This is a genomic window from Gordonia zhenghanii (assembly GCF_021738965.1).
Taxonomy (GTDB): Bacteria; Actinomycetota; Actinomycetes; order Mycobacteriales; family Mycobacteriaceae; genus Gordonia; species Gordonia zhenghanii.
Map to the genome: position 1 here is coordinate 1 of NZ_JAKKOQ010000012.1, position 114262 is coordinate 114262.

General features: G+C 67.6%; 106 protein-coding genes, 3 tRNA genes and 1 other RNA gene (1 of these 110 cut by a window edge). 67 read left to right on the forward strand and 43 right to left on the reverse strand.

Going from position 1 to position 114262, the window contains the following annotated elements; genetic code table 11:
- Positions 1 to 487: 487 nt before the first annotated feature.
- Genes rsgA through L5G32_RS12840 form a run of 4 tightly spaced genes read right to left on the reverse strand, consistent with a single transcriptional unit; the run spans position 488 to position 3623 of the window.
- The gene (gene rsgA, locus L5G32_RS12825; RefSeq protein WP_237011456.1) at positions 488 to 1510 is read right to left on the reverse strand and encodes a ribosome small subunit-dependent GTPase A; all 1023 of its coding nucleotides are present in this window, start codon (positions 1508 to 1510) and stop codon (positions 488 to 490) included.
- Positions 1507 to 2775: a 3-phosphoshikimate 1-carboxyvinyltransferase gene (gene aroA, locus L5G32_RS12830; RefSeq protein ID WP_237011457.1), complete on the reverse strand. Its 1269-nt coding sequence runs from the start codon at positions 2773 to 2775 to the stop codon at positions 1507 to 1509. Before aroA ends, rsgA begins: the two co-directional genes overlap by 4 nt.
- A 22-nt stretch (positions 2776 to 2797) precedes the next feature.
- Positions 2798 to 3172, reverse strand: a complete 375-nt coding sequence (locus tag L5G32_RS12835; RefSeq protein ID WP_237011458.1) for a VOC family protein — start codon at positions 3170 to 3172, stop codon at positions 2798 to 2800.
- Positions 3173 to 3212: 40 nt separating this feature from the next.
- Positions 3213 to 3623, reverse strand: a complete 411-nt coding sequence (locus tag L5G32_RS12840; RefSeq protein ID WP_237011459.1) for a nuclear transport factor 2 family protein — start codon at positions 3621 to 3623, stop codon at positions 3213 to 3215.
- Between the two features lie 101 nt (positions 3624 to 3724).
- On the opposite strand from L5G32_RS12840, the gene L5G32_RS12845 reads away from it, so the two are divergent.
- Both L5G32_RS12845 and L5G32_RS12850 read left to right on the forward strand, forming a co-directional pair.
- Positions 3725 to 4303 (forward strand): PadR family transcriptional regulator, encoded by a 579-nt coding sequence (locus L5G32_RS12845; RefSeq protein ID WP_237011460.1) that lies wholly within the window; start codon positions 3725 to 3727, stop codon positions 4301 to 4303.
- A complete protein-coding gene (locus tag L5G32_RS12850; RefSeq protein ID WP_237011461.1) occupies positions 4296 to 4751 on the forward strand; it encodes an NUDIX hydrolase in 456 nt (151 codons plus the stop codon). Before L5G32_RS12845 ends, L5G32_RS12850 begins: the two co-directional genes overlap by 8 nt.
- 8 nt (positions 4752 to 4759) lie before the next feature.
- Here the strand turns inward: L5G32_RS12850 and L5G32_RS12855 are convergent, their stop codons facing one another.
- A complete protein-coding gene (locus tag L5G32_RS12855; protein WP_237011462.1) occupies positions 4760 to 5917 on the reverse strand; it encodes an aminotransferase class I/II-fold pyridoxal phosphate-dependent enzyme in 1158 nt (385 codons plus the stop codon).
- 147 nt (positions 5918 to 6064) lie between these two features.
- Positions 6065 to 6901 carry an aldo/keto reductase gene (locus L5G32_RS12860; protein WP_237011463.1) on the reverse strand — a complete coding sequence of 279 codons (837 nt, stop codon included), beginning with the start codon at positions 6899 to 6901 and terminating at the stop codon, positions 6065 to 6067.
- 160 nt (positions 6902 to 7061) lie between these two features.
- On the opposite strand from L5G32_RS12860, the gene L5G32_RS12865 reads away from it, so the two are divergent.
- The 4 genes from L5G32_RS12865 to L5G32_RS12880 all read left to right on the forward strand — a co-directional run bounded on the left by L5G32_RS12865 (position 7062) and on the right by L5G32_RS12880 (position 11149).
- Positions 7062 to 7262, forward strand: a complete 201-nt coding sequence (locus L5G32_RS12865; protein WP_237011464.1) for a hypothetical protein — start codon at positions 7062 to 7064, stop codon at positions 7260 to 7262.
- A 19-nt stretch (positions 7263 to 7281) separates the two neighbouring features.
- A complete protein-coding gene (locus L5G32_RS12870) occupies positions 7282 to 8205 on the forward strand; it encodes a quinone oxidoreductase family protein (RefSeq protein ID WP_237011465.1) in 924 nt (307 codons plus the stop codon).
- Positions 8205 to 9575: an FAD-binding oxidoreductase gene (locus L5G32_RS12875; protein WP_237011466.1), complete on the forward strand. Its 1371-nt coding sequence runs from the start codon at positions 8205 to 8207 to the stop codon at positions 9573 to 9575. The genes L5G32_RS12870 and L5G32_RS12875 overlap by 1 nt, the downstream gene beginning before the upstream one ends.
- A gap of 83 nt (positions 9576 to 9658) precedes the next feature.
- Entirely contained in the window at positions 9659 to 11149 is a 1491-nt protein-coding gene (locus L5G32_RS12880) for a flavin-containing monooxygenase (protein ID WP_237011467.1), read from the forward strand.
- Between the two features lie 120 nt (positions 11150 to 11269).
- On the opposite strand, the gene L5G32_RS12885 is transcribed toward L5G32_RS12880, so the two are convergent.
- Positions 11270 to 12031, reverse strand: coding sequence for an SOS response-associated peptidase (locus tag L5G32_RS12885; protein ID WP_237011639.1), 762 nt, complete (start codon positions 12029 to 12031; stop codon positions 11270 to 11272).
- 138 nt (positions 12032 to 12169) lie between these two features.
- Here L5G32_RS12885 and L5G32_RS12890 point away from each other — a divergent pair, with 138 nt between their 5' ends.
- Positions 12170 to 12922, forward strand: a complete 753-nt coding sequence (locus L5G32_RS12890) for a sigma-70 family RNA polymerase sigma factor (protein ID WP_372491698.1) — start codon at positions 12170 to 12172, stop codon at positions 12920 to 12922.
- Positions 12919 to 13221, forward strand: a complete 303-nt coding sequence (rsrA, locus tag L5G32_RS12895; RefSeq protein ID WP_237011469.1) for a mycothiol system anti-sigma-R factor — start codon at positions 12919 to 12921, stop codon at positions 13219 to 13221. The genes L5G32_RS12890 and rsrA overlap by 4 nt, the downstream gene beginning before the upstream one ends.
- Before the next feature lie 89 nt (positions 13222 to 13310).
- Here the strand turns inward: rsrA and L5G32_RS19460 are convergent, their stop codons facing one another.
- A complete protein-coding gene (locus tag L5G32_RS19460; protein ID WP_371865352.1) occupies positions 13311 to 13385 on the reverse strand; it encodes a 50S ribosomal protein bL37 in 75 nt (24 codons plus the stop codon).
- A gap of 115 nt (positions 13386 to 13500) precedes the next feature.
- Between L5G32_RS19460 and L5G32_RS12900 the strand changes: the two genes are divergently transcribed.
- Together L5G32_RS12900 and L5G32_RS12905 are read left to right on the forward strand one after the other, a co-directional pair.
- Positions 13501 to 13719, forward strand: coding sequence for a biotin/lipoyl-binding carrier protein (locus L5G32_RS12900; protein WP_237011470.1), 219 nt, complete (start codon positions 13501 to 13503; stop codon positions 13717 to 13719).
- 12 nt (positions 13720 to 13731) lie between these two features.
- Positions 13732 to 15243: a sensor histidine kinase gene (locus tag L5G32_RS12905; protein WP_237011471.1), complete on the forward strand. Its 1512-nt coding sequence runs from the start codon at positions 13732 to 13734 to the stop codon at positions 15241 to 15243.
- 71 nt (positions 15244 to 15314) lie between these two features.
- Here L5G32_RS12905 and L5G32_RS12910 read toward each other — a convergent pair whose 3' ends face one another.
- On the reverse strand, positions 15315 to 15569 hold the full coding sequence (locus L5G32_RS12910; protein ID WP_236996316.1) for a WhiB family transcriptional regulator: 255 nt from the start codon (positions 15567 to 15569) through the stop codon (positions 15315 to 15317).
- A gap of 266 nt (positions 15570 to 15835) precedes the next feature.
- Positions 15836 to 16783, reverse strand: a complete 948-nt coding sequence (locus L5G32_RS12915; RefSeq protein WP_237011472.1) for a diacylglycerol/lipid kinase family protein — start codon at positions 16781 to 16783, stop codon at positions 15836 to 15838.
- A 137-nt stretch (positions 16784 to 16920) separates the two neighbouring features.
- Between L5G32_RS12915 and L5G32_RS12920 the strand changes: the two genes are divergently transcribed.
- Together L5G32_RS12920 and L5G32_RS12925 are read left to right on the forward strand one after the other, a co-directional pair.
- Positions 16921 to 17349 carry a hypothetical protein gene (locus L5G32_RS12920; RefSeq protein WP_237011473.1) on the forward strand — a complete coding sequence of 143 codons (429 nt, stop codon included), beginning with the start codon at positions 16921 to 16923 and terminating at the stop codon, positions 17347 to 17349.
- A gap of 45 nt (positions 17350 to 17394) precedes the next feature.
- Entirely contained in the window at positions 17395 to 18180 is a 786-nt protein-coding gene (locus L5G32_RS12925; RefSeq protein WP_237011474.1) for a ParA family protein, read from the forward strand.
- A gap of 84 nt (positions 18181 to 18264) precedes the next feature.
- Here L5G32_RS12925 and L5G32_RS12930 read toward each other — a convergent pair whose 3' ends face one another.
- Together L5G32_RS12930 and L5G32_RS12935 are read right to left on the reverse strand one after the other, a co-directional pair.
- The gene (locus L5G32_RS12930; RefSeq protein WP_237011475.1) at positions 18265 to 19521 is read right to left on the reverse strand and encodes an Rv3212 family protein; all 1257 of its coding nucleotides are present in this window, start codon (positions 19519 to 19521) and stop codon (positions 18265 to 18267) included.
- 22 nt (positions 19522 to 19543) lie between these two features.
- Positions 19544 to 21085, reverse strand: a complete 1542-nt coding sequence (locus L5G32_RS12935) for a DEAD/DEAH box helicase (RefSeq protein ID WP_237011476.1) — start codon at positions 21083 to 21085, stop codon at positions 19544 to 19546.
- 218 nt (positions 21086 to 21303) lie between these two features.
- Between L5G32_RS12935 and L5G32_RS12940 the strand changes: the two genes are divergently transcribed.
- Both L5G32_RS12940 and L5G32_RS12945 read left to right on the forward strand, forming a co-directional pair.
- Positions 21304 to 21948, forward strand: a complete 645-nt coding sequence (locus tag L5G32_RS12940; protein WP_237011477.1) for a ferritin-like fold-containing protein — start codon at positions 21304 to 21306, stop codon at positions 21946 to 21948.
- Positions 21949 to 21981: 33 nt separating this feature from the next.
- Positions 21982 to 22212 (forward strand): DUF3107 domain-containing protein, encoded by a 231-nt coding sequence (locus L5G32_RS12945; protein ID WP_237011478.1) that lies wholly within the window; start codon positions 21982 to 21984, stop codon positions 22210 to 22212.
- 75 nt (positions 22213 to 22287) lie between these two features.
- Here the strand turns inward: L5G32_RS12945 and fasR are convergent, their stop codons facing one another.
- Entirely contained in the window at positions 22288 to 22950 is a 663-nt protein-coding gene (gene fasR, locus L5G32_RS12950) for an HTH-type transcriptional activator FasR (protein WP_237011479.1), read from the reverse strand.
- A 101-nt stretch (positions 22951 to 23051) separates the two neighbouring features.
- On the opposite strand from fasR, the gene L5G32_RS12955 reads away from it, so the two are divergent.
- The 4 genes from L5G32_RS12955 to L5G32_RS12970 all read left to right on the forward strand — a co-directional run bounded on the left by L5G32_RS12955 (position 23052) and on the right by L5G32_RS12970 (position 26601).
- Complete coding sequence (locus L5G32_RS12955) at positions 23052 to 24020, forward strand: DUF3152 domain-containing protein (RefSeq protein ID WP_237011480.1); 969 nt, start codon at positions 23052 to 23054, stop codon at positions 24018 to 24020.
- A gap of 5 nt (positions 24021 to 24025) precedes the next feature.
- Positions 24026 to 25201, forward strand: coding sequence for an adenylyltransferase/sulfurtransferase MoeZ (moeZ, locus tag L5G32_RS12960; protein ID WP_237011640.1), 1176 nt, complete (start codon positions 24026 to 24028; stop codon positions 25199 to 25201).
- A gap of 196 nt (positions 25202 to 25397) precedes the next feature.
- The gene (locus L5G32_RS12965; RefSeq protein ID WP_237011481.1) at positions 25398 to 25676 is read left to right on the forward strand and encodes a DUF2277 domain-containing protein; all 279 of its coding nucleotides are present in this window, start codon (positions 25398 to 25400) and stop codon (positions 25674 to 25676) included.
- A gap of 76 nt (positions 25677 to 25752) precedes the next feature.
- Positions 25753 to 26601 (forward strand): TIGR02569 family protein, encoded by an 849-nt coding sequence (locus tag L5G32_RS12970; RefSeq protein ID WP_237011482.1) that lies wholly within the window; start codon positions 25753 to 25755, stop codon positions 26599 to 26601.
- Positions 26602 to 26701: 100 nt separating this feature from the next.
- Here the strand turns inward: L5G32_RS12970 and L5G32_RS12975 are convergent, their stop codons facing one another.
- Genes L5G32_RS12975 through L5G32_RS12990 form a run of 4 tightly spaced genes read right to left on the reverse strand, consistent with a single transcriptional unit; the run spans position 26702 to position 29360 of the window.
- Positions 26702 to 26998: an MGMT family protein gene (locus tag L5G32_RS12975; protein ID WP_237011483.1), complete on the reverse strand. Its 297-nt coding sequence runs from the start codon at positions 26996 to 26998 to the stop codon at positions 26702 to 26704.
- A complete protein-coding gene (locus L5G32_RS12980) occupies positions 26995 to 27792 on the reverse strand; it encodes an alpha/beta hydrolase (protein ID WP_237011484.1) in 798 nt (265 codons plus the stop codon). The genes L5G32_RS12975 and L5G32_RS12980 overlap by 4 nt, the downstream gene beginning before the upstream one ends.
- Positions 27789 to 28238, reverse strand: coding sequence for an acyl-CoA thioesterase (locus L5G32_RS12985; protein WP_237011485.1), 450 nt, complete (start codon positions 28236 to 28238; stop codon positions 27789 to 27791). Before L5G32_RS12985 ends, L5G32_RS12980 begins: the two co-directional genes overlap by 4 nt.
- A 21-nt stretch (positions 28239 to 28259) precedes the next feature.
- Positions 28260 to 29360: an alcohol dehydrogenase catalytic domain-containing protein gene (locus L5G32_RS12990; RefSeq protein WP_237011486.1), complete on the reverse strand. Its 1101-nt coding sequence runs from the start codon at positions 29358 to 29360 to the stop codon at positions 28260 to 28262.
- Between the two features lie 78 nt (positions 29361 to 29438).
- Here L5G32_RS12990 and L5G32_RS12995 point away from each other — a divergent pair, with 78 nt between their 5' ends.
- The 7 genes from L5G32_RS12995 to L5G32_RS13025 all read left to right on the forward strand — a co-directional run bounded on the left by L5G32_RS12995 (position 29439) and on the right by L5G32_RS13025 (position 41801).
- Positions 29439 to 32810: an ATP-dependent helicase gene (locus L5G32_RS12995; protein ID WP_237011487.1), complete on the forward strand. Its 3372-nt coding sequence runs from the start codon at positions 29439 to 29441 to the stop codon at positions 32808 to 32810.
- Positions 32803 to 36459 (forward strand): ATP-dependent helicase, encoded by a 3657-nt coding sequence (locus L5G32_RS13000; RefSeq protein ID WP_237011488.1) that lies wholly within the window; start codon positions 32803 to 32805, stop codon positions 36457 to 36459. Before L5G32_RS12995 ends, L5G32_RS13000 begins: the two co-directional genes overlap by 8 nt.
- A 22-nt stretch (positions 36460 to 36481) precedes the next feature.
- On the forward strand, positions 36482 to 37543 hold the full coding sequence (locus L5G32_RS13005) for a potassium channel family protein (protein ID WP_237011489.1): 1062 nt from the start codon (positions 36482 to 36484) through the stop codon (positions 37541 to 37543).
- Entirely contained in the window at positions 37543 to 38448 is a 906-nt protein-coding gene (nudC, locus tag L5G32_RS13010) for an NAD(+) diphosphatase (protein ID WP_237011490.1), read from the forward strand. The genes L5G32_RS13005 and nudC overlap by 1 nt, the downstream gene beginning before the upstream one ends.
- Before the next feature lie 30 nt (positions 38449 to 38478).
- Complete coding sequence (locus L5G32_RS13015) at positions 38479 to 38736, forward strand: mycoredoxin (RefSeq protein ID WP_237011491.1); 258 nt, start codon at positions 38479 to 38481, stop codon at positions 38734 to 38736.
- Between the two features lie 395 nt (positions 38737 to 39131).
- Entirely contained in the window at positions 39132 to 41120 is a 1989-nt protein-coding gene (locus L5G32_RS13020) for an ATP-dependent helicase (RefSeq protein WP_237011641.1), read from the forward strand.
- Between the two features lie 387 nt (positions 41121 to 41507).
- Positions 41508 to 41801 (forward strand): WhiB family transcriptional regulator, encoded by a 294-nt coding sequence (locus tag L5G32_RS13025; RefSeq protein WP_237011492.1) that lies wholly within the window; start codon positions 41508 to 41510, stop codon positions 41799 to 41801.
- Positions 41802 to 41975: 174 nt separating this feature from the next.
- Here L5G32_RS13025 and L5G32_RS13030 read toward each other — a convergent pair whose 3' ends face one another.
- From L5G32_RS13030 to L5G32_RS13040, 3 genes are read right to left on the reverse strand one after another with little or no spacing between them, the layout of a single operon-like run.
- Positions 41976 to 43289, reverse strand: coding sequence for an ABC1 kinase family protein (locus L5G32_RS13030; RefSeq protein WP_237011493.1), 1314 nt, complete (start codon positions 43287 to 43289; stop codon positions 41976 to 41978).
- Positions 43290 to 43346: 57 nt separating this feature from the next.
- Positions 43347 to 44162, reverse strand: a complete 816-nt coding sequence (locus tag L5G32_RS13035; RefSeq protein WP_237011494.1) for a hypothetical protein — start codon at positions 44160 to 44162, stop codon at positions 43347 to 43349.
- Positions 44163 to 44218: 56 nt separating this feature from the next.
- Entirely contained in the window at positions 44219 to 45568 is a 1350-nt protein-coding gene (locus tag L5G32_RS13040) for a zinc-dependent metalloprotease (RefSeq protein WP_237011495.1), read from the reverse strand.
- A 71-nt stretch (positions 45569 to 45639) separates the two neighbouring features.
- On the opposite strand from L5G32_RS13040, the gene L5G32_RS13045 reads away from it, so the two are divergent.
- Positions 45640 to 46692 carry a YlbL family protein gene (locus L5G32_RS13045; RefSeq protein ID WP_237011496.1) on the forward strand — a complete coding sequence of 351 codons (1053 nt, stop codon included), beginning with the start codon at positions 45640 to 45642 and terminating at the stop codon, positions 46690 to 46692.
- A 6-nt stretch (positions 46693 to 46698) separates the two neighbouring features.
- Here the strand turns inward: L5G32_RS13045 and L5G32_RS13050 are convergent, their stop codons facing one another.
- Positions 46699 to 47277, reverse strand: a complete 579-nt coding sequence (locus L5G32_RS13050; RefSeq protein ID WP_237011497.1) for a PPA1309 family protein — start codon at positions 47275 to 47277, stop codon at positions 46699 to 46701.
- 113 nt (positions 47278 to 47390) lie between these two features.
- On the opposite strand from L5G32_RS13050, the gene L5G32_RS13055 reads away from it, so the two are divergent.
- Positions 47391 to 50375, forward strand: a complete 2985-nt coding sequence (locus L5G32_RS13055; RefSeq protein WP_237011498.1) for a UPF0182 family protein — start codon at positions 47391 to 47393, stop codon at positions 50373 to 50375.
- Between the two features lie 95 nt (positions 50376 to 50470).
- Here L5G32_RS13055 and L5G32_RS13060 read toward each other — a convergent pair whose 3' ends face one another.
- Positions 50471 to 50761: a hypothetical protein gene (locus L5G32_RS13060; RefSeq protein ID WP_237011499.1), complete on the reverse strand. Its 291-nt coding sequence runs from the start codon at positions 50759 to 50761 to the stop codon at positions 50471 to 50473.
- Positions 50762 to 50950: 189 nt separating this feature from the next.
- Between L5G32_RS13060 and L5G32_RS13065 the strand changes: the two genes are divergently transcribed.
- From L5G32_RS13065 to L5G32_RS13090, 6 genes are all read left to right on the forward strand, one after another.
- On the forward strand, positions 50951 to 52198 hold the full coding sequence (locus L5G32_RS13065; protein ID WP_237011500.1) for an MCE family protein: 1248 nt from the start codon (positions 50951 to 50953) through the stop codon (positions 52196 to 52198).
- Positions 52199 to 52284: 86 nt separating this feature from the next.
- Positions 52285 to 52358, forward strand: a tRNA-Met gene (locus L5G32_RS13070).
- 143 nt (positions 52359 to 52501) lie between these two features.
- A tRNA-Met gene (locus L5G32_RS13075) sits at positions 52502 to 52578 on the forward strand.
- Between the two features lie 192 nt (positions 52579 to 52770).
- On the forward strand, positions 52771 to 52998 hold the full coding sequence (locus L5G32_RS13080; RefSeq protein WP_237011501.1) for a FitA-like ribbon-helix-helix domain-containing protein: 228 nt from the start codon (positions 52771 to 52773) through the stop codon (positions 52996 to 52998).
- A 31-nt stretch (positions 52999 to 53029) separates the two neighbouring features.
- Positions 53030 to 53455: a type II toxin-antitoxin system VapC family toxin gene (locus L5G32_RS13085; RefSeq protein WP_237011502.1), complete on the forward strand. Its 426-nt coding sequence runs from the start codon at positions 53030 to 53032 to the stop codon at positions 53453 to 53455.
- Between the two features lie 271 nt (positions 53456 to 53726).
- Entirely contained in the window at positions 53727 to 54401 is a 675-nt protein-coding gene (locus L5G32_RS13090) for a hypothetical protein (protein ID WP_237011503.1), read from the forward strand.
- 12 nt (positions 54402 to 54413) lie between these two features.
- Here L5G32_RS13090 and L5G32_RS13095 read toward each other — a convergent pair whose 3' ends face one another.
- Together L5G32_RS13095 and L5G32_RS13100 are read right to left on the reverse strand one after the other, a co-directional pair.
- A complete protein-coding gene (locus tag L5G32_RS13095) occupies positions 54414 to 55247 on the reverse strand; it encodes a cytochrome c biogenesis CcdA family protein (protein WP_237011504.1) in 834 nt (277 codons plus the stop codon).
- Between the two features lies 1 nt (position 55248).
- The gene (locus L5G32_RS13100) at positions 55249 to 55953 is read right to left on the reverse strand and encodes a DsbA family protein (RefSeq protein WP_237011505.1); all 705 of its coding nucleotides are present in this window, start codon (positions 55951 to 55953) and stop codon (positions 55249 to 55251) included.
- A gap of 41 nt (positions 55954 to 55994) precedes the next feature.
- On the opposite strand from L5G32_RS13100, the gene L5G32_RS13105 reads away from it, so the two are divergent.
- Positions 55995 to 56429 (forward strand): hypothetical protein, encoded by a 435-nt coding sequence (locus L5G32_RS13105; protein WP_237011506.1) that lies wholly within the window; start codon positions 55995 to 55997, stop codon positions 56427 to 56429.
- A 33-nt stretch (positions 56430 to 56462) separates the two neighbouring features.
- Here L5G32_RS13105 and L5G32_RS13110 read toward each other — a convergent pair whose 3' ends face one another.
- Positions 56463 to 56795: a transglycosylase family protein gene (locus L5G32_RS13110; RefSeq protein WP_308192043.1), complete on the reverse strand. Its 333-nt coding sequence runs from the start codon at positions 56793 to 56795 to the stop codon at positions 56463 to 56465.
- Positions 56796 to 57132: 337 nt separating this feature from the next.
- Here L5G32_RS13110 and L5G32_RS13115 point away from each other — a divergent pair, with 337 nt between their 5' ends.
- Positions 57133 to 59013, forward strand: coding sequence for a propionyl-CoA synthetase (locus L5G32_RS13115; protein WP_237011507.1), 1881 nt, complete (start codon positions 57133 to 57135; stop codon positions 59011 to 59013).
- Positions 59014 to 59041: 28 nt separating this feature from the next.
- Here the strand turns inward: L5G32_RS13115 and L5G32_RS13120 are convergent, their stop codons facing one another.
- The 4 genes from L5G32_RS13120 to L5G32_RS13135 form a co-directional block, all read right to left on the reverse strand.
- Complete coding sequence (locus tag L5G32_RS13120; RefSeq protein ID WP_237011508.1) at positions 59042 to 60751, reverse strand: lipase family protein; 1710 nt, start codon at positions 60749 to 60751, stop codon at positions 59042 to 59044.
- 72 nt (positions 60752 to 60823) lie between these two features.
- Positions 60824 to 62500 carry an AMP-binding protein gene (locus L5G32_RS13125; protein ID WP_237011509.1) on the reverse strand — a complete coding sequence of 559 codons (1677 nt, stop codon included), beginning with the start codon at positions 62498 to 62500 and terminating at the stop codon, positions 60824 to 60826.
- A gap of 167 nt (positions 62501 to 62667) precedes the next feature.
- Entirely contained in the window at positions 62668 to 63894 is a 1227-nt protein-coding gene (locus tag L5G32_RS13130; protein ID WP_237011510.1) for an acyl-CoA dehydrogenase family protein, read from the reverse strand.
- 25 nt (positions 63895 to 63919) lie between these two features.
- On the reverse strand, positions 63920 to 65287 hold the full coding sequence (locus L5G32_RS13135; protein ID WP_237011511.1) for an acyl-CoA dehydrogenase family protein: 1368 nt from the start codon (positions 65285 to 65287) through the stop codon (positions 63920 to 63922).
- A gap of 146 nt (positions 65288 to 65433) precedes the next feature.
- Between L5G32_RS13135 and L5G32_RS13140 the strand changes: the two genes are divergently transcribed.
- Positions 65434 to 66093 carry an MBL fold metallo-hydrolase gene (locus L5G32_RS13140; protein ID WP_237011512.1) on the forward strand — a complete coding sequence of 220 codons (660 nt, stop codon included), beginning with the start codon at positions 65434 to 65436 and terminating at the stop codon, positions 66091 to 66093.
- 123 nt (positions 66094 to 66216) lie between these two features.
- Here L5G32_RS13140 and hisN read toward each other — a convergent pair whose 3' ends face one another.
- Positions 66217 to 67041: a histidinol-phosphatase gene (hisN, locus tag L5G32_RS13145; protein ID WP_237011513.1), complete on the reverse strand. Its 825-nt coding sequence runs from the start codon at positions 67039 to 67041 to the stop codon at positions 66217 to 66219.
- Positions 67042 to 67115: 74 nt separating this feature from the next.
- Here hisN and L5G32_RS13150 point away from each other — a divergent pair, with 74 nt between their 5' ends.
- The 9 genes from L5G32_RS13150 to ssrA all read left to right on the forward strand — a co-directional run bounded on the left by L5G32_RS13150 (position 67116) and on the right by ssrA (position 73408).
- Positions 67116 to 67475: a hypothetical protein gene (locus L5G32_RS13150; protein ID WP_237011514.1), complete on the forward strand. Its 360-nt coding sequence runs from the start codon at positions 67116 to 67118 to the stop codon at positions 67473 to 67475.
- A 4-nt stretch (positions 67476 to 67479) separates the two neighbouring features.
- Entirely contained in the window at positions 67480 to 68592 is a 1113-nt protein-coding gene (prfB, locus tag L5G32_RS13155) for a peptide chain release factor 2 (protein ID WP_237011515.1), read from the forward strand.
- A gap of 34 nt (positions 68593 to 68626) precedes the next feature.
- Positions 68627 to 69553: a mechanosensitive ion channel family protein gene (locus L5G32_RS13160; protein WP_237011516.1), complete on the forward strand. Its 927-nt coding sequence runs from the start codon at positions 68627 to 68629 to the stop codon at positions 69551 to 69553.
- Positions 69550 to 69966, forward strand: coding sequence for an Rv3103c transmembrane domain-containing protein (locus tag L5G32_RS13165; protein WP_237011517.1), 417 nt, complete (start codon positions 69550 to 69552; stop codon positions 69964 to 69966). Before L5G32_RS13160 ends, L5G32_RS13165 begins: the two co-directional genes overlap by 4 nt.
- A gap of 28 nt (positions 69967 to 69994) precedes the next feature.
- The gene (gene ftsE, locus L5G32_RS13170; RefSeq protein ID WP_237011518.1) at positions 69995 to 70681 is read left to right on the forward strand and encodes a cell division ATP-binding protein FtsE; all 687 of its coding nucleotides are present in this window, start codon (positions 69995 to 69997) and stop codon (positions 70679 to 70681) included.
- A 35-nt stretch (positions 70682 to 70716) separates the two neighbouring features.
- Positions 70717 to 71622, forward strand: coding sequence for a permease-like cell division protein FtsX (gene ftsX / locus L5G32_RS13175; protein WP_237011519.1), 906 nt, complete (start codon positions 70717 to 70719; stop codon positions 71620 to 71622).
- 78 nt (positions 71623 to 71700) lie between these two features.
- Positions 71701 to 72174, forward strand: a complete 474-nt coding sequence (smpB, locus tag L5G32_RS13180; RefSeq protein ID WP_237011520.1) for an SsrA-binding protein SmpB — start codon at positions 71701 to 71703, stop codon at positions 72172 to 72174.
- Positions 72175 to 72181: 7 nt separating this feature from the next.
- On the forward strand, positions 72182 to 72940 hold the full coding sequence (locus tag L5G32_RS19400) for a hypothetical protein (protein ID WP_237011521.1): 759 nt from the start codon (positions 72182 to 72184) through the stop codon (positions 72938 to 72940).
- 95 nt (positions 72941 to 73035) lie between these two features.
- Positions 73036 to 73408: a transfer-messenger RNA gene (gene ssrA / locus L5G32_RS13190) on the forward strand.
- 195 nt (positions 73409 to 73603) lie between these two features.
- Here the strand turns inward: ssrA and L5G32_RS13195 are convergent.
- Complete coding sequence (locus L5G32_RS13195; RefSeq protein ID WP_237011522.1) at positions 73604 to 74626, reverse strand: alpha/beta hydrolase family protein; 1023 nt, start codon at positions 74624 to 74626, stop codon at positions 73604 to 73606.
- Between the two features lie 310 nt (positions 74627 to 74936).
- Positions 74937 to 76583 (reverse strand): long-chain fatty acid--CoA ligase, encoded by a 1647-nt coding sequence (locus L5G32_RS13200; protein WP_237011523.1) that lies wholly within the window; start codon positions 76581 to 76583, stop codon positions 74937 to 74939.
- Positions 76584 to 76740: 157 nt separating this feature from the next.
- Between L5G32_RS13200 and L5G32_RS13205 the strand changes: the two genes are divergently transcribed.
- The gene (locus L5G32_RS13205; protein WP_237011524.1) at positions 76741 to 77301 is read left to right on the forward strand and encodes a TetR/AcrR family transcriptional regulator; all 561 of its coding nucleotides are present in this window, start codon (positions 76741 to 76743) and stop codon (positions 77299 to 77301) included.
- On the opposite strand, the gene L5G32_RS13210 is transcribed toward L5G32_RS13205, so the two are convergent.
- The 4 genes from L5G32_RS13210 to L5G32_RS13225 all read right to left on the reverse strand — a co-directional run bounded on the left by L5G32_RS13210 (position 77291) and on the right by L5G32_RS13225 (position 80328).
- Complete coding sequence (locus tag L5G32_RS13210) at positions 77291 to 77629, reverse strand: DUF488 domain-containing protein (RefSeq protein WP_237011525.1); 339 nt, start codon at positions 77627 to 77629, stop codon at positions 77291 to 77293. The two genes, L5G32_RS13205 and L5G32_RS13210, sit on opposite strands and share 11 nt — an antisense overlap.
- Positions 77630 to 77732: 103 nt before the next feature.
- The gene (locus L5G32_RS13215; protein WP_237011643.1) at positions 77733 to 78818 is read right to left on the reverse strand and encodes an ABC transporter permease; all 1086 of its coding nucleotides are present in this window, start codon (positions 78816 to 78818) and stop codon (positions 77733 to 77735) included.
- A gap of 5 nt (positions 78819 to 78823) precedes the next feature.
- A complete protein-coding gene (locus tag L5G32_RS13220; protein WP_237011526.1) occupies positions 78824 to 79708 on the reverse strand; it encodes an ABC transporter ATP-binding protein in 885 nt (294 codons plus the stop codon).
- A complete protein-coding gene (locus L5G32_RS13225; RefSeq protein ID WP_237011527.1) occupies positions 79705 to 80328 on the reverse strand; it encodes an alpha/beta hydrolase in 624 nt (207 codons plus the stop codon). The genes L5G32_RS13220 and L5G32_RS13225 overlap by 4 nt, the downstream gene beginning before the upstream one ends.
- A gap of 68 nt (positions 80329 to 80396) precedes the next feature.
- Here L5G32_RS13225 and pgm point away from each other — a divergent pair, with 68 nt between their 5' ends.
- Together pgm and L5G32_RS13235 are read left to right on the forward strand one after the other, a co-directional pair.
- Entirely contained in the window at positions 80397 to 82037 is a 1641-nt protein-coding gene (gene pgm / locus L5G32_RS13230) for a phosphoglucomutase (alpha-D-glucose-1,6-bisphosphate-dependent) (protein WP_237011528.1), read from the forward strand.
- A 149-nt stretch (positions 82038 to 82186) separates the two neighbouring features.
- On the forward strand, positions 82187 to 82912 hold the full coding sequence (locus L5G32_RS13235; RefSeq protein WP_308192044.1) for a DsbA family protein: 726 nt from the start codon (positions 82187 to 82189) through the stop codon (positions 82910 to 82912).
- A gap of 112 nt (positions 82913 to 83024) precedes the next feature.
- Here the strand turns inward: L5G32_RS13235 and L5G32_RS13240 are convergent, their stop codons facing one another.
- The gene (locus L5G32_RS13240; RefSeq protein ID WP_237011529.1) at positions 83025 to 84680 is read right to left on the reverse strand and encodes an FMN-binding glutamate synthase family protein; all 1656 of its coding nucleotides are present in this window, start codon (positions 84678 to 84680) and stop codon (positions 83025 to 83027) included.
- Between the two features lie 193 nt (positions 84681 to 84873).
- Here L5G32_RS13240 and L5G32_RS13245 point away from each other — a divergent pair.
- Together L5G32_RS13245 and L5G32_RS13250 are read left to right on the forward strand one after the other, a co-directional pair.
- A tRNA-Ala gene (locus L5G32_RS13245) sits at positions 84874 to 84946 on the forward strand.
- Positions 84947 to 85158: 212 nt separating this feature from the next.
- Positions 85159 to 85830 carry a M23 family metallopeptidase gene (locus tag L5G32_RS13250; RefSeq protein ID WP_237011530.1) on the forward strand — a complete coding sequence of 224 codons (672 nt, stop codon included), beginning with the start codon at positions 85159 to 85161 and terminating at the stop codon, positions 85828 to 85830.
- Between the two features lie 138 nt (positions 85831 to 85968).
- Here L5G32_RS13250 and L5G32_RS13255 read toward each other — a convergent pair whose 3' ends face one another.
- On the reverse strand, positions 85969 to 87051 hold the full coding sequence (locus L5G32_RS13255; RefSeq protein ID WP_237011531.1) for a zinc-dependent alcohol dehydrogenase: 1083 nt from the start codon (positions 87049 to 87051) through the stop codon (positions 85969 to 85971).
- A 72-nt stretch (positions 87052 to 87123) separates the two neighbouring features.
- On the opposite strand from L5G32_RS13255, the gene L5G32_RS13260 reads away from it, so the two are divergent.
- Genes L5G32_RS13260 through L5G32_RS13280 form a run of 5 tightly spaced genes read left to right on the forward strand, consistent with a single transcriptional unit; the run spans position 87124 to position 96720 of the window.
- Positions 87124 to 88758: a TIGR02677 family protein gene (locus tag L5G32_RS13260; protein ID WP_237011532.1), complete on the forward strand. Its 1635-nt coding sequence runs from the start codon at positions 87124 to 87126 to the stop codon at positions 88756 to 88758.
- A complete protein-coding gene (locus tag L5G32_RS13265) occupies positions 88755 to 90002 on the forward strand; it encodes a TIGR02678 family protein (protein WP_237011533.1) in 1248 nt (415 codons plus the stop codon). The genes L5G32_RS13260 and L5G32_RS13265 overlap by 4 nt, the downstream gene beginning before the upstream one ends.
- Positions 89999 to 94081, forward strand: coding sequence for a TIGR02680 family protein (locus L5G32_RS13270; protein WP_237011534.1), 4083 nt, complete (start codon positions 89999 to 90001; stop codon positions 94079 to 94081). Before L5G32_RS13265 ends, L5G32_RS13270 begins: the two co-directional genes overlap by 4 nt.
- A 7-nt stretch (positions 94082 to 94088) precedes the next feature.
- Entirely contained in the window at positions 94089 to 95396 is a 1308-nt protein-coding gene (locus L5G32_RS13275) for a TIGR02679 family protein (protein ID WP_237011535.1), read from the forward strand.
- A gap of 49 nt (positions 95397 to 95445) precedes the next feature.
- Entirely contained in the window at positions 95446 to 96720 is a 1275-nt protein-coding gene (locus L5G32_RS13280) for a glutaminase (protein WP_237011536.1), read from the forward strand.
- Between the two features lie 10 nt (positions 96721 to 96730).
- Here the strand turns inward: L5G32_RS13280 and ygiD are convergent, their stop codons facing one another.
- The 3 genes from ygiD to L5G32_RS13295 all read right to left on the reverse strand — a co-directional run bounded on the left by ygiD (position 96731) and on the right by L5G32_RS13295 (position 99148).
- A complete protein-coding gene (gene ygiD / locus L5G32_RS13285) occupies positions 96731 to 97588 on the reverse strand; it encodes a 4,5-DOPA-extradiol-dioxygenase (RefSeq protein ID WP_265738993.1) in 858 nt (285 codons plus the stop codon).
- Positions 97589 to 97742: 154 nt separating this feature from the next.
- Positions 97743 to 98309, reverse strand: a complete 567-nt coding sequence (locus tag L5G32_RS13290) for a TetR/AcrR family transcriptional regulator (RefSeq protein ID WP_237011537.1) — start codon at positions 98307 to 98309, stop codon at positions 97743 to 97745.
- Positions 98306 to 99148: a hypothetical protein gene (locus L5G32_RS13295; RefSeq protein ID WP_237011538.1), complete on the reverse strand. Its 843-nt coding sequence runs from the start codon at positions 99146 to 99148 to the stop codon at positions 98306 to 98308. The genes L5G32_RS13290 and L5G32_RS13295 overlap by 4 nt, the downstream gene beginning before the upstream one ends.
- Before the next feature lie 77 nt (positions 99149 to 99225).
- Between L5G32_RS13295 and L5G32_RS13300 the strand changes: the two genes are divergently transcribed.
- The 10 genes from L5G32_RS13300 (at position 99226) to L5G32_RS13345 (ending at position 110728) form a co-directional block, all read left to right on the forward strand.
- Positions 99226 to 101094: a multicopper oxidase family protein gene (locus tag L5G32_RS13300; RefSeq protein WP_237011539.1), complete on the forward strand. Its 1869-nt coding sequence runs from the start codon at positions 99226 to 99228 to the stop codon at positions 101092 to 101094.
- Positions 101091 to 101864 carry an MlaE family ABC transporter permease gene (locus tag L5G32_RS13305; protein ID WP_237011540.1) on the forward strand — a complete coding sequence of 258 codons (774 nt, stop codon included), beginning with the start codon at positions 101091 to 101093 and terminating at the stop codon, positions 101862 to 101864. Before L5G32_RS13300 ends, L5G32_RS13305 begins: the two co-directional genes overlap by 4 nt.
- Positions 101861 to 102712: an ABC transporter permease gene (locus L5G32_RS13310; RefSeq protein WP_237011541.1), complete on the forward strand. Its 852-nt coding sequence runs from the start codon at positions 101861 to 101863 to the stop codon at positions 102710 to 102712. The genes L5G32_RS13305 and L5G32_RS13310 overlap by 4 nt, the downstream gene beginning before the upstream one ends.
- A 4-nt stretch (positions 102713 to 102716) precedes the next feature.
- Entirely contained in the window at positions 102717 to 103880 is a 1164-nt protein-coding gene (locus tag L5G32_RS13315; RefSeq protein ID WP_237011542.1) for an MCE family protein, read from the forward strand.
- Positions 103877 to 104896: an MCE family protein gene (locus L5G32_RS13320; RefSeq protein WP_237011543.1), complete on the forward strand. Its 1020-nt coding sequence runs from the start codon at positions 103877 to 103879 to the stop codon at positions 104894 to 104896. The genes L5G32_RS13315 and L5G32_RS13320 overlap by 4 nt, the downstream gene beginning before the upstream one ends.
- Positions 104893 to 105915 carry an MCE family protein gene (locus L5G32_RS13325; RefSeq protein ID WP_237011544.1) on the forward strand — a complete coding sequence of 341 codons (1023 nt, stop codon included), beginning with the start codon at positions 104893 to 104895 and terminating at the stop codon, positions 105913 to 105915. Before L5G32_RS13320 ends, L5G32_RS13325 begins: the two co-directional genes overlap by 4 nt.
- Complete coding sequence (locus tag L5G32_RS13330) at positions 105912 to 107150, forward strand: MCE family protein (RefSeq protein ID WP_237011545.1); 1239 nt, start codon at positions 105912 to 105914, stop codon at positions 107148 to 107150. The genes L5G32_RS13325 and L5G32_RS13330 overlap by 4 nt, the downstream gene beginning before the upstream one ends.
- Complete coding sequence (locus L5G32_RS13335) at positions 107147 to 108286, forward strand: MCE family protein (protein ID WP_237011546.1); 1140 nt, start codon at positions 107147 to 107149, stop codon at positions 108284 to 108286. The genes L5G32_RS13330 and L5G32_RS13335 overlap by 4 nt, the downstream gene beginning before the upstream one ends.
- Positions 108283 to 109665 (forward strand): MCE family protein, encoded by a 1383-nt coding sequence (locus tag L5G32_RS13340; RefSeq protein ID WP_237011547.1) that lies wholly within the window; start codon positions 108283 to 108285, stop codon positions 109663 to 109665. The genes L5G32_RS13335 and L5G32_RS13340 overlap by 4 nt, the downstream gene beginning before the upstream one ends.
- A gap of 100 nt (positions 109666 to 109765) precedes the next feature.
- Positions 109766 to 110728, forward strand: a complete 963-nt coding sequence (locus L5G32_RS13345) for an esterase/lipase family protein (RefSeq protein ID WP_237011548.1) — start codon at positions 109766 to 109768, stop codon at positions 110726 to 110728.
- On the opposite strand, the gene L5G32_RS13350 is transcribed toward L5G32_RS13345, so the two are convergent.
- Both L5G32_RS13350 and L5G32_RS13355 read right to left on the reverse strand, forming a co-directional pair.
- Complete coding sequence (locus L5G32_RS13350; protein ID WP_237011549.1) at positions 110729 to 111364, reverse strand: Rv1363c family protein; 636 nt, start codon at positions 111362 to 111364, stop codon at positions 110729 to 110731.
- Entirely contained in the window at positions 111361 to 111933 is a 573-nt protein-coding gene (locus L5G32_RS13355; RefSeq protein ID WP_237011550.1) for an Rv1363c family protein, read from the reverse strand. The genes L5G32_RS13350 and L5G32_RS13355 overlap by 4 nt, the downstream gene beginning before the upstream one ends.
- A 112-nt stretch (positions 111934 to 112045) precedes the next feature.
- On the opposite strand from L5G32_RS13355, the gene L5G32_RS13360 reads away from it, so the two are divergent.
- Complete coding sequence (locus L5G32_RS13360; protein ID WP_237011551.1) at positions 112046 to 113245, forward strand: alpha/beta hydrolase family protein; 1200 nt, start codon at positions 112046 to 112048, stop codon at positions 113243 to 113245.
- A protein-coding gene (locus L5G32_RS13365) for an oxygenase MpaB family protein (RefSeq protein ID WP_237011552.1) crosses the window boundary here: on the forward strand, positions 113242 to 114262 show its 5' portion. 248 nt of this gene lie beyond the right edge of the window; 1021 of the gene's 1269 nt are visible here — the first part of the coding sequence; its start codon is at positions 113242 to 113244; its stop codon lies off the right edge, out of view. Before L5G32_RS13360 ends, L5G32_RS13365 begins: the two co-directional genes overlap by 4 nt.

Below are 114262 nucleotides of genomic sequence, written 5' to 3' on the forward strand. Positions count from 1 at the left end.
CTCAAACGCTACATCGCACGCGAAATCTTCAAGACCTGCGAACGCAGCACAACCACCGCCGAGACCACGACAAACACCCAACACAGACCCACCGCGGCTTGACACCACACATAGAAGCGTCGAGACCCTACCGCTGGACGTGCCCATCTCTGCCGTTGGTCGAGCGGAGTCGAGACCCCGACTCACGACAGACTGGCCGGAAACTCAGGCGGCACAGGACCTTCCGAGGGAAGATTTCCCTCGGAGCGGCGTATGCGGCCTGAATTTCCCGGTTGTCAGTGGGCTGTGCTTGGTCTCGACTCCGCTCGACCGGCGTGGGGCGCTCGGCCGGCGTGAGGGGTCTCGACTCCGCTCGACCGGCGTGGGGGCGCTCGACCGGCGTGGGTGTCTCGACTCCGCTCGACCAGCGTTGGGGGCGACCTCGCTCGACCGGCGTTGGGGGTCTCGACTGCGCTCGACCGACGTACGTGCTCGACCGGCGGGGAGCTCAGTCTTCGATCGGCTCGCCGTGACCGCTCGAGGTGACGGACCGCAATAGTTCCCGGACGGCCATTGCGCGACGGTGGGACGCGCCGTCGAGTGAGTCGAGGGCGCATTCGGGATCGGCGGGCGGACCGAGATGGGTGCAGCCGCGGGGGCAGTCGTCGATCGCGTCGCGAAGGTCGTCGAAGGCGTCGACGATCTGGTCCGGAGTGACGTGCGCGAGACCGAAGGACCGGATTCCGGGGGTGTCGACCACCCAGCCGCGTCGGCCGCCGTCGACGGGGAGTGGAAGCACCACGGACTGGGTGGACGTGTGTCGCCCCTTTCCGACGCCGGAGACGATTCCGGTGGCCCGATCGGCATCGGGCACAAGACGATTCACGAGTGTGGACTTGCCGACGCCGGAGTGGCCGATGAGGGCGGTCAGTTTGTGCGCGAGGATCCCCTGCAGCTCGTCGACGGCGTCGTCGCGTCCCGCGACGACGACTCGGAGATCCAGGTCCATGAAGTTGGCGACGAACTCGTCGGGGTCGGCCAGGTCGGACTTCGTCAGGCACAGAATCGGTGCGAGGCCGCCCGCATAGGCGGCGGCGAGTGCGCGTTCGACGAAGCCGGTACGCGGCGGCGGATCGGCCAGTGCGGTCACGATCACCAGTTGGTCGGCGTTCGCCACGACGATTCGTTCGTACGGATCGGTGTCGTCGGCGGTGCGACGCAACACCGTGCGTCGGTCTTCGACGCGGACGATGCGGGCGAGGGTGTCGGGTCGTCCGGAGAGGTCGCCGACGATTCCGACGCGGTCGCCGACCACGACAGGCGTCCGCCCGAGTTCACGCGCACGCATCGTGACGATGCGCCGATCGGGGTCGTCGTCGAGGACGCACCCCCAGCGGCCGCGGTCGACGGAGACGACCATCGCGGTCTCGGCATCGGTGTGCGCCGGCCGGGTCTTGGTGCGCGGCCTGCTGCTCTTGCTGGGCCGAATGCGGACGTCCGACTCGTCGTACGTCCGCGCGCGGCGGCTCACAACGCGGACCCGGCCATGGTCTGCCACATCGCGACGAAGTCGGGGAGCGTTTTCGCGGTGGTCTCGACGTTCTCGATCTCCACTCCTGGAACCACAAGTCCCAGAAGGGAACCCGCTGTGGCCATCCGGTGGTCGGCGTACGTATTCCAGACTCCGGCGTGCAGTGGGGAACCGACGATGACGAGCCCGTCATCGGTTTCACGGACGTCTCCGCCGAATCGGTTGATCTCGGTGGCGAGCGCCGCGAGTCGATCGGTCTCGTGGCCGCGCAGGTGTGCGATCCCGCGCAAAGTGGAGGTGCCGTCCGCAAGGGCGGCGAGCGCCGCGATCGTCGGAGTGAGTTCGCCGACGTCATGCAGGTCCACGTCGACGGCGGTGAGTCGTTGCGGTCCGGTCACAGTGAGCAGACCGTCGTCGAAGTGGGTCGCAGTGGCGCCCATCTGCGCGAGGATCGAGGTGATCTCGGCGCCCGGCTGAGTGGTGGTCGACGGCCAGCGCGGCACACTGACCCGGCCGCCCGTCGCCGCCGCGGCCGCGAGGAACGCCGCGGCGTTCGACAGGTCCGGTTCGATCGACCAGTCGACGGCGTGGATCGGTCCGGGTGCAACGGACCAGGAGGTGCCGTCGGAGGTGACGTCGACGCCCGCCTCGCGCAGCATGTCGACGGTCATGTCGATATGCGGCATCGACGGGACGGGCGGGCCGTCATGGGTGATGACGACACCGTCGGTGAAGCGGGCCGCCGACAGCAGCAGGCCCGACACGAACTGCGACGACGCCGACGCGTCGACGGTCACTCGGCCGCCTGCGAGGGCGCCCGCGCCGTGCACGGTGAACGGGAGCTGCGACCCGTCGACGGATGCGCCGAGGTCGCGCAGCGCGTCGAGCACGGTGTGCAGTGGACGGCTGCGGGCCTGCTCGTCTCCGTCGAAGGCGACGTCGCCCGCGGCCAGCGCTGCGGCGGCGGGGAGGAAGCGCATGACGGTGCCCGCGAGACCGCAGTCGACGTGGGCACTGTGCAGTGGTGCGGGCGTCACCTCGACGGTCGTCGGGTCGGCGGAGTCGGGATTGATGCCGACGCCCATTGCGGCGAGCGCATCGAGCATGAGGTCGGTGTCGCGGCTGCGCAGCGTGCCGGTGAGGCGAGAAGGTCCGTCGGCCAGCGCGGCGAGGATCAGCGCTCGGTTGGTGATCGACTTGGATCCGGGCAGGTCGACGACCGCGTCGACGGGGGTGCTGACAGACGGCGACGACCAGGTACTCATGCAGTCCAGTCTTCCATGAGGCTTATCGCAGGTCGCGGCGCAGTGGATGGTCGTCAGGGATCTGCACGAGGATCAGCGCACGACCGTCGGGGTCGTGCACGGTCATCTCGATGAGGCCCCACGGTTTGGTCTCCGGCTCGGCGACGATCGGCACGCCTGCGGCCGCGAGTTCGCTCCGTGCCGCGGCGACGTCACGGACCTGCAGCCACAGGACGTCGCCGTCGCCGTCGTGCGACGGCATGTGGGCGGGTATCTCGATGAGCCCGGCTCCGGCATGAAACACCGTGCCGCCGGGGTATTCGCGGGAGATCGCCAGACCGAGGGCATCACGGTAGAACGCGGTGAGAGCCTGCGGGTCGGGCGAGGTCAGCAGCGTACGGCTCGTCAGGATCTCCATGAGACCAGCGTAGCGATCGATGAACGGTCAGCGAGAGGGTTCACTGCGCGCGGGCTGCGGCCTCCGCGGCCTCGGCCCCGATGCGGTCGAACTCGGCGCCCATCGCTTCGGCCAGCGCGGTCGCCGCCGACAGCGGGCGGACCATCACCATCAGGTCGTTGATCTTCCCCTCCTCGTTCACGTGGATGAAATCGCAGCCTGCGAGTGCCTTGCCGTTGATCGTGGTCTCGAAGCGGAGCGCGTGATCGCGGCCATCGTCGCTCGTGTACTCGCCGACGTAGCCGAACCCGTCGCCCATCACGCGCATCACCGCGCGCAGGATCGCGGCGGTGATGTGTCTGCCGTGGTACGGAGTGAATGCGACCGGACTGGTGAAGCGGATGTCGTCGGCCAGCAGCGCTTCGATCGCCGCTTCGTCTCGGGCGTCGACGGCCTCGCGGAATGCGCGCATGAGAAACTCCTTAGTCAAAAAGTTGAGTATGACGAGTATGCGGCAGCGGTGTTCGGGTTGTCCAGAGGTCGCTAGTGAATTAGTTGACTAGGGTGAGACGCATGGCCTTGCGACACGCGCTCCTCGCCGCTCTCCTCACCGTGGGGGAGGCGTCCGGCTACGACTTGGCCAAAGAATTCGATCCGGCGCGTGCCACGTTCTGGACCGCGTCGCCGCAGCAGATCTATCGAGAACTCGACGGCATGGAGGGCGCGGGCCTGGTGTCGGCGCGTGTCGTGCGGCAGAGCGCGCGACCGGACAAGCGAATGCTGAGCCTCACCGATGCGGGGCGTGCGGAACTCACCGCGAACTCCCGGTCCGCCGCGAAACCCACCGCGATTCGGGACGAGATGCTGGTGATGGTGCAGAGCGTGTCGGCAGGGGATCCGCGCGCGGTGTGCGTGACGATCCGCGACCGGTTGACCGCGTCACGCCGCAAACTCGCCCACTACGAACGCATCGAGGACGCGTACCGGGCAGGTCGCGACGACGCCGCCGTCTACGCGGACGGCCAGATCGTCGGCCCGTATCTCACCCTGCTGCGGGGACTGGCCTTCGAGCGGGAGAATATCGCGTGGTGCGAGACGGCGCTGACGGCATTGTCGGTTGACGGCGACTCGGAAGGGGAGAGCGGTGCCTGAGCTCAGTGCGGGAATCCTGTTGTACCGGAAGGCGTCCGGCGCCGTCGAGGTATTCCTCGTCCACCCGGGCGGACCGTTCTTCGCCCGCAAGGACGACGGCGCCTGGTCGATCCCGAAGGGCCTCGTCCATCCCGGTGAAGATCTACTCGACGCTGCCCGGCGCGAATTCGCCGAGGAGACCGGTCATCGGGTGCCCGACGGCGACGCGGTAGACCTCGGCGAGGTCCGTCTCAAGAGCGGAAAACGCGTACGCGCCTTCGCTGTCGAAGGAGACGTGGATGCCGACGCGACCGTCAGCAACACGTTCGAGATGATCTGGCCGCCGAAATCCGGTAGGACACAGAGCTTTCCGGAAGTGGATCGGGCTGCGTGGTTCGCTGTGGATGATGCGCGAGTAAAGCTCAACGCCGCCCAGTCGGAGTTCCTCGAACGATTGCCGCAGCAGTAGATCCCTAACTACAGACTGGCGACGAATGCGCCCAGCCGGTCGATCCCCAGCGACAACTCCTCGGTCGACGCCGCGTACGACAGGCGCACATACTGTTCGGCGCCGACCACACCGAAGTCTTTGCCCGGTGTCAGGGCCACGTGAGCTTCGGCGAGCGCGCGGTCGCAGAAGTCCGAGGCCGACAGGCCGGTTCCGGACACGTCGACGTAGACGTAGAACGCGCCGTCGGGCGGCACCGGAACGGCGAGGCCGGTACGAGCCAGGCCGTCCAGGACCAACTCTCGTCGGTCGCGAAGGATGCCGCGGCGCTCTTCGGCGACGGCGATCGTCGCCGGCTCGAAACAGGTCACCGCAGCGAGCTGAGCAGGAGTCGGCGGACAGATGTAATAGTTCTGGGCCAGACGTTCGGCCACTGGAACCATCTCGTCGGGCACGATCGCCCAGCCGAGCCGCCACCCCGTCATCCCGAAGTACTTGGAGAAGCTGTTTACGACGATCGCGCCCGGGTCGTCGGCGGCAACGCTACGGCGTTCGCCGTCGGCCAGACCGAGATAGATCTCGTCGACGATCCGCCAGCCGCCTCGCCTGCGCGCCACGTCGCACAGATCGAGGAGTTCGGCGTAGGCGAGTGACGTCCCGGTCGGATTGGCCGGCGACGCCACCATCACGCCGCGCGTCGACTCCGACCAGGCGTCGGCGACGGCCGCCGCGTCGAGCTGGAAGTGCGACGCCGGATCGGTCTCCAGTAGACGGACCCGCGCGCCGAAGCTCTCCGCGAACCGCCGGTTGCACGGGTACGACGGATCGCTGACCAGCACGTCGTCGCCCGGATCGATGAGTGCGGCACACGCGAGCAGAAGCGCCGCCGAGGCCCCGGTCGTGACGACCACGCGGCTCGCGTCGACCGGCGCGCCGAACTGTTCGCCACTGAACCGCGCGATCGACTCCCGTAGTTCGGTGAGACCCAACGCACCCGTGTACGCGAGCGGCCGACCGTCGCTGACCTCGCGCACCGCCCGCAGAAACGCGGGCGGCGCACCGAAATCGGGTTCGCCGATATTGAGCTTGACCACGTGATGGCCCGCCGCCTCCAATTCGGCGGCACGCCTGCCGAACTCCATGGCGAAGAACGGAGAGACGGCCTCGGCACGACGAGAGAAACGCATGGAGGCCATGGTATTTGGTCTCGAAGGCGGAGGGGGTCTCGACTCCGCTCGACCAGCGGAGCTGTCTCGCAGACTCCGCTCGACCAGCCGATGGGGGGCTCGACCAGCGGAGCTGTCTCGCAGACCCCGCTCGACCAGCGGAGGGCGCTAGACCCGATTGAACTCGTCGGGGTTCGGGCCGAGACGGCGATCGGCGTCGAGCGCGTCGACACGCGACATCTGCTCGTCCGACAGCGCGAAGTCGAAGAGGGCGAAGTTCTCGGCGGCGCGCGCAGGCGTCGACGACTTCGGGAAGACGACGTCCCCGCGCTGAAGGTGCCAGCGCAACGTCACCTGAGCGACGCTGCGACCGACCTCGGAGCCGACGGCCGCCAGCACCTCGTCGTCGAGGACCGCACCCTGCCCGAGCGGAGCCCACGCCTCGGTGACGATGCCGTGCTCGCGGTTGAACGCACGCAGCGGCGACTGCTGAAAGTACGGGTGGACCTCGATCTGGTTGACCGCAGGGACCACCTCGGTCTCGGCGAGCAGCCGCTCCAGATGCGCCTGCTGGAAGTTCGAGACGCCGATCGCGCGAGCCTTGCCTGCCTTGTGCTCGCCTTCGAGTGCACGCCAGGTCTCGACGAAGTCGCCGACCTCGGGGAGCGGCCAATGGATGAGGTAGAGGTCGAGCGGGCCCAGATCGAGAGCGTCGATCGACGTCGACACGGCTTCGACGGCGTCGGCCGGGGCATGGAACGGGTTGTTGAGCTTGCTGGTGACGAAGAATTCCGAGCGCGGAATACCCGACTCGCGGACCGCTTCGCCGACCTGCTTCTCGTTGCCGTACATCTGCGCGGTGTCGATGTGCCGGTACCCGGCCTCCAGCGCCGTCGTGACGGCGGCCTTGGTGTCCTCAGGCGGAATCTGGAAGGTCCCGAACCCGAGCTGCGGAATATGCACGGCGTTGTTCAGGGCGATTGTGGGGACAATGTGATCAGCCATGGGGAGTCCAACGTCGGACGGTGGGGCGAGTATTCCGTCGGCGGGGTTCGGGGGCCTCGACTCCGCTCGACCGACGCGCGGCTGGGGGAAGACCCTGAACTTCCCCTGGGATCGGCTCCGACCTGGTGCTTTTCGGTGAATCCGGTGGCACCGTGGAGGCATGAGCACCTTCACTGAAAACACCAGCACAGGGACCACCAACACAGGTTCTGGGACGTCGATCTGGAAGATCCTCGCGATCGTCGTCGCCATCCTCGTCGTCGTCTCGTTGATCGGACCGATCGTCAAGGCCGTCTTCTGGCTCGGCCTGCTCGCGCTCGCCGTCGTCGGCGCATACTCGCTTTTCAAATCGAAGAGCTGACGATCTCTACGATGGCCGTATGACACGCAGACTCGTCGCAACCGATTACGGATCGCCCGCACAAGTCCTGTCCGTGATCGACGCGGACGACCCGGTGGCCGGGGACGGCCACGTCGTCGTCGCCGTCGCCGCCGCAGGCCTCAACCCGTTCGATGTCAAACGCGTCCAGGGTGTGATGAGCACCGACCCGAACGCACTCCCGCTCGCGATCGGCGGTGAAGCGGCAGGGACCGTCGCTCAGGCCGGGCCGGGCACCGACCTCGTCGTCGGCGACCGCGTCGCCGTGTACCCGGTGTCCGGAGCCTTTGCCGAACAGATCGTCGTCGACGCCGCTGCCGCTCACCCGATCCCGGACGGGGCGTCCACCGAGGCGGCCGCCGGACTCCTGCTCGCGGGCGTCACCGCCTACGACACCGTCGCGACCCTCGACATCGGCGCCGACGACGTCGTGCTCGTCCACGGGGGTTCAGGAGCCGTCGGCTCCATCGCCGTCGTCCTGGCCGCCGCCCGTGGAGCGACGGTGATCGCCACCGCATCGCAGGCCAACCACGACCATCTGCGCGACCTCGGCGCAGTCCCGGTCGCTTACGACGGAGACCTCGCCGCAGCCGTCGCCGACGCCAGTCCCGGTGCGATCACCGCGGTCATCGACACAGTGGGCACTGACGTCGCGATCGACGTCTCCCTGCAGTCGGTGTCCCCGGACCGCATCGTGAGCATCGCCGCGTGGGGGCGCGGCGACGACGGCATCGTCCTGTTGAACGGCTCGAGTGAATCGAGCCGTGCCAACCGCAGGGCCGCGGTGGCGCCGTTGCTCGACGCGCTCGCCGACGGCCAGATCACCGTCGACATCGCAGGAACCTTCTCGTTCGACGACGCGGCGCAGGCCTTCGACGCGCTCGACGGCCGTCACCCGCGCGGCAAGTACATCCTCACGCCCTGATGGCGGTCCCCGACGCCGAACTGCTCGGCCTGCTGCGCGGCGTCGTCGGCGACCCGCACGTCATCGCCGAGCCCGACACCGCCGCCGCGTACCTGACCGACTGGACCGGTGCGTGGACCGGAAGGGCAGCCGTCGTCCGGCCCGCCGACACCGAGCAGGTCGCGGACGTCGTGCGGCTGTGCGCGGAGCACGGCGTGGCCATCACACCGCAGGGAGGAAACACCGGACTCGTCGGGGGATCGGTTCCGGCGCAGGATGATCCGCGACCGTGGGTGGTGCTGTCGACACGCCGGATCGACGACGTGGAGCCGGTGGACGTCGACGGTCGATGCATCGGCGCGGGATCGGGCGCACCCCTCGTCGCCGTGCAGGCTGCGGCCTCGGCGGCCGGACTCGCGCTCGGAGTCGACCTCGCCGCCCGCGACTCGGCGACCGTCGGTGGAATGGTCGCGACCAACGCGGGCGGCATCGCGATGATCGCGCACGGCGACATGCGCGCACAGATCCTCGGCATCGAAGCAGTCCTGCCGTCCGGCGAGGTGCTCCGCCGATGGCGTCCGCTGCGCAAGGACAACGTCGGCTACCACCTGCCTGGCCTGATCGCGGGCAGCGAAGGGACCCTCGCCGTCGTGACCCGCGTGCTGCTGCGGCTCGTCGACCCACCGGCCCGGACCGCAGTCGCGGTGGTCGCAGTGGCCGACGCGGCTGCCGCGAACCGGGTTCTGGCTCCGATCCGTCGCGGCGGACACCGACTCGAAGCCGCGGAGATCATGACCAGGAAGGGTATCGACCTCGTCGTCGCGCACGGCGCCCGTGATCCGTTCCCCGGCTCTGACGCCGGCGCCTGTCTGCTGGTCGAACTAGCCACGGACGTCACCGCGGCCGCCGAACTGCTCGACGACGTCGACGGGGTGCTCGACGCCGTCGTCGCCGACGGACCCGCCCGCGATCTGTGGGCCTTGCGCGAAGCGCACACCGAGACGATCGCTCGCTCGTCGACCACGACCCCGGTGAAGCTCGACGTGTCGGTCCCCCTCGGTCAGACGCCTGCACTGATCGATTGGGTCGACGCGTACGCCGCGCGGCGGAGGGTCCGCCCCGTGTTGTTCGGCCACCTCGGCGACGGAAACATCCATGTGAACCTGCTCGATGTTCCGGCGGATCAGCACCAAGCCGTCGTCGACGAGGTGCTCGCGCACGTCGCGGCAGTAGGTGGAAGCATCAGCGCAGAGCATGGGATCGGACGAGCCAAGGCCGACCACATCGGACTCGGCCGCGGCTCCGCCGACATCGCGACGATGCGAGCAGTCAAGGCGTCCCTCGATCCCCACGGCGTCATGAACCCCGGCGTCGTGTTCACCGAGCACTGATCGGTGGCAGATTCGCCCCTGGTGGCGAGCGGTCAGCGAGACTATAGTGTGACGCCAAGTAACAGCGACGGGACGAGGGTCAGATGAGCGACACCACAACCGATTACGAGGCCGTCATCGTCGGTGCGGGATTCGGCGGCATGGGCGCGGCGATCGAACTCAAACGCCAAGGCGTGGACGCCATCGCGATCCTCGAACGCGAAGACGATCTCGGGGGCACCTGGCACGTCAACCACTATCCGGGCCTCGCCGTCGACATCGCGTCCGTCACCTACTCGTACTCGTTCGAACCGAATCCCGCGTGGTCGCGTCTGTTCGCGCCGGGCTCCGAACTGAAGCAGTACGCCGAGCACATCGCAGACAAGTACGACCTGCGACGGCACATGGAGTTCGGCGTCGTCGTCGACGAGGCCGCGTGGGACGACGCCGCGAACGCCTGGACGGTACGGACCGCCGACGGCCGGACCATCACCTCTCGCTTCCTGGTGACCGCCACCGGGTTCCTGTCGCAGCCGTACACCCCGGACTTCCCGGGCATCGACACCTTTGCCGGGGAGATCATCCACACGACCGCGTGGCGCGACGGATACGACTTCGCAGGCAAACGCGCCGCCGTCATCGGCACCGGGGCGACCGCCGTCCAACTGGTCCCCGAGATCGCTCGGACCGCCCGCAATCTCACGGTCTTCCAACGCACCCCGATCTGGGTGGTCCCCAAGGTCGACTTCCCGATCCCCGCGCCGGTGCGTCGACTCTTCGCGGCCGTCCCGTTCACGCAGAAGGCGGCGCGCGCCGTCAACACGTCGCTGCTGGAGATGCTCATGGTGTTCGGCGTGCTGCACTACCGGCAGGCCAAACCCGGCAACCAGCTGGCGGCGCTCCTGTCGAAAGCCCATCTGCGCACCCAGGTCCGGGACGCCGAGACCCGCAAGCAGTTGACGCCGTCGTACGACTTCGGCTGCAAACGCCCGACGTTCAGCAACCGCTACTTCCGCGTGTTCAACCGGCCCGACGTCGATCTCGAGACGTCGTCGATCGTCCGGGTGGAGCCCGACGGGATCGTCGTCGACGACGGCCGGAAGGTCGAGATCGACACCCTGGTCCTGGCGACCGGCTTCAATCTGTGGGACGTCAACTTCCCGGCGTTCACGATCACCGGCCGCGGTGGCCGCGACCTGGGGAAATGGTGGCGCGAGGGGAGATTCCAGGCGTACGAGGGCATCACGGTGCCTGCGTTCCCGAACTTCCTGACGCTCAACAGTCCGTACTCGTACAGCGGGCTGTCGTACTTCACCACCATCGAAGGGCAGATGCGCCACATCGCGCGACTGTTCGGCGAGATGCGGCGCCGCGGCAGCGAGCGGTTCGAGGTCACCGCGGAGGCCAACGAGAAGTTCCTCGACGAGGTGACTCGCCGACTGGGCGACTCGGTGTTCTATGCAGGCGACTGCACCGGATCGCGCAGTTACTACTTCAACCAGCACGGCGAGGCGACGCTTCTGCGTCCGCAGGCCACCCTGCCGTCGCTGCGCGAGATGGAGACCTTCCCGCTCGACGACTACACCTACGCGTGACGCGGCTCTAGCTCCGCTCACGCAGACAGCTCCGCTCACTTCAACGTCGTTCGCTCCTCTCCGGAGGTGAGCGAACGGTCGTGAAGTGAGCGGATGTCGGTGAGATGAGCGGATGCGACCCTAGACCGGGTCGAGCAGTTCCGGTCCGTTGTTGGCGACGCGGTTCACCAGCGGCGGCACTTCGCGGATCGTGATGCGGTCCACGAGTTCGACGGCGGGCGGCGCCAGCAGCGCGGGATCGGCGGGCGCATCGGGATCGAGCCAGGCGTCCCAGTGCTCGAACGGCATGATCAACGGCATCCGGTGGTGGACGTCGGTGAGTGCTCCGACGGAGTCGGTCGTGATGATCGTCGTGCTCGACACCCACGCCGAATCGTCGCCGGCCTCGCGTGCCTGCGCGGGACGCCACGCCGCCCACAGTGCGCCCATGAACAGCCGCGTGCCGTCCTCGGGCGACATGAAGTAGGGGACCTTCGTCGGCTTCCCGTTCGGCCCGTTCGGGCCCGGCTTCCACTCGTACCAGCCGTCCATCGGAACGAGAGCGCGCTTGCTCTTGAACGAACTGCGGAACGCGGGCTTCTCGGCCAGTGATTCGGCGCGCGCATTGAACAGCAGCGGCCCCTTGCCGAGCTCGTCCTTGCTGGACGCCTTGGTCCACGGCGGAACCAGACCCCACCGCATAGCGCGGATCCGGCGGGCGACGTCGCTCTCGGGCTCCCGAGAATGACGATCCACCACAGTCATCACCGTCGTCGTCGGAGCGACGTTGTAATTGCCCGTCGAGAACTTCTCGGCGACGTCGTGCTCGCTCACCTCGTTCCGCGCGTCGATCTCGGCCGCCAACCGAGCCGGGTCGGTGGTCACTGCATAGCGTCCGCACATGCGATCCATGCTGGCACGGAACTCGTTCGGGGTGCACGGAACAAGATCGGCGCGCGCAGTGTTGGACCATCCGAACCACGCACAAAGGATGAGAGCACCAGGGAGGTGAACGACGCCATGGCCGCTGCGACTGCGCGAATGCTCGAGCCGAGACTGGTGATCGCTTGGCCGTCGGACCACGACGGCAGCGACGATGTCAGGGGCGACCACGACGGTCGGCGAGTGTCGCTAGACTCGACGGAACCAGCGTCAAGCGAAGGGAACTCCGTGTCGGATGCCCAGGTCCCGCCCGAGGCGAGCGACCACGAGGAGACTGAAGCCGAGCTCAGCGAGCGGTTCGAGCGCGATGCGCTTCCCCTGCTCGATCAGCTCTACGGCGGTGCGCTGCGCATGACGCGCAACCCGGCCGACGCCGAAGACCTCGTCCAGGAGACGTACGTGAAGGCGTTCTCCGCGTTCTCGTCGTTCCGCGAAGGCACCAACTTGAAGGCGTGGATGTATCGCATCCTCACCAACACCTACATCAACTCGTATCGGAAGAAGCAGCGGCAGCCCGCGCAGTACCCGACCGAGGAGATCACGGACTGGCAGCTCGCGGCGACCGCCGAGCACAGCTCCACCGGCCTGCGCTCCGCCGAGATCGAAGCGCTCGACGCGATGCCCGATCAGAAGATCAAGGACGCGCTCGCTCAACTGCCCGAAGACTTTCGGATGGCCGTGTACTACGCGGACGTCGAAGGTCTGCCCTACAAGGAGATCGCCGAGATCATGGACACCCCCATCGGAACGGTGATGTCCCGGCTGCACCGGGGTCGACGCCAGTTGCGCGACCTGCTCGCCGACGTCGCCGCTGAACGCGGTATCGGTCAGACCAAGCAGGCCGTCCGATGAGCGCCGGCGTACCCGAGCATGACGACCAGTTCGAGAACCTCGACTGCTCGGCTGTCGTCGCCGACATCTGGCTGCTCCTCGACAACGAATGCGACGGCGGTGCGCGCGCGCGACTGCAGGAGCATCTCGACGGTTGCCCGAGCTGCCTCGACCACTACGGGGTCCAGCGTCAGCTCAAAGAACTCATCAGCCGCAAGTGCGGAAATGATGCGGCGCCCGAGGGGCTGCGTGAGCGGCTCCGCGTGGAGATCCGGCGCTCGGTGACGATCCGTCAGACCACGTTCCGCGCCGAAGGCTAGCCAACGAGCTCAGGCACGCAGAACAGAACACACACAACGCGAACGACCCGGTCCTATTCACAAGGACCGGGTCGTTTTCGCATTCACGCTCAGGCGTTAGGACGCTTGCCGTGGTTGGCTGCGTTCTTCTTACGGCTACGCTTCTTACGTCCGCGCTTACCCATGACGGACCTCCTTCTCCAGTGTTCACGTGCGTCGGCCATTGTTTCACGTCCGAGCGGCAGTCTGCTAATCGCGCGGCACCGTCGGGAGGGCAGGGCCCTCGGCTACGATCAGTCCATGCCTGAAGACGTCGTCGCAGAAATCGTCGCCACGGTCCTCGAGGTCTCGGTCGGCGACGGCCAGGAAATCGCAACCGGAGACACGCTGGTGCTCCTGGAGTCGATGAAGATGGAGATCCCGGTGGTCGCCGAAGACCCCGGGACGCTCGACACAGTCAAAGTGAAGGTGGGTGACGTGATCCAGGCGGGCGACGTCATCGCCACCTATCGGGCCTGACGCGCGCGGCACGTGGCGACCCTCTCCGACCTCCTCGCCGAGCACACCAGTCTGCCCGACGCCGCCGCAGCGCACCTGCAGCGACTGGTCGCCGAATGGCAGCTGTTGGCGGATCTCTCGTTCGCCGACTACCTGCTCGCCGTCAGCGGCGACGGCGGGAACCTCGTCTACGTCGCGCAGTGCAGGCCCAACACGGCGTCGACGGTGTTCCAGCACGACGAAGTCGGCCACCGCGTTCAGCGGCCCGCGAGCCCGCAGGGCGCCAATCCGCTGATCGATACTGCGCTGACCAGCGGCCGTATCGAACAAGAAGGCATCGCGACTCGGTTCGGCAATCTCCTCCTCGAGCGGATCGCGATACCGGTGACCTTCGGCGGACAGGTGATCGCAGTCCTCGGTAGGGCCGCAGACTCGTCGGAGACCCGGCCGGCGTCGCCGTTGGAGGCCGCGTATCGCGATGCCGCGCAGGCGCTGTGCGAGATGGTGGTCGAAGGCACGTTCCCGCTCGACGAGGCGAACACCCTCGGTCTGTCGACGCCGCGCGCAGGCGACGGATTCATCCGCATCGACCCGGACGGGCGCGTCGTCTACTCGAGTCCGAACGCCCTGTCCGCCGTGCACCGGATGGGGTGGACGACAGACCTGTCCGGCGTCGTCGTGGCCGACGTGGTCGCGCGTCTGCTCACCGACCCGTTCGAGTCGGTCGACGCGGCCGGAATGCTGGAGGCCGCCGTCGGCGCCGTGCTGCCCGGCCCGGACCTGGCGTTGCGCATGGAACTCGACGCGCGGCGAGCCAACGTCCTAGTCCGTGCGGTGCCCTTGCGCTCACGTGGACAGTCTCGCGGAGCCGTCCTGTTGATCCGTGACGTCACCGAGGTGAAACGACGCGACCTCGCGTTGATCAGCAAGGACGCGACCATCCGCGAGATCCACCACCGGGTGAAGAACAATCTGCAGTCCGTGTCGGCGCTGCTGCGTCTGCAGGCGCGCCGATCGAGCAACGCGGAGACCACGCAGGCCCTCGGCGAGGCCGTGCGACGGGTCTCGTCGATCGCGCTGGTGCACGAGATGCTCTCGGGGAGCGTCGACGAGGAAGTGGACCTCGATGCGATCGTCGACCGCGTCTCCACGTCGTTGGTCGACGTGACACTGCCGCACGGCGGGGGAGCGCGGGTGACGATCCGTCGGGACAGCCGACTCGGCGTCCTGACCGCCGATCTCGCGATGCCGCTGGTGATGGTGTTGACCGAGGTGCTGCAGAACTCGATCGAGCACGGCTTCTCGCCGGACCAGCAGAGCGCGCTGATCGTCGTCGACGCCGTCCGAGACGTGCGTGCGCTCAACGTGCGGGTCACCGACAACGGCAACGGACTGCCCGACGGGTTCGACCTCGCAGCGTCGGACCGCCTCGGCCTTCAGATCGTCCGCACACTCGTCTCCAACGATCTGCGAGGCAGCATCGACATCGGTCCGGTTCCCGGAGCGCGAGGCACGCGCGTCGAACTGGAGATCCCGCTGCACTGAGCGCCCGACGAGGTGATCAGACGACGAGAAGAGGCCCCGACCGTTCGGTCGGGGCCTCTTCTCGAAGAGAGTCAGACGACGCTGCGAGCGCGGGTGCGGGCGTTGCGGCGCTTGAGCGCGCGACGCTCGTCTTCGCTCATGCCGCCCCAGACGCCTGCGTCCTGACCGGTCTCGAGTGCCCATGCGAGGCAGTCGGCGGTCACCGGGCAGCGCTGGCAGACCAGCTTGGCATCGGCGACCTGCGCGATAGCCGGGCCGCTGGTACCGACCGGGAAGAACAGCTCGGGATCCTCGTCGCGGCAGATGGCTTTGTGGCGCCAGTCCATGACACTTACTCCTTCAAATACGTTTCGTATTGTGCGCTGCGCGCACGAATGTGCATCGGTTCGTCTTCGTGTGGGCTGCAACGACGGAAGTCGCCGTCCGATTCTGAACTGTGGTCAGCGCAGAAAGGCGGGGCCGGTTGTTGCGGTCATTAACTGTTGTACTACTGTGCGGTTACCTTTGGCTATAGCAGCGCGCTGAATGCTGGATACGTCACAAGGGGTTGGCAGCGAAGCCAACTTATGCGTACCGGCGGGTAACCAACCCGTTAACTGGTGACCGGATCGGCCACGACGTCCAGGACGTGCCTGCGGTAGCCGAACTCCAGATCTGTGTATTCGCCCAGGTAGTCGCCGTCCATCTGCACGTCGGCCTGCTCGTCGGAGTGGAATCGAACCCACTCGACGTCGTCGTCGCGGTACAAGTGAGAGGCTCTGGGGTTGGTGCCGAGCACCATGGTGGATCCGAGGACGAGGCTCCGGGGCACTGAGACCGACGTCGCAGCGAAGACTCCGAGGCCGTGCTCGAAATCGGTGCCGGGATTGGTGTGGATCGGTCGGGTGCCGAAATACGTCCACGGGCCGGTATTGCTGACGAATCCGAAGCGGACACCGTCGATCGGCTCATGGTCGGGGACCTCGACGGTGAACGTCGGCGCGACGACAGACGGCCGGAAGAACGCACTGAGGGTCATTCGCAGGTATCGGCCCGCTGTCGCCTTGCGGCCCTTGCGACGCAGTTCCTCCATCTGGCGGACGACGATCGCGTCCATCCCCATGCCCGCGTTGAACAGGAACCAGCGGTCGAGGGTGTGGCCGAGGCTGATCGGGCGACGAGCGCCCGTGTCGAGCAGAGCCATCAGCTGAGCCGTCGCCACGAGCGGGTCGCGGCTGATGTTCAACGCGCGCGCGAACACGTTCGCGCTGCCGCCGGGAACCACGCCGAGGGCCGGGAGGGTGCCGCGTGCTGGAGTGTCGCCGGACGGGGCGCCGAGCATTCCGTTGGCGACTTCGTTGACCGAGCCGTCGCCGCCGTGCACGACGACGGCGTCGTACCCCTCCGCGACCGCGCGGGCGCCGAGCTCCCCGGCGTGCCCGCGGTGCGTCGTGTGCTCGACGTCGACGATGAATCGAGACGAGAGTGTATTGGCGAGCGCATCGCGGCCCTCAGCAGTGGTGAAGGTCGCGAACGGGTTCGTGATGAGCATGACGCGCACGAGAGCACACGTTATAGCGTGCGACCGCCTCCGGCACAATCAACGTCGGCCGTTCACAGGGCGAGGACCGGCCGTTCACTGCGGCTGGACCGCCCCCGACGCGCGCCGGCGACGCAGCCCGACCTACTCTGGAGTACGTGAGCAGTCCCGATTCCGCGCGCACGACACCGGCCGTGCCGTCGACATTGCGTTGGGCGGGATGGATCATCGCGCTGCAAGGCGTGATCGGCATCGTCGTCGCCGTCGTCTACGTGGTCCGTGAAGCTGCGGGCCACCACGAGGCGTACATCAGCGGCTACGGCTCGGCCGTTTGGTTCGCCGTGATCGGAGGCGGGGTGCTGGCCGGCGGCATCGCGTTGACACGCGGCCGACGCTGGGGCCGCGGCATCGGGATGATGGCGCAGATCCTGTTACTCCCGGTCGCATATGCCCTGCTCACTGCGAGTCACCTCCCGCTGATCGGCGCGCCCGTCGGGATCGTCGCGTTGGCGGTCCTGGGACTGCTGTTCGCGCCGGCGTCGCTGTCCTGGCTCAACGCCGACTCGCTGCCGCCCGACGCGCGCTGACCGGCCCCCGCGCTGGTCTGCGACCGGGGACGTAGGGTATGGGCCATGACGCGCATCCTTGCCATCGCAAACCAGAAGGGCGGCGTGGCGAAGACCACGACCACAGCGTCGGTCGGCGCCGCTCTCACCGACCAGGACGTGTCCGTCCTCGTCGTCGACCTCGATCCCCAGGGCTGCCTCACGTTCTCGCTCGGGCACGACCCCGATCAGATCACGAAGTCCGTGCACGACGTCCTCATCGGCGCCGAAGACATCGCCGACGTGCTCCTCGACACCGACGACGGCATGACGCTGCTGCCCGCCACCATCGACCTCGCGGGAGCCGAAGCGCTCCTGCTGATGCGCCCGGGCCGCGAGTACGCCCTCAAGCGTGCGCTCGCCGAGGTCGCCGAAGACTACGACGTGATCCTCATCGACTGCCCGCCGTCGCTCGGCGTCCTCACTCTCAACGGACTCACCGCCGCCGACGAGGTGGTCGTGCCGTTGCAATGCGAGACGCTCGCGCACCGCGGGGTCGGCCAACTGCTTCGCACGGTGACCGAGGTCCAGCAGATCACCAATCCCGAACTGACGATGCTGGGAACCGTCGCGACCCTGTTCGACGCGCGCACCACGCACAGCCGCGACGTGCTCGCCGACGTCGCCGACCGCTACGACATGCCGGTGATCGACCCGCCGATCCCGCGCACCGTCCGCTTCGCCGAAGCGTCGGCGTCGGGCGCATCGGTGATGCGCGGCCGCAAGAACAAGGGCGCCACCGCCTACCGCGAACTCGCAGAGAACCTGCGCGGACACTGGGGCGGCGCGGAGCTGGTGCGGTACGAGGCCTGAGAGGGGGCCTCGACTCCGCTCGATCAGCGAAAAGGATCTCGACTCCGCTCGATCAACGGAATGGGGCTCGACCGGCGGTGGGGGTCAGCGCAGACCGACGACGGTCGGGCCGCGCTGTTCGAGCACGGTGTCGCCGAGGACGCGCAGGGCGACGTTGCCGTCGTAACCGCCGCGGTCGATGGGGATGAATCGGGACTCGCGGCCGTCCGAGAGTTGTCGGACGCTGATCCGGCCGGGCATCGGCAGCAGGAGTTCGCCCGCCATGACCGCGCCGGTGCCGATCGTTCCGGGCACCTCGAACATCACGTTGCCGCTGTTGCCGTCGAGGACCACGGTGCCGAGGCCCGTCCAGAACATCACGACGCCGGAGTCGACCGACGGTGATCCGGCGGGGGCGGCGACGCCAGCCACCGGGCGCGTCGCGACGGCTGCGACCTCGGGGGTGAACACGCGGATCGCCGGTCCGGGCGCACGCCCGACCTCACCGGTCGCGTCCGTGCCCGGGTCGTACACCGAGAAACTCGTCGATCCGCCGGCCACCAGCCGGGGCGCCGGACCGTGGGAAGTCTGGGTGAGCATCGTCGTGCCCCACTGGACGATCTTCTCGTCCGAGTCCTCCGCCGAGCCGAGGACCGTCAGGCGGTAGCCGAGGTCGCCGTCGCATCGTTCGACGACCGCGACCCGGTTCGCACCCGGCAGTGCCGAATACAGGCGGCAGTTCGACCGGTCGGGGGCGACCTCCGGATTGACGGGAGCGTCGACCCGCCCGTACTCGATGCCGCGGACCAGGTTGCTGCCCCACGTCTCGAGTCGAGTGGGTCCCGCGGACATCACGTACTCGCCGTCGAAGGCCAAGGCGACGGTGTCGTCGGCGTCGGAGCTCCGTTGGGCCTCCCGCAGACCGGTGCCGCCGTTCAACGCCGTCACCTCACTGCAGCCTCGGCTGTTCCGGTAGACGCTGACGGCGAGGTCCTCGCCGCCCGGCCACGCAGCCAGCGCTCCGCACAACGGCAGGTCGCGGTGGTAGCGCCACCGCTGAGCCCCGGACGTCGGATCCAATGCGCGCACGGTCCCGCCGTCGGCGACGACGACGGACGCCGCGGTCAACTGCGGAACCGTCGTGGCCGCAGACGGTGCGGACCACACCTGTTCGAGGGCGCCCGGGGAAGCGTCGGCAGGCTGCGGAGCCGCGGCCGCATTGGCGGCGGGGTCCGACTCGGAGTGCCGCGCGCTGCTGCCGGCCCACACCACGACACCCACGACGACCGCCGCGACGACCAGGACGGCGGTCACGATCAGGTCGAGGCGGGTGCGGCGTTCCGGGGCGATCCGAACTCCCATATCGGCGACAGTACGGAAACGATCAGTCCGTTGTGGTCTCGCCTGCCGGCTTACCGCCCGAACGGCGGCGACGACGGCGCGGACGACGAGGCTGGTCGTCGGCAGCGTTCTCGCCTGTTGTCTCGTCGGCAGCCGACTTGTTCGCTGGAGTCGCATTGGCGGCCCCGCCGGCCTGTCCGCCGCGGGTGCGGCGTCGGTTACGCGTGTTCCGCTTCTCCGGGCGATCGGCGCGCGCCTCGTGACGCTCTTCGGATGTCTGGCGGGCGCCTGCGACGCGGCCGTCGGCGTCCGCGGGGATGTTCATCTCTTCGCGGAGGTGGTCGGAGGTCGAGTACGTCTCGACCGGCTCGGGCATGCCGAGGCCGAGAGCCTTGTCGATGAGTTCCCACCGGTGCAGCTCGTCCCAGTCGACGAGCGTCACGGCGATGCCGGTGCGGCCCGCACGGCCGGTACGACCGATGCGGTGGACGTACGTCTTGTCGTCGTCGGGGCACTGGTAGTTGATGACGTGGGTGACGTCGTCGATGTCGATGCCGCGAGCCGCGACGTCGGTGGCCACCAGAACGTCGACGGTGCCGTCGCGGAACCTGCCGAGCGACTTCTCACGGGCGACCTGGCCGAGGTCGCCGTGCACTGCCCCGACCTTGAACCCGCGCTCGGCGAGATCGTCGGCGACCTTCTGCGCGGTCCGCTTGGTGCGGGTGAAGATCATCGTCGCACCACGGCCCTCTGCCTGCAGGATCCGCGCCACGAGCTCCGCCTTGTCGAGGGCGTGCGCGCGGTAGGCGTGCTGGGCGGTCCGTTCGTGGATGGCCGACTCGTTGGCCTGCTCGGCGCGAATGTGCGTCGGGCGGTTCAGGAACGTGCGCGCGAGCGTGACGATCGGCCCCGGCATGGTGGCCGAGAACAGCATCGTCTGACGATCGGTCGGCAAAGCGCCCATGATGCGTTCGATGTCGGGGAGGAACCCGAGGTCGAGCATCTCGTCGGCCTCGTCGAGCACCAGGATCCCGACCTTGCCGAGGATCAGGTGGCCCTGCTGCGCGAGGTCCAGGAGGCGGCCCGGAGTGCCGACGACGACGTCGACGCCCTTCTGAAGCTCGGCGATCTGCTGCTCGTACGGGCGGCCGCCGTAGATGGACGTGATCGACAGCGGACGCTCGGTGCCGTCGACGGTCACCTGCACGCCCTTAGCTGCGACCTCGAGGTCTTCGGTCACCTGAACGCACAGTTCGCGTGTGGGGACGATGATCAGGGCGCGCGGGGTGGTGTCCAATGCGCGCAGGCTGGTCGCCTCCGCGTTGACCAGCCGGTGCAGCAGGGGGACACCGAAGCCGAAGGTCTTGCCCATGCCGGTGCGCGCCTGACCGATCAGGTCGTTGCCCGCGAGTGCGAGGGGGAGCGTGAGCTCCTGGATGGCGAAGGTCCGGGTCTTGCCGTCGGCTTCGAGTGCCGCGACGATCTGCGGATCGACACCGAGTTCGGTAAAGGTAGGAGCTTGGTGGCTCTCGTCGACGATCGTCGTCAGGATCGAGTCGTCGGTGACGGTTGCGTCAGTGCTCATGTGCGGTTGTGTGCCTCTCGTGTGCTTCGTGCACGCACACGTCGGTCATCGCGGGGTCCGCCTCGTCGGCAGACCCTCTCACGTGCCGTAATCCGGTGCGCGCTCAAGGTGTGACGTGGCCGCTGCCGCAGCTTCCGGTGGTTGATGCTCGGGCGCTGCGCTGCGGGATTGTCCCCACGTCTGGTCCAGAGTGTACCGCCTTGCCTACTCTTGCTCTCATGTCGAACACGTCGAACGCCAACGCCAAGCTCTACGGACTACTTCTCGCGGGAGAGTTCGCGGCCTGCTATCGCCTGATCGACGAGTCGGCGATGGCCCCGACGACGACCGACCGGGTGGCCATCGCACGACTGATCGCCGCCGAGATGGCGCACTTCGAAGAACTGTCGGCGGCGGTCGTCGCGGCAGGCGGCGACCCGGACGCCGTGGTCGGGGCACACACCAGGGTCTTCGACCAGTACCACCAGGCGACCCTGCCGAGTTCCTGGCTCGAAGTCCTGGTGAAGATCTACATCGGCGACGGTCTGGCCGCCGACTTCTACGCCGAACTGGCCGACCGGATGCCCGCCGACGTGCAGGACGTCATGGCGTCGGTGATGGGCTCGACCGGATCGTCGCGGTTCGCCGTCGACAACGTGCGCGCCGCGATCGCCGCCGATCCGACGCTGCGGTCACCGTTGACGCTGTGGGGCCGGCGACTGCTCGGCGAGGCGATCACGCACATGCAGTGGGTCCTGGCCGAGGAGGACGAAGTGATGGACATGCTGTTCACCGGCGACGCAGGCCTGGCGACGGCGGCAGCCTTCTTCGACGGGATCGCCGATCGCCACGCGCAGCGCATGGCCGACCTCGGTCTGGCGTAGGCATAGCGCTGCGGACGGGTAGAGTCGCACTCCATGAGCGTTGAGGTGAAGATCGGCATCGACAACAACCCCCGAGAACTGGCTGTGACCACGCCCGCGACCGGCGACGAGGTGGACGCGAAGGTGTCCGCTGCACTCGACGGCACGGACGCTGTGCTGTCGCTCGTCGACGAGAAGGGATCGCGGATGATCGTGCCGTCCGCGAAGATCTCCTACGTCGAGATCGGCACAAGCGAGTCACGTCGCGTCGGCTTCGGAGCCTGACCCGGCCCGAACCAGAAACGAAGAAGACCGCCGGATCCGATCCGGCGGTCTTCTCTGGTCTGGCGACGTCCCCGATCAGCCGTTGTTCGCGAGATCCTGCATCGGGATGCCAGACAGTCCGCCCCAGAGGAGGGCGACGGTGGTCTCGACGGCAGACGACTTGTCGATCGGGCGGTTGGCCTCCACCCAGTAACGGGCGTTCACCTGGCTGGCGCCGACGAGGCCTGCCGCGAGCATCCGCGACCGGTACGGATCGAGACCGGAGTCCTGCATGACCAGTCCGTAGACGGCGTCGACGCACGCATCCGATGCACCCTCCACACGGCGGATCACCGCGGGATCCATGGCGTCGGACGCGAAGATCAGTCGGTAGCCGGAGTTGTCGTCGTCGATGAAGTCGAAGAACGCCTGCACGGCGGCCTGCACACGCTGCCGGTTGTTGGTGGTGGCCTGAAGCGCCAGGTTCACGTCCGAGACGAGCTTCTCGGCGTGCGAGTCGACCACCGCGATGTACAGGTCCAGTTTCGACGGGAAATGCTGGTAGAGGACGGGCTTGCTGACCCCGGCGTGCACGGCGATCTCATCCATGCCCGCCGAGTGGTAACCGCGCTCGACGAAGATCTCGCTGGCCGCGTCGAGGAGTTGGCGGCGACGGGCGCTGCGGGGCAGTCGCGTCTGGCCGCGGCCTTGGGCAGCCGGGGTCGAGGCTGCGGAAACGGCGGAATTGGCGGACGTCATCGCCCCAGAATACTCGCGAGTCACCGCGCGTTGTGACCGAGTCGAATCGCGCGGGCGGGGTGCTCCTTCGAGTCGCCTAGTTCTTGTGACAGAGTTGTCGCGTGACCGGAAATCCAGAGCCCGGGGTGCAGCGCCCCCGCCGTCCGCGGCCCGACCAGCCGCTGCGTGCTCGGTGGGACCCGATCGCCGACGATCACGAGACCGACGTTCCGGCCAAGTCCCGCAATGCTTTAGCGCGCTTCGTCGAGAACTTCGGGTGGCGTGCATACGCCATCCCGATCCTCGCAATCCTGACGATCGTCCTGCTGGTGGTGACGGTCCGTGGCGGCAACGACGAGGCCGAGGCGACCGCGACTCCGTCCGACGAGCGCAACGCGAAGGTCAGCGAGGAGACGCACGCGATCGGTGCGCCGACCGGCGAGATCCAAGAAGAGGCTCTGCCGTCGGGCGACCTTCCGGAGGGCGGTCCGTTCACCCGCAACGGCGACAAGGACTACCGCGTGGTCCGCGGCACCGGTGCCAAGATCGGCACGGGCGGCCAGGTGTACACGTACACCGTCGAAGTGGAGAAGGGCATCGACCCGGTCCAGTACTCGGGCGACCAGTCGTTCGCGAAGCTCGTCGACACGACGCTCGCGAACAAGCGCAGCTGGATCGGCGACGGCAAGGTGTCGTTCCGGCGCGTCGACCGCGGCGACCCCGACCTGCGGATCACTCTCGCCTCCACCGGCACCGCTCGGGAACTGTGCGGCTATCAGATCAAGCTCGAGACGTCGTGCTTCTATCCGCCCGAGGCGCGCGTGACGCTGAACGAGGCGCGGTGGGTGCGCGGAGCCGCAGTCTTCGCGGGCGACGACATGACCTACCGTCAGTACCTGATCAACCATGAGGTCGGCCACGGCATCGGCTACGAGGACCACCGTCCCTGCGAGGAGAACGGCGCCCTCGCGCCGATCATGATGCAGCAGACGTTCGGCACCGCGAACAGCGAGATCCTGGCGCTCGACCCCGAGATGAAGGCCGATCGTTCGTTGGTCTGCAAACCCAACGCGTGGCCGTTCCCGGCCTGACTCACGTGGTCGCACTGCCTCCGGTCGTCGAACCCGGCGCGGAACTCACGCGTGACGAGGTCGCGCGGTACAGCAGGCACCTGATCATCCCGGACATCGGGGTGACGGGGCAGCGGCGGTTGAAGAACGCGCGGATCCTCGTGATGGGCGCAGGCGGTCTCGGCTCACCGACGCTGCTCTATCTCGCGGCGGCCGGGGTCGGCACCATCGGGATCGTCGACTTCGACACGGTCGACGAGTCGAACCTGCAACGCCAGGTGATCCACGGCGTGGCCGATCTGAACCGGCCGAAGACCCACAGCGCTCGCGACTCCATCGCGGCGGTGAATCCGCTGGTGAACGTGGTGCTGCACGAGCAGCGGCTGGAACCAGAAGGCGCCGTCGAGCTGTTCTCGCAGTACGACGTGATCGTCGACGGCACCGACAACTTCGCGACCCGGTACCTGTGCAACGACGCCGCGGTGCTCGCCGGAAGACCGCTCGTGTGGGGATCGATCTACCGGTTCGACGGCCAGGTCTCGGTGTTCTGGGAGGGGGCACCGGACGGACGCGGACTCAATCTGCGCGATCTCTATCCGCAGGCTCCGCCGCCGGGGAGCGTGCCGTCGTGTGCCGAGGGCGGCGTGTTGGGCGTGCTGTGCGCGTCGATCGGCTCGGTGATGGCGACCGAGGCGATCAAACTCGTCTGCGGTCTCGGCGAGTCGCTGCTCGGCCGGTTGATGATCTACGACGCGTTGACGATGAACTATCGGACCGTGCGCATCGAGAAGGATCCGGCAGGTGCGCAGATCACCGCGCTGATCGACTACGACGAGTTCTGCGGCGTCGTCTCCGACGACGCGGTCCTCGCCGCCGAGGGTGCCACCTGGACGCCCGCCGAACTGAGGGATGCGCTCGACGAGCCGCTGCCGCCCGCCGTGATCGACGTCCGTGAACCCGTCGAGTTCGAGATCAACCGGATACCCGGGGCCGTCCTGATCCCGCGCGACGAGATCGTCTCCGGCCGCGCGCTCGGCGATCTGCCCCATGACCGACGGATCGTCCTGTACTGCAAGACCGGTATCCGCTCGGCCGAAGCCCTTGCGTCCTTGCGCCGCAACGGTTTCGACGACGCCGTCCACCTCGGCGGCGGCATCGCCGCGTGGGCGTCGGCGCTCGCCCCCGATATGCCGGTCTACTAGATCGCGCGGTTCCCGACCGCGGATAGAGCGGTTCCCGCCCGCGGATCAGCGGTTCCTGCCCGCTGATCGAGCGGTTCCCGCCCGCGGATCAGCCGTTCTCGCCCGCGGATCAGCGGTTCCCGCCCGCGGATAGAGCGGTTCCCGCCCGCTGGTCGAGCGGAGTCGAGACCATGGACAGACGAGGAAGGGATCGCTCATGTGCCGCAACATCAAACCACTGTTCAATTTCGAGCCGCCCGTCACTGACGACGAAGTGCATGCCGCGAGTCTGCAGTTCGTGCGGAAAGTGTCCGGCTTCAACGCGCCGAGTCAGGCCAACGCGGAAGCGTTCGATCGGGCCGTCGACGAGATCGCCGAAGTCACCCGGCATCTGATGGCGGAGCTCAGCACGGCCGCTCCACCGAAGGATCGGGAAGTCGAAGCACAGAAGGCGCGAGAGCGCGCAGCGAAGCGTTTCGCGCCGCGGGCCAGCTGACACCTGGGTGGATCCGACGGCACACGCCACGGTGTGGTTGCCGCGAAACGCGTGGTGCGGTGGGTAATCTGGCGTCGTGACCACCATTGTCGAGCCACCCGAGCAGGTCCTGACCACGTTCGGCCTCACCGCGCATCCGCCGATCGCGATGGACGGTGTCGGCTGGCGGGTCGGCGAAGTGGTGCTCTCGCTCGTCCCCGATCACGCTCGTGCCGCGTGGTCGGCGACGGCTCGCGAGAACCTCTATGTCGAAGGCATGCGCATCGCACGCCCGATTCGGGCCTCCGACGGGCGCTACGTGGTGTCGGGGTGGCGTGCGGACACGTATGTCGCAGGAAGCCCGGAACCGCGGCACGACGAGGTCCTCGCCGTCGCCGATCGTCTGCACCTGGCGACCGCGAAGTTCGAACGTCCCCGCTTCTTGTTGCAGCCGCCCGCTCCGCCGTTCAACGACGTCGACGTGTTCACGGCGGCCGATCGTGCGGCGTGGGAGGAGGTTCCACTCCGGTCGGCGCGCGGCGCGGGCATGGCGGAGCCGTCGAGCGAGGACGGGCAGCACAGTTTGGCCGAGGTCAAGGCACTCGCCGGCCTGCGGCGCCCCGTCGACCTCACATCGCAACTCGTGCACGGCGACCTGTTCGGAACGGTGCTGTTCGCGGGAGCTGCGGCCCCCGCCATCACTGATCTCGTTCCGTACTGGCGCCCCGCTCCGTGGGCGTCGGCGGTCATCGTCGTCGACGCACTCGCGTGGGGCGGCGCCGAGGAAGAACTCGTCGAACGCTGGTCCGACACACCCGAATGGTCGCAGATGATGCTGCGGGCCACCATGTTCCGCCTCGCGGTCCATGCACTGCACCCGCGTTCGACGGCCGGGGCCCTGCCGGGTCTGCTGCGCGTCGTCGAGATCGTCCGGATGATGGTCTAGCGCAGGGCACGTCACTTAGAAATGTGGATCGTTACCCGAATCGGGTAACGATCCACATCTTTGATCTCCTACATCTTTGATCTCCTACATCTTTGATCTCCTACGACGGCATCCGGGCCTTCGCCATCACGATCCGGTCGTCGACGAGGGGTGTGCCCTCGGCGCGAAGCAGTTCGAGTTGACGTGTCCGGACCGCGGGCGCCGGCCGGCCACTCGCCGGGACGACGCGGTGCCACGGCAGGTCGGACGCGTCGGTGCGCATGATCCAGCCGACGATGCGGGCATTGGAGAGACCGACCTCGTCGGCGAGGTCGCCGTAGGTGCGGACCCGGCCGGCCGGGATCGCCGCGACGAGGCCGCGGACCTCCTCGACCTGCTCGTCGGACACCGCACTCATGAGTCCACCAGTTCGCGGACCAGCCGCGCGCAGAGCTCCGGCGCCAGGAACTGCACCATGTGCTCGGTGTCGACGTGGTGGACGGTCACCGTCGTCGAACGTTCGGCGACGCACGCTGCGAGGAACTCCGGTCGGACGAACGGCGGATCGACACGATCGGCGACGACGACGCGCGTCGGCACCGATTCCGGCGGCAACCGGAACGGGCGGGCCATCTCGCTCCAGGCCGTCGCCGTGGCCGGCGGCGACACCCGCCAGACGACGCCACCTGCGTCGTCGGACATCAGTTGCTGGTCGAGTTCGTCGTCGAGGATCGCGGCAGACACGTCGTACCAGCCCTCCGCGCGTTTGGCAGCGACGGCCGCGTCGGCGTCCGGGTATCCCCAGTGCGCGAGCGTCGCTTCGGCGTAGGCGCGAGCCTGTGCCGGATCGAGACCCTGCGCGGGATCGAGCAGTACCAGGCCTGCGACGAGGTCGGGGCGTGCGTGTGCCAGGGAGATCGCGACCGCCGACCCGAACGAATGGGCCACGACGACCATCGGGCGGCCGGAGGGAACCAGCGCGTCGACGGTCTCGGCGACAGCGGCCACATGGTCGGCGACACCCCACGGCGGCTCCCACGAACTGTGTCCGTGGCCCAACAGGTCGGGTGCGAGGACGCGGACTCCGGGCAGATCGTCGGCGAGCTGTCCCCACCGTGCTCCGTGCCCGGTGAGACCGTGCAGCGCCAGCACCACCGGACCCTCCGGATCATCGGACCCGAACACGTGAGTATGCAGCGGAGCGGCGGTCATCCGACGACGAGGGGTGCGGCGACCGCGGCGATCTCCGGCGGTACCGCGACCGGGCGACGGGACTGGCCGTCGACGTACACGTGGACGAATCGGCAGGTCGCCGCGCACGTCGGGGCGTCGTCGCCGTCGACGAACAAGCCGAGGCTGTACGTGATGCTGCGTTCACCGAGCCGCTCGACGGCGATCCCGATCGTCAGAGTGTCGGGGAACGAGATCGACGCGAGGTACTTGCAGCCCGACTCGGCCACCAGGCCGATCGCCGAGAGATCTCGGACGTCCACTCCGGTCGACTCCATCAGCCAGCCGTTCACAGCCGTGTCGAAGTACGAGTAGTACTTCACGTTGTTCACATGCCCGTAGTGGTCGTTGTCCTCCCACCGGGTGTCGACCGACCACAGGGCGTGATAGCTGCTCAGGGCGTGGGGGTCGAATGCAGGCGACGTCATACCCGACACGCTATCGGGTACTCAGAACTCGATGACCTGCCGGATCTCGCGTCCGGCAGCGAGGGCGTCCATCGCCTCGTTGATCTCGTCCAGCCCGATCCGTGAGGTGATGAGTCTCTCCAGCGGGAGGCGTCCGGCACGCCACAGTTCGACGTACCGCGGGATGTCGCGTGCGGGCACGGCGGACCCGAGGTAGCTGCCGATCACCGTGCGGGCCTCGGCGACGAGCGTGAGCGGCGAGATCGTGGCCCGCGTGGTCGGAGAGGGGAGTCCGACGGTGACCGTCGTTCCGCCGACCGCCGTTGCCGCGAGTGCCGTCTCGAAGGCGCGCGCGTTCCCGGCCGCTTCGACGACGACATCGGCGCGGACATCGGCGAGTTCGGCCGGACTGTACGTCTGCGTGGCGCCGAGTTCGCGGGCCAGCGCGAGCTTCTCCGGGACGGCGTCGACGGCGACGACCTCGCCGCCGGTGCGCAACGACACCGCGACGAGCAGCGCCGCCATGCCGACGCCGCCGAGGCCGACGATCATGATCGAATCACCGTCGACCGGCGGGGCCGCGTTCAAGAGAGCGCCGCCGCCGGTGAGCACGGCGCAGCCCAGCACTGCGGCGACGGCAGGAGGCACGTCGTCGTCGACGGGGACCACCGAGCGGCGGTCGACCACCGCGTACGACGCGAATCCCGACACCCCGAGGTGGTGGGCGACGCCGTCGTCGGCGCGGCGGAGTCGAGTGCCGCCCGCGAGGAGCACACCGTCGTTGTTCGCCGCCGACCCGACGACGCACGGGGTGCGACCATCGGTGCGGCAGCCGGAGCAGTCGCCGCAGCGAGGCAGGAACGTCATGACCACACGGCGGCCGACCAGCGCGTCGTCCGCATCCGATCCGACGGCCTCGACGATGCCCGCGGCCTCGTGGCCCAACAGCATCGGAGTCGGGCGCACACGATTGCCGTCGACGACAGACAGATCCGAATGGCACAGTCCGGCTGCCTCGATGCGGACCAGCAGCTCACCCGGCTCGGGTGCGGCCAGTTCGAGTTCGCTGATCGAGAGCGGGCGAGAGTCCGCGTAGGGGATGGTGCGACCGATGTCTTCGAGAACTGCTCCGCGGATCCTCATGCCGTCGAGTCTAGGACGTGCCACCGACAGCCTGACGTCCGCGCGAGCGCTGTCGGAGGCGCGTGGTTCCATGTGTGCATGGCCCGCCCGAACACGCGACTCGTCGCCGCGCCGACCCACGTCGGTCCGGTCGATCGCGGGTGGCCGGAGGACGCTCGTGAGCTGATCGTCGGACCGCACACCGCCGATCCTGCGCGCCCGTGGCATCCGTACCGCGTGCACGGCGGTCCGGGGACCGGGAAGACCGCTCTACTGGTCGACGCCGCCGTCGCACGGCTGGTCGATCCAGCCGTCGCCCCCGAGTCGGTGCTGGTGCTCGCCGCGAACCGCCGGGCGGCCACCGCGTTGCGCGACGAGATCACCCGACGGGTCCTGTCCGCCGGGGGCAGACTCGGCGGTGCGCTGCGCGAGCCCCTCGTCCGGACCGTGCACTCCTACGCATTCGCCGTCCTGCGGTTGCAGGCGCAGTCGCACGGCAACCCGCCGCCGCGACTGGTGACCGGCTCCGAACAGGACGTGGTGCTCCGCGAGCTCCTGGCGGGGGACGTCGAAGACGGTGCAGGCTATTGGCCGTCGTCCCTGCGTCCGGCGCTGACCACCGACGGATTCGCGCAGGCGTTGCGCGACCTCCTGATGCGGGCCGCCGAACGCGGCCTCGGCCCCGAAGACCTCTCCGAGATGGGGCGTCGGTACGGCAGACCGGAGTGGGTCGCGGCAGGCCACGCGTACCTCCAGTACGAGCAGGGGACGCTGTTGCGCGGGGCCGTCGGCCTGGACGCTCCGCTCGCGAGCGCGACCGCCGTCGACGCGGCAGAACTCATCGGATCGGCCCTGTCGGCGTTCGCGACGGACGTGCAACTGCTCGCCGCGCAACGTCAGCGGATCCGGCATCTCCTCGTCGACGACGCGCAACACCTCGACCCGCAGGCCGCCCGCCTCGTCGAAGCAGTCGGCACTGGAGCCGACTCGGTGGTCGTCGCCGCCGACACCGATCAGTCGGTGTTCGGATTCCGCGGCGCCAGCCCACGGTTCGCCGACGAGCTCGCCGCCGACGGAGTGCGCGATGTGGTCCTCGACGTGGACCACCGGGGGAGCACACAGGTCAACACGGTGGTGCGCGCACTCATCTCGCGTCTGCCGGGAGCTCGGCCGCATCCGGTTGCGGTCTCGACCCTTCGACGCGCTCCGCTTGCTCAGGACGGCGCTTCGCTCGACCAGCGGAATGGGGTCTCGACTCCGCTCGACCGGCAGGGGGACGGGCACGCGAGCGTGCGGGTGTTCTCCTCGGACGCGAAAGAGGCGACCGCCGTCGCCGACATGATGCGGCGAGCCCACCTGTTCGGCGGCGTGCCGTGGTCGCAGATGGCGGTGATCGTGCGGTCGGTGCCGCGCGCACTGCCTGCTCTGCGTCGCGCGTTCTCGTCCGCCGGAGTCCCGATGGCGACACCGACGAGCGATGTGCCGATCCACCGGCAGCGAGCGGTCCAGACCTTCGCGCTAGCGCTGCGGCTCGCCGCCGGCGAGGAGATCGACGGCGACGAAGTGATCGCCCTCTTCTCCGGGCCCATCGGCTCCGCTGATCCGGCACAGCTGCGCCGACTGCGTCGCGGGGTGCGGCGCATCGACGACGCTGCGGGCGTCGACCGGGACTCATTGGCATCGCTGGCGCTCGCGCTCACCTCCGACGACGTCGCAGCCGACTATCTGACGTCGATGACCGACTTCGAAGGTCTGCCGCTCAAACAGGTCACGAAGGTGATCGGTGCGGCCCGACGCGCCGAACAGTCGGGCGTCGGCGTCGAAGAGACGCTGTGGCGCGCGTGGCAGGCGAGCGGTCTGGAACGGCGGTGGCGTGCGCGTTCACTGCGCGGCGGGCGCAGCGGCGATCAAGCCGACCGCGACCTCGACGCGATGCTAGCCATGTTCGAGGCCGCCGGATCGTTCACCGATAACCTTCCGTCGGCGTCCCTCGGTGGATTCGTCGACTACCTCGGACAACTGCAGATCCCGCGTGAATCGCGGGTCACGGTCGCCGCGTCCGACTCCGTGACAGTCCTGTCCGCGCATGCCGCATCCGGCCGAGAGTGGGAGGTCGTCGCGGTGCCCGGAGTGCTCGACGGTCTGTGGCCGTCGCTGCGCAGCCGCGGCAGCATCCTGCACACACCGGCGCTGCTCGACCTGCTCGACGGTGTCGACGCCGACGCCATCGACTCGATCTCACGCGGTTCGGTGATGCTCGCCGACGAACGACGACTCCTGCTCGTCGCCTGCTCGCGCGCACGATCGCAACTGCTGGTGACCGCAGTCGAAGACGGCACCGGCGACGCCTCGCCGTCCCGCTTCATCCCCGAGATCGCCGATGCACTCGGCGGGTACGGGGACGACCCGGCCGGCGACGAGCCGACCGACGAGGTGCCCCTCGACCCCGGTGTCGACCGCGTGCTGTCCCTGCCGTCGCTGGTCGCCGACCTGCGGGCATCCGTCGTCACCGGCACCGAGGCCGTACTCGCAGGAGACGCGGCCGAACCAGACGAACGGACGTCGTCCGCGGCGTCCCTGCTCGCGAAGCTCGCCCAAGCAGGCGTGCCGGGCGCCGACCCGGCCGAATGGTTCGGCCTCGTCGGACCGAGCACCGAGGAACCGCTGTGGACACCCGACCGAGGAGCGCGGTCGTTGTCGCCCTCCAACGTCGAAGCACTCACCCGGTGCTCGCTGCGGTGGATGATGGAACGCCACGGCGGGCGAGACGGCGACGCCGAACAAGCCGTCACCGGCACGCTCGTGCACACGCTCGTGCAGGCCGTCGCCGGCCGGATGAGCCCCGAAGAGGTCAGTTCCGCGCTCCACGAGGTGTGGGGACGAGTGGCCTCGCCCGCACAGTGGTACTCGGCGCGGGAACTCGAACGCGCCGAAGCGATGCTCACCCACTTCCGCGACTGGCTGCGGACATCGCGGTCCGAACTCACCGAAGCGGGCGTCGAAGTGGAACTGTCCGCCGACCTGCCGCCCGGCGACCCCGACGACATGGCCGTCCGCCTCGTCGGACGTATCGACCGGCTCGAGACCGACGACGCCGGACGACCCGTGATCGTCGATGTGAAGACCGGGAAGTCGGTCATCAGCGTCGCCGACGCACAAGAGCATCCGCAGCTCGCCGCCTACCAGTTAGCGCTGCTCCTCGGCGGCGTCGACGGCGTGCCCGAAACCGAGCCGGGCGGCGGCCGCCTCGTCTACGTGAACTCCGCGAACCAGAAGACCGGGGCCGCCGAACGGCTACAGCCGCCGTTGACGCCCGAACAAGTCGACGAATGGCTCGGCGTGGTCCGCCGAGCCGCCGCCTCGAGCGTCGGACCGGCGTTCGAGGCGACCCCGAACTCGGGATGCGGGCACTGCTCGCTGCACGCGGCGTGCCCGGCTCAGCTGCGCGGAAAGGCGGTCACCGATGACTGAGTGGTCTCGACTCCGCTCGACCGGCGAGGACGGGTCTCGACTCCGCTCGACCGGCGGGGAGGGGTCTCGACTCCGCTCGACCGGCGAGGAAGGGAGCTCGACCAGCGGGGACGGGTCTCGACTCCGCTCGACCGGCGGGGAGGGGAGCTCGACCAGCGGGGAGGGGTCTCGACTCCGCTCGACCAACGACGAAGGGAGCTCGACCGGCGGGGAGGGGTCTCGACTTCGCTCGACCAGCGGGGAAGGGAGCTCGACCAGCGGGGAGGGGAGCTCGACCGGCGGCGGCGACGACGGCGGTAGGCGGATCGGGGCGCGGTCGATCGCGGCGGCGCTCGGACTGCCGCCGCCGACCGACGAGCAAGTCGAGGTCATCGAGGCTCCGATGGAGCCGATGCTCGTCGTCGCGGGCGCCGGAGCGGGCAAGACCGAGACCATGGCGTCCCGCGTGGTGTGGCTCGTCGCCAACCGACTCGTCGGACCCGAGGAGATCCTCGGCCTCACCTTCACCAGGAAAGCCGCCAGCGAACTCGCCGCGCGCATCCGGCGTCGACTGTCGATGCTGTCCGGCAGTCCAGCACTCCTCGAATGGGATCCGAGCGGCACGCTCGCGAGCAGGCTGCGCAGCGCCGACGCCGAAGTCAGCACGTACCACGCGTACGCCGGACGACTCATCGCCGACTACGGTCTTCTGCTGCCGGTCGAGCCCACGTCGACGCTCCTCAGTGAGACCGAACTGTGGCAGCTGGCGTTCTCCGTCGTCGCAACCTGGCCCGGCGAACTCACCACGACCAAAGTTCCGTCGTCGGTCACCGAAGCCGTGCTGCGCCTCTACTCGGAGATGGCCGAGCACCTCGTCGACGTCGAGGATCTCCAGGCCGCGGCCCAAGACCTGTACGAGTTGATCGACACCCTGCCCAAACGCCCGCGGCAGAAGGACGAGCCCAGCAAGGCGCTCCGCAACTACCAGGCCGTCATCGACGAACGCCGCGAACTGATCCCACTCGTCATCGCACTGCGAGACGCCATGACCGCGCAAGGCGCCCTCGACTTCGGCAGCCAGATGTCGTTGGCGGCCCGCCTAGTCGCGACCCACCCGGAGGTCGTGGCGGCCGAACGATCCGGGATCCGCGCGGTGCTCCTCGACGAGTACCAGGACACCGGGCACTCCCAGCGCATCCTGCTGTCCAAACTGTTCGGCGGCGTCCAACCGACCGGGACACCGGCGATCGCCGTGACCGCCGTCGGCGACCCCATCCAGTCGATCTACGGGTGGCGCGGCGCGTCGGCAGCCAACCTGCCGCGCTTCTCGCTCGACTTCCCGCGCAACGACGGAACCGGGGCGCGCCGCCGCGAACTATTGACGAGCTGGCGCAACTGTCAGGCCGCGCTCCACCTTGCCAACGAGACGTCCCAGGAACTCCGCCGACGCGGCGTCCCCGTCAGCGTGCTGCGCGCCCGACCCGACGCACCCGCAGGAACCGTCCGGGTCGCGTTGACCGATACCGTCGTCGCCGAACGCGAATGGATCGCCGACCGCATCGAAGACTATTACCGCTCGGCCGAACGCGACGACGTTCCGCCGCCGACCACGGCCATCCTGGTGCGCCGCAACGAGGACTCCGCGCCGCTCGCCGCCGAACTCGAACGGCGCGGGATCCCCGCCGAAGTCGTCGGCATCGGCGGACTGCTGCACGTCCCCGAGATCACCGACATCGTCGCCACCCTCCGGCTGATGGCCGACCCGATGGCCGGGACCGCGGCCATGCGGATCCTGACCGGCGCCCGCTGGCAGCTCGGCGCCGCCGACCTCGCAGCGCTGTGGCGACGGGCGCGGGAACTCGCGGCAGGCAGCGGAGCCCCGACCACCGGGGCCGTCGCCACCCCGGACGCTCTCGGCGAAGCCCTCGACGCCGCGCTCCCAGGGGAGACCGTCGACTCGGCGGGCCTGTGCGACGCGCTCGCCGATCCCGGCGACCCCTCCCGGTACAGCGCGGCCGGGCGTGAACGCATCACCGCGTTCGGGAAACAGCTCGAAGGCCTGCGTCGACGGATCGGGCAACCGCTGCCCGAACTCGTCGCCGACGTCGAACAGACCATCGGCGTCGCCGTCGAAGCCCAGATCCGGGCGCGCCGCATGCGTGGACGCGTCACCGGTCGCGAACACCTCGACGCGTTCGCCGACTACGTGACCCACTACGCCGAACGCTCCGGCGCCACCCTGCCCGGACTCCTCGCCTTCCTCGACACCGCCGAAGCCGTCGAGAAAGGACTCGAAGCCGGCCGCGTCGAAGTGGCCGAAGAACGCGTCCAGATCCTCACCGTCCACGCAGCCAAAGGCCTCGAATGGGACGTCGTGGCGTTGCCGCACGTCGCCGACCGGATCTTCCCGAGCGGCAAAGCCGAGACCACCTGGCTCGGATCGGCTCGCGAGCTCCCGGCGTCACTGCGCGGCGACCTCGCCGACGAGCCGGGCGGCGAAGGCTATCCGCCGATCGACCTCGCAGGCCTTGCCGATCGCAAAGAACTCGAGACCGCCATCGACGACCACAAGGCTGCCGTCGCCGAACGCCGCCTCGACGAAGACCGGCGACTCCTCTACGTGGCGTTGACGCGCGCCAAACACACCCTCCTCGTCTCCGCCCACCACTGGTCCGAGACCGGCGACAAGCCCCGCGGCGGGTCGCCGTTTTATCGGGAGATCGCCGAACTCGTCGCCGGGGCAGCAGACGGGACCATCTCCGGAATAGAGCCTGCAGCCTTCTCGATCGACGTCGACGCGCCCGAACCCGAACCCGGCGAATCCAATCCACTCGTCGAACAACAGGTCGCCGTCGCCTGGCCCGTCGACCGACTCGGCGACCGACGTGCCCCGATGGCCGCAGCCGCCGACCTCGTGGCCGCAGCCCGGGCCGCAGACGGACTGTTCACCGTCGACGACGCACCGACCGACGATTCCGACGTCCTCGCCTGGCGCGACGAAGTGACCGTCCTCCTCGACGAGTACGCCCGGGACTCCGACCCCGTCGTCGACGTCGCACTGCCCGGGCACATGTCGGTGAGTCAACTCGTCGAACTCGACGCAGACGAACAGGCCTTCGCTGCCCGGCTACGACGCCCGGTCCCGTTCCGACCCAACCCGCTCGCACGACGCGGCACCGCGTTTCACGCGTGGCTCGAACGCCGATTCGGTGCAGCCAGACTCCTCGACATGGACGAACTCCCCGGCGCCGCCGACGCCGCGACCGGCGACGTCGCCGACGACGACCTCGCCGTCCTCCGCGAGAAGTTCCTCGCTTCCCCGTGGGCCGACCGGACACCCGTCGACGTCGAAGTGGGATTCGAGACCGTCATCGGCGAGACCGTCGTCCGCGGCCGGATGGACGCAGTGTTCCGCGACGGCGACGACTGGCTCGTCGTCGACTGGAAGACCGGGGCCGTCCCCGAACCGGCCAAACGCGCCGCGTTGTTCGTACAACTCGCCGCGTACCGACTCGCGTGGGCCGAACTGGCCGACGTCGACCTCGACCGGGTCCGTGCCGCTTTCGTCTACGTCCGCCACGACTACACCCTGGAACCCGACGCTCTGCCCGACGCCGACCAGCTCGCGACGATGCTCGCCGGACACGCCCCGGCCTGGGTCAATCAGTAGCCGAATGCAGTAGCCTCAGCCTGTGCGCAAACGACTGCGCCGCCGGAAAGGCGGCCTGGTAGACGAGCCCGACTACGCGCTCGTCGGCGTCGTCCGAATCCCGGAACTCGAGCAGAGTCCCGGCCGTGCGATCGGCAAACGAATCCTGTGGGCGCTGCTCGCGCTGTTCGTCTGCTCGATCGTCGTCTACCTCGACCGCAGCGGCTACCGCGACGCCAAAGGCACGGCCCTCAGTTACCTCGACGCCCTCTACTATTCGGCCGTCACGCTCTCGACCACCGGCTACGGCGACGTCACGCCGGTCACCGAGTCGGCGCGCCTGGTGAACGTCATCTTCATCACCCCGCTGCGCGTCCTCTTCCTGATCGTGCTCATCGGTACGACCCTCGAAGTCCTCACCGAACGCTCCCGGCAGGCCATCAAGATCCAGAACTGGAGGAACCGCGTGCGCAACCACACCATCGTCGTCGGCTACGGCACCAAGGGCCGCACCGCCGTCGACGCGGTCATCGCGGACGGCGGGAAGCCCGCCGAGATCGTCGTCGTCGACAACGACACCGCAGCGCTCGAAGCAGCCGCGGCCCACGGGCTGGTCACCGTCCGCGGCGACGCCACCAAGTCGGACGTCCTACGCCTGGCGGGCGTGCAGTACGCGGCCGCGATCGTCATCGCAGCCAACCGCGACGACACCGCGGTCCTCGCCACCCTCACCGCGCGCGAGATCAACCCGCGCGCCAAGATCGTCGCCTCCATCCGCGAAGCCGAGAACACCCACCTCATGCGCCAGTCCGGTGCCAACTCCGTCGTCGTGTCCTCCGAGACCGCGGGCCGACTCCTCGGCATCGCCACGATCACCCCGTCCGTCGTCGAAGTCGTCGAAGACCTGCTCAGCCCCGAAGAGGGCTACGCGATCGCCGAACGCGAAGTGGAGCCGTCCGAATCCGGCGGCTCGCCCGCACACACCAAGGATCTCGTCCTCGGCGTCGTCCGCGAAGGCAAGCTGTACCGGGTCGGCGACGCCGAAGTCGAAGCGATCGAAGTCGGCGACCGACTCCTCTACGTCCGACAAGGAGGCCCCGCCTGATGGCGTCGTTCGAACTCATCGAGCCACCGATGCTGGGGCGTGCCTCGTACGATCGCGCCGACCAGATCCGCAAACACCCCGACCGTCTCGCGCAGGCATGGGCGGGAGCCGAGGTGCTGCGAGTCGACCATCAGGGGCGCTACCCGGTCGGTGACGACGGAGCCATCGCCTGGGACGTCGCCGACGGCGACCAGCCGCCCGCGGGCGCGCTGTTCCTCGGCGATGCCGACGGCTACCGGTGGGCGGTCCGCGTCGACGAAGTGGGCGGCGAGTCCGCGGACGCCCGCACCGGCGCGCACCGACTCTCCCACGACGAGGCCGGGCTTCTCGCCACCGCACTCGGCATGCTCAACTGGCACCGCCAAGCCGGCTACTCGCCGGTCGACGGCACCTCGGCGGCTCCCGCACAAGGCGGCTGGCTGATGCGCAACGACGCGGGCGCCGACGAGTTCCCGCGCACCGACCCCGCCGTCATCATGGTGGTTCACGACGGCGGCGACAACGTCCTCCTCGGCCGCCAGACCGTGTGGCCCGACAAGTGGTTCTCCACCCTCGCAGGCTTCGTCGAACCCGGCGAGTCCCTGGAGCAGTGCGTGCAACGCGAAGTCGCCGAAGAAGCGGGCATCACCGTGCACAGCCCGCGATACCTCGGCTCGCAGCCGTGGCCGTTCCCGCGCTCGCTCATGTGTGGATTCGAAGCCGTCGGCGACCCGAACGAGCCGATCGAACTCCTCGACGGAGAACTCGGCGAAGCCCGATGGTTCCACCGCGACGACGTGCTCGCCGCACTCGAACGGAATCTCGACTGGGGCGTCGACGACCCCGACGTCCCGCTCATGCTGCCCGGTTCGATCTCCATCGCTCGCAGCCTCATCGAATCGTGGGCCCGCGCCCCGCGCTCGTGACGACACCCGCGATGTGTTGGGATTGACGGTATGAGCGAAGCAGCGAATCCCGCATTGACCCTGTACACCACCAGCTGGTGCCCGTTCTGCAGTCGCCTCAAAGCCGGACTCGACCGCAACGACGTCGACTACACCGAGATCGACATCGAAGCGAGCCCCGACGCCGCAGAGTTCGTCGGCTCCGTCAACGGCGGAAACCACGTAGTGCCGACGGTGCTGTACGCCGACGGTTCGACGGCGACGAATCCCGCTGTGGGCGAGGTTATGTCGAAATTAGGGTTGCTCTAGTCTCACGGCGCGGGTGGGCGCGGAGATACTTTCCTCGGCAGTCCTCGCTCGTCGCCTAGCGGCTCCTCACTGCGGAGGGCTCGGAAAGCATCTCCGCGCCCACCCGCTTCGCCGTCTCTCGCTGTAGCGCGTTCTATTTGCGCTTGTTTTCCTGGCGTCTTTTCCTGCGTGAGAGAGTTGCCGCTGGTCGAGCGTCGCTGCCCCTCACCTTGGTTGACTGCAGACTCTTCGTAGTTGGTTGAGCGCGGTCCTCTGTAGTTGGTTGAGCGCGGGCCCCCTGTAGTTGGTTGAGCGAGCGGAGCGAGTCGAAACCCCGGAGCCGCATCCCCAAACGCACGAAGGACCAAGTTGTCGGACGTACATGAGAGTGTCGGGACGTGACGGTGATGACGGACATGAGAACCGGAGCGTTGGCAGGCCTCGACCCGGAACAGCTCGCGGCGGTGACGGCGCCGCGCGGACCGGTGTGTGTGCTCGCGGGCGCCGGGACGGGCAAGACGAGGACCATTACGCGGCGGATAGCGCACCTCATCGAATCGGGCCAGGTGAACCCGAGCCAGGTGCTGGCCGTGACGTTCACGGCGCGTGCCGCGGCAGAGATGAGGGAACGACTGGCCGGGCTCGGGGTGTCCGGTCCGGACGGGGCCGTCGTCGCGCAGACCTTCCACGCCGCGGCGCTCCGACAGCTGCGGTACTTCTGGCCGCGCGTGATGGGATCTGCGCGGTGGGAACTGCTCGACAACAAGTTCCGGCTCGTCGCCCGCGTCACACGGGACGCGGGGCTCGACTCCGCCGACCGTGACCTCGTTCGCGATCTCGCGTCCGAGATCGAGTGGGCCAAATCGTCGAATCTCGGGCCCGCCGACTATCCGGCGGCAGCCGAAGCCGGACACCGCGATCTGCCGAGCGACGCGCGAACGGTCGCCGCAGTGTTCGCCGCCTACGAGGATGCGAAAGTCTCGCCGGACGGCGACCGACTCCTCGACTTCGAGGACCTCATCATCTATACGACGATGATCCTGCAGGCCGAGCCGTCGATCGGCGAGGAGTTCCGGACCCGCTACCGCAGTTTCGTCGTCGACGAATACCAGGACGTCACGCCCATCCAGCAGAACCTGCTCGACGCGTGGCTGGGGGAGCGCGACGACCTCACCGTCGTCGGCGACGCCAACCAGACGATCTACAGCTTCACCGGAGCCACCCCCGACTATCTGCTCGACTTCACCCGTCGCTTCCCCGAGGCCGCACTGGTCCGTCTGCAACGCGACTACCGGTCGACGCCCGAAGTGGTCGACCTCGCCAACCGCGTGATCGGGAACGCCGTCGGCCGGATCGCGGGCACCCGGCTCCGACTCGTCGGCCAACGCGAGCCGGGTCCGGAACCGGTGTTCGTCGAGAACGAGGACGCCGAGAGTGAAGTGGTACGCGTCGTCGCCGAATGCAAACGTCTTCTCCGCGCGGGCACCGCGCCGACGGAGATCGCCATCCTCTACCGGGTGAACGCCCAGTCGCAGCAGTACGAGGAAGCGCTGTCGCAGGCCGGCATCGACTACCAGGTGCGCGGCGATCAGGGCTTCTTCGCCCGCCCCGAGATCGCCGCCGCGATGCGCAGGCTCGCCGGTCTCGCCGAAGGACCACCGCCGCCGATGGGGGTGGTCGACGCGGTCCGTCGCGCACTCAGCGCTGTCGGGCTCACCGAGACCGAGCCTGCGGGAGCCAACGCGAAGGCCCGATGGCAACAGTTGCTGCGGCTGGTCGAGATCGTCGAGGGGATCGTCGCCGAGCGGCCTTCCGCCGACTTCGCAGAGGTCGTCAAACAACTCGACATCCGTTCCAAGTCGAAGCACGCGCTCGTCGTCGACGGCATCACGCTGTCGTCGATGCACGCGGCGAAGGGACTGGAATGGGACGCCGTGTTCCTCACCGGCCTCCACGAGGGCTCCGTTCCGTTGGGGCGGGCGACCGGCACTCGCGAGGAGATCGAAGAGGAGCGCCGACTGTTCTACGTCGGAGTGACCCGCGCGCGCGAGCACCTGCATCTGTCGTGGAGTCTGTCCCGCGGCGACGGACGACGCGCGACGCGCAAACGCTCACAGTTCCTCGACGGGCTGCTCCCGACGCCGTCGGTGAGCGAACTCCAGGAGCCAGGGCAGGAACCCGACCGCAACGTCCTGAAAGCGTTGACGGCGTGGCGCGCCGAATACGCGGAACGACAAGACATCGCGCCGGTCAACGTGATGAGCACGATGATGGTTCGGCGGATAGCCACCGAACTCCCGTCCACGCTCACCGAACTCGCCGCCGTCCGCGGCTTCGGGGCCGAGCGGACCGACGCCATCGGAGCTGAAGTCCTCAGCGTCGTCGACGACAGCCTCTTCGGGTGACGAAGAAGTCAGCATAACTGCAGGTAGAAAATAGGTTGTGCGGCGTGCGGCGCACACATACAGTAGTTCGAGTAAGTGACACGCCTAGCTCGGCGTGTGGTGCAGACATGGACGGAAGGGAGGAACGCGAAATGATCAACAGTTGGCATGTGGCTCTCGACGCCACCGCGACCGCAGGATCGGTCGCACGCGAACGCAAGCGATTCCCCGATGCCCGTCCCGGCTGGCGACAGCCGTTCCGCACCACCTAGTCACGAGCTAGCACGGAACTGACGAGGCCACGGGAACGCGGAAAGCGAACCGTGGCCTTACTCGTTCATCGATCGAGTCGGCCGGGGTTCACCAGAGAGAACACCCGTTCATCACCCGATGAGGAAGCCCGACTCCATGAGTACCCCCACGTTGTCCCGAAACATTCTGTCGCAGAACACGATCCGACGAAAAGAGATCGAACTCCCTTGCCAGAGCGCCGAAGCCGACCTCTGGTTCGCCGAACAGCCCAGCAGTCTCGAGCAGGCGAAAGCCCTCTGCCAGGAGTGCCCGCTCCGCGCGCAGTGCCTCGAAGTCGCCCTCGAGAACGCTGAACCGTGGGGCGTGTGGGGAGGCGAGATCTTCTCCGGAGGCGTCGTCGTCGCCCGTAAGCGTCCCCGCGGCCGCCCCCGCAAGAATCCCGCTCCTTAGTGCGGCCGGGCGGGCGATCGAGACCGATACCGATACGGAAGTGGGTGAGGGGCGGACGGATATTGTCTGCGAGCCCTCCGCAGCCTCCGAGCCGCTAGGCGAGGCGGCGAGGACTGCCGAGCAGACAATATCCGTCCGCCCCTCACCTGTCACACAAACGAAACGGGACGAAGCTCAAGCGATACCCGGCACCCAATCCGCCATGATCGAGCGGTACGGCGCTTCCGCGTTGAGCTGCGCGGCGATGCCCACGCAGCCGATGAGGACGCGGAACACCATCACGTAGTCGCGGGGTACGTTGAGGTTGCGGGACGTCTTGTAGACGTCGCCGGAGAGGTCGGTGGCTTTACCCGCAGCACGCTGAAGCCAGTTGCGGGTGAAGTGGAAGGTGTCGCCGTACAGCGGGTCGACGTACGGCTGCAGGTAGTTCGCGAGATCTTCCGCAGTGACCCGGTCGGCGTGCGAGGCACGGATGAAGTCGGTCTCCACCATGAGATCGCGGAGCTCGTCGTACTTCTTGTCGCGCGCCAACGCGAGGATCTCCCCGGTCTGGTCGGGAAGCCCGTCGGGGTAGTGGCCGATGGCGCCGAAGTCGAGGACCCCGAACCGGCCGTCGTCGAGGACGAAGAAGTTGCCGGGGTGCGGATCGCCGTGGAGAAGTCCTACGCGCGCAGGCGAACTGACTTCGAACGTCGTCATCTTCGTAGCGGCCGAGTTGCGTTCTTCCTGGGTGCCGTCGGAGATGATCTTCGACAAGCGGGTGCCGTCGACCCATTCGGAGACGATCACCTTGGGCGCGCTCGCGATGACCTTGGGGATCACGAAATCAGGGTCGCCGTCGAAGGCCTTCGCGAAGGCTCGTTGGTTGTCGGCTTCGGAGATGTAGTCGAGTTCGTCCTCGGTGCGGTCGATGAGTTCCTCGAACATGCCCTTGACGTCGGTGCCGGGCGAGAGCTTCTGGATGAGCCCGGACATGCGGCTCAACGTCTTGAGATCGGCTTTGAGAGCGTGGTCTGCGCCGGGGTACTGGACTTTGACGGCGACGGCGCGGCCGTCCTTCCACACGCCCTTGTGGACTTGTCCGATGCTGGCGGATGCGGCCGGCTCGTCGTCGAAGGAGGCGAAGCGGTCCCGCCACTTGGTGCCGAGTTGCTGATCGAGGACCTTGTGGACGGTCGTCGCCGGCATCGGCGGAGCTTCGGCCTGCAGTTTGGTCAGCGCTTCACGGAAGGGCTCGCCGAACTCGTCGGGGATCGCCGCTTCCATGATGGAGAGTGCCTGGCCGACTTTCATCGCGCCGCCCTTGAGTTCACCCAGGACCGAGAACAGCTGCTCCGCGGTCTTGTTCATGAGGTCTGCGTTGACTTCGTCTCGGCTCTTGCCGGTCATGCGCTTGCCGAATCCGCCGACAGCGCGTCCGGCCATGCCCAAGGGCAGCGATGCGAGTTTGGCGTTACGACGGCCTTGGCCGCGAGTGATGTCGCTCATGGTGTCCTTTCGCTGTCCCCGAGGATAGTGGACGGACTGAGTCTCGGGACGAGTGAGCTATGCAACAACGCACATACAGCGGGTGTGCGGGGCCACGACGTGCGACGACAGTCGCGACGGGTGCTCGGAGAATTCGAATGTTCGACCGACGGAAGCCGGTGCGCCGCGCGGCACGGGTGCGGTGACCTCGTCGATCTGGGTGCAGGCGACGGCGACGGTCGCTTGCAGGACGGCCGGTGAGGCGTAGCCCGCGATGCCGCTCATCAGCGCCGCCAGGACGGGCCACTGAGGATCGAGGTCGGCGCGATACAGGTCGATGCACCGTAGACAGGTCGACGTGCCGGGCAGGACGAGTGGGCCGACGACGCCCACGCCGTCCCGCAAGTGCACGCTCAGATGCGGGGTTCCGGCAGCCATGAGGTCCGCGATGAGGGCGGGGTCGGGGATCGGCTGGTCGGCGACCACGACGAGGCCTGCGCCGCCGTGCGCGTCGTCGACGTGCACGCCTGCTCGCCGCAGTGCCGCAGACAGCGCAGTCGCGACGTCGCCGCTGCCGGGGACGTGCACCGTCAGGACACGCGGCGGCGCCGAGACGGCGGCCTTCCCGGCGAGGACGAGACGTTCGAGCATCGAACGGAACGACATGTAGTCGAGCCCGGCCGCGCGCACTCGTTTGGCGATCGTCCGGTAGGACACGGGGACCCGCAGCATCTGAAACAGGGCGGCGACGGCCCGCGCATCGGCTTCGGGGCCGAGCGGCAGGACGATCGCCGACCGCGGATCGCAGCCGACGTGCACGGCCGAATCGCCTCGTGCGAGCACCGGCACACCCGGCACCAGTACCGGCAGTGTCTTCTCGGCCCCCGACCTCATGGGCTCACGATGTCACCGGTGCGCCGATCCGTCGAGTACGAATTCCACAGGCCCGATCAGGCGTCGTCGCCGCGCTCTTCCTTCTCCTTCTTCTCCTGTGCGATGGTGCGCTCCAGTTCGGCCATCGGGTCGTCGAACGTGGACGAGCCGCCGCCGATGACGCTGTCGATGAATCCTGCAGGGGAGTCGAGGTCGTCGGCGTCGGGCAGCAGGTCAGGGTGGCCCCACACGCCGTCGCGCCCGGTGATGTCGGCGGCCTCGGTGAGCTTGCGCCACAGGTCGGCCGCTTCCCGCAGTTTGCGCGGGCGCAGGTCGAGTCCGATGAGGGTAGCGAAGGTCTGCTCGGCGGGTCCGCCGGTGGCGCGCCTGCGCCGCATCGTCTCGGTGAGCGCGGACGTGCTGGGGATGCGGTCGCCGAGGGACGCGGAGACGACGGTCTCCACCCAGCCCTCGATGAGCGCCAACAGCGTCTCCAACCGGGTGAGCGCCGCCTGCTGTTCCGGAGTGGTCTTCGGCTCGAACGCGGCAGCCGAGCCCATCAACTCCTCCATCTTCTCCGGGTTGGTGAAGAGCTCCTGTGGGTCGATGCCTTGCGCGAAGTCCTGCATGCCGGAGAAGTCGATGCTGATTCCGTGCGCGTACTGTTCGACGGTCGCGAGCAGACGCTGCTTGAGCCACGGGATGTGCGCGAACAGTCGGACGTGGGCGGCTTCGCGCGCGGCCAGGAAGACGACGATGTCCTGCGCCGGGAGATCCAGCCCCTCCGAGAACCGGGCGATCGCCTCGGGCAGCAGTACCGCGGTGTTGTCGGGCGCGAGAGGCAGGCCGACGTCGGTGGAGGTCAAGACGTCCTTTGCGAGAGTCCCGAGGCCTTGGCCGAGTTGGCTGCCGTACATGCTGCCCGACAGTTGGCCGAGCATGCCCATCATCGGCCCGGCCATCGCGCGGGCCTCTTCGGGAAGGTTGTCGGTCATCCCGCGTGCCATCTGTTCGGCGATCGGATCGCACAGAGTGCGCCACGTCGGCATCGTGTTCTCGAGCCAGTCGACGGGTGTCCACGCGGCAGTGGTGGTGATGCCTGCGGGCAGGGTGGTCTGCTCGTCGAGCCAGAGCTCGGCGAGACGGACGGCGTCCGCGACGGCGCTCGCCTCCTTGTCGAGCATCGGGGTGAACTTCCCGACCTGCTGGCGCGCCAGGTTCGCCGCGATGTCGTAGTTGACGGGCCCCGACTGGGCTCCTTGCCCCATCCCCGAACCCATGCCGCTGAACATGGTGCCGAGCTGATTGAACAGCTGACCGAGCATATTGGGGTCGAATCCGCCTGCGGGATCCGGATTCTGGGCGTTGTCGCCGCGGTCGTCGTCATCGTCGTCGCGCGAGGAGAATCCGAAGGGGAGATCGTTCATACCTCCACGGTACCGTCCGCGCAGCGCCTCCCGTCGGGCTCGACGGAGCGGGCTCGATTACCCTGGGCCAGATGACGAGGAACCCGAACCGCCGACGGATGATCACCATCTACGTGGCGGTAGTTCTCCTGGCGGCGTTCGTCGCCGCCGGAATGTTCGTCCGAGTGCCGTACGTCGCTCTCGGGCCCGGCCCTACCGTCAACACGCTCGGCACCGTCGACACGGCGGAAGGACCAGAGCGCGTGGTCAAGGTGACCGGCGCCGTGGATCCGGACCCGAAGGGCAACCTGAACCTGACGACGGTGTCGCTGCTCGACGGGCTCACCTTGTTCCAGGCATTGGGCAAGTGGGTGTCGCCGTCCGCGGAACTGCAGCCGCGGGAGTCGTACTACAAGCCCGGCCAGAGCGAGGACGAAGTCCGCCAGGAGAACCTCGCGCAGATGTCGAGCAGCGAAGACAACGCGACGCTCGCCGCGTTCAACTACCTCAAGAAGCCGACCGCGGTCGGCGTGACCGAAGTGGCCGACAAGAGCCCGTCGTCGGGAGCGCTCGCCGACGGCGACCGGATCACCTCGATCGGCGGCACCCCCACGGCGACCATGGAACAGGTCGCCGTGGTCCTCGCGCACCACAAGCCCGGCGACACCGTCGACGTGGACTTCGTCCGTGGCGGCACGCCGCAGCACGCGGCCGTGACCTTGGCGAAGCGGCCGGACGACCCCGCCAAGGCATTCCTCGGTATCAGCATGCGGTCGGTGCCCGCGGATCCCAAGCTCGACGTCACCTTCGACGTCGGCGACATCGGCGGGCCGTCGGCAGGCACCATGATGACGCTCGCGATCATCGATCAGATGACGCCGGGGGACCTCTCGCACGGCGAGTTCGTCGCAGGCACCGGAACCATCGATCCGGAAGGCCAGGTCGGCGAGATCGGCGGCATCGACCACAAGGTGCGCGCCGCGAAGGACGCCGGGGCGACGGTGTTCCTGGTTCCCGCGGGCAACTGCTCGCTTGCGTCGTCGAAGGCGCCGGACGGGATCGAACTGATCAAGGTCGAGACGCTCTCGGGGGCGGTCGACGCGTTGAACGCGCTGGGCACGGACGCCCCGCGCCCGCACTGCTGACTCGGCTCAGAAGGTCGAGGCCAGCGCGTCCAACACGTTCGGAGCGAGCGTCGGGTGGGTGCGCAGATCGGATTCGACAGATGCGTCCTCGCCGTCGCGGGCGCGCAGTGAGAGCAGTGCGACGCGCTGCCCACTGCGCAGCACCCCGGCGATGAGGCGGGCCTGACGGCGGTCCGGGTGGGTGTGCGCGGCGTCGCGCGCTGCGGCGTCGGCGGCCTCCGGGTCGGACAACAGCGGCTCGAACGCCTCGTCGAGCGTCGACTCGGCGTCCGGCGGCAGCACGGTGATCTCGGTGACGACCGCGCAACCGACGACCGCGTCGGGCCAGCTGACTGTCGTCAGCAGGGTTTCGAGGTCGGCGTCGCCCGCCTCCTGGACGACCGGGCTCAGCGCCGAATCGTCGTTCGGGTCGATCAGTTCGGGCGCCTGCTGCGCGAGCACTGCCGTGGGGACGAGCGCGAACAGAGTCGCGGGAGAACCCCACGGGCCCGCGGCGGCGTAGCCCGCGCACTGGGCGAGGGCGTTGCCGAGATCGGCTTGGGAGAAACGTTGCGGAGAGTCGGGTCCGGAAGTCACGCCCGTCATTGTCACACCGACCGGGTTGCCGTCGCGAAGTCAGTCGGTTTCGACCGGTAAGTAGGGTGGGGGAGAGCCGGTGCCTGCTCCGGCGGTCACCCAAAGCAACAGGAGAACACAACGTGGTTGGTACACGCGGTCCGATCGGACGACCGACGCTGTCGCGGAGATCGAAGATACTGATCGGAATCGGTGTCGCGCTCCTACTCATTCTGCTGATCGGACCCCGGCTGGTCTCGATCATCACCGACTGGCTGTGGTACTCCGACGTCGGCTACTCGGGCGTCATGTCGACGATGGTGTGGACGCGAGTCATCGCCTTCTTCGTCGCGGCCCTCGTCGTCGGCGGCATCGTGTTCGTCGGCGTCTACGCCGCCTATCGGGGGCGCCCGGACTTCGTTCCGGCGGCGGGGCCGGGCGATCCGCTCGAACGCTACCGGGCCGTCGCAGGCCGGAAGCCGTGGCTCACCGCGCTGATCCCGGCGATCCTCCTCGGCCTCATCGGAGGGCTCGTCGCGCAGGCGTCGTGGGCGACGATCCAGATGTTCATCAACGGCGAGTCGTTCGGTGAGACCGACCCTCAGTTCGGCATGGACATCGGCTTCTATGCGTTCACCCTGCCGTTCGTCCGGTTGATCCTCGACCTCGCGTTCGTCGCGGTCGGCGTCGCGTTCGTCGGCAACCTGCTGACCCACTACGTCTTCGGCGGCATCCGGTTGGGCGGCGGCGGTCGACGCGGCATGGTCTCGCGCACCGCACGCATCCAACTCGCTGTGATCGTCGGCGTATTCATGCTGCTCAAGGCCGTCGGCTACTGGCTGGACCGCTACGACCTGCTCAGTAGCGACCGTCGTGGCGACATCTTCACCGGCGGTACCTACACCGACATCAACGTCGTGATGCCGTCTAAGCTGATCCTGATGGCGATCGCCATCGTGTGCGCTCTCGCGTTCTTCGCGGCGGTCTTCCTGCGCGATCTGCGGATCCCCGCCATGGCGACCGTTCTGATGCTGCTCGCGGCGCTCGTCATCGGCGTCATCTGGCCCGCTGCCATGGAGCAGTTCTCGGTCAAACCGAGCGCGGCGACCAAGGAAGCCGAGTACATCGAGCGGAACATCCAAGCGACGACGTCGGCCTATCGGATCCGCGACGGCGAGGACGTCGAGTACGAGGCGAACTGGACGCGCGATCCGGCGTCCCCGGCCGCGGTGAACGGCGACGTGTCGACCCTGTCGAACATCCGCGTCCTCGATCCGGCCGTCGTGTCCCGCTCGTTCGTCCAGCGACAGTCGTTGCGCAACTTCTACGGTTTCCCGAGTCAGCTCGCGGTGGACCGGTACAACGTCGCCGACGACGGCAGCTCGCAGAAGCAGATGCGCGACTTCATCGTCGCCGCCCGCGAACTCGATCCGTCGAGGTTCAACGAGGGCCAGCAGAACTGGATCAACAAGCACACCGTGTACACGCACGGCAACGGCTTCATCGCCGCGCCGGCCAACACCGTCGACGCGCCGCCGAAGGACGCGGCCAGCTCCGACAGCGGCGGGCTCCCCAAGTTCTATGTCTCCGACCTGGACACCATCAGCAAGCCCGAGTACAAGTCGGCTCCGATCCAAGTGAAGCAGCCGCGCATCTACTTCGGTGAACTCATCTCCAACGTCGATCCGGATTACGCGATCGTCGGCTCGGAGAACGGTGAGAAGACCGAGTACGACCAGGAGGGCGTCCGCTACACGTACGGCGCCGACACCGGTGTCTCACTGGGCAACTTCGGCTCGAGACTGCTGTACGCGGTCAAGTACGGCGAGCGGAACTTCATCCTGTCGGACGCGATCAACAGCAATTCGCGCATCCTCTACGACCGGGACCCGCGGGACCGGGTGTCCAAGGTCGCGCCGTGGTTGAAGACCGATTCGAAGACGTACCCGGCGGTCATGGCGGACGGCTCGATCAAGTGGATCGTCGACGGCTACACGACGTTGAAGAACTACCCGTACGCGCAGCGGATGGCGCTGGCCGACGCGACGACCGACTCACGCGCGCAGACCGCGGGTCAGACGGGGCGGACGCAGGCTGACGAGGAAGTCTCGTACGTCCGTAACTCGGTGAAGGCCACCGTGGACGCGTACACAGGCAAGGTGGAGCTGTACCAGTTCGACGAGAGCGACCCGGTTCTCAAGACCTGGATGAAGGCGTTCCCGGGCACCGTGAAGCCGCGTTCGGAACTGGACAAGAAGCAGGATCTGCTTGATCACCTGCGGTACCCGGAGGACCTGTTCAAGCTGCAGCGCGAACTGCTGACGAATTACCACGTCAGCAATCCGTCGGACTTCTACCAGGCGAACAACTTCTGGTCGGTGCCGAATGATCCGACTGCTGACGACAGCAACCTGCCGCAGCCGCCCTACTACTTCACCGCGGCGAACCCGGACGGCAGCGGCAAGCCGTCGTTCCAATTGACGTCGGTGACGACACCGCTGCGCAGGCAGAACCTCGCCGCCTACATCACGGCGGCGTCCGATCCGGCGAACTACGGCAAGCTGACGGTGATGACGACGCCGACGGATTCGCAGACCGTCGGTCCGCGCCAGGTGCAGGAGGCGATGAAGAACGCCGTCGCGCGCGACATCACGCTCGTCGCGGGTTCGGTGAACGTCATCTACGGCAACCTGCTGACACTGCCGGTCGGGAAGAACGGCGTGCTGTATGTGCAGCCGCTGTACACCGAGTCGAAGGCAGGCGACTCCGCCATGCCGAAGGTGTTCCGGATGCTGACCTATTACAAGTCGCCGGACGGGCAAGTCGAGATCGGGGCGGCCCCGACCATCGGTGAAGCCTTGATGCAGTCGGGCATCGATCCGCGGTTGGCCACCGAACCGGAGGCCGAACGGCCGGCAGGCGACGACGGCACACCGGCCGAGCCGGAGCGTCAGACTCCGGCGGCGCCGACGCCGTCCGATGCTCCGGACCAAGCCGCGGTGGCCGAACTCCGGCAAGCCGTCGACGAGATGACGGCTGCCGAGAAGAGCGGCGACCTCGCACAGATCGGTGAAGCGCTGAAGAACCTGAAGGCGGCGCTCGCGAAGTACCCGCAGGCAGGCAACTGACGCCCTGCTGACTACCGGCACCGATCGCCGACGACGACGCCCGCCCCGAGACCATCGGGGCGGGCGTCGTCGTTCGTCGTGGAGTCGGTGACCGGTCAGCGGACCTTCGCCAGGTACCGCTCGATCTCGGCGTCGGTGTTGTCGGGCATGACCGGCGAGTGATGCAGATGGCTGATCAGGTAGCGGAAGATCAACGCCGTCGACACGAGGCAGCCGAGGGCCAGCACTCCGTAGGTGATGTTCATCGTCTGGTTGGCAGGCAGGTCGGCCAGCGTGATGAGCCACATCGCCGACAGTGCGGCACCGGTGAGCAGGAGGCCGAAAGCTATCAAGCTCATCGGGTGGTTGCCGTGCGATTCGTGATGGTGGATATCAGAGTTGGACATGTCCCCTCCTTCTTGTGAAACGGGCAGTTCGTCCGGTTCCGTACGGCTCACCATACCTTCTTTATGAAGTTCATCACATCAACGGACGTTGTGATTGTTGCTCACTTCGGCACGTATTGTGCGCCGATCGGACCCTAGACTTCATTCGGTCGGGCAGTCGAGGTCCGGCATATCGCGAGAAAGGCGTTCATGCCACCGCTCAGTCGTCTGGTGAAGATTCAACTGGTCGTCGTTCTCCTCATCGGAGTCGTCGCTTCGGCGTACGGCGGAATCCGGTACGCCCGGATGGACGAGGCGGTCGGCATCGGGGTGTATCGAGTCACGGTTCGGATGGACAGTGCCGGCGGGATCTTCCCGGATGCGCAGGTCACCTACCGGGGAGTCGCCGCCGGACGGGTCAGCGACATGCAGATGACGGCGGACGGCATCGACGTCACGCTCGCCATGGAAGCGGGCGGCGAGAAGATTCCCGACTCGGCGGTCGCCGTCGTCGCGAATCGGTCGGCGATCGGCGAACAGTTCATCGACCTGCGACCGTCTTCGGACGAGGGACCGTATCTGCGGGACGGCTCGGTGATCGACGACGTGCGGCACCCGCCGAAGCTCGACGAGGTCATGGCATCGGCCATCACCCTGACCGAGACGGTGCCCGTCGACGCATTGCGGACGACGGTGACCGAACTCGGCAAGGCGTTCGACGGCCAAGGGGAGAGCTTGAGTCGGCTCGTCGACGCGCTCGGCGATCTGTCGAAGACCGGCGTCGAGAGCCTCGACGACACGATCGGACTCATCACGGCAGCGAACCCTGTCCTCGAGACTCAGGCGGACCAGGCGGACGAGATCCTCGAATGGTCCAAGGGTCTGGACGCCGTCGCGGCGACGCTCGAGTCGTCCGACCCGGCGGTGCGGAGGATCCTCACTGACGGGCCGCGCGCGGCGACCGCGCTGACGACGTTCCTCGAGCGCAACGGTGATGACGCGACCACGCTGATCCACCAGGCGGGCGCGACGGTTCACGAGGTGGCTCCGACGTCGTTCTCGACGGGCATGACGTTCGCGATGCTCTCTCTGCTGTCCGCAGGCAGCCACGGGCCCGCATCCGGCGGCGGGCAGATTCGGTTCGGGATCGTGGTGGAGACCGAGAATCCGCCCAGCTGCACGCGCGGCTACGAGAGCACGCAGAAAGCGCTCGACGAGTACAAGCGCACACATCCCGACTTCGACGTGAACTACGACGACTTCCCGTTCAACACCGCAGCAGGCTGTGCGGTCCCGACCGGCAGTCCGACGGCTGTCCGCGGAGCCAACAACGCCGATCTGGCCAATCCTGCGTTCGTCCAGCCGTGGGACGGAAAGCCCAAAGTCGATCCGGACAAGCTGAACCTGAACCCCATCGCGACCCAGCTCGCCCGGATCATGGGCGTCCGACAGCGCTGAGAGTCTCGCGTGGGGTGTCGTCAGTCACGATGGCGGCCAATTGATTTGCCTCTGCCGTTCACCGATGTGTAACGTTGCCGGTGCAGCGCGGGGTGGAGCAGCTCGGTAGCTCGCTGGGCTCATAACCCAGAGGTCGTAGGTTCAAATCCTGCCCCCGCTACTAAATTCAGGCCCGGAGATCATTGATCTCCGGGCCTGAAGTCTTTCTCTGGTCTGGACCGATCGTGAAGCCGATGGCAAAGCGAGTCCGCCGATTCGAATTCGGGGCGGGGTGTGCGCTACGATTACAGTGCAAGAAAGCGACGCGGGGTGGAGCAGCTCGGTAGCTCGCTGGGCTCATAACCCAGAGGTCGTAGGTTCAAATCCTGCCCCCGCTACCAACGTTCAGGCCGGGATTCAGTGCGAATCCCGGCCTGACGCATTCGAGAATTGATCAACCTCCAGATCTACACCAGCGCCTGGCGCCACCCGGAGTCTCGGGACCTTGCTGAATCCTCTGAACTCGGTCGCTGACGTGCTCCGGCGGCAATGGACGAAGTGATATCGTTGTGTTGATATCGGAGGTGGTTATTGTGGAGCAAATCCTGATCCGTAATCTTCCCGCGGGGACCAAGGCTGCGCTGAAGGCACGTGCCGAGCAACACCGCCGCTCTGTCGAAGCTGAAGCCCGCGAGATCCTGTCGGGCGCACTGGAACGTGAACCGCTAACTCTCGTGGACCTGCTGTCCACCGACGAGGGTGCCGAGATCGACTTCGAGCCCGACGGGCTCGGCTTGACTGCACGCACTCCCGAACTGTGATCCGTTCCGGAGCGGATGGACGGGAGTCGCGATGAGATACGTCCTGGACACGAACGTCGTGTCGGCCCTGCGCGTACGAGGTCGCGACCCCGCAGTGGAGAGTTGGGCAGTATCGGTGCCGGTCGCGGACCAGTTCATTACCGCGACGACCGTTAGTGAGATCGAACGCGGCGTAGTCGCGAAGGAACGGAGCGACCCATCACAAGGCGAGGTACTACGTCGATGGTTCGAGGAGCGAGTGCTCCCGACCTTTGCCGGCCGGGTACTGCCGTTCGACCTGGCTGCGGCGCGAATACTCGCGAGCTACCGCGTTCCCGAACATGCACCGTTGGACGACGCACTCATCGGCGCGGTCGCTCAAGCGGCTGAGATGGCTGTCGTTACCCGGAACACCCGACATTTCGAACCACTCGGTGTCGCCTGCGTAAATCCGTGGGAGCACGTCAGTCCCGAGTAGTTCGATGCCGTTCTTTTCCTGCGTCAGATCGCGTGAGTGGTACCGGAGGGCCGATAGTGGCCGTTATCGGTCGGCCTATTGCCCGAGCGGTACCACTCACGCGAGAGATCCGTGGTGGGCCTTCCTCGCCGGAGCGTCGGGGTGCCGGAATTGTCGTAGGCGCGTCGTAGGTTGATCGCACAGACGTTGACGGACCGGCGAATCGTTTCCCGGGTCTCGGGGTGGCAGCTCATCCGGTCCGAACTGGCTGACGATACGGGGGTGTCGGGGGATGTCTGCAGCACTGGGCCCGGAATGGGACGAACACGCGATCGGGCGGGCGATCACGCCGATCCGACTGCAGTCGTACCGGTCGGCCGCACGGGGAGACCTGCACGCGGCGCTGCGGCTGTACGACTGGAATGCCGTGGCGTCGGCCGCGGTACTGATGACGGTGGCGATGGTCGAGGTGATCACCCGCAACGCGATGGACTCGCAACTGACCGCATGGGCGGCACGACGGGGCGAGCCGTCATGGTTCGACACGATTCCGCTCGACGGGAAGGCGCTCGCGGCACTGGAGCATGCATTTCGGAAGGTCGAGGCCGCGCCGTGCGGGAACGACTTCCACGGGAAGGTCGTCGCCGAACTCAGCTTCGGGTTCTGGCGGATCCTGGTGGCCCAGCGGTACCTGACATCGCTGTGGGTGCCAGCCTTGAACAAGGCGTTCCCGTACGGCTACCGCGACATCCGAGAACGCCGCCTCCGCGTGGAACAGAACCTGGCAGCGCTCGTCGCGGTCCGTAACCGCGCCGCGCACCACGAGCCGATCCACGGTCGTGACCTGTTGGCCGATCTCCGCTCTGCGGTCGAAGTCGCCACGTGGGTGGACGTGGACGCCGGCGCCTGGGTCGCGGCACGGTCCCCGTTGGAGAGCGTCGTCCGACGGCGCCCCCGGGCGGGATGAGAGAGTCTGCGGTCAGTGCGGGGCGGCGCGGGCGCGTGCTCGGGACCACACCCACAGGAGTCCCGCGACTGCGACGACGATCAACACGACGTCCACGCCGGGGCGTGCGAGTGTGTCGGCAGCGTCCTGCAACCGTTCGCGGACACTCGCCGGGACAGGTTCGCCGACGCCGACGAGCCCGTCGGTGAGCCAGTAGGCGACGCCCGCGACGATCAGGACGAGACCCGTCACGACCTGGACCGGGTTCCACTCGCGGCCCGCGACGCTGAACGACGTCCCGAAGAGCAGACGACGAGCCCGATCGCCGATCCGCCGCCAGAGGACCACCAGGATCAGCATCGGGACCACCATCCCGATCGCGTACACGCACAACAGCACGGCCGCGCCCGCGACGTCGCCGCGTGCCGCAGCCAGCGTCAGCACGGCGCCGAGGATCGGGCCGGTACAGAAACTCGCAGCGCCCGCCGCCGCGCCGAGCAGCAGACTCTTGACCAGTCCGGTCCGTGAACGCGCGAGACCGGTGAGACGCTCCGAGCCGGGCACGAGTCGGGTGAGGTCGAGTCCACGGCCGAGCAATGCGAACAGACCGAGAACGATGAGCACGACCGACGTGACCGCCACGATCGTCGAACGGTGCTCGACGACGAGACGGCCCGCTGCCCCGAGTCCGACACCGACCGGCAGCAGGAGCGCCACCAGACCGACATAGAACACCGCGCCGTGGACGAGCAGTCGAGGACCGGAACCCACCGACGACGCGAAGAAGGCGGGGAGCAGCAGGGCGCTGCACGGACTCAACAGCGTCAGAGCGCCGCCCGCCAGGGCCGCGGCCAGGCCGACGTCCATGTCAGTTGCCGGTGGCGGTCAATGCGCGATGCAACGCGTCCGTGAACACCTTCGTGGGCTGCGCGCCGAGGATCGGTTCGTTGCCGAGGACGAACGCAGGCGTCGTATAGGTGCCCGCGGTGAAACCGTCACTCGCCTTATTGCGGACTGCACTGAGGACGCGTCGAGACTCGTAATCGGTGCGGAAACGTTCGACGTCGAGGTCGAGTCGCTCGGCGAGTGCGATGAGCGCTTCGTCGTGCAGTTCGGTCTTGGGTCGCGGCGTGCCGCCGGCGAACAGCGCCCGGTGGTAGTCGAGCAAGCGTCCTTGGAGAGCTGCCGCATACGCCGCGCGCGCGGCGCGCTCGGACGCGTCGCCGTAGACGTTCATGTCGCGGAACTCGATCCGCAGCTTGCCCGACGTCGTATAGGGGAGGAGTTCGGGCAGGGTGTCCGTCGACCACTGCGCGCAGTACGGGCACTGGAAGTCGGTGAACATCACCAGCCCGACCGGTGCGTCGACCGCGCCCAAGGCCATCGGATCGTCGGGGTCGCGGTCCTCCCACTCGCTTCGGATCGACTCCGCCGACTGCGTCTTCGCCGTCGAAGAGGGCGAGTCGTCTCCCGACGGCCGCAGCAGAACGAACGCGACGGCGACCACGCCGATCACGATCACCGCAGCGGGGACGATCCGTGACGTCCACCAGGGGCGACGCTGCTCACTCATGCCTGCACCGTAGCAACGGCCCGGGATGGGATCATCGAGCCATGACGCTCACACTCGCCGCGCAGGTTGCCTTGATCGCCGCCGGAGTCATCTTCCTCTGGGCCCTGCTGCTGGGCGTGTGGAAGTTCGCACAGATCATGCGGAGCCCGACGGGGCACGCTCACGTATACGTCGACATCGCGCACCGAGCCGCGCTGATGTACTCGTTCGCCACGGCGATGCTCGCCGTGTTCGTTCAATTCAGCGCGTGGAGCACCGTCGTCAACGTGGTGGCGCTCGCCATCGTCGTCTACTTCTTCGTCACTGCAGTCGCGTCGTACTGCTTACACGGCGCTCTGCGCGACACGGACAATCAAATGCATCCGACCTCGCCGATGATGACAGCGGGCATGGTAGCGCTCATCATCGGCGAGGTCGGGGGAAGCGCCGTCATAATCGCGGGCTTCATCGTCGAGCAATCACATACGTGGAGCTGACGACAGGGGCAAACCCTTAGAGGTTGGAGCCCCTTAGAGGTTGGAGCCACAGACCGGCCATGCGCCCGGTCCCTGGGTGGCGAGAACGTTCTCGGCCACGCGGATCTGCTCTTCACGCGGTGCGTCGGCCGGGTTGCCCGAGCCGCCGTTGGCCGTCCAGGTCTCCATCGAGAACTGCAGACCGCCGTAGTAGCCGTTGCCGGTGTTGATCGACCAGTCGCCACCGCTCTCGCACTGTGCGACGGCGTCCCAGTTGTGGCCGGTGTCTGCCGACGCGATACCGGCGACGCCTGCAGTGGCTGCCAGTGGCGCGACGGTCAGTGCGCCTGCGACGGCGGTACGGATTGCGATCTTCTTCAAACTCACAGAGGTACTCCTTCATCGTTTGGCGGCACCAGTCGTTGGTGCCTCTCAACGGGCCGGAAGCGACGCTACGGATTGCGAAACCTCAGGTCACGTCCACTTTCGTGGTCGCAGTCACAGGTGCTAGCTGAAGCAAGCGTTCAGGATTCCGTCGTCTTTCCAGGTCAGGGCTGTGATCGTACTGTTATCGATCCGTGATCTGAAACAGACCAAATGTGACTCGACACACCGCGGAAAAGTGACGCCGTTCACCGCACGAACCGGTCCGTTGATCGCGTAGATCGCGCGTTGGACGTCGAACACCTCTCGTGGCGGGGGATCTGGCCGATACCGTTGAGCCATGTCCGACTACGCACACGAGTTCGCCCGAAGCACCGACGACCCGGAGAGCTTCTGGCTCGACGCAGCCAGGGGAGTCGACTGGATCGACGCGCCGACCAAGGCGCTCGACGATTCCGCGGCTCCCATCTATCGGTGGTACCCGGACGCGTCGCTCAACACGAGCGTCAACGCCCTCGACCGGCATGTGGCATCCGGGCGCGGCGAGCAGGACGCGCTGATCTGGGACTCGGCCATGACCGGGACTGTGCGCAAGTACAGCTACCGGGAACTGCTGGACGAGGTGGCTCGCTTCGCCGGAGTCCTCGCGGCACAGGGGGTCGGTAAGGGCGACCGCGTCGTGATCTACCTGCCGATGATTCCCGAGGCCGCGATCGCGATGCTCGCCTGCACGCGTATCGGCGCCGTGCACTCCGTGGTGTTCGGCGGCTTCGCGGCACCCGAGCTCGCGACGCGCATCGACGACGCCGAGCCAGTCGCGGTCATCACCGCTTCCGGTGGTCTCGAGCCGGGGCGCGTCGTCGAGTATCTGCCGCTCGTCGCATCGGCGATCGAGCAGGCGGCGGCCACGCCCCGAACGGTGATCGTGAAGGACCGCGCCGAGGTCCCCGGTTCAGCGGACGAACACACGGGCTGGCTCGACTGGGACACCGAGATCGCGGGTGCGACGCCCGCAGATCCCGTCGAAGTCGCCGCAACCGACCCGCTGTACATCCTCTACACGTCGGGAACGACCGGTAAGCCCAAGGGCGTCGTCCGCGACAACGGCGGTCACGCCGTGGCGCTGACGTGGTCGATGACGAACATCTACGGAATCGCGCCGGGCGAGACGTGGTGGACAGCGTCCGACGTCGGCTGGGTCGTCGGCCACAGCTACATCGTCTATGGCCCGCTGCTGGTCGGAGCCACCACCGTGATGTACGAGGGCAAGCCGGTCGGTACGCCGGATGCAGGCGCCTTCTGGCGGGTGATCGCCGACCACGGCGTGGTCGCGTTGTTCACCGCGCCGACCGCGATCCGCGCCGTCCGCAAGGCCGACCCCGACGCAGCCGAACTCACGAAGTACGACGTCTCGTCGCTACGCACCCTGTTCGCCGCGGGCGAGCGCCTTGATCCGGACACCTTCGCCTGGGCGTCCAAGACCCTCGGCGTCCCCGTCGTCGACCATTGGTGGCAGACCGAGACCGGTTGGGCGATCGCGGCGAATCTCCGTGGCCTGGAACCGATGCCGATCAAGGCGGGGTCACCGACGGTCCCGGTGCCCGGCTATCGGGTCGAGATCTTGGACGCATCGGGTGCACCGGTCGCGGCGGGCAGCGAAGGCAACATCGTCGTGAAGCTGCCGATGCCGCCGGGCACGCTCGCCGGCCTGTGGCGCGACGAGCCGCGGTTCCGGGCGTCCTATCTCAACACCTTCGGCGGCTACTACCTGACCGGCGACTCCGGCTACATCGACTCCGACGGATACGTGTTCGTGCTCGGACGGTCGGACGACGTCATCAACGTCGCGGGTCACCGGCTGTCGACGGGCTCCATCGAAGCAGTGGTGGCCGCACATCCGGCGGTCGCCGAATGCGCGGTGGTCGGCATCCACGACGACCTGAAGGGGCAGCGGCCCAGCGGCTACGTGGTCCTCAAGTCGGGCGTCGACATCGACGACGACACCCTGCGGAGCGAGTTGGTCAAACGAGTGCGCGACGAGATCGGAGCCGTCGCGACCTTCCGCGACGTGACCGTCGTCGCCGGACTGCCGAAGACGCGATCGGGCAAGATCCTGCGCAAGACGATGCGGCAGATCGTCGACGGTGAGAAGTACACGGTCCCGTCGACCATCGAGGATCCGGCAGTGCTCGAAGCCTTGGTCGAGCAACTCGGGCACTAGCACTCACGAATTGCAGGTCGACTAGCACTCACGAAATGCAGTTCGACTGCGGCTCTGCGCCCTTCTCGCGCCCCGTCGTCCACGACAGGAGGTCGGCGACGGCGGGGGAGTCCGGAGCCACGATGCTCAAGTGGTCGAGCCCCGGATACATCGAGAACTCCACCGTGCTCCCGGACGCGCACTGCGCTGCCGCGAACCGCTGTTGGCCCTGCGGATTGATCAGCGGGTCATCGGAGCCCTGCGCGATGAAGACCGGCATCGACAGCTTCTCCGACGGCGTGTTCTGTGCGAGCCGTGCGCCGAGCGGCCCCTGCGCGGGCGACTGCGAATACGGATCGTCGCCCAGCAGCAGGGCTTCGATGACGGAGACGGTCGCGGCGGGCTCGTGCAGACAGCGCGCGGCCATCGCTCGCATCGGGAGCCTGGCCTGGACGTCGAGGTAATCGGCGCGGTGCACCTCGGAGTAGCCGCGCGCGTAGGCGTCGACGACGTACGCCGCCAGCAGTGGCCCGCCCGTCATCGTGGTGAGGTCGGTGGCCAGGCCAACCAGGTCGGCGGCGGGGGCCAGAGCGGCCACGCCGAGCACGTTCACATCGGGTGCGTACGACGGCGCGAGGATCCCGGTCCACAAGGCGGCGTGACCGCCCTGCGAGTGTCCCCAGACGACGGTCTCGTCGGCCAAGTGCAGTCCGCGCATCGTGCGGGCGGCCCGGACGGAGTCGAGGACCGACCGGGCTTCGCCCTGGCCGATCACGTACGGGGACGGGCCAGGCGTTCCGAGGCCGATGTAGTCGGTCGCCACGAGGACGCTGCCGCTGTCGATCACCTGCGGCAGTGCAGGCGTCGCACCTGCCTGGAACGGTTCGTCGAGCAACGACGGCGCACAGCCGCGCGCGACGCCCGTCGTCCCGTGCGCCCACGCGATCACCGGGCGCGGCCCGGTGGGCGGATCCTCCGGTGCGACGACGAGTGCGCTCGCCGTCGCGGCGCGCCCTTCGTCGCGGGTGGTCGTGTACAGGATCCGCCACGCCTGTGCGCCGGGAGGGAGGTCGCGGGTGAACGGCTCCGAGCGGATCAGCGTGCCCGGCGGTGTGCCGGGATCGACTGCAGCCGAGTAGAAGTCGTCCGGAGTGGGAGCGGCTTGGTGGGCGCGGACGCTCACTGCAGCGAGCGGGACCGCGACCGCGACGGCGACGACTGCGGCCGCGAGGCGCGCTGCGCTGTGCACGCGGCGTCGATGGCGACGGTCGCCTCGCACCGCGCGATACAGGCGGGTGAGTCCGAACCAGACGAGCGCGATGCCAGCGGCGAACGTGGCGGCGAAGACGGTCACTCCCGGCCAGGCGAGGGCCGCGACCGCCGTCGCGATCGCCGCCACGCCCAACAGTGCGTCGCTGATCCGGGACCACCGGTCGGTCCCGCGGACGGCGTCGACCAACCGGGACACACCCCACCCGATCAGGCCGACGCCCGCGACGACGGCGACCGCCACGATCGACAGACCCTGCCACCCGAGGAGGATCGCGCCGGTGACGATCAGTGCCGCGGCACCCAACCGTGGTAAAACTCGGTTGCCTGCCGACGCACATGTCGCCTCCGCGACGCCCGCGACGATGAGACCGATGGCGATCACCAGTGCGAGCACGGGCACCGACGGGAACGGGCGCACCGCGCACACGGCGCCGACGGCGACTGCACAGAGTCCGAGGGCGGCGTCGCGCACTCTGGGAGGGATCATGGATCAACGGTAGTCACGTGCTGGGGCAACTATCGGAAGTTCGCCAGTTTCGCACGCTGTGCGCCCTGTGAGTCAGACGTCCATCTCCAACAACGCTTTTCGCACCACCTTGCCGGTCGGGTTGCGGGGGAGGTCCGGCACGAGGACGACGTCACGGGGCACCTTGTGGCGCGCCAGCTGAGACTTCACATGGGCGCGGACACCGTCCTCGTCGAGGCTCGCCCCCTCATGGAGGACGAGGACAGCCCGCAGCCGCTGACCGTATTCGGGGTCGGGGACGCCGAGGACGGCGACGTCCGCGACGTCGCCGTGTGCGGCGAGCAGGTGCTCGACCTCCTGCGGGTAGACGTTCTCGCCGCCGGACACGATCATGTCGTCGGCGCGGCCGTCGATGAACAGCAGCCCCTCGTCGTCGAAGTGACCGACGTCGCCGGTCGACATGTAGCCGTCGCGCATCGACTTGGTTGTGCCGTCGGTGTACCCCTTGAAGGCCGCGGCGCAGCGCACGAACACCTCGCCGCGGCGGCCGGGCTCGGTGACCGCCTCACCGTCGTCGACGAGGCGGATCCGCGCGGTGACGGGAGCTCGCCCGGCGGTGCCCGGTGCGCGGCGCAGTTCGGCAGGCGTCGCGACGGATGCCACCGAGACCTCGGTGGAGCCGTACAGGTTGTAGAGGACCTCGCCGAACGCGTCCTGTACGCGATCGGACAGTTCCGGAGTCAGCGACGAGCCCGCGACGATGATCCCCGTCAGCGACGACAGGTCGTATCGGCCGATCACGTCGTCGCCGAGATCGAGCATCCGACTCAACATCGTCGGCACGGCGACGAGCAGTTCGGCTCGATTCTCGGCGATCGCCGCCAGGGTCTTCTCGGCGTCGAACCGGCGCATCGTGACGACGTTGTTCCCGAGTGCCGCGCTCACCAGCCACAGTGCGAAGCCGGTGCCGTGGAACATCGGAGTCGCGATCACCGCGCTCGACGCTCGGGGGATCGGCAGGCGGTCCAGAATCATGGCACTGCCCAACGGCGACACCTTCGCGCGGGGCGCACCTTTCGGCAGGCCGGTGGTGCCGCTGGTCAAGACGGTGATCCGGGCGGGCGACGTGGGGTCGGGAACAGGACCGGCTTGCGCCGACTCCGCAATGAGGTCGTCGAGCATGCGGGCGCCGGCCGGGGCGGTCTCGCCGTCGTCGAGCCACGTGATGATCCGGGGCAGGTCGTCGTCGAGGCCGGCGAGCAGTCCGTCGAACTCGCTGTCGTAGAGGAGAGCGCTCACGTCTTCACGGCGCGCGACGTCGACGAGTTGGGCTCCGCCGAAACCGGTGTTCAACATGACGAGGTCAAGGCCTGCCTTGCCCGCGGCGACCACGGTCGTCACCAGCCCCCGATGATCGCGGGCCAGCATGCCCACGGACGCTCCCGATTCGATCCCCATCGCGCGCAATCCCGCGGCGACGGCGTTCGACCGTTGATCCAGTTCGCGGTAGCTGAGGGAGCCGCGCTCGTCGGTCATCGCCATCGCGTCGGGGTGCTCGGTCACCGCTTTGCGCACGAGGGCGGCTGCGGGGCCGTTGAGGCGATTGACCCGCAGCGTGGTGGCGATGTCCTGCGGTCGTGTCAGGTCGACCATGCCGGAACCGGCGAGCACGCGAACCGCGCGCACCGCCTCGACGGCGTCGGTGACCAGCGTGCTGTCGACGACCTCTCGTACCAAGGCCCCGATCCGGAGGTGACCACCGATTCCCATCTGCACTCCTCGACTCGTGTCGGCCACACCAGACATGGACCGTAAGTTCCATTATGGAACACATCGCAGAATGTGTTCCTACCGGGCGGGGGCGGAAAGCAGAAGACCCCTACCCGAATCGGGCAGGGGTCTCCGGTGAGCGCGTGACCGTCAGGTCAGTGCGCAGATCACTTCAGTTCGGCGCTGCTCTTGCCGAGCACGCGGCGGGCGATGATCAGCTGCTGGATCTGCTGGGTGCCTTCGAAGATGTCGAGGATCTTCGAATCGCGGGCCCACTTCTCCAGGAGCGTGCGCTCGGAGTAGCCGTACGTCGACGCGAGTTCGACGGCCTTGTTCGTCACGTCGGTGCCGGTGCGGCCCGCCTTGGCCTTCGACATCGACGCCTGGAGCGAGTTCGGCTCCTTGTTGTCGGCCATCCAGGCCGCACGCAGCGTCAACAGGTACGACGCCTCCCAGTCCGCCTCCAGGCGGATGAACTCGGCGGCAGCCGCCGACTGATCGGCGGCCGGACGGTCGTAGTCGATCTCGACGCCCGCGTCCTCCAACAGCTTGCGCAGTTCTTCGAGCGCGGCCCGGCTGACGCCGACGGCCATCGCCGCCACCATCGGACGGGTGTTGTCGAAGGTCTGCATGACCCCGCCGAACCCCTTCTTGACGTCCACCTCCGGTGAACCGAGAAGGTATTCCTTCGGGATGCGGCAGTCCTCGAAACGGATCACCGCGGTGTCGGACGCGCGGATGCCCAGCTTGTGTTCCAGGCGGACGATCGTCACGCCGGGGTGTTCCCGGGGCACCACGAAGCTCTTGATCGCGGCGCGGCCGAGGCTGCGGTCGACCGACGCCCAGACCACGATGTGCGATGCGCGCGACCCCGCGGTGACGAAGATCTTCTCGCCGTTGAGGACGTACTCGTCGCCATCGGCGATCGCGGTCGTGGTGACGGCCGCCGAGTCGGAGCCGAAGCTCGGCTCGGTGATCGCCATCGACGCCCACACCTCGTCGCCGCCGCCGAGCATCTCCAACTGCTCGTCGGTGGCGACCGCGGCGATCGCTGCGTTGCCCAGCCCCTGGTAGGGGATCGACAGCATCAGCGCGACGTCGCCGTACGACGCCCACATCGAGTTGAGGACCGACTGCATGTTGCCGCCGTTGGCGACATAGCCCTCGGGGCGCTCCTTGTTGGCGTCGCCGCGTCCGCCTGCGGCGCCCGCGCCCGCCTGGCCGGTCGCAGCGAGTCCGCTGTACAGGCTGGCGAGGGTGTCGAGTTCCACCGGGTAGGTGTGCTCGGCGAGGTCGTACTTGCGACTGATCGGACGGAAGATCTGCAGGGCGGCCTGACGCGCCTGGTCGATCGTGTTGTCCAGCTTCTTCGGCAGTTCCAGATTGATAGCCATGTCTGCTCCTTGATCGTCTGCCCTCTTAGAGGACGACGATGCCTTCGCCGATGCCTGCACCGCGCAGATCGCGGTACCAGCGCTCAACCGGGTGCTCCTTGGTGAAGCCGTGGCCGCCGAGGAGCTGCACACCGTCCAGGCCGATCTGCAGGCCCTTGTCGATCGTGAGCTTGCGCGAGAGTGCCGCTTCGCGGGCGAACGGCAGTCCCTGCTCGGCGCGCGATGCTCCGCGCAGCGTCACCAGTCGCAGTCCGTCGATCTCGGTCGCGATGTTCGCGACCATGAAGGCGACGGCCTGACGGTTGGAGATCGGCTCGCCGAACGCTTCGCGCTCGTTGACGTAGGGGACCACGTAGTCGAGCATCGCGGTCGCGGTGCCGACGGCGAGTGCCGACCAGCCCAGACGCGACAGGCGGACCACGTCGCGGTAGGCGCTCTCGGCGGCGTCGCCCTCGACCTCGCCGAGCAGCGCGGCGGTCGGAACGCTCACGCCTTCCAGGATCAGTCGACCCATGCCTGCGGCGCGCAGACCCATGCCCGGGTCGGCCTCGACGGACAGGCCCTTGGTGTCGGACTCGACGATGAACAGAGCCGGACGGCCGTCGAGCTGTGCGCCGACGATGAACAGCTCGGCGCTGCCCGCCGCGGGGACGAAGCTCTTGACGCCGTCGAGGCGGTAGCCGCTCGCCACGCGGGTGGCCTTGGTCTTCAGGTCGAACGCGTCGAACAGCGGCCGCGGCTCGGCGATGACGACTGCCGAGGTCGGGACGTTCTCGCCCGCGTAGTCGGGCAGGTAGGTGCGCTGCTGGCTGTCGCTGCCGAAGTTGGTGATGGTGGTGGCCACACCGCTCGGCGCGAGCAGCGGAACGGCCAGGCCCATGTCGCCGTAGGCCATCGCCTCGGCGACGAGCGCGTTGGTGACGACGCCGCGTTCGGTCGCCGCCCCGTCGAGCTCCTCGGGCACGTTGATCATCGTGATGCCGAGCTCGGCCGACCGCTTGAGGATGTCCTCGGGTGCGGTCGCCGCGGCGTCGGCGTCGTAGGCGGCCGGGCGGAGGATCTCGGTGGAGAACTCCTTGACCGTCTCGGCGATCATCGCCTGCTCTTCGTCCGGGTTCAGATCGAAGTAGCCCTTGGAGGAGGTCGCCGGACGCTTCGGCTTACCCGTGCCGGACACCTGGGTGAACGCGCGGTTGGCGGCGCCGAGAGTCTGGAAGCCGGTCTTGGTGGCCTCGTAGGCCACCCGGTTGATGGGCTCGCGCAAGCCGTACTTCTCGGCGATGTCGGAGCCGGTGATCGCAGTCAGTACGCGCATCGCAGTGCCGATAGCGCTGCGCTTGTGCGGTGCGGCGCCGACCGACGACTCGTCGCGGGGTGCTGTGTTCGTTGTCATTTCCTCACCAGGTGTCTCGAGCGGACCTCAACGGGGGAGCGAAGTCCTTACTCCGTAGTAAGAAGTGACCTTACTCGTGAGTAAGGAGCTTGTCACCCCCGAGGAGAAACTTGGCGCGCCCGACGGGAAAGTAGTGTCCTTGAAGTATGCGGATCACACACCTTCTCCATTCCTGCATTCTCGTCGAGTACTCGGGCACCAGTGTGCTCTTCGATCCGGGGACGTTCTCGTCCGGCTTCGAACAATTGACCGGACTGGACGCGATCCTGGTGACGCACCAACACCCGGACCACGCCGACCCCGCACGACTTCCCGCGCTGATCGAGGCGAATCCGGACGCGGTGCGATACGCCGATCCGCAGACCGCCGCGCAACTGAACGAGCGTGGTGACGCGGGCTCGTGGTCGGTGATCGGTCCCGGGCAGCGGCTGAGCGTCGGTGCGTTCACAGTCCGTGGCACGGGTGGACGGCACGCCGTCATCCATCCGGAACTGCCCGTCGTGGACAACATCTCGTACATCCTCGACACCGACGAGCAGGTCGGCGCGTTCTGCCATCCGGGCGACGCCCTCTACATCCCGTTCGAGAAGATCGACGTCCTCGCCCTTCCCGCGGCGGCGCCCTGGCTCAAGCTCAGCGAGCCGATCGACTACCTTCGCGCGGTGAATCCCCGCGTCGCGTTCCCGATTCACCAGGGCGTGCAGTCGGATGCGGGCGTCAACGTCCACAACAGTCGGATCACCGAGATGGCGCCCGAGGGCACCGAGTTCCGAGTCCTGGAGTCTGGCGTCCCGACGTCGCTGTAGGTCCACGGCGTCGCCGCAGCATCACTTCTCTCGTCACAACATCAATGCGTCTTAGCAGCCTGGGCCCAGGCTGCTAAGACGCAATGAGCGTGCGACGACGTAGTTGATGTTGCGGCAATCGATTCAGGAGACGTGGCCGAGAGCGGCGAGCACATCGTCGTGCAGAAGTCCGTTGGACGCGACGGCGCTGCCACCCGCGGGTCCGGCCGAGCCGTCCAGCGCGGTGAACGTGCCCCCCGCTTCGCGGACCAGGACGTCGAGCGGAGCGAGGTCCCACAGTGACACCTCGGGTTCGGCGGCCACGTCCACCGCGCCCTCGGCGACAAGGCAGTAGTTGTAGAAGTCGCCGTAACCGCGGACCCGCCACACCTGATCGGTCAGGGTGATGAACTCGTCGCGGATTCCGCGATCGGCCCACCCGGACAGGCTCGAGAAGGCGAGCGACGAGGAACCGAGTTCGTCGACGCCCGACACCTGGATACGGTGCGGCTCGGCGCCGTCGTACGACGCGAAGGACCCGTCGCCCGCGGACGCCCACCACCGGCGGTTCAACGCGGGCGCGCTGACCACGCCGACCACGGGGACACCGTCGACCAGCAATGCGATCAGCGTCGACCACACGGGAACGCCGCGCACGAAGTTCTTGGTGCCGTCGATCGGGTCGAGAACCCACTGGCGACCCTGCATGAGCTGGTCGCCGCCGAACTCCTCGCCGAGCACCGCGTCGTCCGGCCGGTCGGCGGCGAGCCGGTCACGCACCAGACGCTCGCACGCGAGGTCGGCGTCGGAGACCGGAGTCAGATCCGGCTTCGAGTCGACCTGCAGATCGAGTGCGCCGAACCTGGCCGTCGTGAGCGCGTCGGCGGCGTCCGCCAACTCGAGGGCGAGAGCGAGATCGGCCGCGTACAGGGAACCTGCGTTCACGGAACTGTCGGGGAGTGCTGCCACGGCTGACGACGCTACCAGCAGCGTCGTCGCCGTCCGGGCGTCCCGGCGCGCGGCCCGCAGGTAGCATGACGGCCATGTCCAGCTGGATCCCGACTCTGTTCATCGCGCTGATCATCGTCACCGCGATCTCGCTGTTCATGTCGCGACGCGGTCGGGGATTCGCCGCGGCGACGGCGAGCCGCGGATACGTGGAAGGGACGATGACGGTCACGAGTGCAGCGCTCGGCCACCCCGACCGGGACGGCGCGCGACACTGCACCATCACCGGGACCATCGCAGGCCCGGACTCGTCGCCCGCCGAGGTCTACGGACGACTCGTCATTCCCGCGGGATCCGTCGAGCCGTATCCCGGTCTGGACCAGCCGGTGGTCTACAAGCCGGGCAAGGAGGATTCCACCTGGCGTTTCGGCACCCTCGGAGACTCGGTAGGCTGATTCGGTGCATCCTGAAGCCTCTGCCGACCTCGAATCGCTCGACGCCACTCTCACCACCGTCGAAAAGGTGATGGACCTGGACGAGCTTCGCCGCCGCATCGACGAATTGGAGATGCAGGCCTCCGATCCCGATCTGTGGAACGACCAGGACCACGCCCAGAAGGTGACGAGCGAGCTGTCGCACACCCAGTCCGAGCTGCGGCGGGCCACCGAACTGCGCTCGCGTCTGGACGACCTGCCGGTGCTCTACGAGCTCGCCGAGTCCGAAGAGGGCGACGCCGGGACCGAGGCCGTCGCCGACGCCGACTCCGAACGCGTCGAACTCCGTCGCGACATCGAGGCGATGGAAGTCAAGACGATGCTCGCGGGCGAGTACGACTCCCGTGAAGCGGTCGTCAACATCCGTGCCGGTGCGGGCGGCGTCGACGCCGCGGACTGGGCCCAGATGCTGATGCGCATGTACATCCGCTGGGCCGAGAAGAACGATCACTCGGTGGAGGTCTACGACACGTCGTACGCCGAAGAGGCCGGTCTCAAGTCGGCGACGTTCGCCGTCAAGGCGCCCTATATGTACGGCACCCTGTCGGTGGAGCAGGGGACCCACCGGTTGGTGCGCATCAGCCCGTTCGACAACCAGGGCCGACGCCAGACGTCGTTCGCCGAAGTCGAGATCCTGCCCGTCGTGGAGACCACCGACCACATCGACATCGACGAGAACGATCTGCGCGTCGACGTCTACCGGTCGTCCGGTCCCGGCGGCCAGTCCGTCAACACGACCGACTCCGCGGTCCGGTTGACGCACGTGCCGACCGGGATCGTCGTCACGTGTCAGAACGAGAAGAGTCAGCTGCAGAACAAGGCGGCGGCGATGCGCGTTCTGCAGGCCAAGCTCCTCGAACGCAAACGCCAGGAGGAACGTGCCCAGATGGACGCGCTGAAGAGCGACACCGGAGCGAGCTGGGGAAACCAGATGCGCTCGTACGTGCTGCATCCCTACCAGATGGTCAAGGATCTGCGGACCAACGTCGAGAGCAACAATCCCAGCAATGTGCTGGACGGCGACATCGACCAGTTCATCGAAGCCGGCATCCGCTGGCGTATGGACGAGGACTCCTAGGAGATCTCATGACGCGGACCGGGAACAGGTCGATATGACATACCTCGTCGACGAGTTGGGCCTGCCGTCCTGGCTGAGGTCCATCGAACGGTGGTTGGCCGTGGACTTCGTCCAGATCCTGGTGTGGATCGTCGGCGCGGTCCTCGTCGCCCGTTTCATCAGGTGGGGCGCCAATCGATACGCCCAGCACGCGATGGCGCAGTTCGAACGCAGCGACGACATCGTCCAGTCTGAGGATCTCAAGCATCGGCGCGCGCTCGTCGACGTGGTGGCGTGGACGTTGATCGCCATCGTCGGAATCATCGTCGGGCTCAAGATGATGGCGCTGTGGGTGCCGACGTCCAGCCTCGTCGGCCTCAGCGCAGTGCTCGGCGCCGCACTCGGTTTCGGCGCGCAACGGGTCGTGCAGGACGTGCTCGCCGGTTTCTTCATCATCGCCGAGCACCAGTACGGTTACGGCGATGTGGTGAACCTGGCGGTGACCGGCGGTCTGGAGGCCGAAGGCACCGTCGAAGACGTGACGTTGCGCGTCACCCGGCTCCGCAACTCCGACGGCGAGCTGATCACCGTGCCCAACGGGCAGATGATCAAGGCGACCAACCTGTCGAAGGACTGGGCGCGCGCAGTGGTCGACGTCCCGGTCCCAATGGAGGCCGACATCAACGTCGTCAACGCGACGCTGCGCGAGGTCGGGCAGTCGTTCTACGACGATCCGCGCTGGCATCGGCTCTTGCTCGACGCTCCGCAGCCGCTCGGTGTCACGAAGCTCGAACTCGACTCGGCGACGGTGCGCATGATGGCCAGGACACTGCCCGGTCAGCAGTTCGACATCGGGCGGGCATTGCGGTCGGCCATCGTCGCCGGACTCGCCCGACACGGCGTGTCGGTGGCGCGGACGATCCAGAACCAGACGGTCACCGAGACCGTCGCCGACACCGCGCCGGACGGAGACGTCGAATGACCGACCCGAACCCGAGTCGTTTCGAACGGTTGAAGCACATCTATCACACCCGTGTGCGCACGACGACGGTCGTGCTGGTCGTGGTGTGGTTCGTCCTGTTGGGCACCTACAACTTCACGTCCCATCACTATCCGCCGAAGGAGTCGGCGCGCCCCACGACGACCACCGAACAGCCGGCGACGACTCCGCAGCCAGTTCCGGAGACGACCGAATCGACGACGGAGGCACCGAGTACGAGCGTCGAGACGGCGACGGAACCGCCCGAGACCGGCGATCAGGAACCGCAGCAAGGCGGTCCGCAGACATCGGACCAGGTCCAGCCGCGCCGAACTGCGCCGCTTGAGACGCAACTGACGACCGAGCCCGGGGATGCGTCCTCGGATCCGGACACGTCGGGCGGCGGAGGCCGGTAAGGCGCGTCGATCAGTACACTTGGTCACCGTGATCAAGCTGTCGAACGTGACGATGCAATATGCGAAGTCGAGCAGGCCCGCTTTGTCGGACCTGTCGTTTGAGATCGACAAGGGTGAGTTCGCGTTCCTGATCGGACCGTCGGGTTCGGGCAAGTCGACGTTCTTCCGGTTGTTGCTCAAAGAAGACAAGCCGACGTCCGGCGAGATCCAGGTCGGCGACTTCCACGTGAACACGCTCCGCAACCGCGACGTCCCGAAGCTGCGTCAGTCGATCGGCTGCGTGTTCCAGGACTTCCGTCTGCTGCAGCAGAAGACGGTCGCCGACAATGTGGCGTTCGCGCTCGAGGTGATCGGCAAGCCTGCGTCGACGATCCGCGAAGCGGTGCCCGAGACGCTGGAGTACGTCGGGTTGGCGGGCAAGGCCGACCGGATGCCTCAAGAACTGTCAGGCGGTGAGATGCAGCGGGTGGCCATCGCCCGCGCCATCATCAACCGTCCGAGCCTGCTGTTGGCCGACGAGCCGACGGGCAACCTCGACCCGGAGACGAGTGACGGCATCGTCGAAGTCCTCGACCGGGTCAACCGCCGCGGCACCACCGTCGTGATGGCGACGCACGACCGTCACATCGTGGACGCGATGCGGCGTCGGGTCCTCGAATTCGACAACGGCGAGCTCGTCCGCAACGACGAGTACGGCGTGTACGGCATCGGCTGACCCGCGACTTCGCAGACTACGAAAGGCGAGCACACATGCGCGCGAATTTCATCATCGGCGAAGTCCTCAACGGATTCCGCCGCAACTTGACCATGACGGTCGCCATGATCCTGACGACCGCGATCACGCTGGGCATGCTCGGCGGCGGCATGTTGGTGATTCAGATGGCCGACAAGAGCCAGAAGATCTTCCTCGACCGCGTCGAGATGCAGTTCTTCATCAACGACGAGGTGACCGAGCGGGATCCGAACTGCTTGGAGGCTCCGTGCACCACATTGCGGAACGACCTCGAAGCCGAGCAGGGCGTCGGATCGGTGACGTTCATCAGTCAGGATCAGGCGTTCCGGACGGCGAAGGCGTCATGGGAGAAGGACTCGCCGGAGCTCGCCGACTTCATCCGCAAAGAGGCGTACCAGGGCGCGTTGCGTGTCCGGATGGACGATCCGGATCGGTTCGGAGCCGTCCTCGACAAGTTCTCGAAAGCCCAGGGCGTCGACGGCGTCCTCGACCAGCGCGAACTGGTGAAACGGATCTTCAGCGTGCTCGACGGCGCGCGCAACGCAGCGTTCGCCGTCGCCGCGGTGCTGGCCGTCGCGGCCATCCTGCTGATCGTCAACACCGTGCAGATCGCGGCCTATACGAGACGGACGGAGGTGTCGATCATGCGACTGGTCGGCGCCACCCGCTGGTACACGCAGCTGCCGTTCTTGCTCGAGGCGGTGATCGCCGCTGTGGTCGGCGCGGTGCTCGCCATCGGCGGCCTGTTCCTCGGCAAGATATTCTTCTTCGACAAAGCGCTCGAAGACCTCTACGGTGTGAACATCTTGGCGCGCATCACGGCCGCCGACGTGTGGTACGTCTCGCCGTGGCTGCTGGTGGCGGGCATCGTGCTCGCAGGCGTCACCGCGTACGGGACGTTGCGCGTCTACGTCCGCGAATGACGCGAGCCGTGATCGCGTCGTAGCAGGACTCCGAGTCGCAGAGCACTCGGATTCACCGAACAATCGAGGAGCGTCAACGTGCCCAAAGAGAAGGGCAAGTCGGTGATCGCCACCAACCGCAAAGCCCGGCACAACTACACCATCCTCGAGACGTTCGAGGCCGGCATGGTCCTGCAGGGGACCGAGGTCAAAGCGCTCCGTGAAGGAAAGGCGTCGCTCGTCGACGCGTTCGCGACTATCGACGACGGCGAAGCGTGGCTCAACGCCGTGCACATCGCCGAGTACGGGAGCGGGACGTGGACCAATCACGCGCCGCGCCGCAAACGCAAACTGTTGATGCACCGTCGCGAGATCGACGTCTTGATCGGCAAGATCCGGGACGGCAACCTGACGCTCGTCCCGTTGCAGATGTACTTCTCCGACGGATACGCGAAGGTCGAACTGGCGTTGGCGCGCGGCAAGCAGGCGCACGACAAGCGTCGTGACATCGCCGAGCGGACCGCCAAGCGCGAGGTCGAACGCATCGTCGGCCGCCGCGTGAAAGGCATGTGAGGCCGCTGTGACCGTGCGTGCGCGATGGGTCGGGGTGCTCGCTCTCGTGATCACGTGCGGGCTCTCGGCGTGCGCCGCGGATCAGAAGTCCGCCGAAGAACCGGCTGCGGTTCTCGGTTGGGTGGTCGGGGACGGTTGCGGGACACCTGTGGATCGGGTCAAGGCAGAGGCCGACGGCCTCGTCGCCCGCGGGGTCGCCGACGCCGGATATCGATCGCTCTACGTCGCGTGTGACGCCGCGACGAAGCCCGCGGCCCTGGACGATCCGGCACTGCACGGCTACCTCGACGAGCGTGGGCTGAACCTCTCGGTGGTCCCGCCCAACGACGAGGCCGTCGACGAAGCGATGCGTGCCGACACTCCGCTTCCCGCCCTGCGCACGGCCATCACCCGACATGTGATGGCGGCACAGCCGCTCGTGTTCAGCGGCGAGGTCGCACTGCTCGACGACGCGCACGTCGCGACCGTCGCCAACCGGGACGTGCTGGCGATCGGTCGAGACGGCAGGCGGACCGCGGGCGCGCCGATCCAGGGTGACGACGAACGGTATTCGCGCGCCATCGGATCGCAAGGACTGGTGGTGTCGTTGACCAACGGGTCATCCTCGGCGCGAGACCTCTCGTTCGATCTCACCGAGGTGAATCTGGCAGGCGATGACATCGTCGCAGCCACCGACGTCTGGACGGGCCGCCGGGTGCATGCGTCCGGCGGGACAGTCAGTGTGCCGGTCGCGTCGACCGACAGCGCCCTCTTGCGCATCGGCTGACCAGGGAAGACGCGTGCGCCGCGTTTATCGGGATGAAAAGTGTCGGTCCAGTTGGTTATGATGGGGTGTCCGCTGGAAACAGTGGGCACCACCTCGGGGCCGATCGGTTTCGACTACGTGCATTGAGGTGGGGGAAGCGTGTCGGTGCAGGCTGGAGACCACCGTAAGCGTCGCAGCAAACAATTAAGCGCCGATTCCAATCAGCGCGACTACGCACTCGCTGCCTGATCAGCGAGGCTAGTCTGTCGGCCCGGTTCTAAGTTCCCGGAACCGGATGCCGGCATCAGCAAGGGGACTCACTGTCGTCGTCGGTCGCGGGCGTCGGCAGGACATCAAACAGCGACTGGGATCGTCATCCCGGCTTGTTCGTGAGACCGGGAGATCCAAGTAGAGACACAGCGGACTGCACACGGAGAAGCCCCACCGACGTGACGGAGGACCCGGGTTCAATTCCCGGCGGCTCCACCCGAGGCGCCCCACCTGCCAAGCAGGTGGGGCGCTTTTTCTGGCCGAGCGGAGTCGAGACCCTGCCGCTGACCATCCGTTTGTCGAGCGGAGTCGAGACCTTGCCGCAGGTTGAAGCGAGGCTGGCCGACTCGACCAGCGGTGGAAGATGGCTCGACCAGCGGTGGGGGTCTCGACTTTGCTCGACCGGCGAAGGTGTCACTCGGTCTGGCGCTTCGCGAAGACGCGGAGGGTGTCCAGGTAGTGGGGCACGTAGATGGTCTTCGGGGCGAGGATCGATCGGCCGAGGGTGCGGATGTCGCCTCCGCGGTACTCGATGTCGTTGCGTGTCAGGCGGTGCGTCCCGTCGGGGAAGTCTTTGACCGTCAGGAGATCAGGCTGCACCTGCCGGCGGTACACCCGTTCGGTCTCGGCGACGTCGACGCCTCGGTCGCGGCCGCCGAGGAGAAGAAGGGTCGGGACCGGGATGGTCTTGAGTGCCGCGGTCGAATCGGAGTTCGCATTACGTTTGACGAAGGCCCACCGCGCTGCCGGCATCGGGTCCTCGTCGACGTGCGAGTCGAGGTACGCCCGGTAGTCGGCGTTGCGGCGGATGAGAGCGGTCCGCCTGGCGCGACGATCGACGGCTGCAGCGACGTCCTCGGGCGAGTCGCCGTCGGCGACTGCCTCGGCTCGCGCCGCGTACTGCTCGCGCCGCAGCCAGTCGATCGCCGGGTCGACGGCGATCATGAAGCGGAGGTCGGGGCGGGCCTGCGCCACTTCGGGAAGCACCCAGCCCGCCTGTCCGATGCCCCACGCGCCGACCTGGGTGGTGTCGATGTCATCACGAGTGTGCGCCCATGCGATCACCGAGTCGACCTCGGTCGCACGGTCGTGCATCGTCTGGTCGAGCCAGTCGCCTGGAGCGTCCGCGACGCCGGGCTTGTCCCACGAGAGGGAGGCGAACCCCGCCTGTGCGAAGGCGTCCCACAGCGGCCGGTAATGACCGTCGTCGTCGGCGTCGGCGGGACCGTCGTCGTGGACGAAGACGACCAGCCCGTGCGGGCCGTCGTCGGACGGAATCGCCAGGACACCGTGCAGTTCGCCGCGGGGTCCGGGAATCGTGACGCGCTCTTCGTGGAACGCATAGTCCTTGGCGATGAGAATCCATACGGCGACGCCGAGAACGAGTGCGACGACGGTGCCGAGCGCCACCAGCGTCAGTCTTCTCCTGCGGCTCACACCGCGAGTTTAGACGGGACGCGTCGAGGGGGCGCTCCGCCTCGCCGCGACGTGGACGACGATCCCGAGTAGAACGACGGCGGCCCGCACACCGAGATGGTGTGCGGGCCGTCGTACGTCCGGCAAGCCTCTACCGGGTGATCTGAGGACTCAGGGGAGACCGGAGAACATCACCCGGAGTGCGCCGAGAATCGCATCGTTGTTCTGCAGAACATCCCACACTGCTTGATCGAACATGTCGTGCTCCTGTCACTGGAGAGAATCGGTGAATGTACTTACGGTACCGTCGGTCACTTGAACTCGCGAGTGTTCAGGCCTCGGGATCGCCGATGATCGTGTAATCGCCCTCCGCGTAATGCTTGCGAACCCGCTTCTTGTCGAACTTGCCGACCGACGTCTTGGGCACCTCGGTGACGAACGACCAGCGCTCGGGGATCTGCCAGCGCGGAACCAAGTCCTCCAGGTACTTCTTGTGCGCGTCGATGTCGGTGTCCTCGTCGGTGCGGACCACGGCGAGCACGAACGGGCGCTCGTCCCACTTCTTGTCGGGAACGCCGACCACGGTCGCCTCGACGATCGCCGGGTTGGACGCGATGATGTTCTCGAGCTCCACCGACGAGATCCATTCGCCGCCGGTCTTGATCATGTCCTTGGCGCGGTCGACGATCGTCATGAATCCGTCGGGGGTGATGGTCGCGACGTCGCCGGTGCGCAGCCATCCGTCGTCGAACTTCGACTCGTCGACGACGTTGCCTTCGGGCTGGTAGTACGACGCAGTGATCCAGGGGCCTGCGACTTCGAGTTCGCCGACCGACTCGCCGTCCCACGGCTGTGCCTGGCCGTCGTCGCCGATGATGCGGGCGGCGACCTGCGCCGGGAACCGACCCTGGGTGACGCGGTAGGCGAACTCGGCCTCCTCGGTCTCCACGCCCATCGGCGGGCGGGCGACGCTGCCCAGCGGCGACGTCTCGGTCATGCCCCACGCGTGGGTGATGCGGACGCCGTAGCCGTCGAACTTCTTGATCATCGCGGGCGGCACTGCGGCGCCGCCGACGATCACCTCGCGCAGGTGCGAGATGTCCTGCGGGTTCGCGTCGAGCTGAGCCGACACGCCCTGCCAGATGGTGGGTACCGCCGCCGCCAGGGTCGGCCGACCCGAGTCGATCATCGCGAGCAGCGGTTCGGGCTGCAGGAACCGGTCGGGCATGATCAGCGTCGAACCGGCCATCATCGCGGCGAACGGCAGGCCCCACGACATGACGTGGAACATCGGGACGATGGCGAGCATCGTATCGGTGCTCGACAGGCCCATGCCCATCGTCGTCGTGATGCTCATCGAGTGCAGGTAGATGCTGCGGTGCGAGTAGACGACGCCCTTCGGGTCGCCTGTGGTGCCCGAGGTGTAGCACATGACGGCGGCGTCGGTCTCGTCGACGTCGGGCCACTCGTAGGTCGTCGACTCGTCGGCGATCAGTTCGTCGAACTGGTGCACGGTGACGCCTTCCGGAGCGGAGACGGCGTCGACCGGTCCGTTGCAGACGATGACGTGCTGGACGTGCGGCGTGCCCTGCAGGTACGGGCTGAGCATCGGCGCGACGCTGGCGTCGACGAAGATCACCTTGTCGTCGGCGTGGTTGATGATGAAGACGGCCTGCTCGGGCGACAGCCGCAGATTGAGAGTGTGCAGGATCGCGCCCATCGACGGAACGCCCGCATAGATCGCCTGGTGCTCGTTGTTGTTCCACATGAAGGTGGCCACGCGGTCGCCGCGCTGGACGCCGAGCTTGGTGAGTGCGTTGGCGATCTTCGCGCCGGTGTCGCCGACCTCGGCGAACGACATGTCACGGAAGCCCTCGCCGGTCCACGTGCGAATACTGGCTTCCGGGAAGATGCGGCGGCTGTACTCGACCAGACTCGAGATGGTGAGTGCGCCGTGTTGCATCGTGGACTGGATCATCAAGTCTCCTTCGTCTGCGCCGATCGAGTCGGTTCGCACTGTGTTCGCCGAAAAGTGAGCGGCCTCACGCCGCTGGCGACTAGTTTCCTACATTAGTCGCAATCTGTCGCATCATTCCACCAAGATGGTGCATTTCGATCGAGGAGTTGACGCGCGAGTGAAGTCCGACGAGGTACTCGCCCTGGCGCGCGACCGATTCGTGTCGGGCGAGCGTCTGGAGATGGGCGAGTTGGCCGCCCACGCGGGCGTCAACCGCAGCACCGTCTACCGCCGCTTCAACGGCCGCGACGGGCTGCTCGGCGAAGTGATCTGGTCACTGACCGAGATGACGATGGACGCTGCCGCTCGCCGCGCGCAGGGCCAGGGCGGTGTCCGCGTGGCGTCGATGATGCGCGAGTTCGCGGTGCGCGCCAACGGAGCGCAGTACTTCCGCGACTTCTTCGCGCGCGAACCCGAGCGGGCCTGGCGGTTGATGACGACTAAGGCGGGCGGTGTGCAGCCGCGCATCGTCGACCGCGTCGAGACGTTCATCGACGGCGAGGTGCTCGCGGGCACGCTCGTTCCGCCGTTGCCGGTGCCAGACCTCGCACTCATCCTGGTCCGGATCACCGAGACGTTCGTCTACGCCAACGCGATCAGCGGCGAAGAGCCGGATGCGGAGAAGGTCGCTCAGGCGTGCGGGGCCATGCTCGGCGTGCGAGACGCCGTCATCGGTTGAGGGCGTCCACGATCACCGGGACGTGACTGTGCTCGACGTCCTTGGCAGCCGTCGCCAACTCGATGTCGCCGTCGTCGGCGAGCTTCCGCAACTCGTCGAGTGCCTCGGCTGCCGGACCCGACGCGAGTTCTTCCCGATAGCGGGCGACGAAGTCGTCGTATCGATCGCGGTTCGAGTGGTACCAGCTGCGCAGTTCGTTCGACGGCGTCACGTCTTTGATCCAGCGTCCGACCCGCGGATCATCCTTGCGGATTCCACGGGGCCACAGACGGTCGACGAAGACGCGGTCGGCGTCGGGCTGGTCGTAGACACGAGCGACGGTGATCATGTCTGCGACGCTATCGCTCTCGGGGGTTCGCCGCTACGGACTCATGTCCCGACTATGTGTCACGAACGACTCGGCACCACGAACGACTCGGCACCACGAACGATTAGGCCACGCGCACACCCCGACCGAGCTTGTGTGCAGGGACGCGCAGTCGGCGAGCCGCGACGATCAGCGCCGCGGCGCCGACGCCGAGCGTGAGGATCAGCCCGATGTACCAGCTGTCGCCGATGTGCCCGGCGGCGCGGTCGTCACTGGAGGGGCCCGGCGTGAGAGCGCTCTCGCACGTCTGCGGACTCAAGTCCGGACCGGAGCGGGCCGCGGACTGCAGGAATGCGAAGAAGCCCGAGGCCCCGTGGAAGTCATCGTCGTCGGAGGATCCGGCGATCCCTGCAGCCAAGGTGTCCGAGACCAACAGGACGGGGTTCGGCGCCAGCAACCACCACGTGTACTCGGTGTGGTGGAACCGCTTGTCCTTCTCGACCAGGACGCACCCGGGAACTGACGAGTCGACGCTGTAGTCGCGTTCGGCGACGGTCACCTGGTGGGTCCGTGAGGTCAATGGATAGGTGAAGCCGAACGCGATGGGCAGCCCGAGCAGCAACAGGAGAACCATCGCCTGGGTCAGCATCGCCGACGCCGCCGGGCGAGTGGTGAGCGAGGAGAACGCCAATCCGATCGCGCAGTAGGCGAGCATGATCAGAGCGAGCACGACGACGGCCAGGACCCCGAACAGGATCGACGTGGAACTCGACGCGATGCCCCACAGCAGATAGGGCAAAGCCACCCCGATCAGGGCGAGCGCCGAGAGCCAGGAACCGAGGAGTTTGCCGACGGCGAGGTCCCACGAGGAGATCGGTGTCGCCTGGACGAGAGCGAGCGTGGCGTCACGGCGATCGCCGTTGATCGCCGTGGCGCTCAGAGTCGGTGCGGCGGCGAGGCCGAGAAACAGGACGACGGCCAGCACGATGTCGAGGAGGTTGCTCGCCCAGTCGGCGTACGCCCCGCCGGCGACGGTCACGGTCAGGTACAGCGATCCGAGCACCATGACGCTGATCAACGCGAACAGGATCCCAGCGGTGACCTGCCATCGGGTGGAGCGGATCCGTTGGCGGACTTCCAGGCCGACCAGCACGGCCACCGCATTGCGAGTTATCGGACGGCTGCGAGTCATCGGACGGTTGGGGTTCATCGAAGTCACGTCCTGTCCGCGTCGAGGTCGAGGTACGCCCGTTCGAGACCACTGTGCAGGCGGGTGAACTCGGCGATCGGCGCACCCTGGCCGAGGTGGTGGGCGAGGTACGCGGCGGCCGCCGCGTCGTCGGCGAGTTCGACGACGACGGCCTGATCGGCGGGCTGGTCGACGAGCCGCACCCGCCAGCGGGCCGCGGTCGTGGGGGCCGGCACCCGGGTGTGCCCGCCGGTCATCATGACCACGTCGTCGACCATCTCCTCGAGCTCACCGAGGATGTGCGAGGACACGAGTACCGCCGCGCCCGCATCGGCGACGGCCCGCAGCTGGGTGCGGAGCTCGATGCGCGACCGCGGATCCATGCCGGAGGCCGGCTCGTCGAGCAGCAGGATCCGCGGATGGTTGACCAGCGCTCGCGCCAGACCGAGACGTTGTTTCTGGCCACGCGACAGACCCGATGCCGGGTGGTCGGTGAACTCGGCGAGATGCACGTGGGCGAGCAGTTCGCGGGCCCGCTGGTCCGCCGCCGCCCGGTCCACGCCGTTGAGCCGAGCGAAGGCGACGAGGATCTCGCGCGGCGTCAACGACTCCCACGTCCCGAACACGTCGGGCATCCACCCGATGTGTCCGCGCATCGTCTGCGGGTCGACGACCGCCGGCATACCGCCGCCGCCCATCGTTATGACGCCGCGGTCGGGCGCGAGTAGACCAGCGAGCATCAGCAGCAGTGTCGTCTTCCCGGCGCCGTTGGGGCCGACGAGGCCGGTGATCCGGCCCGGATGAAGCGCGATGTCGGCGTGGACGACCGCGTGGTGAGCGCCGAACGAGCGTCCGAGGCCGGCGCCCGTCAACGCGGGCGCGGGCGCGGTCATCGGTGAGGGCAGAGTCATCTCGACACGCTCTCGCTCACCCGTGCACGGTCGAGTGCATGCGCGACGAAGGCGAGTGCTTCGCCGTGCCAGAGGCCGAGATGGTCGAGCATCGGATGGCGCCCGCCGGGCACCGGGATGTAGGTGGCGTCGAGGCCGCGTTCGGAGAGTTCGGCGATTCCCTTCGCCGTGCGCCGGTGCCGGGTGACGGTGTCGGCGTCGCCGTGGACCGCGACGACCCGTGCCTCGTCGTGGATCGCGCGCCAGTCGGCGAACTGCCACCACGGCGCCAGAGCGAGGATGTCGGTGACGCGTTCGTCGTCGCCGAGCTGTGCGGCGATCCGGCCGCCCATCGAATGCCCGACGACCGCGATCGGAACGTCGGGACAGTCTCGGGCCAACTCCTCGAGAGCGTTGCGGGCGTACGGCATCGGGCTGGCTTGTCCGCCGTTCCATCCGTAGACGCGGTAGCGGACTTGCCGGACGCGGACGCGCGGGCCGAACACGGACTGGATCGACGCGGTGAACGGGTACATGCGGAGGGCCGACGGCTGCACCGGCGAGAACGGCCGGTAGCTGAAATCTGTGCCGCCGGGCAGGACGAGGACGGCGAGTTCGGTGTCGGGAAGCGACAGACGCATGGAATCCCTCATATCCGGTGACAGGTCGACTCCGACAATAGCCAAGTACCGGTGGCACAATCGGTTCCATGGCGCACCCGAGAGCTGGAACCCCTGCCCGCGACAGCGACTTGATCGATGTCGCCGCCGTCGAAAACGCTTACTACGAGCGGATACCCGACTCTGACGATCCGGCACAGCAGGTGGTCTTCGGGACGTCGGGGCACCGCGGATCGAGCCTCGCGGGGTCATTCAATGAGTCGCATGTCCTCGCGATGACGCAGGCGATCGTCGAACACCGCGAGCGGGCAGGCATCGAAGGACCGGTGTTCATCGGCTTCGACACCCACCTGTTGTCCACGCCTGCGTGGCGGTCGGCAGTCGAGGTCCTCGTCGGCAACGGCGTCGCCGTGTTCACCGCCGTCGACGACGATTACACGCCCACCCCCGCGGTGAGCCGCGCGATTCTACGGTTCAACGCGGAGAACCCCGGTGTGCTCGCCGACGGGATCGTGGTGACGCCGTCGCACAATCCGCCAGCGGAGGGCGGCTTCAAATACAACCCGCCGAGCGGCGGGCCTGCGGACACTCCGATCACGACGCCGATCGCGGCTCGCGCCAACGAGATCCTCGCGAACGGGTTGCGGGACGTTCAGCGCGTCCCGTTCGAACGGGCCCGCGTTTCGGAACTCGTCATCGAGTACCCGTTCTCCGGGGAGTATGTGACCGCATTGGGCGACGTCGTGAATCTCGCGGCGATCGCCGCGGCGGGCGTCGAGATCGGAGCCGACCCGTTGGGCGGAGCCTCGGTGAACTACTGGAGCGAGATCAAGGACTTCTACCGGCTCGATGCGATGACGGTCGTGAACCCGACGGTCGATCCGGCGTTCGGGTTCATGACGCTCGACACCGACGGCAAGATCCGGATGGACTGCTCCTCGCCGAACGCCATGGCATCGCTGATCGCGCGGCGCGACGAATTCGACATCGCGACCGGAAACGACGCGGACGCCGACCGGCACGGCATCGTGACCGGTGACGCCGGACTGATGAACCCGAATCATTATCTGGCGGTGGCCGTCGACTATCTGTTCTCGCATCGAGAGGGCTGGGGCGCGGGCGCGGCCGTCGGGAAGACGTTGGTGTCGTCGTCGTTGATCGATCGTGTGGTCGGCGGTCTCGGGCGCACGCTGATGGAGGTTCCGGTCGGGTTCAAATACTTCGTCGACGGCCTGCTCGACGGCTCGGTCGCGTTCGGCGGTGAGGAGAGCGCCGGAGCATCGTTCCTGACGTTCGACGGCGCACCGTGGTCCACCGACAAGGACGGCATCATCATGGATCTCCTGGCGTCGGAGATCCTCGCGGTGACCGGCAAGAGTCCGTCGGAGCGGTACGCCGAGTTGGCTGAGCAGTTCGGCGAATCGGCGTACGCGCGGATCGACGCGCCCGCGAATCGCGACCAGAAGGCCCGGTTGGGTGCGCTGACGGCGAGCCAGGTCTCGGCGACGGAACTGGCGGGGGAGTCGATCACGGCGATCCTCACCGAAGCTCCAGGCAACGGTCGCGCGATCGGCGGCCTGAAGGTGACGACGGAGAACGCCTGGTTCGCCGCCCGCCCGTCCGGCACCGAAGACGTCTACAAGATCTACGCCGAGTCGTTCCGCGGAGCCGATCACCTCGCGCGCGTTCAAGAACAGGCGCAGTCCCTGGTCGACTCGGTCCTGGGATAGGCCGCCGGTCGAGCCCCAACCGCTGGTCGAGCCCCCGCCGCTGGTCGAGCGGAGTCGAGCCCCCCTTTCTCGCTGGCCGAGCCCCCCAACCGCTGGTCGAGCGGAGTCGAGACCGCGGAGTCGAGACCTCTCCCGCTAGAGTCGAGGGCGTGAGCAAGAGCAGCGAGCGCACCAACGCGAAGTACGAACCGCAAGCCACGTCGAGCAGGATGTCGTACATCCTGATCGGGTTGGGCGTCTTCGTGGTGGTCGCAGTGGTGGTCGGCGGGTACCTGTGGCAGTCGAACAAGACGTATCCGCCTGTCGAGGACACCGTGCTCGCCGAGAATGCGTCGTTCATCGTCGGGGAGCGGACGGCTCCGGAGACCATCGACGTGTTCGAGGACTTCAACTGTCCGCACTGCAAGGAGTTCGAGGCCAGTTCGGGGCCTGCCATCCAGTCGAAGGTCACTGAGGGGACGGTCCGCGTCCGCTACCACATGCTGAACTTCTTGGACTCCGACTCGGAGTCGGGTGACTTCTCCTCCCGCGGCGCGGGCGCGATCCTCTGCGTCGCCCGCAACGACGACCGCGACGCCTTCTGGAAGCTGCACTCGGCGTTGTTCGCGAAGTCGGGCGACGACCCGTCTAACGCGGAGATCGCGAAGCTGGCAGCCGACGCCGGCGCAGGCCCGGCCTCGCAGAAGTGCATCGCCGACGGCGCGCTCGTCGACGAAGCGCGGGGGATGGCGGACGAGTCGAGTACGCAGCTCGAGAACTCGAACGACGGGAACGTCATGACGCCGAGCGTCCTCTCCGCGGGTTCTCAGGTCGACGGAATCATGAACGGTCCAGCCTGGCTCGACGAGCTGATCGCGAACCCGCCCAAATCCTGACCCGTTTCCTCGCTGGTCGAGCGGAGTCGGGGATTACTCTCACGTACTGCGCCGATGACAGCCGTATTTCCGCTCGAGTGGCGCTATAGGTGAGAGTTGTGCCAGCCGCGCGTCAGACGGCGAGTGGTCCGTCGGTCGTGGTGATCGGCGGGTTGTACTCGTCTGGTTCGGACTCGTACAGCGACGCGAGCACGAACGAGTCGCTGCGGGAGTAATCCCAGTCTGCGCGCCACGACTCCGGCGGATCGGTCAGGAGTTCGCCGGGAGTGAGCCATTCGTAGAGGTCGACGTACGACTTGGACTCGTTGGGTCCGACGGTCCGCATCAGCATCGATGCGTTGAGGTCGGCGAAGCTGTTGAGTCCCATCGACGCGATCAGTTGCTTGGCGTTGTCGACGACGTTGCGTTGCAGGTTGTAGACCCGCTCGGTCTTGTCGGGAACGTCGAGTGCGCGCGCCCGCTTCGGGTCTTGGGTGGCGACGCCGACGGGGCACTTGTTGGTGTGGCAGGCCTGCGCTTGGATGCAGCCGACCGCCATCATCATGGCGCGGGCGGCAAGCGTGAAGTCGGCGCCTTGGATGATGCGTTTGACGATGTCGACGCCGTTGGTGATCTTGCCGGACGCTCCGACGCGGATCTGGCCGCGCAGTCCGGTGCCGACGAGCGCGTTGTGGACGGTCATCAGCCCTTGTGTCAGCGGCATGCCGACGTTGTCCTCGAACTCGACGGGCGCGGCTCCCGTGCCGCCCTCGGAGCCGTCGACGATGATGAAGTCTGGTGCGATGCCGGTGCTGATGATCGCCTTGCAGATGCCGAGGAGCTCGCTGCGCGAGCCGACGCACAGTTTGAAGCCGACGGGTTTGCCGCCGGACAGGTCGCGTAGCTGTCCGATGAACTCGCAGAGGCCTTCCGGCGTATGGAACCGGTTGTGCGACGGCGGTGAGACGACGGTCTTGCCGACGGGGACGCCGCGCATCTCGGCGATCTCAGCGGTGACCTTGGCCCCGGGCATCACGCCGCCGAGCCCGGGCTTCGCGCCTTGAGACAGTTTGATCGACACGCACTTGATCGACGGAGCCCGCACCTTCTGCGCGAACGTGTCCGGGTCGAAACGGCCGTCGGCAGTACGGCAGCCGAAGTAGCCGGTGCCGATCTCCCAGATGAGGTCACCGCCGGGCTGCAGGTGATACGGGCTCAGTCCGCCTTCGCCGGTGTCGTGGGCGAATCCGCCGCGGGCCGCACCGCCGTTGAGCGCGAGGATCGCGTTGGCCGAGAGTGAACCGAAGCTCATGGCGGAGACGTTGTAGATCGCCATGTCGTACGGCTGGGTGCACGACGGGCCGCCGATCCGCACGCGGGGGACGCCCGCTCGGGCGGGGCGGGCGGCGATGGAGTGTCGAACGAACTCGGCGCCGATTTTGTTGACGTCGCGTTGGGTGCCGAACGGGTCGACGTCTTTGATGTCTTTGGCCCGCTCATAGATGGTGCTGCGCGTGTTCCTGTCGAACGGTGCGCCGTCGGTGTTGCGTTCGACGAAATACTGCTGGATCTCCGGTCGGATCGATTCCAGGAAGAATCGGAAGTGGCCGAGCACCGGGTAGTTCCGCAGGATGCTGTGGTCGCGCTGCATCAGGTCGTAGGCGCCGATCGCGGCGACCACGACGAGCGGGACCGTCAGGAACAGCCACCACACGGAGACGCCGAACACGAGTATCAGAGTGAGGGCCGCGACGATCCAGAGGGAGAGGACTGCGAGCCATCGGATCATGAGAACTGAACCTTCCGTCGTCGTCGATCGCGTGGGGCGCGCGTCATCGGCCCCGCCGCGGCCAGACTACGTCGACTACTCGGACAGGTGTTGCATACAGCAACACCGGGGAGAGGCGACCAGTGGATTTGGTCGCCGTTTACGGGGTGGGGTAGGTTAACTAGCGCACCCGATCGGGGGCACAACTGAACACGGGGCTATGGCGCAGCTGGTAGCGCACCACACTGGCAGTGTGGGGGTCAGGGGTTCGAATCCCCTTAGCTCCACCCACGAATGGCCGGTCAGAGACGTTTCTGACCGGCCATTCGGCATTTCGCCGACCGCCATTTCGGGTGACTGGCATCACCCGTACCGCGCTCTGGCTAGCGTCGTGCGACGTTCACCAAGTAGCCTCGCCGTGTCCTTACCGTTTCCGAAACGTTATCTACCTCCGAACGGACAGACTTTGTCTCGACACCGCGTAACTGCTGACACCACCTTGACCCTCGCCGACCTCGGCGTCACCTCCCAGACCCGCGAAGCGGGCCGCCATCGGGTGGTCACGGCGCGCCGGACCGCGATGCCGGTGCGTATCGGCGCCGTCGCCGCCATCGCCGGCGCGATCGGCCTCGCCGGCGCCACCGCCGGTGAAGTCGCCGCCAAGCCCTCGTCGCCGATAACGCTCCCGGACGGCGTGAAGCTGCCGGAGAACCTGAAGGTTCCCAAGAACCTGCCGCAGGACCTCGACAACGCGCTCCGCGACCTGCTTCCGCGGACCGGTCAGGGCCGCGCCGTGAAGCCGGCGAGCGGAACAGTCACGTCGAATTACGGCGCACGATGGGGCGCCCACCACGACGGCATCGACATCGCGAACAAGACCGGCACCCCGGTGTACGCCGTGACCGACGGCGTGGTCCTCGAAGCAGGGCCGGCCTCGGGCTACGGACAGTGGATTCGGGTCCGCCAGGACGACGGCACCACCGCGATCTTCGGCCACGTCGAGCAGATCTTCGTGAACGCAGGCGAGAAAGTGCATGCGGGCGAGAAGATCGGCACCGTGGGCAGCCGTGGCAATTCCACCGGACCCCACCTGCACTACGAGGTCCACAACGCCGCCGGTGCCCCGATCAACCCGCACACCTGGTTGGCCAAGCGCGGCGTTCAGCCCTGATCTGACAGCGAGTCGGCGGCAACACGCCGCCGACTCGCGTCAGTGGTACCGCTGAGGCCATAGGAGCCCGGATAGACCGCCCTACCTGCTGAGCGGCACCACTGACGCGAGGGCGACGTTCAACTAACTGCAGCGTGCTCACCGCCGAGGATCGATGAGCACCTTCCCGGACGAATCCGCGGTCGCTGCAGCGAACGCCGCCGCCACGTCGTCGAGTGGGACGTGCTGCGAGACGATCTCGACGGTGGGGATGCCCTCGTCGGCCGCGATCGCGAGGGCGGCCGCGACGTCGTCCTCGGTGTAGGCCGCGCAGCCCTGCACGCGGATCTCCCAGTCCTGAATGATCGGCATCGGGAGCGATGCCTCCCGCGCGGGGACGCCGACCACGAGGACTGTCCCGGCCCGGCGGAGGAGTCCGACCGCCTGAGTGAGTGAGCCCTGCGACGCGACGCAGTCCAGGACGACGTCGGCCGGTCCGCCCAGTGCGCTGCGCACCTGGTCGTCGACGTCGGTGGCCGACGCCACGACGCCTCCGGCGGCGCCGACCCGTTCCGCGCGGTCGAGTTTTCCCTGGTCCATGTCAGTGACCACGACACGGTCGGCACCGGCGTGCAGCGCCGCAACGACCGCCAGAACGCCGATCGTTCCCGCGCCGAGAACGACGACGCGGGCTCCGGCGAGGTCGCCGGCGAGGTCGCCGGCGATCCGGACGGCGTGCACCGGTGTCGCGAGGCATTCAACGAGGACCGCCGTCGCGTCGTCCACGTGGTCTGGCACCGGAAACACATTGCGTTCCGGCGCCACGAAATACTCTGCAAGCGCGCCGGACCAGTGCCGTGAGACGTCGCAGCCGATCCACGACAGCGTCTCGCACGCGTTGCTGCGGCCAGCCCGACAGTTCGCGCACTTCCCGCAGGCGACGTTCGGCTTGAGGAGAACCCGCTGTCCGACGGTCAGCGCGGAGACTGATTCGCCGACCGCGACGACGGTGCCGACCGCCTCGTGCCCGGGCGCGTAATCGCGGTCGAGGAACGGGTGATGGCCTGCGAGCGCATGCGTGTCCGAGCCGCAGATCCCGACGAGGGAACTGCGCACCAGCACTTGCTCCGGCTCAGGGGTAGGCACCGGTCGCTGCTCGATCACCACGTCACGGGTCGGTCGGACGAGTGCGCCGCGCATGGTCCATTGATCAGGAGAGTCTTCGGTGAGATCGGTCGGCATCGTCACAGACTATCGACAGGGTGCGTGGTCGCGACGATTGTGACGCGAGTGGTGTGTCAGTCAGGGGCACTGGTGGTGACCGTCGTTGCCCCACTGACGATGTCGGTGCTGGATGACAAGATGGAAGCCGTGACCGAGTTGGGAGACGACGCGACCGAGGATCGTGCAGGCGGGTATGGCCCGTTCGCGTATCTCGCGACACCGAACGCGCAGCTGTACCGCCGCGTCATGAAAGCGCTCATGGCGGAGAAAGAACGCTTCACTGTCCACGTCCGTCCGGACGACATCGCTATGGCGCTCGCTGCCGACGGTGGCGAGCGAGTCACCGACGACGAGGTCGGCGAGGCGCTGGCGCGACTCGCGCAACCGTCGTGGGGCAACGTGCTCACCTTCGCCGACTCGAGCCGAGTCACGGCACTCGCTGATTTCTATCGCCGCCGGATGCTCTATCAGTTGTCCAGGGAAGGCGAAGCCGCCGAACGTGCGCTCGCCCAGTACGACGCCGCGCTCGGTTCGCGTGGCGCACTCCAGTCCGTCGCCTTGGAGGACATCGTCGTCCTCCTCACCGCATTGCGAGACACCGTGCGCCGTCACGCAGACGGCGTCGAAGTGGACACTGCCGTCACCCATCAGAACCAGTTGAGCCTGCGGGCGCGGTTCGTTGAACTCGCCGAGAACGCCGTCGCGTTCATGGGTTCCGTCCAGCGTGCCATCGACCTGCACGACGCCGACGTCGACGCGTTCCTCGCCTACAAGGAACAGCTCATCGAGTACCTTGAGCGGTTCATCGGAGACCTGTTGACTCGTGGGGCCGCCATCACGGCACTCCTTACCGAGATTCCCTTAGATGGAGTGGTGTTCCTCGTCGACACGGCTGCCCGGCGGGAATCGCTCGACGCAGCACCGGGCGAAGCGGATGCGGCGTTCAAACAGGCACGCGACCGGTGGGTGCGTCAGTGGTCTGGGCTCACGGACTGGTTCATCAGCACCAGGGAGCGGGAGAGCGAAGCGCGGCTCCTACGGTCCCGAGCCCGGGCCGCGATTCCGGCACTGCTCGCCGTCGTTCGCACCCTGAACGAGCACGCGAGCGGTCGAACCGATCGCACCAATGACTTCCTCACACTCGCGCGCTGGTTCGCTGCCCTGCCCAGCGACGGCGACCGCCACCGGCTGTGGCGGTCGGCATTCGGTCTGAGCCCGGTACGGCACCTCTCGGTCACCTCGGCGACGGAGAGCGCTTGGGATGACGCCGATCTCGGTAGCACCACCTCGTGGGCCGACGCGCCCGCGCTGGAAATCAGTCCGCAGTTGCGCCGTAGCGGTTCGTACGAGCGTCGCGGCCGGGCATCGCGTGTCACCGACCGGTCGGCGGCGAAGAAGATGCTTGCCGATCAGGCCCGCGCGCAAGCCGAGCAGACCGCGCAGGCCCGGCGGCGGATCCTCACCAACGGCCCGCAGCCGTTGTCGGCGTTCGGTGAACTCGACACCGACGCGTTCGGCCTGTTCCTCGGGCTACTCGGCGACGGGCTCGCTGCGATGGGCCCACGCGCCGACACTGCTCAGATCGCCACATCCGACGGTGAGCTGACCGTGACGCTGCACCGTATCGAGGGCACGCGAGAGATGACCATCTCGACACCTGACGGCGACCTGACCGGACCCGATCACCTTGTCGACATCGCCCCCGCGGCCGGAGTCCGGATATGACACGCTTCGCGACGGGTGCGGCCATCACCGACGCATTGGCGGCACGGGACGCTCACGACCGGGTCCGCGTCGTCCGGGCTCTGCTCATGCGACCGGTCCTCAGCGTGGACGGCGACACCGACCTCTTTCGCGCCGCCCGCCGACACTCCGACGAACTGCGCGCGTGGTTCGACCGCGAGACCGGGTGGCGACTCGTAGTCGGGTCCCAGACAGTGCGTCTGATGACTTCGTACGTACCGAGCGGACCGACTGCGGAGACGGTCGCAGCACGTCATGCGGCGAGAGGAAGGCGGAGCGATCCGCCCTTCACACGTCGTCGTTACGTACTGCTCTGCCTGCTTCTAGCGGTTCTCGAACGTGCCGACCCACAAGTGGCGCTCGGCCAACTCGCCGACGAGGTAGTGCTCGCTGCCCGACAGCCCGGACTCGAGGCCGTTGAGTTCACGCTCGGTCGGCGCGACGAACGATCGGACATGGTGGCAGCGATCCGACTCCTTCTCGGATACGGCGTTCTCATGCGAGTCGCAGGCGATGAGGACTCGTATGTGTCAGCCGACGGCGACGCGCTCTACGACATAGACCGGCGCGTCTTGTCGACGATCCTGTCCACCGTGCACGCACCGGGGATCGTCGCCGGGAGTCTCGGTGATACTCCTGAGATAGGCGACATCGAAGAGGCGCTGCACCGGCCGCCGCCCATCTACACAGACGGCGAGACTAACCGGCAGTTACGCCATCGAGTGTCCCGGCGACTGCTGTGCGATCCGGTCGTCTACTACGACGAGTTGCCGGAGGCCGAACGGAACTACCTGGTCAGTCAACGGGTGCCGTTGACACGGAGACTCGCGGAGGGTGCCGGACTCGTTCCGGAACTGCGGGCCGAAGGCATCGCACTGGCCGATCCCGACGACGCCCTCACCGACGTGCGCATGCCCGATCAGGGCACGGACGGGCACGCGACCTTGTTGCTCGCCGAGTATCTCACCGCGACCGGCCGAGCGACTGTCGGAGATCTGCGCGGACAGGTCCGGGCGCTCGCCGCGACCTACCATGCTTACTGGCGCAAGACGGTTCGCGAGGTGGGCGCCGAGAACCCGTTGGTCGACGAAGCGCTCAATCGGCTCGTCGGACTCGGTCTGGTGCGATGTGTCGGAACAGGAACGGACGCTGTCGTGACACCGCTGCCTGCCCTCCACCGGTTCGCAGTAGCGTCGCCCGTCATTCGTGGACGGGAGGCACGATGACTGACTCGCCTGGGCTACCTACACCGACTACCCGTCGATGGACTCCGCTACGTCTGGGTCTGGTCGACCTGTTCTACTACGACGACGAACAGTTCTGGTTTCACGATGGCCGTCTGCTGCTGCGCGGAAACAACGGCACCGGCAAGTCGAAGGTACTTGCGTTGACCTTGCCGTTCTTGCTCGACGGGTCGACCCGAGCCCACCGGGTGGAGCCCGACGCCGACCCGAAGAAGACCATGGAGTGGAACCTGCTCCTCGCCGGTACCCACCCGAATTCCGAACGCACCGGATACTCGTGGGCGGAGTTCGGGCGCGTCGACGACGACGGACGACCGTGCTATACGACCATCGGCATCGGACTCAAGGCCGCCACCGGTCGGGGGATCGTGAAGAGTTGGTTCTTCGTCAGCGATCGCCGTGTCGGCGACCTGCGGCTGCTCGACGAGCAGCGGATCGTCGTCACTCAGGAACGTCTCCGCGACGAACTCGAGACGACCGGTGCCGGCCAGGTGTACACGACGCAGGAGCAGTATCGGCGGGCCGTCGACGAGGCCATGTTCGGGCTCGGCCCGGAACGATACGGTGCGCTCATCGACCTGTTGATCCAACTGCGGCAGCCGCAGTTGTCTAAACGGCCGGACGAGAAAGCTCTGTCGGCAGCTCTGACCGAAGCTCTCGGACCGCCCGACCAGGCACTGGTCGCTGATGTCGCCGAATCGTTCCGGTCCCTCGACGAGGAACGCGAAGGCGTCGCGGCGGCCACAGAGACGCTGCACGCCGCTCAAGCATTCCTCCGCCACTACCGCATGTACGCCCAGGTCGCGGTACGTCGCCACACGTCGGCGGTCCGCCAGGCGAACTCCGGGTTCGAGTGGGCGGGTCGGGACCTCAGCGCAGCGCAGGAGCAGCTCGGCGAGTCGATGGCCCGCGAAGAGACACTCGCTCTGGCGCACGAGCAGACCAGAGAACAGATGCACGTCCTGGAAGGACAGGACAAGGCCCTGCGCAGTGGTCCCCAGATGCGCGACGCTGACCGTCTCGACCAGCTATCCGGGGACGCAGCGGCTGCCGAAGGGCGCGCTGTCGACGCCGAAGCGGAGGCCGTACGGGCCGCAGACCGCGCCCGCGTCGACGCCGATGGGGAGACGGCCGAGGCAGATCGTCACGCCACAGCTGTAGACGCCCTGGGCCGGTACGAGACGCGCGCGGTCGCGGTCTCGGCGCAGGCCGGCCTCGCCGCCGATCACCCGGACATCGCCTACGACCAGGCAGCCGCCGAGCGCGCGTTGAAACGACGCAGTGAGCAGATCCGTCATGTACGTGCATTGGTCGCCGACCAGACGGAACACCTGCAGCAGGCAGAGTCGGCGCGTCGCGCGCTCGACGCGGCAGAGGGCGACGAGACGGGGCGCGCCGAGGGGCTCGTCGGCGCCCGCGACGCAGTCGACGAGGCGGTCGACGGCTATCGCAGCGCGGTCCGCGCGTACCTCAGCGGACTGGACGCGATCGTCCTACCCGACAACGTCGTCGACCGGGCGCAGGCGTGGGCGCGAACCATGTCGGGCGCTTCGCCGGTACGGGCCGCGACCGACGAGGCGGCAGCCGCAGTGTCTGCCGACATCCACCGGGAGATCGCGGACGCCGAAACCGTGGCCAGCACTGCAAGCCGCGAGCGCGACGAGATCACCGCTCGGATCGCTGAACATGAATCAGGGCGTGACGTGGAGCCCGCTCGCCCGCCCGGTCGCGACCCGGACGCTCGGCGGGACCGCCGTGGTGCGCCGTTGTGGCGTCTTGTCGGTTTCACACGGGGAATCTCGGATGCCGAGCAAGCCGCGGCCGAAGCCGCACTCGAGTCGGCCGGACTGCTCGACGCCTGGGTGTTCCCCGACGGAACCGTGCAGGCGGGCGGTGACGTGGTCCTCGGCCCGATAGGCGGTGAGGTCGTCCCGGCGCTCGCCGACATCCTGGAACCAGAAACAGAACCCGAGTCAGGTGTCGAACCATCCGTCATACGTGCCGTGCTCGGCCGGATCGGCTGGGGCGAGGAGTCAGATGCCGCCCTGTGGGTCGACGGCGACGGGCGGTGGGGTGCCGGCCCGGCACGCGGTCAGTGGCGTAAATCGCGCGTCGAGTTCGTCGGCGCGATGGCCCGCGAGCAACGACGGCGCTCGGTGATCGCCGAACTGCAGGAACAGGTCGTCGATCTCGACGCGATCCTCAACGCCGCTGGCGAGCGGATTGCCGCAGCCACCCGTCGTATGGATCAGGTGGACGCTGAACGCGATGCCTACCCGGCGGTCCGCGAGCACGAACTGTCGGCCGTCCACGAACGGGTCGCCGCTGCAGAACGCGAGCTCGCCGGGGCGCGCGCGACAGCCGCTTACGCGCGCGAGCACTGTGAACACGTCACTGCGGAGGTCGAACGAACGGGTGCTGAACTCGCAGGCCAGGCCGCAGACCTTGATCTCTCGACCCGGCCCGCGGACCTCGACGTCACGGACGCAGCGGTGACCGAGTACGCGGTGCTGCTCTCGCAGGTGCGGTCGGCTGCGGAGGCTGTCTCCGACGCCGCGGTCCGCCGTGAGGATGCGGCCCGCCGCGCCGCGGAATCGGCGGACCTGGCGCGCGGCCGTGACGAGGAACGAGGTCGGCTTCGTGCCGACGCGGCCGGGCTGCGTTCCCGGTACGACGAACTGCACGCTACCGTCGGCGCGTCCGTCGCCGAACTCCAGGAGCGACTCGCCGCGGTCAAGGCCGCGATCGACACCCAAGCCGACGAACAGGACCGCATCGAACGCCTTCGTCGGGACGAGGCGGCCGCGACTGGGACGCTGCGGCAGCGAGTCGCCGACCTGACCGAACGGCGAGAGGAGGCGGCGAGTGCGCGTGCCCGAACGATCAGCGCGTTGCGCGAATTCACCATGACCGGCCTGCTGCGCGTCGCGGCTCCGGAGGTGACCCATCCGTCCCCCGACGCCGTCGACGAATGGACCCTGACAGCCGCGGTGTCCTTAGCTCGCACCGCCGAGCAGCAGCTGAGTTCTGTCGACGAGTCCGATGAGGCGTGGAACCGCTCCCAGCAGCGGATCTCCGGCGCGTGGACCGAACTGACGACGCAGATGAGCAAGCTCGGTCACCAGGCATCACTCGAGACGCGAGGCGACGTCATGCTCGCTCGCGTCCGTTACCTGCACGACGAGGTCGACGTCGACGTTCTCACCAAGCAGTTGACGGCCGACGTCGAGAGCCGCGAGCGCATCCTCAGTGCGCGTGAGCGCGCGATCCTGGAGAACAGCCTCGTCAATGAGGCGGCCGCGCATCTGCATGATCTGCTGAGCACCGCAGACGAGCAGATCGAGGGGATGAACCGAGAGCTTGCCGCGCGGCGCACGTCGACGGGGATGCAGTTACGGGTCCGGTGGCGCGAGCGGGCTGACGGGCCGGCGGGACTGGCCGCGGCCCGCGCGGTCCTGAGTAGATCGGATGCGACCTGGACGCAGGAGGATCGTGCAGCGGTCGGGGAGTTCCTCCAGTCGAGGATCGGCGAGATCCGAGAGGCCGATCCAGAAGGCGGCTGGCAGAGGCACCTGCAGCAGGCGCTGGACTACCGGCAGTGGCATGTCTTCGCGATCGACCGTTATCAGAACGGGCAGTGGAGGTCGGCGTCCGGGCCGGCGTCCGGCGGGGAACGAGCACTGGCTGTATCGATTCCACTGTTCGCGGCGGCATCCGCGCATTACAACTCGGCCGCCCCGACGGCACCGCGACTCATCTTGCTCGACGAAGCGTTCGCGGGAGTCGACGACGACTCGCGCGCGAAGTCGTTGGGTCTCCTCGCGACATTCGATCTCGACGTCGTGATGACGAGCGAACGCGAGTGGGGCTGTTATCCGCAGGTGCCAGGGCTGGCCATCGCCCAGCTGTCCCGAATGGACGGCGTCGACGCAGTCGGGGTCACCCGGTGGCGGTGGGACGGGACCACCCGCGAGCGTGACGTCGACGTGCCGCTGGTTGCGACCGCGCGCGGCACATCGACCGGTGATCCGGACACCGACCAAGACACTCTGTTCGGATGAGGACATAGTGACCGGGGACCGACGTGCGCTCGATCGACTGATCGGGGGTCCCGAGACCGCATGGTTGGTAGAGCGAGTCCGCGGGCGAATCCTCGCCGCAGGCGAGCGGCCACTGGACGGGACCGTCGTACTCGCTGATCCGACCGCGGAACAGCGAACGGCCGTTGCACGGCTCGTTGGACGGCCTCGTCGGTCGGGTAGGACGTTACGGGTCGACCTCGCAGCGGTGGAGGAGATCCTGCGGCGCGGTCCGTGGCCTGCCGGGCTCGCCGATGCGGTCGAGACAATCAGCGGGTCGGTCGTCGACCGTGCGGCGATCCGTAGCCGAGATGCCCAGGCGTGGGCAGCGGTGCGTGATCGCATGGCACCCGCGCTCGCGAAGAATCCGGAGGTCGGCGACTGGTGGGAGACGTGGTGCGCGACAGGCAACCTCAAGCGCGCTGCTCGGTCGGAGAACCGACGAACGGGATCGACGGATGCGTATGCGTCGGGTGCATTGTTGGTCGACGCGGTCGTCCGAGTGCTCGACGTGCTGCCGGCGAGCGGTGAACCGCTGGCGGTGATCGCCCGGCGTGCCGTCGGTGATGCGCACGGATTGGACGCGACGCGTCCGCTCGGTCGCTTCGCCGTCGCTGCGGTCGGCGCAGTGTTCGGAGGCGACGCCGATCGATCGGCGCGCGAAGTGTGGGCAGCGGCGGGCGTGGTGCAATCGGCCCTCGCTTCGACCGTGCTGTGCCTGGGCGTGTCCGGTGCGCCCCGACCGGCGACCGGTGTCGCAGCATCGACGGCTGCGTCGTTGACGGCGATGAAGTCGGCGCGGACCGCGACCGTGCTCACCCTGGAACAGATCCGGTCGGGAGGGATCGCGGTCGCTGCGCCCGATGACGTGGTGCACGTGTGCGAGAACCCGGCCGTCGTCGAGGTCGTCGCCGACGTGTGGAGGCTGCGCGCGACGGGGACTGATCCGCTGCTCGTATGCACGTCGGGGCAGCCGTCTGCGGCCGTCGTCGACCTCCTGACGACCCTCGCCACGAGCGGTGCGCAGGTTCGCTACCACGGTGACTTCGACTGGGCCGGACTTCACATCGCCCGCGCCGTGTATGCGAAGGTCGCATGGGAGCCGTGGCGGTTCGGTGCCGGCGACTACCGCGCCGCGGTCGAGGCCGACGATCGCCGTGTGCTGCGACTGTCCGGAGCACTCGTGGAATCGCCGTGGGATCCGGAACTGGCATCGGCGATGGCCGAGAACGGCCTGGCCGTCGAAGAAGAGGCAGTGATCGGCGATCTCGTCGCCGATGTCCTCGGCACGGCCTGATTCGGACTTGTCCGCTTCGCCGGACGGCTCGGCGGGGTAGGTTGTGCGAGTGCGATCGCCGATTCCCGATTATCTCGCTGAAGCCCTGTCGTCCGTCGAGTCCGATGAGTCCGGTGCGATGGCCGACTACATCCCCGAACTCGCAGCGGCGAATCCGGATCGTCTCGCGGTGGCGCTGTGCACCGAGGACGGTCGTCTGTACTCGCAGGGCGACGCCGACGTGGCGTTCAGCATCCAATCGATATCCAAGCCGTTCGTCTACGCACTCGCGCTCGCCGACAGCGGGTTCGACGAGGTCATGGCGAAGGTGAGTGTGGAGCCCAGCGGGGACGCGTTCAACGAGATCTCGTTCGAGGACGGCACCGGTCGGCCACTGAATCCGATGATCAACGCCGGGGCGATCACGGCACACACGTTGGCGGGTCCGCGGGATGCGACCCCGACGGAGCGGACGTCCCGGATCATCGACGGACTAAGTGCCTTCGCCGGGCGACATCTGTCGGTCGACGAAGGCGTCTACGAGTCGGAGATCTCCACGGCGTACCGAAACCGCGCGTTGGCGAACATGTTGCGCGCCAACGACATCATCGATGGCGAGCCGTTGGACGCGGTCGTCGGATACACGCGACAGTGCGCGCTTCTGGTGACAGTCGAGGATCTGGCCCTCATGGCCGCCACGCTCGCGAACCGCGGCGTCAACCCGTTGACCGGCGCGCCCGTGGTGTCTGCGTTGGTCGTCCGCCAGGTGCTCAGCGTGATGGCCACCTGCGGCATGTACGACGGCGCCGGGCACTGGATGACGAACGTCGGCATCCCGGCCAAGAGCGGTGTCGCAGGTGGGCTGATCGGGGCGCTGCCAGGTCAGGCAGGCATTGCGACGTTCTCCCCGCGACTGGATGAGCACGGTAACAGCGTGCGCGGAGTGGACCTGTTCCGTCGGTTCACCTCAGAGATGGGGATGCATCTGATGGAGGTGCCCCCGCCCGGCCCGTCGGTGGTCCGAGGCCGTGAACTCGTGGGCACCGGAGACCAGGCCGTGCAGATCCTGTCGTTGCAGGGACGCATCCGGTTCGCGGGCGCCGAACGCGTACTGCGCGACCTCGAGAACGATCCGCTGACGCAGAAGCGGGTGGCGATCAGCCTCGAGCGTGTCGCGACGGTAGGTCCCGTCGCTCGCCGCATGCTTCTCGAAGCAGTCCGCCGACTGACCCTCGACGGCCACGACGTCTACCTGATCGATCCCGACGGGGCGCTTCCCGATCCCGATCCGGGCGATGGAGGACGGGTGACGGTGGTCAGCGAGCGCCTCGGCATCACGGAATGACCGCGCTCGGCTACAGGTTCGAGTCGAGAGCAGGGAAGTTCGCGGGTAGTTCCGCAGCCCCGGCCGTCGGTCCCGACAGGTCGAGTTCGCAGTCGAAGCCCAGGCTGTAGGCGGTCATCGACAGCGAGCCCGCCGCGTACCCCTTGATCAGCGGTTGCAACGGCTGGCCGTCGGCGAGTCCGGCGATGTACAGCATCGGCAGGAAGTGGTCCGGTGTCGGCACGGCCTTCGTGAAGTCTCGGTGCGCGTCGAGCGAGAGGACGGTGGTCGGATCGTCCTGGAGCAGTTCGCCTGCGGCGTCGTCGAACCGATGCGCCCAGTCGTACCCGGTGTCCGGTTGCGAGAAGTCGACCGCGCGCAGGTTGTGCACGATGTTGCCGCTGCCGACGATCAGGACGCCCTGCTCGCGTAGCGGCGCGAGCTTGCGGCCGATCTCCATGTGGTGGTCGAAGCTCTTGAAAGCGTTGAGCGACAACTGGATCACCGGGATCGACGCGTCCGGGAAGGCGTGCGTCAGGACCGACCAGGTGCCGTGGTCGATTCCCCAGCTGTCCGCGTCCAAGCCCACCCACGTCGGCTTGACCACGTCGGCGACCAGTTCGGCGATCTCCGGCGCGCCCGGCGCCGGATACTCGACGTCGAACAGTTCCTGGGGGAAGCCGTAGAAGTCGTGGATCGTGCGGGGGAGCGGCATCGCCGTGACCGCGGTCGCGTTGGTGTACCAGTGCGCCGAGATCACCACGATCGCACGCGGTGTGGGGACCGCCGCGCCGAAGGCCTTCCATGACTCGGTGTACCGGTTGCGCTCGATCGCGTTCATCGGATTTCCGTGCCCGATGAACGCGGCAGGCATGATCGTCGAATTCATCAGAAGGCCCTCCTAGGCGGCGAAGATCCGCCTTCGACGGTACGCGATCGGCGGCGCGTGCATCGGCTCCACAGTCAGGTCTGTTGTCGGGTCTCGACTCCGCTCGACCAGCGGGGCTGTCTCGCTGACTCCGCTCGACCAGCAGGGCTCGACGTCAGTCGGCGGCGGAGAGGATCAACCCGGATATGGCGTGCCGCAACTCTTCCGGAGTGGGCGTCGGCAGGCCGTCGTGGCCGTGGATGAACCCGATCCCGGCATAGACGAGCAGACCCGCCAGCAGGCGGGCCTTGTCTGCGCTCATCGTCAACTCCTGCAGCGTGTCGTCGACGACCTTGAAGATCTCGCCGTCGATGTTGCGCACCGTCTCGGCGACCTTTTCGTTGCTGCGCGCCCAGTCCCGGATGGCCTTCTCCACGGTCAGATGACTGTCGCTGATCAGCATCGTCGACAAGGCGATCAGCCGCGCATCGGCGGGCATCTCGGTGAGACCGTGGAGTTCTGCCACTCGCAGCCGATTGACCTCCTGCCAGCGCACCGCCATCGCCTCCCACAACGCGTCGAGGTCGGTGAAGTGCCAGTAGAAACTGCCTTTGGTCACCGCGAGTTCCTCGCACAAGCGCGAGATCTTGACGCCCCGCACCCCCTCGGCGGCGAGCAGTCCCAGAGCGGCGTCGACCCAGTCGACGGCAGATAGACGACTGCTGCGACGAGACGGGGTCATCGGGCGACCGCGTCGCGGACGGCGGCGACCACGGTCGGTTCGGACAGCAGTGCGAAATGGTGCGCGACGCCGCGGGTGCGCGCCGGGTCGAGGATCCGGTTATCCATGCCGTCGAGCGCAGCCGACAGCGGATCACTGACCAACCCGTCGAACGGCGAGATGACATTCGTGTAGCGGACCCCGGCGGACGGAAGCCCGTCTCGCCGCATGGCGACCAGCAAGTCCGAACCCCGAACGAGTTCTCGGCAGCCCGCGCACCACGGATCGATGAGCGGAGCCTCCACCGCGAGCACCGCGTCGTAGGTTCCGAGGCGTCTGCTGAGGTCTTCGGTGTCGCCGAGGAACCCGACGTTGGTTCCCCGCCAGATCGGTCCGACCGCGACGATCTTTCGAATGGCTCCGGCATCCCTTTCGCTGGCGGTCGGCTTCGCCTGCACCACCCGCTGGGCCACCAGGGCTCCGGCGCCCTGCGTCAGGACGGTCCACCCGCGCGACTCGGGGCGCCGTCGATCCCGCATCAAGGCGGCGATCTGCTCGGCGCTCGCATCGACGGACGTGAAGCCCGCGACCCGCGCGCCGCCGCTCGCGAGGACGGCATCGGTGAGTGGAGTGCGTCCGTAGTCGGCGATCACTGAGCACCGCGCCGGGGTGCCGACGGCGTGCGCGAAGGCGCTCATCTCGGCGGCAGTCCCTGCCATGTCGTGCAGATAGAGGTACTGCTGCGCGCACCGCACGGGTTCCGCCCGCGCCGACGAGGGCGCGGACACGAGAACGGCCGCCGCTCCGAAAAGGGCTGCGAACAGGAGATATGCGACGGAAATCGATCGGCGACGACTCATAATTAACAAACCATACCGTATGGTACTGTGCCCTAGGTCTCAATGGCGGCAGTGAAGGGGCAAATGTGGGCACGGACATGAATCGTCGTCGATTCCTGATGGGCGCGGCGGCAGCTGCCGCGGCCGGTGTGGTCGGCGGCCGCGTGCAAGCCGGTGCGTCGAACGCGGATCCGTTGCCGGGCGTGAAGGTCCCGGACGTGAAGTGGCCGACGCTCTTCCACTCACCGCCGATGCCGAAGTACGTCGACGACCTCACCGTGCCGAGCACCATCACATCGTCGCCGTCGGAGCCGATCGAGATCGTGGCCCGCACCGCCGGGAACCGCTTCCATCGGGACCAGCCGAGAGTGCCGACGATGGCGTACAACGACGAGCCGTATCTGGGGCCGACCATCGAGGCGCACGTCGGCGAGCAGACCACCGTCCACTACCACAGCGAGCTCGGCAAGCACATCTTCGCCGCCGACTTGGACATGTCGCTGCACGGCGTCACCCCGCGCTACCGCGACACCCCGGTCACTTCCATGCACCTGCACGGCGGGGCGACACCGCCCGAGTTCGACGGCAATCCCGAACGGCTGATGCTGCCGCACCACGGGACCTCGACGTTCAAGTTCCCGAACCGGCAGGAGGCCGGTCACCTCTGGTACCACGACCACGCAATGGCGATCACGCGCGCCAACGTCTACGCGGGCCTCGCCGGAATGTACTTCCTGCGTGACGACTTCGACACCGGAGTCCCGGGCAATCCGCTCGGCCTGCCCGCAGGCGAGCATGAGATCCCGTTGATCCTGCAGGAGAAGATCTTCCGCGACGACGGTCACCAATCGCTGCGTTCGACGCCGGTGGTGCCCGAAGGCCTATGGGAGGGCGGGGCGGTCGGCGACCGAGGCGTGGTCAACGGCAAGGTCTGGCCCAAGCTGAGGGTGGATCGCGGTCTGTACCGTTTCCGGCTCATCAACGCGGCGCAGTTCTCGGTGTGGAATCTGTTCTTCTCCAACCGAATGCGGTTCTGGGTGATCGGCAACGAGGGAGGTCTGCTCGACGCACCGGTGCGGACCCGCTCGATCAAGGCTGCGCCCGCGGAACGCTTCGACCTTCTCGTCGACTTCAGCTCGCTCGCGCCGGGCGAGACCGTCGACCTGTGCAACGACCTGGCCCCGCCGTTCCAGGCCGCGGTCCTCGGTGAGGTCGCGATGCCGCGCTTCTGCCGGTTCGTCGCCGGGACCGCGCGCGGTGACCGCCGCGGTGTGCCGACCAGACTGCGCGGCGGACGCGGCAAGCCTGCTCCGATGCCGCCGATCGCCAAGCCCCAGCGGGTGCGGACCGTCTCCGTCACGCAGCCCTACGAGCTGCGTGTGCCGCCCGCCATCATGTCGCTGAACAATCTGCGCTACGCCGACCCACAGATCGAGAAGCCGAAGCAGGGCGTCACCGAACGCTGGGACATCGTCAACATCACGCCGGACCCGCACCCGATCCACCTGCACCTGGTGATGTTCCGGGTCCTCGGGCGGCGACCGCTCCGCACCGTCGACTATCAGGTCGCGCATCCGCAACCTGCGATCGGTACGCGTTGGGCTCCGGATCCGAGCGGGTTCTACGCGGGGCCGATGCGGGGCCCGGCGGCCTGGGAAGCCGGGTGGAAGGACACCGTGCACGCCGTCGGCGGACACGTGACCTCGATCATCGTGCGCTTCCCGACGGCCGACGAGCTCGGCTTCGACCCGGACGCGATCTTCTCCTCCGACCCCACGCAGTCGTGGACGCGGCCGTCGGGCGGGCACGCGGTGGCGCGGCCCGGACCGTCGACGCACGGTCACCACGCAGGAACCACCCCGGCGCACGGCATGGTGACCCGAGACCTGCAGGGCTACGTCTGGCACTGCCACATCCTCGATCACGAAGATCACGACATGATGCTGCGGTACCGGGTGGTGCAGTGACGGCCCCGACCGCAGCCAAAGCCCTGATCTCCGGAGCGGGGGAGTTCTTCACGCTGTGCGCCGACACCGCCCGCGCGTCGGTGCGCAGGCCCGTGCAGGTCGCCGAGTTCGGCTCGCAGTGCCTGGCCATCATCCGGGTGTCGCTGCTGCCGACCGTCGTGATGGCGGTGCCGTTCACTGTGCTGGTCGTCTTCACCCTCAACTCGCTCCTCGGCGAGATCGGCGCCCGCGACCTGTCCGGGGCGGGAGCCGGATTCGGCGCGATCACCCAGATCGGCCCGCTGGTCACCGTGCTGGTGGTGGCCGGAACGGGAGCCACCGCGATCGCAGCGGATCTGGGCTCGCGCACCATCCGCGAGGAGATCGACGCGATGGACGTCCTCGGCATCGATCCGATCAACCGTCTCGTGGTGCCGCGGGTGGCCGCGTCCACTCTGGTGGCATTCCTCCTCAACGCCGGGGTGTGCGCCATCGGCATCCTGGGCGGCTTCTTCTTCTCGGTGTTCGCCCAGGACGTGTCGCCCGGGTCGTACGCGTCGAGTCTCACCCTGCTCGTGGGCTCCGGCGAAGTGGTTCTCTCGCAGGTCAAGGCCGCCCTCTTCGGATGCGTGGCCGGGCTCATCGCCTGCTATCGAGGGCTGTCGGTGACGGGCGGCCCCAAAGCAGTCGGCAACGCGGTCAACGAGACCGTCGTCTACGCGTTCTCGGCCCTCTTCGTGTTGAACCTCGTGCTGACCGCGGTCGGCGTGGCAGTGGGGATCGGCGGATGACGATCATGCAAGCCGCCCCCGTCCGTCAGGTACGACGAGCAGTGCGCTCGGTCGACGAGTTCTTCATCGGCGTGGGCCGCCTGTTCCGGTTCCTCGCCGCAGCCTCGCTATCCGCCGTCCGGGCGGCCCGCCATTACGGTTCCGAGATGCTGCGACTGGTCGCCGACATGAGCCTGGGCAGCGGTGCGCTCGCGCTGATCGGCGGCACCGTGATGATCACCGGATTCCTCACTCTGTTCGCCGGGGCGACGGTGGCCGTGCAGGGGTACAGCACGCTCGGCAACATCGGCGTCGACGCGATGACCGGCTTCCTCTCCGCGTACGTCAACATCCGGGTGGTGGTGCCGGTGACCGCCGGGATCGGGCTGGCTGCAACCATCGGCGCGAGCACGACCGCCGAACTCGGCGCCATGCGCATCAGCGAGGAGATCGACGCCCTGGAAGTGATGGCGATCCGCGCGATGCCGTATCTGGTCGGCACCCGACTGCTGGCGGGCATGATCACGATCGCGCCGATCTACGCGGTCGCGCTGATCTTCTCCTTTCTGTCGAGCCGGGTCGTCACCGTCAACGTGCTCGGCCAGTCGCCCGGCGTCTACGAGCACTACTTCTCGACGTTCCTCATCCCGTCCGACGTGCTCTGGTCGTTCCTGCAAGCCATCGTCATGGCGTTCCTGGTGATGCTGATCTGCACGTACTACGGCTATTACGCGGGCGGCGGCCCGGAAGGCGTCGGGGTGGCGACCGGCCGCGCGGTCCGCCTGTCGCTCATCGCCGTCGTGACCGTGACCCTGGTGATCGCGCTGGTGCTCTACGGCAGCGCTCGTGAACTGCGGCTGGCCGGGTGACGCGATGACCGACAACACGATTCACCGGGTGTGGGCGCTGGTGGCCGTCATCGTCCTGGCAGTCGGCGGCTGGGCCGTCGTCGGAGCCTACCGGGGCGACTTCCAGGACGTCGTGACCGTGCGCGTGGCTGCCGAGCGCGCCGGACTCGCTCTGGAGCCGGGCGCCATGGTGAAACGACACGGGGTGCGGATCGGCGAAGTCGAATCGGTCGAGTCGACCTCGGGCGGCGCGGAGATCGTCGTGGGGATCGAACCGGCTGCGGCCGCGGACATCCCGTCCAACACCCAGGTGCAGATCCGCTCGTCCACGTTCTTCGGCGGCAAGACCGTCGACGTCGTCGACCCGCCCGAGCCCGCGGCAGGCAGCGTGGCCGACGGCGCCCGGATCGGAGCCGACTCGGTGTCGGTGGAGATCAACACCGTCTTCGAGTCGCTCACCCGACTCCTCGGCGCCGTGGAACCGGACAAGCTCAACGAGGTGCTCGGGACGCTCGCGCACGCCCTGCACGGGCAGGGCGCGGAACTCGGCGTCGGTCTCGACGACCTCGACACGGTGCTCGGCACCCTCACCGCGCGCATCCCCGAACTGCAGGACATCGCCGAGTCGGGGGCGGCGACCGCATCGATCTACGCGGGCGCCGCCGACGACCTGCTGACCACCCTGCGGAACCTGACGACGACGGCGAAGACCGTCACCGACAAGACTCCGCAACTCGACGATCTGCTGGCCGGTGTGCTCGGCCTGGCCAATCGTGGCGACGCCGTCCTCGAACCGAACTCCGACAACCTGGTCAAGGCGATCGTGCTGCTCGAACCGACCGCCGAACTGCTCAAGGAGTACAGCCCGATGCTGTCCTGCTTCATCAAAGGCGTCGACGTCGCCCGCACCGAGGCCGAGAAGGTCTCCGGCGGCAACGGCGCCACCATGCTCCTCAACTCGACGATCCTGATGGGGACCGAGGCCTACACGTATCCGAAGAGTCTGCCCAAGGTCGCGGCCACCGGCGGCCCGCGCTGCGGCGAACTGCCGCGCGTGCAGCTGAGCCAGGTTCCGACCCCGTACGTGGTGGCCGACACCGGAGCCAACCCGTTCGCCGACTCGACCGGCAGCCCGGCACTGGTCCCGCAGTCGATCCTGCAGTTCATGCTCGGCGGGAGCGGCCGATGATGACCACCGCCCGCTGGCTCACGCTCGGCGCGTTCGTCACCGTGATGACGTTGATCCTGGCCGCCGTCCTCATGGTCTTCGGCAACGTGCGTTTCGACGACCACGAGTTCCACGCGCGCTTCACCGACGTCTCCGGGCTCGAGGAGAACCAGTTCGTGCGCGTCGCGGGCGTCGAGGTCGGCAAAGTGACCGGCATCGAGATCAACGACGAGGACACCGTCACCGTCGACTTCACCATCGACGGCTCGTACACGCCGACCACAGCCACCGACGCCACGGTCCGCTACCTGAACCTGACCGGCGATCGCTACCTGGAGTTACGTGACGGCGACGGCGCCCCCGAACCACTGCCGGCCGGGGGCGCCATCGCGCTCGACCGGACGCAGCCCGCACTGGACCTCGACTCGCTGCTCGGCAGTTTCAAACCGTTGCTGCGCGCCATCGAACCCGACCAGGTCAACCAGTTCAGCGCTGAACTGCTCAACGTCCTCCAAGGCCAGGGCTCGACGGTCGAGTCGTTGCTGAGCCGCACCGCGACCCTCACCCAGACGCTCGCCGACCGCGACGAAGTGATCGGCGACCTGATCACCAACCTGAACACCGTGCTCGGCACCGTCGCCGACCGCGACGACGAACTCGACTCGGCGATCGGATCGGCCTCGCTCCTCGCCGACCGACTGGCGACCGACTCCGACGACTGGGGTCGCGCCCTGACCTCCGTGGACCGGGTGAGTGCGTCGCTCGGTGAGATGCTCACCGACACTCGCACACCGATCGCGCAGACCGTCACCCAACTCAAGCGCACCACCGATCAGCTCAACGCGGGCGCCGACACCATCGACAGCGTGCTGTCCCGCCTGCCGGACACCTACCAGGCGCTCACTCGCCTCGGCGCCTACGGGAACTTCTTCAACTACTACCTGTGCACGCTGCGGATCAAGCTCAACGGACTCGACGGCGAGAACTTGATCCTCCCGGTCTTCGGGCAGGACACCGGGAGGTGTGAACCGAAATGATGCGCTATCAACGGCGGAACACCTTCCGTACCGGCGTGATCGGCGTGACGGTGGTCGTGCTCGTCGCGGCGACGGCGACCAGCGTGCAGTCGCTCCCGTTCTTCGGCGACGGCCGCAGCTTCACCGCGGAGGTCGCCGACGCCGCCGGACTGCGGGTCGGCGACGACGTCATGCAGTACGGCGTCACCGTCGGACGAGTGTCGTCCATGGAACTCGACGGCGACCACGTCGACGTGATGTTCGACGTCGACGACCAGGCCAGGCTCGGCTCGCGGACCTCGATGTCGATCTCCACCGCAACCGTTCTCGGCACCCGGGTCGTCACGCTGACGTCGGACGGGACGGGGGAGTTGCCCGCCGGGTCGGTGATCCCTCGAGATCGCACGAGCGTCCCGTACGACCTGACCTCGGCACTCGGCGATCTGACCCACGCCGCCCAGGACATCGACACCGGGCAGCTCGCCGACTCGCTGCGCGCGGTCAACGACGTGCTCGACCAGACCCCGGCCGAACTGGAGCCTGCCGTGGCCGGTCTCGGCGCCCTCTCGCGGACCGTCGCCGAACGCGACGAGCAGCTCCGCGCACTGCTGACGAAGGCCGACCAGGTCAGCGGGGTGCTCGCCGACCGAAGCGAGGCCGTCGCCGACCTGATCGGCGACGTCGACGTCATCCTCGGCGAACTCGTGGAGCGACGACGCACCGTCGAGACACTGTTCGCGAACGTCACCACGCTGTCGCAGTCGCTGCAGAACGTGATCGCCGACAACAAGGCCGCCCTCGGCCCGGCGCTCGACAGCGCCAACCAGGCGCTCACCGTGTTGGGGCGCAACCGGCAGAACATCGGAAAGGCGATCGACTCGCTCGCTCCGTACATCACCGAACTCGGCGAAGCCGTCTCGTCCGGTCCGTTCTTCTCGTCGTACATCACCAATCTGCTGCCTGCGCAGATGATCGAACCCGCACTGCGGACGGCGATGAACGACGCCGGCATCCCCTATCCGATCAAGGGGGACAAGTGAATACCGTGAAGAATCCGAGCGCCAAGAAGTGGGGGTGGGCGTTCCTCGCCCTACTGGTGATCGCCGCAGCCGTGTTCTCCTACTTCCTCGTGCCGCGGGTGACGACCGATCGCCTGACGGTGATCTTCCCGTCCGCGGCAGGCCTCTACCCGGGCGACGACGTCCGGGTCCTCGGCATCCCCGTCGGGTCCGTCGAATCGATCACGCCGCGCGCCGAGGACGTCGTGGTCCACTTGCGGGTGGATCGCTCCCAGTCGATCCCGGCGAGTGCACAGGCCGTCGTCCTCAACCAGAGCCTGGTCTCGGGACGCTTCGTTCAACTCACCCCGCCGTACACGGACGGACCGCGGCTCGGCGACGGCGCGACGATCCCGATCGAGCGGACCGCAGTGCCCGTCGAGTGGAACGAGATCGAACAGCAACTGCTCGAGGTGTCCGAGCAGCTCAAACCGTCGGTGGACGAGGTCAGCGGACCACTCGGCGACACCGTGAGCGCGGCAGCGAAGAACCTGTCCGGGCAAGGGGAGACCCTGCACGACACGTTGTCGTCCCTGTCGGCGGCGCTGCGCACCGTCTCCGACGGCCGCACCGACCTGTTCAGCACGGTGAAGAATCTCCAGATCTTCGTCAGTGCTCTCGCTGACAGCGACGCGCAGATCGTGTCCTTCAACAAACGGATGGTGTCGGTGACGAGCATTCTCGACGCGAACCGGGACGACATCGCCGGAGCGATGGACAGCCTGGACTCCTCTCTGGGGCAAGTCCAGACGTTCATCGCCGACAACCGCGGCGGGATGACCGACGCGCTCACCCGGCTCGGCGACGTCACCGAGACCCTCGCCGCTCACCGGGACAACATCGCGCAGGTGCTGCACACCGCCCCGACCGCGCTGGCGAACCTGAACAACATCTATCAACCGGCGCAGAACTCGGTGGTCTCGGCGCTCGCGATGAGCAACTTCGCGAACCCGGTGCAGTTCATCTGCTCGTCGATCGCCGCAGCCGAGGCGACTACCGCCGAGCGCGGCGCGAAACTGTGTGTGAAGTACCTCGGCCCGCTGCTTCGGCTGCTCACCATGGACTATCCGCCCCTGTCGAGCAATCCGACCCGTGGCGTCGGCGCGAAGCCGGACCAACTCGTCTACTCCGGCGTCACGCCGCCAGCCGGGCAGAAGAGCTCCGGAAGTCGACCGACCTCGGTCAAGGAGATGCTCGTGCCGGGAGGCCGACGATGACCGGGCGGCTCGGACGGGCGACCTCGGTGGTGCTCTTGATCGTGGCGACCCTCGTCGCATTGTCGGGGTGCAGTTGGCGCGGACTCAACTCGCTGCCGTTGCCCGGAACCCACGGCCGCGGCGACGGCGCATGGACGGTCCAGATCGAGATGCCCGACGTCACGACCATCGACCGGAACTCCGAGGTCCTCGTCGACGACATCGCGGTCGGCCGAGTCAGCGACCTCGCACTTCGCGACGGTCACGCCGTGGTCACCGTCAGTCTCGACGACGGCGTCGCGTTGCCCGCCAACACCGTCGCGAAGATCGGTCAGACCACACTGCTCGGGTCGGCGCACGTCGAACTCGGAGCCCCCGACAACGGCGCGGTCGGTCGATTGCGGGACGGCGACACGATTCCGATCGACGACGCCGGAGCCTATCCGACCACTGAGCAGACCCTCGCCTCGGTGGCCCTGGTCCTCGGTGGCGGTGGCCTCGATCAGGTGCGCACGATCACCACCGAACTCAACGCCGCGCTCGGCGGCCGCACCGATGCCGCCCGGCGGGTCCTGAGCGGACTGAACCGGTTGCTCGGCGGTCTCAACGAGCAGATCGACTCGATCACCGACGCCATCGACTCCCTCGACGACCTGTCGTCGCGCCTCGCCGCGCAGCACGAGCGGATCGGTGAGGCGATCGATGCGCTCGCCCCGGCGCTCGACGCCGTCGCCGACCGGCGCGGCCAGCTGTCGCAGACGCTGATCAGGCTCGGCGACTTCTCCGACACGGCGCACGGCATCGTCCGAGCATCGGGCGACGAGATGCGCACCGACTTGAAGGCACTGCCCCCGATCCTGAAGGGGCTCGCCGACTCCGGGAAGTCGCTCACCGAGTCGTCGCGCTACCTGCTGACCTATCCGTTCCCGATCGACGTGGCGCAGAACGTCGTCCGCGGCGACTACGCGAACGGTCAGGTGACCCTGGATCTGCGGTTGGCGACCCTCGACAAGGCTCTGCTGATCGGCACTCCTCTCGAAGGAATGCTCTCGGGTCTGGAAGGGGTGCTCGGGAAGGCTGCCCCGGCGACGGCGAGCAGACGCGGCGACGCGCCGCCACTCAAGGATCTGCTGAATCCGGGAAGGCGACCCCGATGAACCTACGACGCTCCACCGTGATCCGGCTGATCGTCTTCGCGGCCATCGCCGTGCTCGCGCTCGGGGTCGTGGCCGTCCAGTATGCGCAGTTGCCGCAGCAGGCAGGATTGGACCGCTACACGGTCGCTGTCGAGATGGACGACGCGGGCGGTCTGTACCCGAATGCGAACGTCACCTACCGCGGCGTCACCGTCGGCCGCGTCGCCGGAGTGGCGAGCACCAGGACCGGGGCCAGCGCGGAACTGTCGATGCGCTCCGGGACGTCTGTCCCGGCCGACGTCGATGTGCACGTGAACCCGATGTCCGCAGTCGGCGAGATGTACGTCGATCTCGTGCCGAGGCGCGCAGGCGGCGGCGACCTGCACGAGGGCTCCCGGATCGACGCCGACCGGGTGACGGTGTCCGTCGACGCAGGTCGAGTGCTCGGCTCAGTGAACGAACTGCTCGCCTCGGTCCCCCAGGACGACCTCACCACCGTGATCGACGAGAGCTTCACCGCGCTGAAGGGGCAGGGGCCCGCGCTGCGCACCCTGATCGGCTCGGTGACGAAGATCCTCGGCGAGGCCCGCGCGGCCGACGACCCGACCGGCAGGCTGATCGACGAGCTCGGCCCGCTGCTGCACACCCAAGAGGTGTCCGGCGCCGCGATCACCGCCTGGGCGGGCTCGCTCGCGCGGATCACCGGGACCGTCGCCGACTCCGACGCCGATGTGCGCGGCGTGCTCGATCAGGCGGGACCCGCCGCGAAGGAGGCGACCGCCGCCTTCAACGACTTCGAGCCACTGCTGCCGATGCTGCTGTCGAATCTGGTGACGGTCGAGCAGGTCGGCGCGGTCTACAACCCGGCTCTCGAACAGATCCTGGTGCTGTTCCCGCCGTTGATCGCGGCATCTCAGGGCGCCGGGATCGTCAATGCCGACGATCCGGGGCAGAACACCTTCTTCACCATGGAACTCAACGATCCGCCGCCCTGCATCGAAGGATTCCTTCCGCCGTCCGAACGTCGATCGCCGACCGACCTGAGTCCGGCCCCGGCGCCGAAAGACCTGTACTGCAAGGTGGATCCGGACGATCCGCGGTCGGTGCGCGGCGCGCGCAACCTGCCGTGCATCGAGTATCCGGGCTATCGAGCGGCGACCGTTGCGCTGTGCCGGACGAAGGCGGGCGCCGCCGAGCCCGGGACGGCTTCGCGAGCCTCGGGCGAGCCCGCGGCGAAGCGAGGGACCACGCGTACCCGGCGTGCCGCGAAGATGACCGGGTACGACCCGACCCGCGGGGAGTATCTGGGCGCCGACGGCGTCACTTACAAGGTGGCCGGGCTGACCGGCGAAGCCCGGGGCGAACCGCCGACGCTGAGGGCGATGCTGACCGGTCGTTGAACAGCGGCGAATCTGCTGCGGGCGTCGACCTGTTGCTGTTACTGTCCGTCTGCGCACGGCAAGGGGGGTCGGGGGAGACGATGCAGGAGGGTCTGGGGAGATGACACGCTTCACTCGGACGGTGATGCTTGTGGTGGTGGCGGTGACGGCCCTGATGGTGTCGGTGGTGACCGGGCCAGGCGCAGCGCAGGCGGAGCCGAAGCTGCCGGAGAACTACAACTTCTTCGGAGGCATCCCGCACGAACTGTCCCACCCCAACGGGTCACTGCCGGGTTCGAACGACTTCGACTGCGAACCGACCAAGGCCCATCCGAATCCCGTGGTGCTCACCCATGGCACGGGCGGTGGTGCGCAGACCAATTGGGGAGCGTATGTCCCGATGCTCAAGAACGCCGGGTTCTGCGTTTTCGCGCTCACCTACGGCTCGTACCCCGGAGCTCCATGGCCGCTGAATCAGATCGGCGGAACCCAGCCGCTGGAGAAGAGTGCCGCGGAGTTGAAAGTCTTCGTCGACAAGGTTCGCAAGGCTACGGGCGCCGAGAAGGTCGACATCGTCGGTCATTCACAGGGCACGATCATGCCTTCGTACTATGCGAAGTTCCTCGGCGGCCGCGACAAGATCGACAAGTACGTGTCGTTGGCCCCGCTGTGGCGAGGAACGTACGGGTTCGCGGGCGACCTGATTCTGCCGGTCGCGAAGCGACTGGGGATCCCCGAGCAGAAGGTGACTCCCATCTTCAGTTCCCTCGGTCAGATGCTCGGCGGTTCGCAGTTCATCAAGAAACTGTGGGCAGACGGCGGACCGTATCTGCCGGGCATCGACTACACCAACATCTCGACTCGCTATGACGAGGCCGTGGTGCCGTACACCAGCGGTCAGGTCGCAGGCGGACCCGGTCGAAGCGTGAAGAACATCGTCGTCCAAGACGGCTGCGCTCAGGACTACTCCGAGCACGCCGGGATCGCCGGTTCCAAGCGGGCAGCCTACTTCGTGTACAACGCGCTCGATCCCGAGCACCCGCGGACGGTGCCGTGCCGGTTCGCAGCGCCGTTCACCGGCTGATCAGATCGGCTTGAAGGCCTCGATCAGCCAGCGACCGTCCTCCTGACGGACCAGACCGACTCGGACCGCGGTCGCCGTGGTGGTCGGCTTGTCGTTCGGCTGTTGCGACGCGACCTGCTGGGTGACGAAGACGAGAGCCTCGGCGTCGTCCTTCTCGATGCTGATCAATGAGACGCCGGAGACGTTGACCGAAGAGCTCAAGCCGCGGTCGCGAGCGGCGGGCAGCACATCGGTGCGGGCGAGTGACCGGTACTCGTCGGCGAAACCGCCGGTCAACAATCGCTGGGTCGCATCGACGTCGGCCTGCGCGGTGTCGGCGTGATACGTCAGGATCGCGGTGGCCCCGGTGCGGGCAGCGGCCAGCACCGTCGGCCGGGCGTCGTTCACCTGCTCGCTGCTGCGGTGCTCGATCCAGAAGAACAGACTCAACCCGGCCAGCACGACGATCAACGTCGCGGCCACCGCCCAGAGCACGGGACGCAGCCATCGGCGCTCGGCCGGTGGAGAATCGGCTGAGGGGGAGTCGGCTGAGGGGGAATCGGTAGCGGGGGAGTCGGGGGTCCCCGCGTCGTCGAGTTCCGGCTTCTCGTCAGTATCAGTCTCGTCGAGATCTGGCTTGCCTGCTGTGTCGGTCATACCGCGAAGTCCACCTTCTCGATCAGGATCCGGTCGTCGCCGTGCTGCAGATGCACTCGGAGCCGCCACACTCGCGGCTCTTCCTGAGCGCCGGAGCCGTTGGTGACCAGTGACGTGGCGGAGACGAGAAGCCTCGCCGCGTGCTCGTCCGAGGTCTCGATGCCGACCGCGTTGACGGTGCCCTTGCTCGTCACCTTCATCTGTTTGACGACGTCGATGAAGTCTTTCGACCGGCCAGCGAAGTCGGCGCGGAACTCGCCGGTCGAGCCCTCCAGGATCCGGTCCACATCGCGGTCGGCGCGGTCGGCGCTGACCGAGATCACGTTGAGGACGCCTTGACGCGCAGCGTCGACGTACTGGGCGTCGAGCTGCTCGCGGTCACGGTCTGAGACATACCAACTCGCGGTGAACCCGGTGGCCACGGCCAACGCGAGGATCACTGCGCCGATCGCGATCCCGGTGATCAGGCCGCGTCGAGTGCCCGAATCGGGTTCGGCGGGCGAGTCTGGTTCGGGCGAGTCTGGACCCGCCTCATCAGCAGTCGTCGGTGTCTCGTCACTGTGCGTCATCAGCCCTCATCGTGCGCAGTCGTCTCGATTGATGAAACCGTACCATACGGTATGGTACCGTCTCGGTCTGTGACCTGAGCCTCACCCGAGGCGTCAGCGAAAGGAGACTCTTTTGTCCTCTGCAGGATCGGTGTCGACGCCCACGGTCGACCACTTCCAACGCATCCCGTTCTCGCCGGCCACCGACGGTCGCGTCGAATCTCATTCCGGTCTGACTCGGCACTATCCGACGTTGCACGGGAATCTGGTCGCGTTGCCCGATCACTCCACGGAGGTGGGTCTGGTGATGTGCCATCCGGCGTCGAACTTCCTGAGCCACTTCCTACTGCACGGCTTCGCCGAAGCCGGTCTGCCGATCATGGGAGTCAACACCCGGTACTCGACAAACGAGCCCGCGCTCATCATGGAACGAGCGGCCGCCGATCTGGGCTGCGCGGTCCGCTGGATGCGCGAAGAACTCGGCTTCGAGAAGGTGGTGCTGCTCGGCTTCAGCGGCGGGGGATCACTGTCGGCCTTCTATCAGAGCCAGGCGCTCAATCCGACGGTCACCCAGACTCCGGCGGGCGACCCGGAAGACCTGACCGGGATGGTTCCGGCCGACGGTCTGGCCTTCGTCGGCGCGCATCCCGGCCGCGCGCGAGTCCTGCGGAACTGGATCGACGGCTCCGTCGTCGACGAGACCGATCCGTACGCGACCGACGAGACGGTCGATCTCTACGCCACAGACCGCGCCGTGCCATTGGATCGGGAATGGGTGCAGACCTACCGGGACGCTCAACTCGCACGCATCCGCCGCATCGACAGCTGGGCGCTGGATCAGCTCGACGAGCTGGAGCGTCGTGGCGCGGCAGACCGGGCCTTCGTGGTCCACCGCACCGTCGCCGACCCCCGCTACCTGGACATGACTCTGGATCCGAGCGATCGACAGCCGGGCAGCATGTACGGCGACCCGCAGACCGCGAACCTGGCGGCGGGCGGGCTGGCTCGCTTCTCAACGGTGCGGGCATGGCTGAGCACGTGGAGCTACGACCTGACGAACGCCGACGCCGTGCGAAACCTGACCACCGTGAACACTCCGACGTTGGTCGCGGCACTGCGCGCCGACCAGGCGGCGTTCGTCAGCGACTCGGAGGCGATGTACGAGGCCAGCGCCGACCCCGACGTGGAGTACATCGGACTGAACGACCTGAGTCACTACTGCGTCGACCAACCCGACGGCGTTCCCCGGATCGTCGACACAGTCAGCGGATGGATGAGGCGGCGCGGGCTGCTCGCAGGTTCGGCCGGGCGAGGACAGGAGGCGACGGCATGACCGTTCAGCAGGACGAGATCCGCAGCGTTCGATCCGCGCCCACGGCCTTCCCGTATCGGGCGACGATGTCACGGCCGGTGATCCGCCGTGCTCGGAAAGTCGCCAAACGACTGACCGGCGCCGACATCTTCCCGACGACCGAGCAACTCGAAGCGTTCGCAGGCGACATGTACGCGGGCGATCCAGTGGCCGAGCGGTTCGTCGACGAGGTCCTCTACGGCGAGATCGGCATGGAGGAAGGGCGCGCGATGCTCAAACGCGCCCTCGCCGACGGGCTCGACAGCATCGAGAACCCACCGCCGTCGATGGTGGAACTGTTCACCGAATTCGAGCAGATCCCCGAGTGGGTCGATCCGGCCACGGTCGAAGCCGGCGCCCGCATCTGGCGTCGGTGGGGGACCTTCCTGTTCAGTGTCGCGGGCGGCGAGACGCTGGAGATGTACACCGAAGCCGCCGTCGCGACGCCGCTGTCGTTGGCCGGTGGATACGCGGGTGACAACGCGCTGCGGCGCTTCCTGGAGACCTCACGGTTCTGGATCGACGTCTCCGAACCGGGCGGTCTGCTGACGCCGGGAAGCAAAGGCCGCGCCACCGCGATGCTGGTGCGCGTCATGCACGTCTCGGTGCGACGCCGCGTCGCCGACCATCCCGAATGGCACTCGGAGAAATGGGGTCTGCCGATCAGCCAGGCCTACATGCTGCTCACCCTGCTCGGCGGCAGTGTGGTGCCGGGGCTGGCGTTGTGGATCCTCGGGGTGCAGACCACCCGCAAGGAGATCTACGATCTGATCCACTTCCAGCGGTACATGGGACACATCGTCGGGGTGCGCAACACCTGGTACCCGGAGACCATCGCCGACAGTCTGCGACTGCTCGCCATCGTCGGCACCGCCCGCAGCTACGACGCGGGACCGGGCGGGGTCGAACTCATCGAGTCCTTCCCCCAGGCCTTCGCCCCGCGCGACGACCACACCGGGCTGCAACGACTGCGCGAACACTACAACGCGGCGATCTACG

What these genes read in the sequence shown, in the direction of transcription:
- aroA (WP_237011457.1), bottom strand. Translation starts at nt 2,775, where the DNA reads ATGAGTACCTGGTCGTCGCCGTCTGTCAGCACCCCCGTCGACGCGGTC.
- L5G32_RS12835 (WP_237011458.1), bottom strand. Translation starts at nt 3,172, where the DNA reads ATGGAGATCCTGACGAGCCGTACGCTGCTGACCTCGCCCGACCCGCAG.
- L5G32_RS12840 (WP_237011459.1), bottom strand. Translation starts at nt 3,623, where the DNA reads ATGCGCGCATTCCGCGAGGCCGTCGACGCCCGAGACGAAGCGGCGATC.
- L5G32_RS12845 (WP_237011460.1), top strand. Translation starts at nt 3,725, where the DNA reads ATGGCCTTGCGACACGCGCTCCTCGCCGCTCTCCTCACCGTGGGGGAG.
- L5G32_RS12855 (WP_237011462.1), bottom strand. Translation starts at nt 5,917, where the DNA reads ATGCGTTTCTCTCGTCGTGCCGAGGCCGTCTCTCCGTTCTTCGCCATG.
- L5G32_RS12860 (WP_237011463.1), bottom strand. Translation starts at nt 6,901, where the DNA reads ATGGCTGATCACATTGTCCCCACAATCGCCCTGAACAACGCCGTGCAT.
- L5G32_RS12865 (WP_237011464.1), top strand. Translation starts at nt 7,062, where the DNA reads ATGAGCACCTTCACTGAAAACACCAGCACAGGGACCACCAACACAGGT.
- L5G32_RS12870 (WP_237011465.1), top strand. Translation starts at nt 7,282, where the DNA reads ATGACACGCAGACTCGTCGCAACCGATTACGGATCGCCCGCACAAGTC.
- L5G32_RS12875 (WP_237011466.1), top strand. Translation starts at nt 8,205, where the DNA reads ATGGCGGTCCCCGACGCCGAACTGCTCGGCCTGCTGCGCGGCGTCGTC.
- L5G32_RS12880 (WP_237011467.1), top strand. Translation starts at nt 9,659, where the DNA reads ATGAGCGACACCACAACCGATTACGAGGCCGTCATCGTCGGTGCGGGA.
- L5G32_RS12885 (WP_237011639.1), bottom strand. Translation starts at nt 12,031, where the DNA reads ATGTGCGGACGCTATGCAGTGACCACCGACCCGGCTCGGTTGGCGGCC.
- L5G32_RS12890 (WP_372491698.1), top strand. Translation starts at nt 12,170, where the DNA reads ATGCTCGAGCCGAGACTGGTGATCGCTTGGCCGTCGGACCACGACGGC.
- rsrA (WP_237011469.1), top strand. Translation starts at nt 12,919, where the DNA reads ATGAGCGCCGGCGTACCCGAGCATGACGACCAGTTCGAGAACCTCGAC.
- L5G32_RS12900 (WP_237011470.1), top strand. Translation starts at nt 13,501, where the DNA reads ATGCCTGAAGACGTCGTCGCAGAAATCGTCGCCACGGTCCTCGAGGTC.
- L5G32_RS12910 (WP_236996316.1), bottom strand. Translation starts at nt 15,569, where the DNA reads ATGGACTGGCGCCACAAAGCCATCTGCCGCGACGAGGATCCCGAGCTG.
- L5G32_RS12925 (WP_237011474.1), top strand. Translation starts at nt 17,395, where the DNA reads ATGACGCGCATCCTTGCCATCGCAAACCAGAAGGGCGGCGTGGCGAAG.
- L5G32_RS12930 (WP_237011475.1), bottom strand. Translation starts at nt 19,521, where the DNA reads ATGGGAGTTCGGATCGCCCCGGAACGCCGCACCCGCCTCGACCTGATC.
- L5G32_RS12935 (WP_237011476.1), bottom strand. Translation starts at nt 21,085, where the DNA reads ATGAGCACTGACGCAACCGTCACCGACGACTCGATCCTGACGACGATC.
- L5G32_RS12940 (WP_237011477.1), top strand. Translation starts at nt 21,304, where the DNA reads ATGTCGAACACGTCGAACGCCAACGCCAAGCTCTACGGACTACTTCTC.
- L5G32_RS12945 (WP_237011478.1), top strand. Translation starts at nt 21,982, where the DNA reads ATGAGCGTTGAGGTGAAGATCGGCATCGACAACAACCCCCGAGAACTG.
- fasR (WP_237011479.1), bottom strand. Translation starts at nt 22,950, where the DNA reads ATGACGTCCGCCAATTCCGCCGTTTCCGCAGCCTCGACCCCGGCTGCC.
- L5G32_RS12965 (WP_237011481.1), top strand. Translation starts at nt 25,398, where the DNA reads ATGTGCCGCAACATCAAACCACTGTTCAATTTCGAGCCGCCCGTCACT.
- L5G32_RS12975 (WP_237011483.1), bottom strand. Translation starts at nt 26,998, where the DNA reads ATGAGTGCGGTGTCCGACGAGCAGGTCGAGGAGGTCCGCGGCCTCGTC.
- L5G32_RS12980 (WP_237011484.1), bottom strand. Translation starts at nt 27,792, where the DNA reads ATGACCGCCGCTCCGCTGCATACTCACGTGTTCGGGTCCGATGATCCG.
- L5G32_RS12985 (WP_237011485.1), bottom strand. Translation starts at nt 28,238, where the DNA reads ATGACGTCGCCTGCATTCGACCCCCACGCCCTGAGCAGCTATCACGCC.
- L5G32_RS12990 (WP_237011486.1), bottom strand. Translation starts at nt 29,360, where the DNA reads ATGAGGATCCGCGGAGCAGTTCTCGAAGACATCGGTCGCACCATCCCC.
- L5G32_RS12995 (WP_237011487.1), top strand. Translation starts at nt 29,439, where the DNA reads ATGGCCCGCCCGAACACGCGACTCGTCGCCGCGCCGACCCACGTCGGT.
- L5G32_RS13000 (WP_237011488.1), top strand. Translation starts at nt 32,803, where the DNA reads ATGACTGAGTGGTCTCGACTCCGCTCGACCGGCGAGGACGGGTCTCGA.
- nudC (WP_237011490.1), top strand. Translation starts at nt 37,543, where the DNA reads ATGGCGTCGTTCGAACTCATCGAGCCACCGATGCTGGGGCGTGCCTCG.
- L5G32_RS13015 (WP_237011491.1), top strand. Translation starts at nt 38,479, where the DNA reads ATGAGCGAAGCAGCGAATCCCGCATTGACCCTGTACACCACCAGCTGG.
- L5G32_RS13020 (WP_237011641.1), top strand. Translation starts at nt 39,132, where the DNA reads ATGAGAACCGGAGCGTTGGCAGGCCTCGACCCGGAACAGCTCGCGGCG.
- L5G32_RS13025 (WP_237011492.1), top strand. Translation starts at nt 41,508, where the DNA reads ATGAGTACCCCCACGTTGTCCCGAAACATTCTGTCGCAGAACACGATC.
- L5G32_RS13030 (WP_237011493.1), bottom strand. Translation starts at nt 43,289, where the DNA reads ATGAGCGACATCACTCGCGGCCAAGGCCGTCGTAACGCCAAACTCGCA.
- L5G32_RS13035 (WP_237011494.1), bottom strand. Translation starts at nt 44,162, where the DNA reads ATGAGGTCGGGGGCCGAGAAGACACTGCCGGTACTGGTGCCGGGTGTG.
- L5G32_RS13040 (WP_237011495.1), bottom strand. Translation starts at nt 45,568, where the DNA reads ATGAACGATCTCCCCTTCGGATTCTCCTCGCGCGACGACGATGACGAC.
- L5G32_RS13045 (WP_237011496.1), top strand. Translation starts at nt 45,640, where the DNA reads ATGACGAGGAACCCGAACCGCCGACGGATGATCACCATCTACGTGGCG.
- L5G32_RS13050 (WP_237011497.1), bottom strand. Translation starts at nt 47,277, where the DNA reads ATGACGGGCGTGACTTCCGGACCCGACTCTCCGCAACGTTTCTCCCAA.
- L5G32_RS13060 (WP_237011499.1), bottom strand. Translation starts at nt 50,761, where the DNA reads ATGTCCAACTCTGATATCCACCATCACGAATCGCACGGCAACCACCCG.
- L5G32_RS13065 (WP_237011500.1), top strand. Translation starts at nt 50,951, where the DNA reads ATGCCACCGCTCAGTCGTCTGGTGAAGATTCAACTGGTCGTCGTTCTC.
- L5G32_RS13085 (WP_237011502.1), top strand. Translation starts at nt 53,030, where the DNA reads ATGAGATACGTCCTGGACACGAACGTCGTGTCGGCCCTGCGCGTACGA.
- L5G32_RS13090 (WP_237011503.1), top strand. Translation starts at nt 53,727, where the DNA reads ATGTCTGCAGCACTGGGCCCGGAATGGGACGAACACGCGATCGGGCGG.
- L5G32_RS13095 (WP_237011504.1), bottom strand. Translation starts at nt 55,247, where the DNA reads ATGGACGTCGGCCTGGCCGCGGCCCTGGCGGGCGGCGCTCTGACGCTG.
- L5G32_RS13100 (WP_237011505.1), bottom strand. Translation starts at nt 55,953, where the DNA reads ATGAGTGAGCAGCGTCGCCCCTGGTGGACGTCACGGATCGTCCCCGCT.
- L5G32_RS13105 (WP_237011506.1), top strand. Translation starts at nt 55,995, where the DNA reads ATGACGCTCACACTCGCCGCGCAGGTTGCCTTGATCGCCGCCGGAGTC.
- L5G32_RS13115 (WP_237011507.1), top strand. Translation starts at nt 57,133, where the DNA reads ATGTCCGACTACGCACACGAGTTCGCCCGAAGCACCGACGACCCGGAG.
- L5G32_RS13120 (WP_237011508.1), bottom strand. Translation starts at nt 60,751, where the DNA reads ATGATCCCTCCCAGAGTGCGCGACGCCGCCCTCGGACTCTGTGCAGTC.
- L5G32_RS13125 (WP_237011509.1), bottom strand. Translation starts at nt 62,500, where the DNA reads ATGGGAATCGGTGGTCACCTCCGGATCGGGGCCTTGGTACGAGAGGTC.
- L5G32_RS13130 (WP_237011510.1), bottom strand. Translation starts at nt 63,894, where the DNA reads ATGGCTATCAATCTGGAACTGCCGAAGAAGCTGGACAACACGATCGAC.
- L5G32_RS13135 (WP_237011511.1), bottom strand. Translation starts at nt 65,287, where the DNA reads ATGACAACGAACACAGCACCCCGCGACGAGTCGTCGGTCGGCGCCGCA.
- L5G32_RS13140 (WP_237011512.1), top strand. Translation starts at nt 65,434, where the DNA reads ATGCGGATCACACACCTTCTCCATTCCTGCATTCTCGTCGAGTACTCG.
- L5G32_RS13150 (WP_237011514.1), top strand. Translation starts at nt 67,116, where the DNA reads ATGTCCAGCTGGATCCCGACTCTGTTCATCGCGCTGATCATCGTCACC.
- L5G32_RS13160 (WP_237011516.1), top strand. Translation starts at nt 68,627, where the DNA reads ATGACATACCTCGTCGACGAGTTGGGCCTGCCGTCCTGGCTGAGGTCC.
- L5G32_RS13165 (WP_237011517.1), top strand. Translation starts at nt 69,550, where the DNA reads ATGACCGACCCGAACCCGAGTCGTTTCGAACGGTTGAAGCACATCTAT.
- ftsX (WP_237011519.1), top strand. Translation starts at nt 70,717, where the DNA reads ATGCGCGCGAATTTCATCATCGGCGAAGTCCTCAACGGATTCCGCCGC.
- L5G32_RS13200 (WP_237011523.1), bottom strand. Translation starts at nt 76,583, where the DNA reads ATGATCCAGTCCACGATGCAACACGGCGCACTCACCATCTCGAGTCTG.
- L5G32_RS13210 (WP_237011525.1), bottom strand. Translation starts at nt 77,629, where the DNA reads ATGATCACCGTCGCTCGTGTCTACGACCAGCCCGACGCCGACCGCGTC.
- L5G32_RS13215 (WP_237011643.1), bottom strand. Translation starts at nt 78,818, where the DNA reads ATGAACCCCAACCGTCCGATGACTCGCAGCCGTCCGATAACTCGCAAT.
- L5G32_RS13220 (WP_237011526.1), bottom strand. Translation starts at nt 79,708, where the DNA reads ATGACTCTGCCCTCACCGATGACCGCGCCCGCGCCCGCGTTGACGGGC.
- L5G32_RS13225 (WP_237011527.1), bottom strand. Translation starts at nt 80,328, where the DNA reads ATGCGTCTGTCGCTTCCCGACACCGAACTCGCCGTCCTCGTCCTGCCC.
- pgm (WP_237011528.1), top strand. Translation starts at nt 80,397, where the DNA reads ATGGCGCACCCGAGAGCTGGAACCCCTGCCCGCGACAGCGACTTGATC.
- L5G32_RS13240 (WP_237011529.1), bottom strand. Translation starts at nt 84,680, where the DNA reads ATGATCCGATGGCTCGCAGTCCTCTCCCTCTGGATCGTCGCGGCCCTC.
- L5G32_RS13255 (WP_237011531.1), bottom strand. Translation starts at nt 87,051, where the DNA reads ATGCCGACCGATCTCACCGAAGACTCTCCTGATCAATGGACCATGCGC.
- L5G32_RS13265 (WP_237011533.1), top strand. Translation starts at nt 88,755, where the DNA reads ATGACACGCTTCGCGACGGGTGCGGCCATCACCGACGCATTGGCGGCA.
- L5G32_RS13270 (WP_237011534.1), top strand. Translation starts at nt 89,999, where the DNA reads ATGACTGACTCGCCTGGGCTACCTACACCGACTACCCGTCGATGGACT.
- ygiD (WP_265738993.1), bottom strand. Translation starts at nt 97,588, where the DNA reads ATGAATTCGACGATCATGCCTGCCGCGTTCATCGGGCACGGAAATCCG.
- L5G32_RS13290 (WP_237011537.1), bottom strand. Translation starts at nt 98,309, where the DNA reads ATGACCCCGTCTCGTCGCAGCAGTCGTCTATCTGCCGTCGACTGGGTC.
- L5G32_RS13295 (WP_237011538.1), bottom strand. Translation starts at nt 99,148, where the DNA reads ATGAGTCGTCGCCGATCGATTTCCGTCGCATATCTCCTGTTCGCAGCC.
- L5G32_RS13300 (WP_237011539.1), top strand. Translation starts at nt 99,226, where the DNA reads ATGAATCGTCGTCGATTCCTGATGGGCGCGGCGGCAGCTGCCGCGGCC.
- L5G32_RS13310 (WP_237011541.1), top strand. Translation starts at nt 101,861, where the DNA reads ATGACGATCATGCAAGCCGCCCCCGTCCGTCAGGTACGACGAGCAGTG.
- L5G32_RS13315 (WP_237011542.1), top strand. Translation starts at nt 102,717, where the DNA reads ATGACCGACAACACGATTCACCGGGTGTGGGCGCTGGTGGCCGTCATC.
- L5G32_RS13320 (WP_237011543.1), top strand. Translation starts at nt 103,877, where the DNA reads ATGATGACCACCGCCCGCTGGCTCACGCTCGGCGCGTTCGTCACCGTG.
- L5G32_RS13325 (WP_237011544.1), top strand. Translation starts at nt 104,893, where the DNA reads ATGATGCGCTATCAACGGCGGAACACCTTCCGTACCGGCGTGATCGGC.
- L5G32_RS13335 (WP_237011546.1), top strand. Translation starts at nt 107,147, where the DNA reads ATGACCGGGCGGCTCGGACGGGCGACCTCGGTGGTGCTCTTGATCGTG.
- L5G32_RS13340 (WP_237011547.1), top strand. Translation starts at nt 108,283, where the DNA reads ATGAACCTACGACGCTCCACCGTGATCCGGCTGATCGTCTTCGCGGCC.
- L5G32_RS13345 (WP_237011548.1), top strand. Translation starts at nt 109,766, where the DNA reads ATGACACGCTTCACTCGGACGGTGATGCTTGTGGTGGTGGCGGTGACG.
- L5G32_RS13350 (WP_237011549.1), bottom strand. Translation starts at nt 111,364, where the DNA reads ATGACCGACACAGCAGGCAAGCCAGATCTCGACGAGACTGATACTGAC.
- L5G32_RS13355 (WP_237011550.1), bottom strand. Translation starts at nt 111,933, where the DNA reads ATGACGCACAGTGACGAGACACCGACGACTGCTGATGAGGCGGGTCCA.